108 protein-coding genes, 4 pseudogenes and 1 riboswitch (2 of these 113 running past the window's edge) are annotated in these 115,343 nt (G+C 37.3%); of the genes and pseudogenes, 64 read left to right on the top strand and 48 right to left on the bottom strand.

Going from position 1 to position 115,343, the window contains the following annotated elements:
* Positions 1 to 144: the start of a LacI family DNA-binding transcriptional regulator gene (locus tag ACFSO7_RS23810; protein WP_377879950.1), read on the bottom strand. 864 nt of this gene lie to the left of the window's left edge; 144 of the gene's 1,008 nt are visible here — the first part of the coding sequence; it begins with the start codon at positions 142 to 144; its stop codon lies beyond the left edge, outside the window.
* A 207-nt stretch (positions 145 to 351) separates the two neighbouring features.
* Between ACFSO7_RS23810 and ACFSO7_RS23805 the strand changes: the two genes are divergently transcribed.
* The 4 genes from ACFSO7_RS23805 (at position 352) to ACFSO7_RS23790 (ending at position 5,202) form a co-directional block, all read left to right on the top strand.
* Complete coding sequence (locus ACFSO7_RS23805; protein ID WP_377879949.1) at positions 352 to 1,680, top strand: ABC transporter substrate-binding protein; 1,329 nt, start codon at positions 352 to 354, stop codon at positions 1,678 to 1,680.
* Positions 1,681 to 1,771: 91 nt separating this feature from the next.
* Positions 1,772 to 2,656, top strand: a complete 885-nt coding sequence (locus ACFSO7_RS23800) for a carbohydrate ABC transporter permease (RefSeq protein ID WP_377879948.1) — start codon at positions 1,772 to 1,774, stop codon at positions 2,654 to 2,656.
* On the top strand, positions 2,656 to 3,492 hold the full coding sequence (locus tag ACFSO7_RS23795) for a carbohydrate ABC transporter permease (RefSeq protein WP_377879947.1): 837 nt from the start codon (positions 2,656 to 2,658) through the stop codon (positions 3,490 to 3,492). The genes ACFSO7_RS23800 and ACFSO7_RS23795 overlap by 1 nt, the downstream gene beginning before the upstream one ends.
* A gap of 30 nt (positions 3,493 to 3,522) precedes the next feature.
* On the top strand, positions 3,523 to 5,202 hold the full coding sequence (locus ACFSO7_RS23790; RefSeq protein WP_377879946.1) for a glycoside hydrolase family 13 protein: 1,680 nt from the start codon (positions 3,523 to 3,525) through the stop codon (positions 5,200 to 5,202).
* 57 nt (positions 5,203 to 5,259) lie between these two features.
* On the opposite strand, the gene ACFSO7_RS23785 is transcribed toward ACFSO7_RS23790, so the two are convergent.
* The 6 genes from ACFSO7_RS23785 to ACFSO7_RS23760 all read right to left on the bottom strand — a co-directional run bounded on the left by ACFSO7_RS23785 (position 5,260) and on the right by ACFSO7_RS23760 (position 12,331).
* Positions 5,260 to 6,126, bottom strand: coding sequence for an RNA polymerase sigma-70 factor (locus tag ACFSO7_RS23785; protein ID WP_377879945.1), 867 nt, complete (start codon positions 6,124 to 6,126; stop codon positions 5,260 to 5,262).
* The gene (locus tag ACFSO7_RS23780; RefSeq protein WP_377879944.1) at positions 6,092 to 7,402 is read right to left on the bottom strand and encodes a phytoene desaturase family protein; all 1,311 of its coding nucleotides are present in this window, start codon (positions 7,400 to 7,402) and stop codon (positions 6,092 to 6,094) included. The genes ACFSO7_RS23785 and ACFSO7_RS23780 overlap by 35 nt, the downstream gene beginning before the upstream one ends.
* Positions 7,403 to 7,532: 130 nt before the next feature.
* Complete coding sequence (locus tag ACFSO7_RS23775; protein WP_377879943.1) at positions 7,533 to 8,879, bottom strand: GntP family permease; 1,347 nt, start codon at positions 8,877 to 8,879, stop codon at positions 7,533 to 7,535.
* Between the two features lies 1 nt (position 8,880).
* Complete coding sequence (gntK, locus tag ACFSO7_RS23770; protein WP_377879942.1) at positions 8,881 to 10,443, bottom strand: gluconokinase; 1,563 nt, start codon at positions 10,441 to 10,443, stop codon at positions 8,881 to 8,883.
* On the bottom strand, positions 10,436 to 11,167 hold the full coding sequence (locus tag ACFSO7_RS23765) for a GntR family transcriptional regulator (RefSeq protein ID WP_377879941.1): 732 nt from the start codon (positions 11,165 to 11,167) through the stop codon (positions 10,436 to 10,438). The genes gntK and ACFSO7_RS23765 overlap by 8 nt, the downstream gene beginning before the upstream one ends.
* Positions 11,168 to 11,515: 348 nt before the next feature.
* Positions 11,516 to 12,331: a LysM peptidoglycan-binding and 3D domain-containing protein gene (locus ACFSO7_RS23760; protein ID WP_377879940.1), complete on the bottom strand. Its 816-nt coding sequence runs from the start codon at positions 12,329 to 12,331 to the stop codon at positions 11,516 to 11,518.
* Between the two features lie 433 nt (positions 12,332 to 12,764).
* Between ACFSO7_RS23760 and ACFSO7_RS23755 the strand changes: the two genes are divergently transcribed.
* The gene (locus tag ACFSO7_RS23755) at positions 12,765 to 14,021 is read left to right on the top strand and encodes a DUF445 domain-containing protein (RefSeq protein WP_377879939.1); all 1,257 of its coding nucleotides are present in this window, start codon (positions 12,765 to 12,767) and stop codon (positions 14,019 to 14,021) included.
* A 123-nt stretch (positions 14,022 to 14,144) separates the two neighbouring features.
* On the opposite strand, the gene ACFSO7_RS23750 is transcribed toward ACFSO7_RS23755, so the two are convergent.
* From ACFSO7_RS23750 to ACFSO7_RS23735, 4 genes are all read right to left on the bottom strand, one after another.
* Positions 14,145 to 16,091 carry an ABC transporter permease gene (locus ACFSO7_RS23750; protein ID WP_377879938.1) on the bottom strand — a complete coding sequence of 649 codons (1,947 nt, stop codon included), beginning with the start codon at positions 16,089 to 16,091 and terminating at the stop codon, positions 14,145 to 14,147.
* Positions 16,081 to 16,842: an ABC transporter ATP-binding protein gene (locus tag ACFSO7_RS23745; RefSeq protein WP_377879937.1), complete on the bottom strand. Its 762-nt coding sequence runs from the start codon at positions 16,840 to 16,842 to the stop codon at positions 16,081 to 16,083. Before ACFSO7_RS23745 ends, ACFSO7_RS23750 begins: the two co-directional genes overlap by 11 nt.
* A 99-nt stretch (positions 16,843 to 16,941) precedes the next feature.
* Positions 16,942 to 17,946, bottom strand: a complete 1,005-nt coding sequence (locus ACFSO7_RS23740; RefSeq protein ID WP_377879936.1) for a sensor histidine kinase — start codon at positions 17,944 to 17,946, stop codon at positions 16,942 to 16,944.
* Positions 17,939 to 18,634, bottom strand: a complete 696-nt coding sequence (locus ACFSO7_RS23735; protein WP_377879935.1) for a response regulator transcription factor — start codon at positions 18,632 to 18,634, stop codon at positions 17,939 to 17,941. Before ACFSO7_RS23735 ends, ACFSO7_RS23740 begins: the two co-directional genes overlap by 8 nt.
* A gap of 296 nt (positions 18,635 to 18,930) precedes the next feature.
* Here ACFSO7_RS23735 and ACFSO7_RS23730 point away from each other — a divergent pair, with 296 nt between their 5' ends.
* On the top strand, positions 18,931 to 19,212 hold the full coding sequence (locus ACFSO7_RS23730; protein ID WP_377879934.1) for a hypothetical protein: 282 nt from the start codon (positions 18,931 to 18,933) through the stop codon (positions 19,210 to 19,212).
* 53 nt (positions 19,213 to 19,265) lie between these two features.
* Positions 19,266 to 20,363: an SDR family oxidoreductase gene (locus ACFSO7_RS23725; protein WP_377879933.1), complete on the top strand. Its 1,098-nt coding sequence runs from the start codon at positions 19,266 to 19,268 to the stop codon at positions 20,361 to 20,363.
* Between the two features lie 352 nt (positions 20,364 to 20,715).
* Here the strand turns inward: ACFSO7_RS23725 and ACFSO7_RS23720 are convergent, their stop codons facing one another.
* Positions 20,716 to 23,799 carry an efflux RND transporter permease subunit gene (locus tag ACFSO7_RS23720; RefSeq protein WP_377879932.1) on the bottom strand — a complete coding sequence of 1,028 codons (3,084 nt, stop codon included), beginning with the start codon at positions 23,797 to 23,799 and terminating at the stop codon, positions 20,716 to 20,718.
* Between the two features lie 100 nt (positions 23,800 to 23,899).
* Between ACFSO7_RS23720 and ACFSO7_RS23715 the strand changes: the two genes are divergently transcribed.
* The gene (locus tag ACFSO7_RS23715) at positions 23,900 to 24,730 is read left to right on the top strand and encodes a TetR/AcrR family transcriptional regulator (RefSeq protein ID WP_377879931.1); all 831 of its coding nucleotides are present in this window, start codon (positions 23,900 to 23,902) and stop codon (positions 24,728 to 24,730) included.
* A 128-nt stretch (positions 24,731 to 24,858) separates the two neighbouring features.
* On the opposite strand, the gene ACFSO7_RS23710 is transcribed toward ACFSO7_RS23715, so the two are convergent.
* The gene (locus tag ACFSO7_RS23710) at positions 24,859 to 25,257 is read right to left on the bottom strand and encodes a hypothetical protein (protein WP_377879930.1); all 399 of its coding nucleotides are present in this window, start codon (positions 25,255 to 25,257) and stop codon (positions 24,859 to 24,861) included.
* Between the two features lie 373 nt (positions 25,258 to 25,630).
* Here ACFSO7_RS23710 and ACFSO7_RS23705 point away from each other — a divergent pair, with 373 nt between their 5' ends.
* The 4 genes from ACFSO7_RS23705 to ACFSO7_RS23690 are packed head-to-tail and all read left to right on the top strand — an operon-like array spanning position 25,631 to position 28,366.
* A complete protein-coding gene (locus ACFSO7_RS23705) occupies positions 25,631 to 26,401 on the top strand; it encodes an isocitrate lyase/PEP mutase family protein (RefSeq protein ID WP_377879929.1) in 771 nt (256 codons plus the stop codon).
* Positions 26,402 to 26,425: 24 nt separating this feature from the next.
* Entirely contained in the window at positions 26,426 to 26,989 is a 564-nt protein-coding gene (locus ACFSO7_RS23700; RefSeq protein WP_377879928.1) for a bifunctional transcriptional activator/DNA repair enzyme AdaA, read from the top strand.
* Positions 26,986 to 27,894 carry a DNA-3-methyladenine glycosylase family protein gene (locus ACFSO7_RS23695; protein ID WP_377879927.1) on the top strand — a complete coding sequence of 303 codons (909 nt, stop codon included), beginning with the start codon at positions 26,986 to 26,988 and terminating at the stop codon, positions 27,892 to 27,894. Before ACFSO7_RS23700 ends, ACFSO7_RS23695 begins: the two co-directional genes overlap by 4 nt.
* Positions 27,887 to 28,366, top strand: a complete 480-nt coding sequence (locus ACFSO7_RS23690) for a methylated-DNA--[protein]-cysteine S-methyltransferase (protein WP_377879926.1) — start codon at positions 27,887 to 27,889, stop codon at positions 28,364 to 28,366. Before ACFSO7_RS23695 ends, ACFSO7_RS23690 begins: the two co-directional genes overlap by 8 nt.
* Before the next feature lie 169 nt (positions 28,367 to 28,535).
* Here ACFSO7_RS23690 and ACFSO7_RS23685 read toward each other — a convergent pair whose 3' ends face one another.
* The 3 genes from ACFSO7_RS23685 to ACFSO7_RS23675 all read right to left on the bottom strand — a co-directional run bounded on the left by ACFSO7_RS23685 (position 28,536) and on the right by ACFSO7_RS23675 (position 31,580).
* Positions 28,536 to 29,243: a response regulator transcription factor gene (locus tag ACFSO7_RS23685; protein ID WP_377879925.1), complete on the bottom strand. Its 708-nt coding sequence runs from the start codon at positions 29,241 to 29,243 to the stop codon at positions 28,536 to 28,538.
* Positions 29,244 to 29,354: 111 nt separating this feature from the next.
* Positions 29,355 to 30,284, bottom strand: a complete 930-nt coding sequence (locus tag ACFSO7_RS23680; protein ID WP_377879924.1) for a c-type cytochrome — start codon at positions 30,282 to 30,284, stop codon at positions 29,355 to 29,357.
* Between the two features lie 225 nt (positions 30,285 to 30,509).
* Positions 30,510 to 31,580: a sulfite oxidase gene (locus ACFSO7_RS23675; protein WP_377879923.1), complete on the bottom strand. Its 1,071-nt coding sequence runs from the start codon at positions 31,578 to 31,580 to the stop codon at positions 30,510 to 30,512.
* A 207-nt stretch (positions 31,581 to 31,787) separates the two neighbouring features.
* On the opposite strand from ACFSO7_RS23675, the gene ACFSO7_RS23670 reads away from it, so the two are divergent.
* The gene (locus ACFSO7_RS23670) at positions 31,788 to 32,675 is read left to right on the top strand and encodes a D-alanyl-D-alanine carboxypeptidase family protein (RefSeq protein ID WP_377879922.1); all 888 of its coding nucleotides are present in this window, start codon (positions 31,788 to 31,790) and stop codon (positions 32,673 to 32,675) included.
* 126 nt (positions 32,676 to 32,801) lie between these two features.
* Here ACFSO7_RS23670 and ACFSO7_RS23665 read toward each other — a convergent pair whose 3' ends face one another.
* From ACFSO7_RS23665 to ACFSO7_RS23655, 3 genes and pseudogenes are all read right to left on the bottom strand, one after another.
* Positions 32,802 to 33,299, bottom strand: coding sequence for a hypothetical protein (locus ACFSO7_RS23665; protein WP_377879921.1), 498 nt, complete (start codon positions 33,297 to 33,299; stop codon positions 32,802 to 32,804).
* Positions 33,296 to 33,769, bottom strand: a complete 474-nt coding sequence (locus tag ACFSO7_RS23660; RefSeq protein WP_377879920.1) for a hypothetical protein — start codon at positions 33,767 to 33,769, stop codon at positions 33,296 to 33,298. The genes ACFSO7_RS23665 and ACFSO7_RS23660 overlap by 4 nt, the downstream gene beginning before the upstream one ends.
* A 178-nt stretch (positions 33,770 to 33,947) precedes the next feature.
* Positions 33,948 to 34,508, bottom strand: a pseudogene (locus tag ACFSO7_RS23655) (maltose acetyltransferase domain-containing protein).
* Positions 34,509 to 34,590: 82 nt separating this feature from the next.
* On the opposite strand from ACFSO7_RS23655, the gene ACFSO7_RS23650 reads away from it, so the two are divergent.
* From ACFSO7_RS23650 to ACFSO7_RS23640, 3 genes are all read left to right on the top strand, one after another.
* Positions 34,591 to 35,640 (top strand): LLM class flavin-dependent oxidoreductase, encoded by a 1,050-nt coding sequence (locus tag ACFSO7_RS23650; protein ID WP_377879919.1) that lies wholly within the window; start codon positions 34,591 to 34,593, stop codon positions 35,638 to 35,640.
* 452 nt (positions 35,641 to 36,092) lie between these two features.
* On the top strand, positions 36,093 to 37,583 hold the full coding sequence (glpK, locus tag ACFSO7_RS23645) for a glycerol kinase GlpK (RefSeq protein ID WP_377879918.1): 1,491 nt from the start codon (positions 36,093 to 36,095) through the stop codon (positions 37,581 to 37,583).
* Between the two features lie 55 nt (positions 37,584 to 37,638).
* Positions 37,639 to 39,303, top strand: coding sequence for a glycerol-3-phosphate dehydrogenase/oxidase (locus ACFSO7_RS23640; RefSeq protein WP_377879996.1), 1,665 nt, complete (start codon positions 37,639 to 37,641; stop codon positions 39,301 to 39,303).
* 135 nt (positions 39,304 to 39,438) lie between these two features.
* Here the strand turns inward: ACFSO7_RS23640 and ACFSO7_RS23635 are convergent, their stop codons facing one another.
* Positions 39,439 to 41,274 (bottom strand): PAS domain S-box protein, encoded by a 1,836-nt coding sequence (locus tag ACFSO7_RS23635; RefSeq protein WP_377879917.1) that lies wholly within the window; start codon positions 41,272 to 41,274, stop codon positions 39,439 to 39,441.
* A gap of 127 nt (positions 41,275 to 41,401) precedes the next feature.
* Entirely contained in the window at positions 41,402 to 42,223 is an 822-nt protein-coding gene (locus ACFSO7_RS23630) for a purine-nucleoside phosphorylase (protein WP_377879916.1), read from the bottom strand.
* Positions 42,224 to 42,422: 199 nt separating this feature from the next.
* On the opposite strand from ACFSO7_RS23630, the pseudogene msrA reads away from it, so the two are divergent.
* The 3 genes and pseudogenes from msrA to ACFSO7_RS23615 form a co-directional block, all read left to right on the top strand.
* Positions 42,423 to 42,935, top strand: a pseudogene (gene msrA / locus ACFSO7_RS23625) (peptide-methionine (S)-S-oxide reductase MsrA); the annotation flags it as partial.
* Positions 42,921 to 43,370 (top strand): peptide-methionine (R)-S-oxide reductase MsrB, encoded by a 450-nt coding sequence (gene msrB, locus ACFSO7_RS23620; RefSeq protein ID WP_377879995.1) that lies wholly within the window; start codon positions 42,921 to 42,923, stop codon positions 43,368 to 43,370. The pseudogene msrA and the gene msrB, both read left to right, overlap by 15 nt.
* Positions 43,371 to 43,478: 108 nt before the next feature.
* On the top strand, positions 43,479 to 44,213 hold the full coding sequence (locus ACFSO7_RS23615) for a sulfite exporter TauE/SafE family protein (protein ID WP_377879915.1): 735 nt from the start codon (positions 43,479 to 43,481) through the stop codon (positions 44,211 to 44,213).
* Positions 44,214 to 44,497: 284 nt separating this feature from the next.
* Here ACFSO7_RS23615 and ACFSO7_RS23610 read toward each other — a convergent pair whose 3' ends face one another.
* Positions 44,498 to 45,652 carry an MFS transporter gene (locus ACFSO7_RS23610; RefSeq protein ID WP_377879914.1) on the bottom strand — a complete coding sequence of 385 codons (1,155 nt, stop codon included), beginning with the start codon at positions 45,650 to 45,652 and terminating at the stop codon, positions 44,498 to 44,500.
* Between the two features lie 238 nt (positions 45,653 to 45,890).
* Between ACFSO7_RS23610 and ACFSO7_RS23605 the strand changes: the two are divergent.
* Together ACFSO7_RS23605 and ACFSO7_RS23600 are read left to right on the top strand one after the other, a co-directional pair.
* Positions 45,891 to 46,742 (top strand): annotated as a pseudogene (locus ACFSO7_RS23605) (PDC sensor domain-containing protein); the annotation flags it as partial.
* Positions 46,734 to 47,681: a methyl-accepting chemotaxis protein gene (locus ACFSO7_RS23600; RefSeq protein WP_377879994.1), complete on the top strand. Its 948-nt coding sequence runs from the start codon at positions 46,734 to 46,736 to the stop codon at positions 47,679 to 47,681. The pseudogene ACFSO7_RS23605 and the gene ACFSO7_RS23600, both read left to right, overlap by 9 nt.
* Positions 47,682 to 47,785: 104 nt before the next feature.
* On the opposite strand, the gene ACFSO7_RS23595 is transcribed toward ACFSO7_RS23600, so the two are convergent.
* Both ACFSO7_RS23595 and ACFSO7_RS23590 read right to left on the bottom strand, forming a co-directional pair.
* Complete coding sequence (locus tag ACFSO7_RS23595) at positions 47,786 to 48,733, bottom strand: methyl-accepting chemotaxis protein (RefSeq protein WP_377879993.1); 948 nt, start codon at positions 48,731 to 48,733, stop codon at positions 47,786 to 47,788.
* Positions 48,728 to 49,558 (bottom strand): annotated as a pseudogene (locus ACFSO7_RS23590) (cache domain-containing protein); the annotation flags it as partial. The gene ACFSO7_RS23595 and the pseudogene ACFSO7_RS23590, both read right to left, overlap by 6 nt.
* Before the next feature lie 118 nt (positions 49,559 to 49,676).
* On the opposite strand from ACFSO7_RS23590, the gene ACFSO7_RS23585 reads away from it, so the two are divergent.
* Entirely contained in the window at positions 49,677 to 50,072 is a 396-nt protein-coding gene (locus ACFSO7_RS23585) for a hypothetical protein (protein WP_377879913.1), read from the top strand.
* A 98-nt stretch (positions 50,073 to 50,170) separates the two neighbouring features.
* Here the strand turns inward: ACFSO7_RS23585 and ACFSO7_RS23580 are convergent, their stop codons facing one another.
* The 4 genes from ACFSO7_RS23580 to ACFSO7_RS23565 form a co-directional block, all read right to left on the bottom strand.
* Positions 50,171 to 51,178, bottom strand: coding sequence for a FecCD family ABC transporter permease (locus tag ACFSO7_RS23580; protein WP_377879912.1), 1,008 nt, complete (start codon positions 51,176 to 51,178; stop codon positions 50,171 to 50,173).
* Positions 51,175 to 52,188, bottom strand: coding sequence for a FecCD family ABC transporter permease (locus ACFSO7_RS23575; RefSeq protein ID WP_377879911.1), 1,014 nt, complete (start codon positions 52,186 to 52,188; stop codon positions 51,175 to 51,177). The genes ACFSO7_RS23580 and ACFSO7_RS23575 overlap by 4 nt, the downstream gene beginning before the upstream one ends.
* A gap of 72 nt (positions 52,189 to 52,260) precedes the next feature.
* Positions 52,261 to 53,187 (bottom strand): iron-hydroxamate ABC transporter substrate-binding protein, encoded by a 927-nt coding sequence (locus tag ACFSO7_RS23570; protein ID WP_377879910.1) that lies wholly within the window; start codon positions 53,185 to 53,187, stop codon positions 52,261 to 52,263.
* Entirely contained in the window at positions 53,138 to 53,983 is an 846-nt protein-coding gene (locus tag ACFSO7_RS23565; protein ID WP_377879909.1) for an ABC transporter ATP-binding protein, read from the bottom strand. Before ACFSO7_RS23565 ends, ACFSO7_RS23570 begins: the two co-directional genes overlap by 50 nt.
* 181 nt (positions 53,984 to 54,164) lie before the next feature.
* On the opposite strand from ACFSO7_RS23565, the gene ACFSO7_RS23560 reads away from it, so the two are divergent.
* The gene (locus ACFSO7_RS23560) at positions 54,165 to 55,229 is read left to right on the top strand and encodes an NAD(P)/FAD-dependent oxidoreductase (protein ID WP_377879908.1); all 1,065 of its coding nucleotides are present in this window, start codon (positions 54,165 to 54,167) and stop codon (positions 55,227 to 55,229) included.
* A gap of 137 nt (positions 55,230 to 55,366) precedes the next feature.
* Here the strand turns inward: ACFSO7_RS23560 and ACFSO7_RS23555 are convergent, their stop codons facing one another.
* Both ACFSO7_RS23555 and ACFSO7_RS23550 read right to left on the bottom strand, forming a co-directional pair.
* Complete coding sequence (locus ACFSO7_RS23555; RefSeq protein ID WP_377879907.1) at positions 55,367 to 56,209, bottom strand: aldo/keto reductase; 843 nt, start codon at positions 56,207 to 56,209, stop codon at positions 55,367 to 55,369.
* Between the two features lie 63 nt (positions 56,210 to 56,272).
* A complete protein-coding gene (locus ACFSO7_RS23550; protein ID WP_377879906.1) occupies positions 56,273 to 57,502 on the bottom strand; it encodes an MFS transporter in 1,230 nt (409 codons plus the stop codon).
* 204 nt (positions 57,503 to 57,706) lie between these two features.
* On the opposite strand from ACFSO7_RS23550, the gene ACFSO7_RS23545 reads away from it, so the two are divergent.
* Positions 57,707 to 58,075 carry a winged helix-turn-helix transcriptional regulator gene (locus ACFSO7_RS23545; protein WP_377879905.1) on the top strand — a complete coding sequence of 123 codons (369 nt, stop codon included), beginning with the start codon at positions 57,707 to 57,709 and terminating at the stop codon, positions 58,073 to 58,075.
* Positions 58,076 to 58,255: 180 nt separating this feature from the next.
* Complete coding sequence (locus ACFSO7_RS23540; RefSeq protein WP_377879904.1) at positions 58,256 to 58,927, top strand: TerC family protein; 672 nt, start codon at positions 58,256 to 58,258, stop codon at positions 58,925 to 58,927.
* Between the two features lie 225 nt (positions 58,928 to 59,152).
* Here ACFSO7_RS23540 and ACFSO7_RS23535 read toward each other — a convergent pair whose 3' ends face one another.
* A complete protein-coding gene (locus ACFSO7_RS23535) occupies positions 59,153 to 60,130 on the bottom strand; it encodes a quinone oxidoreductase family protein (protein ID WP_377879903.1) in 978 nt (325 codons plus the stop codon).
* Positions 60,131 to 60,367: 237 nt separating this feature from the next.
* Between ACFSO7_RS23535 and ACFSO7_RS23530 the strand changes: the two genes are divergently transcribed.
* Together ACFSO7_RS23530 and ACFSO7_RS23525 are read left to right on the top strand one after the other, a co-directional pair.
* Positions 60,368 to 60,628: a hypothetical protein gene (locus tag ACFSO7_RS23530; RefSeq protein WP_377879902.1), complete on the top strand. Its 261-nt coding sequence runs from the start codon at positions 60,368 to 60,370 to the stop codon at positions 60,626 to 60,628.
* A 70-nt stretch (positions 60,629 to 60,698) separates the two neighbouring features.
* Entirely contained in the window at positions 60,699 to 61,235 is a 537-nt protein-coding gene (locus ACFSO7_RS23525) for a hypothetical protein (RefSeq protein WP_377879901.1), read from the top strand.
* Positions 61,236 to 61,396: 161 nt separating this feature from the next.
* On the opposite strand, the gene ACFSO7_RS23520 is transcribed toward ACFSO7_RS23525, so the two are convergent.
* Together ACFSO7_RS23520 and ACFSO7_RS23515 are read right to left on the bottom strand one after the other, a co-directional pair.
* A complete protein-coding gene (locus ACFSO7_RS23520) occupies positions 61,397 to 62,122 on the bottom strand; it encodes a DUF4230 domain-containing protein (RefSeq protein ID WP_377879900.1) in 726 nt (241 codons plus the stop codon).
* Positions 62,123 to 62,235: 113 nt separating this feature from the next.
* Positions 62,236 to 63,900 (bottom strand): hypothetical protein, encoded by a 1,665-nt coding sequence (locus ACFSO7_RS23515; RefSeq protein WP_377879899.1) that lies wholly within the window; start codon positions 63,898 to 63,900, stop codon positions 62,236 to 62,238.
* 262 nt (positions 63,901 to 64,162) lie between these two features.
* Between ACFSO7_RS23515 and ACFSO7_RS23510 the strand changes: the two genes are divergently transcribed.
* The 3 genes from ACFSO7_RS23510 to ACFSO7_RS23500 all read left to right on the top strand — a co-directional run bounded on the left by ACFSO7_RS23510 (position 64,163) and on the right by ACFSO7_RS23500 (position 68,642).
* A complete protein-coding gene (locus ACFSO7_RS23510) occupies positions 64,163 to 65,689 on the top strand; it encodes an MDR family MFS transporter (protein WP_377879898.1) in 1,527 nt (508 codons plus the stop codon).
* Positions 65,690 to 66,021: 332 nt separating this feature from the next.
* Positions 66,022 to 67,239, top strand: a complete 1,218-nt coding sequence (locus ACFSO7_RS23505; protein WP_377879897.1) for a MerR family transcriptional regulator — start codon at positions 66,022 to 66,024, stop codon at positions 67,237 to 67,239.
* A 116-nt stretch (positions 67,240 to 67,355) separates the two neighbouring features.
* Entirely contained in the window at positions 67,356 to 68,642 is a 1,287-nt protein-coding gene (locus tag ACFSO7_RS23500; protein ID WP_377879896.1) for an MFS transporter, read from the top strand.
* Between the two features lie 363 nt (positions 68,643 to 69,005).
* Here the strand turns inward: ACFSO7_RS23500 and ACFSO7_RS23495 are convergent, their stop codons facing one another.
* The 8 genes from ACFSO7_RS23495 to ACFSO7_RS23460 form a co-directional block, all read right to left on the bottom strand.
* The gene (locus ACFSO7_RS23495; RefSeq protein WP_377879895.1) at positions 69,006 to 70,079 is read right to left on the bottom strand and encodes an ABC transporter substrate-binding protein; all 1,074 of its coding nucleotides are present in this window, start codon (positions 70,077 to 70,079) and stop codon (positions 69,006 to 69,008) included.
* Positions 70,080 to 70,082: 3 nt separating this feature from the next.
* Positions 70,083 to 70,880 (bottom strand): ABC transporter permease, encoded by a 798-nt coding sequence (locus tag ACFSO7_RS23490; protein ID WP_377879894.1) that lies wholly within the window; start codon positions 70,878 to 70,880, stop codon positions 70,083 to 70,085.
* Position 70,881: 1 nt separating this feature from the next.
* Entirely contained in the window at positions 70,882 to 71,685 is an 804-nt protein-coding gene (locus ACFSO7_RS23485; RefSeq protein ID WP_377879893.1) for an ABC transporter permease, read from the bottom strand.
* Positions 71,675 to 72,784, bottom strand: coding sequence for an ABC transporter ATP-binding protein (locus ACFSO7_RS23480; RefSeq protein WP_377879892.1), 1,110 nt, complete (start codon positions 72,782 to 72,784; stop codon positions 71,675 to 71,677). Before ACFSO7_RS23480 ends, ACFSO7_RS23485 begins: the two co-directional genes overlap by 11 nt.
* 91 nt (positions 72,785 to 72,875) lie before the next feature.
* Entirely contained in the window at positions 72,876 to 73,403 is a 528-nt protein-coding gene (locus ACFSO7_RS23475; RefSeq protein WP_377879891.1) for a hypothetical protein, read from the bottom strand.
* Entirely contained in the window at positions 73,400 to 73,873 is a 474-nt protein-coding gene (locus ACFSO7_RS23470; RefSeq protein ID WP_377879890.1) for a CBO0543 family protein, read from the bottom strand. The genes ACFSO7_RS23475 and ACFSO7_RS23470 overlap by 4 nt, the downstream gene beginning before the upstream one ends.
* A gap of 137 nt (positions 73,874 to 74,010) precedes the next feature.
* Complete coding sequence (locus ACFSO7_RS23465) at positions 74,011 to 75,627, bottom strand: DUF4179 domain-containing protein (protein WP_377879889.1); 1,617 nt, start codon at positions 75,625 to 75,627, stop codon at positions 74,011 to 74,013.
* Positions 75,605 to 76,171 carry an RNA polymerase sigma factor gene (locus ACFSO7_RS23460; RefSeq protein ID WP_377879888.1) on the bottom strand — a complete coding sequence of 189 codons (567 nt, stop codon included), beginning with the start codon at positions 76,169 to 76,171 and terminating at the stop codon, positions 75,605 to 75,607. The genes ACFSO7_RS23465 and ACFSO7_RS23460 overlap by 23 nt, the downstream gene beginning before the upstream one ends.
* Before the next feature lie 253 nt (positions 76,172 to 76,424).
* On the opposite strand from ACFSO7_RS23460, the gene ACFSO7_RS23455 reads away from it, so the two are divergent.
* The 3 genes from ACFSO7_RS23455 (at position 76,425) to ACFSO7_RS23445 (ending at position 81,072) form a co-directional block, all read left to right on the top strand.
* On the top strand, positions 76,425 to 79,244 hold the full coding sequence (locus ACFSO7_RS23455) for a 2-oxoglutarate dehydrogenase E1 component (RefSeq protein WP_377879887.1): 2,820 nt from the start codon (positions 76,425 to 76,427) through the stop codon (positions 79,242 to 79,244).
* A 1-nt stretch (position 79,245) separates the two neighbouring features.
* Positions 79,246 to 80,508: a 2-oxoglutarate dehydrogenase complex dihydrolipoyllysine-residue succinyltransferase gene (gene odhB, locus ACFSO7_RS23450; protein WP_377879886.1), complete on the top strand. Its 1,263-nt coding sequence runs from the start codon at positions 79,246 to 79,248 to the stop codon at positions 80,506 to 80,508.
* 81 nt (positions 80,509 to 80,589) lie between these two features.
* Positions 80,590 to 81,072: a PaaI family thioesterase gene (locus tag ACFSO7_RS23445; RefSeq protein ID WP_377879885.1), complete on the top strand. Its 483-nt coding sequence runs from the start codon at positions 80,590 to 80,592 to the stop codon at positions 81,070 to 81,072.
* 34 nt (positions 81,073 to 81,106) lie between these two features.
* On the opposite strand, the gene ACFSO7_RS23440 is transcribed toward ACFSO7_RS23445, so the two are convergent.
* On the bottom strand, positions 81,107 to 81,532 hold the full coding sequence (locus ACFSO7_RS23440) for a MarR family winged helix-turn-helix transcriptional regulator (RefSeq protein ID WP_377879884.1): 426 nt from the start codon (positions 81,530 to 81,532) through the stop codon (positions 81,107 to 81,109).
* A 182-nt stretch (positions 81,533 to 81,714) separates the two neighbouring features.
* Here ACFSO7_RS23440 and ACFSO7_RS23435 point away from each other — a divergent pair, with 182 nt between their 5' ends.
* From ACFSO7_RS23435 to ACFSO7_RS23380, 12 genes are all read left to right on the top strand, one after another.
* Entirely contained in the window at positions 81,715 to 82,170 is a 456-nt protein-coding gene (locus ACFSO7_RS23435) for a CBS domain-containing protein (protein ID WP_377879883.1), read from the top strand.
* A gap of 34 nt (positions 82,171 to 82,204) precedes the next feature.
* Entirely contained in the window at positions 82,205 to 83,434 is a 1,230-nt protein-coding gene (locus ACFSO7_RS23430; protein WP_377879882.1) for an MFS transporter, read from the top strand.
* A gap of 239 nt (positions 83,435 to 83,673) precedes the next feature.
* Positions 83,674 to 83,758, top strand: a riboswitch (cyclic di-GMP riboswitch).
* 88 nt (positions 83,759 to 83,846) lie between these two features.
* Positions 83,847 to 86,102, top strand: coding sequence for a putative bifunctional diguanylate cyclase/phosphodiesterase (locus ACFSO7_RS23425; RefSeq protein WP_377879881.1), 2,256 nt, complete (start codon positions 83,847 to 83,849; stop codon positions 86,100 to 86,102).
* Between the two features lie 239 nt (positions 86,103 to 86,341).
* Entirely contained in the window at positions 86,342 to 87,547 is a 1,206-nt protein-coding gene (locus ACFSO7_RS23420) for an MFS transporter (RefSeq protein WP_377879880.1), read from the top strand.
* A gap of 294 nt (positions 87,548 to 87,841) precedes the next feature.
* Positions 87,842 to 89,026 (top strand): ABC transporter substrate-binding protein, encoded by a 1,185-nt coding sequence (locus tag ACFSO7_RS23415; RefSeq protein ID WP_377879879.1) that lies wholly within the window; start codon positions 87,842 to 87,844, stop codon positions 89,024 to 89,026.
* Between the two features lie 323 nt (positions 89,027 to 89,349).
* Positions 89,350 to 90,228: a branched-chain amino acid ABC transporter permease gene (locus ACFSO7_RS23410; protein ID WP_377879878.1), complete on the top strand. Its 879-nt coding sequence runs from the start codon at positions 89,350 to 89,352 to the stop codon at positions 90,226 to 90,228.
* 13 nt (positions 90,229 to 90,241) lie between these two features.
* Positions 90,242 to 91,213, top strand: a complete 972-nt coding sequence (locus ACFSO7_RS23405) for a branched-chain amino acid ABC transporter permease (protein ID WP_377879877.1) — start codon at positions 90,242 to 90,244, stop codon at positions 91,211 to 91,213.
* Positions 91,191 to 91,967 (top strand): ABC transporter ATP-binding protein, encoded by a 777-nt coding sequence (locus tag ACFSO7_RS23400; protein WP_377879876.1) that lies wholly within the window; start codon positions 91,191 to 91,193, stop codon positions 91,965 to 91,967. Before ACFSO7_RS23405 ends, ACFSO7_RS23400 begins: the two co-directional genes overlap by 23 nt.
* Position 91,968: 1 nt before the next feature.
* The gene (locus ACFSO7_RS23395) at positions 91,969 to 92,676 is read left to right on the top strand and encodes an ABC transporter ATP-binding protein (protein ID WP_377879875.1); all 708 of its coding nucleotides are present in this window, start codon (positions 91,969 to 91,971) and stop codon (positions 92,674 to 92,676) included.
* A gap of 106 nt (positions 92,677 to 92,782) precedes the next feature.
* On the top strand, positions 92,783 to 93,151 hold the full coding sequence (locus tag ACFSO7_RS23390; protein ID WP_377879874.1) for a hypothetical protein: 369 nt from the start codon (positions 92,783 to 92,785) through the stop codon (positions 93,149 to 93,151).
* Between the two features lie 48 nt (positions 93,152 to 93,199).
* On the top strand, positions 93,200 to 93,724 hold the full coding sequence (locus ACFSO7_RS23385) for a P-loop nucleotide/nucleoside kinase family protein (RefSeq protein ID WP_377879873.1): 525 nt from the start codon (positions 93,200 to 93,202) through the stop codon (positions 93,722 to 93,724).
* Between the two features lie 15 nt (positions 93,725 to 93,739).
* Positions 93,740 to 94,171 carry an NUDIX hydrolase gene (locus ACFSO7_RS23380; RefSeq protein ID WP_377879872.1) on the top strand — a complete coding sequence of 144 codons (432 nt, stop codon included), beginning with the start codon at positions 93,740 to 93,742 and terminating at the stop codon, positions 94,169 to 94,171.
* Between the two features lie 83 nt (positions 94,172 to 94,254).
* On the opposite strand, the gene ACFSO7_RS23375 is transcribed toward ACFSO7_RS23380, so the two are convergent.
* Positions 94,255 to 95,904: a glutamine--tRNA ligase/YqeY domain fusion protein gene (locus tag ACFSO7_RS23375; RefSeq protein ID WP_377879871.1), complete on the bottom strand. Its 1,650-nt coding sequence runs from the start codon at positions 95,902 to 95,904 to the stop codon at positions 94,255 to 94,257.
* Between the two features lie 145 nt (positions 95,905 to 96,049).
* Positions 96,050 to 96,697 (bottom strand): glycoside hydrolase domain-containing protein, encoded by a 648-nt coding sequence (locus ACFSO7_RS23370; RefSeq protein ID WP_377879870.1) that lies wholly within the window; start codon positions 96,695 to 96,697, stop codon positions 96,050 to 96,052.
* Positions 96,698 to 96,901: 204 nt separating this feature from the next.
* Here ACFSO7_RS23370 and ACFSO7_RS23365 point away from each other — a divergent pair, with 204 nt between their 5' ends.
* The 7 genes from ACFSO7_RS23365 to ACFSO7_RS23335 all read left to right on the top strand — a co-directional run bounded on the left by ACFSO7_RS23365 (position 96,902) and on the right by ACFSO7_RS23335 (position 103,842).
* The gene (locus ACFSO7_RS23365) at positions 96,902 to 98,560 is read left to right on the top strand and encodes a glycoside hydrolase family 13 protein (RefSeq protein WP_377879869.1); all 1,659 of its coding nucleotides are present in this window, start codon (positions 96,902 to 96,904) and stop codon (positions 98,558 to 98,560) included.
* A gap of 217 nt (positions 98,561 to 98,777) precedes the next feature.
* Positions 98,778 to 99,878, top strand: coding sequence for a PRK06851 family protein (locus ACFSO7_RS23360; protein ID WP_377879868.1), 1,101 nt, complete (start codon positions 98,778 to 98,780; stop codon positions 99,876 to 99,878).
* Between the two features lie 265 nt (positions 99,879 to 100,143).
* Positions 100,144 to 100,566, top strand: a complete 423-nt coding sequence (locus ACFSO7_RS23355; protein WP_377879867.1) for a hypothetical protein — start codon at positions 100,144 to 100,146, stop codon at positions 100,564 to 100,566.
* 119 nt (positions 100,567 to 100,685) lie between these two features.
* The gene (locus ACFSO7_RS23350) at positions 100,686 to 101,489 is read left to right on the top strand and encodes an ABC transporter permease (protein ID WP_377879866.1); all 804 of its coding nucleotides are present in this window, start codon (positions 100,686 to 100,688) and stop codon (positions 101,487 to 101,489) included.
* A gap of 3 nt (positions 101,490 to 101,492) precedes the next feature.
* Positions 101,493 to 102,302 carry an ABC transporter permease gene (locus tag ACFSO7_RS23345; protein WP_377879865.1) on the top strand — a complete coding sequence of 270 codons (810 nt, stop codon included), beginning with the start codon at positions 101,493 to 101,495 and terminating at the stop codon, positions 102,300 to 102,302.
* Between the two features lie 143 nt (positions 102,303 to 102,445).
* On the top strand, positions 102,446 to 103,450 hold the full coding sequence (locus ACFSO7_RS23340) for an ABC transporter ATP-binding protein (RefSeq protein ID WP_377879864.1): 1,005 nt from the start codon (positions 102,446 to 102,448) through the stop codon (positions 103,448 to 103,450).
* Positions 103,451 to 103,707: 257 nt separating this feature from the next.
* Positions 103,708 to 103,842, top strand: coding sequence for a hypothetical protein (locus ACFSO7_RS23335; RefSeq protein WP_377879863.1), 135 nt, complete (start codon positions 103,708 to 103,710; stop codon positions 103,840 to 103,842).
* 47 nt (positions 103,843 to 103,889) lie between these two features.
* On the opposite strand, the gene ACFSO7_RS23330 is transcribed toward ACFSO7_RS23335, so the two are convergent.
* Entirely contained in the window at positions 103,890 to 104,024 is a 135-nt protein-coding gene (locus ACFSO7_RS23330; protein WP_377879862.1) for a hypothetical protein, read from the bottom strand.
* A 127-nt stretch (positions 104,025 to 104,151) separates the two neighbouring features.
* Between ACFSO7_RS23330 and ACFSO7_RS23325 the strand changes: the two genes are divergently transcribed.
* The 11 genes from ACFSO7_RS23325 (at position 104,152) to ACFSO7_RS23275 (ending at position 111,677) form a co-directional block, all read left to right on the top strand.
* Positions 104,152 to 104,652, top strand: coding sequence for a GNAT family N-acetyltransferase (locus tag ACFSO7_RS23325; protein ID WP_377879861.1), 501 nt, complete (start codon positions 104,152 to 104,154; stop codon positions 104,650 to 104,652).
* Between the two features lie 34 nt (positions 104,653 to 104,686).
* Positions 104,687 to 104,893 carry a hypothetical protein gene (locus ACFSO7_RS23320; protein ID WP_377879860.1) on the top strand — a complete coding sequence of 69 codons (207 nt, stop codon included), beginning with the start codon at positions 104,687 to 104,689 and terminating at the stop codon, positions 104,891 to 104,893.
* A gap of 52 nt (positions 104,894 to 104,945) precedes the next feature.
* Complete coding sequence (locus ACFSO7_RS23315) at positions 104,946 to 105,692, top strand: AAA family ATPase (protein ID WP_377879859.1); 747 nt, start codon at positions 104,946 to 104,948, stop codon at positions 105,690 to 105,692.
* A gap of 117 nt (positions 105,693 to 105,809) precedes the next feature.
* On the top strand, positions 105,810 to 106,694 hold the full coding sequence (locus ACFSO7_RS23310) for a TIGR01777 family oxidoreductase (protein ID WP_377879858.1): 885 nt from the start codon (positions 105,810 to 105,812) through the stop codon (positions 106,692 to 106,694).
* A 113-nt stretch (positions 106,695 to 106,807) separates the two neighbouring features.
* Entirely contained in the window at positions 106,808 to 107,038 is a 231-nt protein-coding gene (locus ACFSO7_RS23305; RefSeq protein ID WP_377879857.1) for a hypothetical protein, read from the top strand.
* A gap of 52 nt (positions 107,039 to 107,090) precedes the next feature.
* Positions 107,091 to 107,651 carry a nucleotidyltransferase domain-containing protein gene (locus tag ACFSO7_RS23300; protein WP_377879856.1) on the top strand — a complete coding sequence of 187 codons (561 nt, stop codon included), beginning with the start codon at positions 107,091 to 107,093 and terminating at the stop codon, positions 107,649 to 107,651.
* Positions 107,652 to 107,741: 90 nt separating this feature from the next.
* The gene (locus tag ACFSO7_RS23295; RefSeq protein ID WP_377879855.1) at positions 107,742 to 108,287 is read left to right on the top strand and encodes an HAD-IIIA family hydrolase; all 546 of its coding nucleotides are present in this window, start codon (positions 107,742 to 107,744) and stop codon (positions 108,285 to 108,287) included.
* A gap of 145 nt (positions 108,288 to 108,432) precedes the next feature.
* On the top strand, positions 108,433 to 108,996 hold the full coding sequence (locus ACFSO7_RS23290) for an ArsR/SmtB family transcription factor (RefSeq protein ID WP_377879854.1): 564 nt from the start codon (positions 108,433 to 108,435) through the stop codon (positions 108,994 to 108,996).
* A gap of 154 nt (positions 108,997 to 109,150) precedes the next feature.
* Positions 109,151 to 110,137 carry a S41 family peptidase gene (locus tag ACFSO7_RS23285; protein ID WP_377879853.1) on the top strand — a complete coding sequence of 329 codons (987 nt, stop codon included), beginning with the start codon at positions 109,151 to 109,153 and terminating at the stop codon, positions 110,135 to 110,137.
* 147 nt (positions 110,138 to 110,284) lie between these two features.
* Positions 110,285 to 110,962 carry an MBL fold metallo-hydrolase gene (locus ACFSO7_RS23280; RefSeq protein ID WP_377879852.1) on the top strand — a complete coding sequence of 226 codons (678 nt, stop codon included), beginning with the start codon at positions 110,285 to 110,287 and terminating at the stop codon, positions 110,960 to 110,962.
* Positions 110,963 to 111,161: 199 nt separating this feature from the next.
* A complete protein-coding gene (locus tag ACFSO7_RS23275; RefSeq protein ID WP_377879851.1) occupies positions 111,162 to 111,677 on the top strand; it encodes a cysteine hydrolase family protein in 516 nt (171 codons plus the stop codon).
* 83 nt (positions 111,678 to 111,760) lie between these two features.
* On the opposite strand, the gene ACFSO7_RS23270 is transcribed toward ACFSO7_RS23275, so the two are convergent.
* The gene (locus ACFSO7_RS23270) at positions 111,761 to 112,204 is read right to left on the bottom strand and encodes an NUDIX hydrolase (protein ID WP_377879850.1); all 444 of its coding nucleotides are present in this window, start codon (positions 112,202 to 112,204) and stop codon (positions 111,761 to 111,763) included.
* A gap of 248 nt (positions 112,205 to 112,452) precedes the next feature.
* On the opposite strand from ACFSO7_RS23270, the gene ACFSO7_RS23265 reads away from it, so the two are divergent.
* The gene (locus ACFSO7_RS23265) at positions 112,453 to 113,310 is read left to right on the top strand and encodes an HAD family hydrolase (RefSeq protein WP_377879849.1); all 858 of its coding nucleotides are present in this window, start codon (positions 112,453 to 112,455) and stop codon (positions 113,308 to 113,310) included.
* A gap of 33 nt (positions 113,311 to 113,343) precedes the next feature.
* Here ACFSO7_RS23265 and ACFSO7_RS23260 read toward each other — a convergent pair whose 3' ends face one another.
* A complete protein-coding gene (locus ACFSO7_RS23260) occupies positions 113,344 to 115,119 on the bottom strand; it encodes a hypothetical protein (RefSeq protein WP_377879848.1) in 1,776 nt (591 codons plus the stop codon).
* A 15-nt stretch (positions 115,120 to 115,134) separates the two neighbouring features.
* Positions 115,135 to 115,343 carry the final stretch of a hypothetical protein gene (locus tag ACFSO7_RS23255; RefSeq protein ID WP_377879847.1) on the bottom strand. The gene runs 721 nt beyond the window's last position, so the window shows 209 of its 930 coding nt (coding positions 722–930); the start codon falls outside the window, past its right edge — the gene reads right to left on this strand; its stop codon occupies positions 115,135 to 115,137.

The raw sequence follows: 115,343 nt of genomic DNA, 5'->3' as shown, positions 1-115,343 counted from the left end.
AGGAAGATAATTCGTTTCTTTTAAAACATTCAATACACGTTTACGAATATCATCATTAACAGGTTTACTGTTATTGATTACCCTGGAGACAGTTGAAGTTGAGACATCTGCGAGTTTAGCAATCTCCTTTAACGTGATTTTCAATCCGATCACAACCTTTTTTAAGATAATTTAAGTGTAAAGAAGTATTTATTAGTTGTAAATAAATGATCGTGTTTATGGTTTTTCTAATGTAGGCAAAAAATAGAAATATTTCGTTGACCTAGGAAATATAATGTCATATAATCGGCGTACAGGCAATAAAATTTCCTAAAAAGAAATAAAGTTCTTGGATTAAAGGGGGATGACTAAATGAGCAAGTTTATGAAAGCGCTTAAAAGGACAACAATGCTTGGTGTTACAGGTGCCTTAGCTTTATCATTGGCAGCATGTACAGGAGGCTCAAAGGAAAGTTCATCAGATTCAAAAAACAAGGATTCAAAGAATTCAGATTCGCCTGTAACAATTATTGTTACAAATGCTAAAGGTGAAATTGATGCTCAGTTCAAAGAAGCAGCACAGAAATTTATGGATACGAACACAGATATTAAAGTAGAGGTAAATTCTGCTGCAGTTGGGGATACATTAAATGTGTATGATAAACTGACTGCTTCAGGAAAAGTCGTTACATTGGCTATGTTTGACCCATATGCTGCTTTGAATAAATACAAAGATGTCGGAACAGATATATCCAATGAGAAATGGATAGCTGAAACAAGCTCTGCACTTAAAAACTCTGACGGTCAAGTCGTTGGCTTTCCGTTTGCTGTAGAGGGAATGGGGCTAGTATATAACCAAAAAGTTCTAGATAATGCTGTTGGTGGTACGTTTGATCCATTCTCTATCAATACACAAGACAAGTTAAAAGAACTATTAGATAAAGTGAAGGCATCTGGTGTTAAATCTCCTGTTGCCTATCAAACAGAAGCTTGGTCTGTTGGAAATCACTACAGCTCATTATTCTTAAATCAAGAGGAAGATCCTAGTACTCTAGTAGATCAATTAAAAGCTGGTTCTGTTAACCTTAAAGAAAATGCAACGTGGAATGGTTACTATAGCACATTAGAATTGTTAACATCTGAGAAATATAACGAATTTGGTAAACGTCCAATTGGTCAGTACTATGATGCTGCACATTTAGCAGTTGGTAAAGGCGAATCTGCTATTCTATTTAATGGAAACTGGGCTTATGATTCATTAAAAGCGGTTGCTGGTGATAACTTTGGATTTATGCCTATTGCCGTAGACAATGATTCAAATAACCCATTAAACAACAAAATTGCAGTTGGTCCTACACAAGTACTGGTTATTAATAAAAAAGCCTCAGAGGCTGAGCAAGAGGCTGCTAAGAAATTCCTTGATTGGTTAGTATACGACGAAGCAGGTCAAGATTTCGTTGTGAATAAAGCACAAGTTATTTCTGCTTTCAAAAATAATCCAAACACAGTAACGAACCCACTTGGTGTGTCCATTGCTGATGCGATTGCAAACGATCGAACAATGCCGTTTGCTACAAACTATATCAATGCTGCAGATTGGCCTACAACTATCGGTCCTGAAGTTCAAAAGTATATCGCAAAAGGACAAAGTAAAGAAGATTTGGCAAAGTATATCGAGAATTACTTTAAAAATCAAAAGTAGTACGTCAGTATTACTAGTAAAACCACAAAAAGTGGGCGAGTGGTTCATCTCTCGCCCACTTGTTTTCATTTTAGAATAGGATGTGAAGCAAATGACGCAACGGAAAAGATTTTTTGCTAATATGGGGAATTCATTGTTATTCCTTGGTCCTACTACCGTTTTTTTTACGATAACTGTTTTGATTCCATTTATTTATGGTGTTTATATAACGCTGAATAGAATGAATACTCCTGTTGATCCAATGGTGTTTTCAGGACTAGAAAACTATATGAATGCGGTAAAGGATACAAAGTTTTGGGAATCTCTTTGGTTAACGCTTAGGTTTGTAGTGGCAACTGTATTTTTTGTAAACTTAGTAGGATTTGGGTTGGCTTACCTAGTGACCTCAGGCATACGGATTCAAAATTCAATGAGAACAGCTTATTTTACCCCCAATTTAATAGGTGGATTAGTTCTTGGATATATATGGCAGTTTATTTTTGTACAATCATTACCTTCAATCGGTGAAAAGCTCGGAATTGAATGGTTGGAGTTAGGTTGGTTAGGGGATCCGAAGATGGCCTTTTGGTCGCTTGTTCTCGTGACAATTTGGCAAACTTCGGGCTATATGATGATTATCTTTATTGCTGGATTAGTGAGTATACCGAAAGATCTTATGGAAGCCGCTCGGATTGATGGGGCAGGTCCGTTTAGAAGACTCATTAATGTAACGATTCCATTAATGATTCCTTCTTTTGTAGTTACTATCTTCTTATCATTAAAAAATGCTTTTATGGTGTATGATTTAAATTTCTCGTTAACGAAAGGCGGACCTTTCGGCAGCACAGAAATGGTGTCCATGCATGTCGTTAATAAAGCCTTTGTTGAAGCGAATTACGGAACAGGTCAAGCAGAGGGGATCATTCTCTTTGTCATTGTTGCTATTGTTACTGGATTTCAAGTGTATTCAAGTAAGAAAATGGAGGTTGAAGCGTAATGAAGCTAAGAAGAATGGCGACATCTACAATTATTTATTTAATTTCCATCATTGCATTCGTTAGTTTTATCTTTCCCTTTATCTTACTTATTTTCAACTCTTTTAAAGATAATGGAGAGATTTTAACGAATCCATTTTCTCTACCTACTAGCTGGAGTTTTGATCAATTTATTGCTGCAATGGAGAAAATGAATTTTTTAGTCACGTTTAAAAATACCTTTCTTATTACAACGATAAGTACTTTATTTATCGTACTCTTCTCTGCAATGGCTGCTTATCAAATGGTTAGGAAACCCTCGAAGTATAACAAAATATTTTTCACGATATTAGTAGCTTCCATGGTTATTCCATTTCAAACATTGATGATTCCGCTTATTTATATTTATGGTGCTAAGCTACGTTGGATTGATGCGATGCCAATTCCATTATTAATCTTCTTTTATATAGGCTTCGGAAGTGCACTATCTATTTTTATTTTTCACGGTTTTATTAAATCCATTCCAGTTGAAATTGAAGAGGCAGCAAGAATTGATGGATGTAATACACTCCAAACATTTTTTATCATCGTTTTTCCTATGCTCAAACCCATTACAGTTACAGTAGCCATTCTAAATGTACTTTGGATCTGGAATGATTATTTACTTCCTTCTTTAGTATTGAATAACGAAAGTGTGTATACGATGCCGGTCATGATGAAAGTTTTCAACGGTACATATATGAACAACTGGGAGCTACTGATTCCTGCGATTCTATTAACCATCATTCCGATCTTAATCATGTATATGATTGGTCAGCGATCCATCATTAATGGTGTGATGCAGGGATCCATTAAATAATGTTGACGAAAGATGCAAAGGAGAGTTTTTATGAATAAAAACTGGTGGAAAGAAGCGGTTGTTTATCAAATATATCCACGTAGTTTTATGGATAGTAATGCAGATGGAGTCGGCGACCTGCCAGGAATCATCTCAAGATTAGATTATTTAAAGGACTTAGGAATCGATGTCATCTGGCTTTCTCCCATTTATCAATCACCAAATGATGATAATGGATATGACATCAGTGACTATTATGAGATTATGGCTGAATTCGGTACGATGGAGGATTTTGACCAGCTGTTGAAAGAGGTCCATGCAAGAGGGATGAAGCTGATCATGGATTTAGTTGTCAATCACACCTCCGATGAACACCCTTGGTTTATTGAATCTCGTTCATCCAAAACGAATGCGAAGCGTGACTATTATATTTGGCGTCCTTCTGTTAATGGAGAGGTTCCAAATAACTGGGAATCGTTTTTTAGTGGATCTACTTGGGAGTATGACGAGGCAACTGATGAATATTATTTACACTTGTTTTCGAAAAAGCAGCCAGACCTCAATTGGGAAAATCCCGAAGTCGTAAAAGACATCCACAAGATGGTAAAGTGGTGGCTAGATAAAGGAATTGATGGATTTCGGGTAGATGCGATTAATCATACTGGAAAAGCAGATGGATTTCCGGATGATCCGCACCCGGAAGATGAAAGATATAATACGGGTTATCCGTTGTTTTCGAACTTACCGAAGGTTCATGAACAACTGCAAAAGCTGAACCGTGAAGTACTTAGTAATTATGATATTATGACAGTTGGTGAAACATCAGGAGTTGGCCCAGAGGAAGCTCTACTTTATGTGGATGAAAAACGAAACGAATTCAATATGGTTTTCCAATTCGAACACACGTCTATCGATTGCGGCACCCAAGGGAAGTGGGGTGTCCAGCCTTGGAGTTTACTCGATTTGAAAAAGATAATGAGTAAATGGCAAACTGAATTGTATGGAAAAGGTTGGAATGCTTTGTTTTTTAATAACCACGATCAACCAAGGGCTGTATCCCGTTTTGGAGACGATCAAACCTATTGGGCTGAGTCAGCAAAATTATTAGCGACTTACATTCATACGTTAAACGGTACACCTTATGTATATCAAGGTGAGGAAATTGGAATGACCAATGTGGCGTTTGATTCGATTGAGTCTTATCGTGATGTAGAAATCCTTAATTATTACAGAGAGAAAGTGGAAAAACAAGGTCATGATCCAAAGCAAGTGATGAACAGTATTCATCATAAAGGGAGAGACAATTCTCGAACCCCAATGCAATGGGATTCTAGTGAACAAGCAGGTTTTACTAGAGGTATACCTTGGATAGAGGTCAACAAGAATTATACGAAGATTAACGTGGAGCAGCAATTACAAAATCCGAACTCCATATTTAACTATTATAAGAAACTAATCCAGTTACGTAAGCAATACGAGGTCATCGTATACGGAGATTACCAAATGATTCTTGATGATCACAAAGAAATTTATGCCTATGTTCGTACACTAGGTAATGAAAAACTTCTAGTTATTTTAAACTTTTTTGCTGGTACACCTACTTTCCAACTGCCGGAACATTTAGAAATTGAAACACCAGAGCTTCTTATTAGTAACTATCCGGTTCAAAATAATAGTGAAATGAAAGAAATAAAGCTTCAGCCATATGAAGCAAGAGTTTATCGATATTAGAAAACATAGGGAAGGTTCTTTTGCTTCTTGGAAGCAGAAGAACCGTCCCTTATGCACTTAATGGATGGGCAATTTATCAGGATTCAAGGTTAGATACATTTCATTAATTTTGTCATCATTATTTATATAAAAACTAAGGATACTATGAACTTTTCCGTTAATGGAAAATATGATTGCGGGCTGGCCATTGACATTTTTCACTTCAAAATAAAAGTCTCCAGTGGCTTTTTTGGCTACACCATTTAAAAAAGGTAAAACGTTGGAAAGTGATACGATTGGTCGGACAGCAGCTGTAATTTTCCCGCCTCCATCAGAATACAGTGTGACATTTTCAGATATAAGCTCTAATAAGTCAGCCGTATTTTGCATTTGAAACGCTTGTATAAAGCGATTAATCGTTGACTTATTCTTTTCATAGTCTAAGCTTTCGCCTTCAACTCGTGAGATCTTTTGCTTTGCCCTGCTAAAAATTTTCCTACAGTTTTCTTCTTTCTTTTCAATAATGTCAGCAATCTCTGAATAGGTGAAACCTAATGCTTCTTTCAAGAGAAGAATGGCTCGCTCATCTGGTGCCAAATACTCCATTATCCGTAAATAGGCAATACTCAATCCTTCCTTTTGTAGAACATTCTCAGATGGATCATATTCAAGAGACTTCTCTATCAATAACGGCTCAGGATTCCATGGTCCCATATACTGTTCTCGCCTGCGCCGTGCAGACTTTAAGACATCGAGGCAACGGTTGGTCATCATTTTGCAGAAATAGGCTTTCTTATTATCTATGTTCTCTACATTTATCTGATATGCTTTTAAAAAAGTCTCCTGCACAAGATCCTCCGCTTCAACAATCGAACCTAACATCCGATAACCTATAGAAAACAACAATGGTTTAAATTGTTGATAATCTTCGTTCGTAATTTGCACCTTTTTTCCTCTTTTCGTTTAAATTAATTTCTTCAGCGGCTTGTTTTCCACTACTGGCCGCTCCATCTGCCAAAATGAAATTGGGGGAAGCCCAGTCTCCTGCTATATATAATCCTGGAATCTCTTTTTTAGAACGTCGCAGCTTGTGCTCATCTCCAATTTGGGGTAAACGCTGGTTCACTGTTATATTTGGGATAAACCGACTAGTAATCTCATATTTTTGCCAACCTGGCTGTAGCGTATCTAAGAATTGTTCAAGCTCGTTTTTAACGCTTTTTGCATCGTGTGAGTCATCTGGATGTTGATATTTAAATACATGAAGAATTACATTTTTTGTATGATCAGAGAGGTGTGCATAATTTGAGTGTACAGAATAATAGAGAGGAGCCATAATGCCCATAGCGAACAATAGCTTAGGGTTAGGGAGCTGTGTTAAAGCCACATCTAATGTTGCCCCCCTTACAGCAGTAATTTTTGAGAAAAAATGGTCTTGATCGTGACCATCTAGCATTTCATTAAGTTCGGAAGGACCAGTTGTACAAATCACATACTTCCCGATAACTTCTTCATCATTTGATAGAACTAATCTAAATTGCTCCTGTTGGACAGGAACAATTTTTTTAACAGAGGAGTGTGATCGAACCTGAACACCTGAAAGGATAGCTTTATTATGAAGCTGGTCAATGATCGTTTGCCAGCCACCGTCTAGATAAAGTACTCCACCCATAGCATTTTTCATATTTGATACCATTACTTTTGCGCTCATTTTCTCAGGAGCATGACAATAGGTGGCAAGTCTGCCGAGTGTATAAAGCAGTGACTCAACGATTTTAGTTTGTGCTGCTTGCTTAACCCATTGTTGAAAAGTTTGCTCAGCTAACTTCTCAGGATTTATGCTCATTATTTTTGACAAAACGGTGAGCCAATCCACACGTTCTTTCCAATTTAAAAGACCTGTTGTAAAAAGGTCTAAAGGAGAAAATGGAGCAGCATATTCGATATTGTTTTCAATTAATATGCCGCTTAATTTGGGTGATTTTCCATTAAGGTGAATACCTAATTCTTCAAGAATAGACTTGGCTTTTCCTTTTTTATAAAGAGCATGGGGGCCTAAATTAAAATACTGGTTATTTATCTTATTTGTTCTAGCCCTTCCCCCTACATTCCTTCCTTTTTCTAATAGTAATATAGACAAATCTGTTTTAGCCAAATAATTTGCTGCAACATAACCTGCTAACCCACCACCGACAATGACAATATCCCATTTTTGAGTCATAAGATAACCTCCTAAAATGATTTCATAACTTAAGACGACAAAGGGTGAAGGGATGTGACAGTGTAAAGCACAAAAAAACACAGGGACGGTTCTTTTGCTTCTGGGAAGCAGAAGAACCGTCCCTGCGCTTTTATACAAATAAACTTAGTAAAAGGATAAACGCTAATCCAGCTACTGAAATAATTGTTTCAAGTAATGTCCATGTGGCAAATGTTTCTTTCATGCTTAAACCAAAATACTCTTTAAACATCCAGAAACCAGCATCATTAACATGTGAAGCGATTAAACTTCCTGCTCCCGTCGCTAGTACAACTAAAGCTAGGTTCACGTCAGATTGACCTAACAATGGAATCACTAAACCAGCTGTGGTTAAAGCAGCAACGGTTGCAGATCCTAAGGAAATACGAAGGATGGCTGCGATGATCCATGCTAGTAAGATGGGTGATAATGAAGTGCCTTTGAATAACTCGGCTACGTAGTCACCTACACCGCCATTAATTAATACTTGTTTGAAGGCACCGCCTCCACCAATGATTAAGAGCATCATCCCAATATGAGTGATCGCTGTTGTACATGATTCCATTACATTTTTGATTGGAATTTTTCTTGCTAATCCCATTGTATAGACTGCAACTAATAAGGATATCAACATGGAAGTACCAGCATCACCGATAAAACGGATTGCAGCCAAGAAACTATTGTCTTCAAATCCCATAGTTTTTTGCAGCAAATTAATAATAGTCGCAATCGACATTAAAATAACAGGAAGTAGAGCGGTAAATACACTGATTCCAAATCCAGGTGTTTCTTCAAGCTTAAATGTTTTTTGTTCACCTAGAGAGGCAATATTACCCGTTTTTGTGAATGAATTAGGAACAAGTTTTTTTGCAAGCTTCGTAAATACAGGTCCAGCTAAAATAACGGTAGGAATGGCAATGATGAAACCGTATAGTAAAACCTCTCCAATATTTGCACCATATTCACCCGCAATAACGGTTGGTCCTGGGTGTGGCGGTAAGAATCCGTGTGTAACAGATAAAGCAGCTGTCATCGGAATCCCAAGGTACAGAATAGATACTTTTAATTCTCTTGAAATCGCAAATACGATTGGGATTAATAAGACTAGTCCTACTTCAAAGAATAGCGCTACACCGATAATGAACGAAGCAGCAACGACTGCCCATTGAATATTTTTTTCGCCAAATTTGTTAACGAGGGTCATTGCAATACGTTGCGCACCACCTGAATCAGCGATCAACTTACCTAACATCGCTCCAAGTCCAAAGATTAACGCTAAATGACCGAGTGTTCCTCCTAAACCTGCTTCTATGGTTTTAACAATTTCCTCTAATGGAATCCCAAGAGCTAAGGCAACACCAAATGATACAATAATTAATGAAATAAAAGTGTTTAATTTTAGACCCATTATTAATATTAGTAATGCTAATATTCCAATTGCTACAATCACTAATGGCATCTTATTTCCCCCCAATATTTTCTATGTTTGTTTTTACTAATCCACGTTGATAATTGGAAATTTGCTTATATTCGTTGTCTAACGATCTTGATAAGTTAATAAAGATCGGAAGTAATTGTCTGTACTCTTTAACTGCATCTTCATTTGGTGTGTGCTTGTAAGTACTTCCAATCATTTCAGAAGCTACCTCAAATGATTCAATTTTGCCTATTGCATAAAGGCCTAATAGGCAAGCGCCAAGACAAGAGCTTTCGTAGCTTTCTGGGACGACAACTTCTGTTTCGAAAATATCGGACATCATTTGACGCCATACATCTGATCTTGCGAATCCCCCGGTTGCTTGGATTCGAGAAACGGATCCTTCCATGCATTCCAATAAAGCTAAAAATACGGTATATAAATTATAAATTACCCCTTCGAGAGCTGCTCGAATCATATGTTCTTTCTTATGAGAAAGGGTTAGACCGAAAAACGAGCCGCGCACATTCGGATTCCAAAGAGGTGCACGTTCACCTGATAAATAAGGATGGAATAACAACCCATTAGCACCAGGTGTAACTCGTTCAGCAATCTTAGTTAAAACCTCGTAAGGATCAATTCCTAATCTTTTTGCGGTTTCTATTTCAGAAGAAGCAAACTCATCTCTAATCCAGCGAAGAATCATTCCGCCATTATTTACGGGACCACCAATGACCCAGTGCTTTTCCGTGAGGCAATAGCAAAATATTCGCCCTTTTTCATCTGTTTGTGGCTTGTCGATAATGGTACGAATAGCACCACTTGTACCAATCGTTACAGCTATTTCACCTTTTCTTATGGCATTTACTCCTAAATTAGAAAGCACACCATCACTTGCACCAATGACAAATGGTGTTTGTGAATCGATTCCCATCTGTTTCGCTAAGTCTGGATGACAGTTCGTAAATATTTTCGTTGTTGGAACGAGTTCAGATAATTGGGATCGTGTAATTCCTGCAACTTGTAAGGCTTCTTCATCCCAATCCAAGCTTTTTAGATTCATCATGCCCATTGCAGAAGCTAATGAATAATCGACAACATATTGATCAAATAACTTCTTAAAGACATACTCTTTAATCCCGACATATTTTTTAACTTTGGTAGCGATTCCATTTTGCTCATTTACAATCCAAGTGATTTTGCTTAATGGTGACATCGGATGAATGGGTGTTCCCGTGCGTTTGTAAATGGCATGTCCATTTAATTCTTCCTTTATTTTATGAGCCCATGCCTCACTGCGATTATCAGCCCAAGTAATACATGGAGTTAAGGGTTGGTCATTTTCGTCCATTGCAATTACACTATGCATCGCACTACTAAATGAAATAAATGCCAATTTCTTTTGAGAATGGCTTTTCATTATTTTGGATATCGCCTGTAAGACAGCTTGAAAAATCTCTTCTGGGTTTTGTTCGGCTGTAGACATATCTGGTGTGTAAAGCGGGTAACCGATGTTTTCTTGCCCGATCACTGCGCCTGTTTCGCTAAATAATACCGCTTTCGTACTTGTTGTACCGATATCTACTCCTAACATATAGCTAGTCATTTTCTTGCTCGACTCCTTTAGAAAGCATTTGCTGAGATAACCAAAGGTCTTCTACTTTATTTTGAACATCATCAAAGTTTTGATGTAAGGATTTAACCATAAGGGCTCTATCTTTTGAATTTATCGCTTCAATATAAAGTTCATGATTTTCCACTATTCGGGTAAAGTCATCGTATTTTTCCTTGAAACGTTTGCGCATTGATAGAAGAATGAAGCTTTCCATCACAGGTTTTAAATTATTCCAGATCATTTGGATGTATGAATGATTAATAGAACGAATTATCGTTTCATGAAATAAGAGATCTTGATAGGAAAACTCATCAGCATCTCGATATTTTATGGCAACTTTCATCATTTCAAGTATTTTACTAAGCTCCGTTACTAAATTTGTAACGTTCATCCTTACAAGTCGTTCGAATACAAACGTTTCGATGAGCAAACGGACATCATAAATTTCCTCTATCTCTTTTTCTCTTAAACCAATGACAACAGCACCCATTCTTTCTAATCGAATGATATTTTCAGATGCAAGTATTTTTAAAGCTTCTCGAATAGGTGACCGACTCACTCCGAAATCGGCTGCTAATTTATTCTCAGATAAAATGGTACCGCTTTCAATGATGCCAGAAATAATACGCATTCTAAGCTCACATGTTACACGATCACCAGCTGAAGCTTTGGATAGCCATTTTGTAGGATATAAAAATTCCGTTGATTCGATCATAAATTCACCCTCTCGATACATTCAAGTGTACTTGTATACAAGTATTTTAATCTAGATTTTTAATAATGCAAGCGCTTTTATAAAATTCGTGCCCATTCAGACATAGAAGTTTTTTACATTTTTTATGGTATTTGGAATGATTGGGAATGAAACATAGTGTCTATCCAAAAAAATGGGGAACCGATGTTGAAAAATAGTATGGAAGGGGCATTGAAGAGGTTTTTAAGATATGGGGGGTTTTTTAGTTAGTAAAGTGATATAAAAACACACTACAATTCCTTTATAGAGAAAGGACTTGCAGTGTTTCGTACTCAAATAAAGACTCTAGAATTGCTGGTCTTAAGAATATTAGTTTAAGATTTTGACCTTTAATTTTTTTACTCCAAAATTGATTGCATCTTGTTCAGAAGGAATAAAGACATCAATTCGATTCCCTTTAATAGCTCCACCAGTATCAGCGGCGGTTGCTTCACCAAAGCCTTCTACATAAACTTTACTGCCAAGTGGTATAACTGATGGGTCAACGGCGATGACCTTCGCATGTGGGTTTGCTTTAATGTTAATTCCGGTAGCCGTAGTACCAGAGCATCCTTCACATGAAGCTGTATACGCTGTAGCTTTAACTGTAACTGTCTTCTTTGTTGCTACAGCTTTTACCACAGGAGCACTTTTCTTTGTTACCTTTGCTGCAGGTTTCGATACTTGAGTTACAGGCTTTGATGATTTAGTTTTTGAAGCTTCTTGGTCAGATACAGTTGGTGGTGTCGACTTCATTGTTTTATCTGTTATATCATTATGAGAAGTATTTAAGTCATCAAAGATTAACAGATTTAATTCAGGATAGATGTTTTTAGGAATTAATTTATCCCATTCCTTAGGTAGTGATCGATTTATATGATGTTTTATTGGTATGTCCCGTAATGTGCCACCTTGTTTAACGGAATATTGTTTTTCCAGTGGATTGTTTAAAACATCTCTAGGGCGAATAAGGTCTGTTTGAAGTTGATTCAAATTATGGGTATTCTCTTCTGAAGAAGTAAATACGAGTGGTAGATCCTTAAGGTTATCCCCTTTTTGTGCTGTAACCGTTGCAGCTTGTACATTAGCACTTACAGTTCCTGAGAGTACAGCAACTGCTATAAATGTTTTAATTTTATTAAGCATTCTTTTACCCTCCTTGTTCTTTGGTTGCTAATTTCCATAATCGTAACATGGATATCTTTGAAGCAAAGAACAAGTAGATGTTAAATTGGTTACATCCGTGGCAATTATATTGAAATAACATTTCAATGTTAACGGAATAATCAGAAATATAGGCCCTCTAAAAGCTCTTTTAAAGCAAAAAGTTCAGTAGTAGGCACACATTGAGCGCTATTTTTATTTATTACATTATTGTTACGAAATAAGAATAAGGAGTTCTTGTATTACCAGCAGTTACCGTAATTACCATTAATTTTTTAGCCTTTATTAAGAAGTAACTTCAAGATTTATCAATTTAATAAAAGGACTAGTAGATAAGCTTTTTTATTAGTAAGAAACTGTAAAAGTGGTAAGATAGTGATAAAGAAACTATATTATTATTCGAGGGAAAAATACTATGTCGAGACAACGAAAAAAATCAAAATATTTCGCAAAAATTTCATTGGGAGTTATGGGGGCAGGTTTTCTCTTAACGATTCCTTTACAAGAATCTTTAATTGGTCGATTATTGCAAGGAGGATTTGAGGCTGGTCTAGTAGGTGGACTAGCAGATTGGTTTGCTGTCACAGCTCTTTTTCGCCATCCCCTTGGTATTCCAATTCCGCATACGGCATTACTTCCAAAAAACCGCGATAGAATGATCAGGGCAGTTATATCTATGCTTGAAAAGGATTGGCTAACAAAAGAAAGTATCCAAGAGAAGATCGGACAAATTAAATTTGTAGAAAAGATATCACAAATTGCAGAGAAGGAATTGTATTCTGCTCCCGTTAAAAAGTGGATTAGTTCTGTACTTCATCAAACAATTAGCCATATTAATTTAGAAAAAATAGCGCCTATTATTGAAAAAGAGTTAAAGGAATATATTTTGCATTTAGATGTGACTAAATTTCTTCAATCACTAGTTGATCAAGTTTTAAACAGAAATTTGGATGAAAAAGCCTTGGACTATATTCTAGTTGAGACTGAAAAGTGGATAGCAAAAGAAGAAACAAAAGTAAAAATTGGTATCATGGCAAAACAATTACTTGATAATACTGAGGCGGACGGTTTTTTAAAGTTGGCCATTAATTCTTTTAGCAATTTAATTAATGAGGAAAAGCTCGGAAATATGCTTCAACCATTCATTCTAAAAAGAATTATTCTCTTACAGAAAGATGATAATCCATATAGGCATTTGATTCTTTCACGTATTCGCAAAGAGTTAGACAGTGTTCAAGATAGAAAAGAACTAATAGCTGAAATAAATGGTTGGAAGAATACGCTGGTTAACAGTTGGAGTCTTGCTGATCAAATTACAGAGATTTTGAAGAAAATACAAAATAAATTAATTCTACTAACCCAAGGTGAAGAATTTGTCGATCAATACGTGCTTTCGTTTATTAAGAACCAAATAAAGCATCTAAGAGATGTTCCTGAAAAGACAAATAGTATAGAAAATTGGATTCAAAAACAAATTTTCTATTTTATTGACAAAAACCATTCAAAAATAGGCATTCTTGTAAAAGAAAACCTAGAGAAGCTAGATAACGAAACTTTAATCGATTTAATGGAAAATAATATAGGTAAAGATTTACAATGGATCCGAGTAAATGGAGCTATTTGCGGTTTTTTTATAGGAATTATCTTAACTATAATAAAAACAATTGTATAAAAGTTACCTCTTATTCTAAACAAAATGCCTTTGGAAGTCTTCCAAAGGCATTTTGTTATTTATCCAATGGTATAACTGGAACATTTGTGTGAGATGAAAAAATAGCGTGTAATTAATACTGCCCTACAGTGCTTCTTTAATCACTTTTTTGTAATAGAGAACTGAGAGTATTCCGAAAATCGAATATAAAGAAGTGTATAGTAACATGACCGCAATCATTGGTGTCCAAAGCTCGGTGCCAAACAAGAACCAGCCTGATTGGACAGCAAAATAACTATGAAGTAGTCCAATCATCAAAGGTATTCCAAAATTATAAAGTTGTTTTGCTTGAATTCCTTTTAGTAAGTCTCCTTGGGTGAAACCAAGCTTTCTCAAGATGGTATAGTGGGACTTTTCATCTTCACTTTCATCCATTTGTTTAAAATAAAGAATACAGCCTGATGTGATTAGAAAGGTTAATCCAAGAAATCCAACGATAAACATCATAAGGCCCATGATTTGTTTCTGATTGTTGCTCATTTCAAGACGTGAAAAGTTGCCTGGTTTCTCACTGATAGCTAATTTTTGAAAAATTTCATTGGCCTTTTTTATATTTGCTTCGTCTTTTATATCGATTCCGATATAAAGGGAGGATGCTTGCTGAATTTTTGGATCAAGGTCCTTTTTCAAGCGCTGAAATATCGTTTCATCAACAATGGCAACAGGCAGGCCGCCACTCGTAAAATTGTAAGGAACGATGAATTCTTTTTCTAAACCTTTATATTTCTGCGGAATGGTTTCCTTAATTCCTATAAATTCAATTTGTCCAGAGGCTTTAAGTGACATCATTTTCTCCATCAGATCATTGTACCCTGTAAAAAGGGTTTCTTCTTTCGATAGATTGAGGTCTTTTACGGATGTTTCACTTACCACTGGAAGGATCATGATATTTGAATCAAAGTTTAATTCTTTTATATGTGTATCCATAATTTTCTCAAGATTAGCAGTTACTTGAATGACATCGATTCTTTTTTCACGGTAGACAATGCTTTCAGCTTTTAGTGCTTCTTTAAATTGTTCTGCATCCTCGTTACTGGTTAGTGAGAAATTCGTAGGAACACTATTTTCAGCACTTTTTTCTGCAGAATAGTAGGAGATATAGCTTAAGGACAATAACCCTATCGCTAGTGCAGAAACTGTAGTGATAATGGTTAATAATAAGGCATTCGATTTCATTCGAAACATAATCGAAGATAGCGACAATACTTCATTAATATTCAAATATCCGCCCTTCTTTTTTCGAATCATATTCGTGATAAATGTGACAGAACCTTTATAAAAAAGGTAAGTCCCTATGATGACAGATCCAAGAATGAAAATCATTGCCAAGAAAAGTTCATTGATTGATGTAAAGTCCCCATCAAATAACTTTGATGAAATATAGTAGCCTGAAAGAATCAATATAATTCCCATCACTCCGAAGATCATTTCGAAAATGCTTATCTTTTTCACTCTACCTTCTGCCGAAGAGACCACCCTAAATAACGATAAAATCGTTTGTCTTTTAATAAATATATAGTTCATCAACATGATAAAGAGGTAGATGACTCCAAAAACAATGAGTGATTGGACAAATGCTTTTACAGAAAATTGAAGGGCTGTGCTCGTTTCCAGGCCCATCAATTTAAATAAAATCATCATGATTAATTTTGAGCCTGAAAATCCGATAAAGATTCCAATGAGTAAGGAGCAGAAATAAAGAATAAAGTTCTCTAAACTCAAAAGGCGGAAGATTTCACTCTTTGTCATACCGATTAATTGGAATAAACCAATTTCTTTACTGCGCCTTTTCACAAAGAGATGGTTGGCATATAAAAGGAAAATCATAACAATCGCAATAAGAAGGACGGATGCAGCCTTAATGGCAGCCGCCCCTTTAATTGTCTCTTTTGCTTCATTCAAGGATGGATCATACTGCAATGTGACAAAGGCAAAATAAAGTGCGACACTAAAGATTAACGCAAATACATATAGATAATAATTCTTTAAATTTTTCTTCAGATTGCGAAGGATGAGTTGATTAATGCTCATTTTGCACCCCGCCCAAGACAGCTTGTGTTTTCATAATGTCATTGAAAAAGGCTTTTCTTGATTCGTCCCCTTTATTTAATTGCGTATAGATTTGCCCATCTTTTATAAAAATGACTCTACTGCAATAACTAGCTGCGACCGGATCATGGGTGACCATAATAATCGTTGCTTTACGTTTCAGGTTTAATTCGCTTAACTTATTTAACAAGTCGGATGCAGATTTCGAATCGAGTGCACCAGTTGGTTCGTCAGCAAAAATAATGCTTGGTTGATGGATAAAGGAACGAGCAGCAGAGGTACGCTGTTTTTGGCCGCCAGAAATTTCATTGGGATACTTATCTTTCAAATCATAAATGCCTAGTTCTGTTGCGACCTCTTTAAATTTTTGATCAGCTTCTTTTTTGGATACTTTTGTTATTGATAGAGGTAAAAGAATATTTTCTTTCACTGTCAAGGTATCCAATAAGTTATATTCTTGAAAGATAAAACCTAAATGGTTTTTACGGAATTCAGCGAGCTGCTTTTCTTTCATCCCAGTCATTTCTTTTCCATCGATATGGATGGTTCCGGTGCTAACCTTATCAATTGAAGAAAGTACATTAAGCAAGGTTGTTTTTCCGGAACCAGATGCTCCCATGATGCTGACAAATTCTCCTTTTTCCACACTAATATCGATGCCCTTTAATACTTCTTGTTTATTAAATTTATTGCCATAGTTTTTATAAATTTTTGTTGCTTCCAATATCGCCATATTGACACACTCCTTTTACCGATAGTTTTATTATAAAGAGTCTGGATGCTGTTATCCTTCGATTCAACGAACAAACAAGAAAGGCATGTGACATTTTTGTCACATGCCTGCAATATGATGAAATTCATTTCTTTTTGGAAACAGTAAGGTGAAAGTTGTTCCTGCTCCGAGTTTTGAGTGTACTTCGATATGAATAAGTAAGGGTAGAGCTGCTTTTTTGGCTAAGTATAGTCCCATGCCTGTTGCTGCATTGTCTTGATGTTTGGATGTAGAGGTAAAGCCTTTATCAAATATTCGGGGCAAGTCTTTTGCGTCAATACCACGTCCGAAATCTTGAACCTCTAAGTAAGTTTGCTCATTTTGCTGATAGGTTTTAATGATAATATCTGATGCTTCACTATACTTTACGGCATTGGTTAATAGCTGTCTGAGAATAAAGGCTAACCATTTGCCATCACTAAAGACTGTTGTCATCTCTAAATCCACATCAAATCCAATTCCTTTTTGAATACACCATGATTGTAACTCTTTAATCTCCTTAAATAGTAACGGTTTTACATCTAGCTTTTCAATATACAAATCATTTTCAATAAAGAGAAGGCGCTTCTGATGAAGCTTCTGGTCAAGCAGCAAATGAATTCGCAGCCATTCGTGGGTCAGTTGTGCTTTTGTGGCTTCATCGTCCAAGCGTTCAATCATTAAATGCATCGCTGTTAACGGTGTTTTTACCTCGTGAATCCAAGATAGTAGTTCATCCTTTTCCTGTTCTAAAGTAACCCGATTGATGGAGGCATCCTTTTTTAACCGTTCTGTTTGATTTGTTATACTTTCTTCAATTATTCTTTCGAAAGGACTATCTGCAGCGGCTAAACTCGTTAAATCGAGATTGGTATCCCAGTCTTCAAGGCTTTTGTAGAATCTCGTCTCTTTGTGGTAGCGGATGATGATAAAGATGGTAAAGATTATGGTGGATAAAAAAACGATATATAGGATCGGTGTTAATGGGATGGTCGAATCAACAAAAGTGACAAAGATGATAAACAGATGCAGGAAAAGGAATAGAAAAATCCAACTGCATCTTTCGATAAAAAATTTTCTAATCATAGTCCTGTGCCTCTTCGACAGCCATGTAGCCTTGTCCCACTTTTGTTTCAATATATCTTCCTAAACCAAGATCATCTAGTCTTTTACGCAAACGATTGACATTAACCGTTAATGTATTATCACTAACAAAACGCTCATCATCCCATAAGCTTTTCATTATTTCTTCACGGCTAACAATTTTATTTTTTTGCTCAATTAGTTGTTTTAAAATAAAAATTTCATTCTTCGTTAACTCAATGGATCCAGTTTCATTGGTGACGGTATTACTTTCATAATCGACTGTTGCACCGTTCCATGTTTTAAGTTTGATTTTTTCTGTATTGTAATTATAGACACGGCGAAGGATAGCTTGTATTTTCGCAATGAGCACATCGAAATGAAAAGGTTTTTGAATAAAGTCATCTGCACCAAGCTGCATTGACATCACCATATCAGTCGGATGATCGCGTGATGATAGAAAGATAATCGGAACATTTGAACGCGCGCGAATCATCCGGCACCAATGAAAGCCATCAAACTTGGGCAATTGAATATCAATAATTACTAAATCAGGTTTTACAGCGATAACATCTTGCATAACTTGACTAAAATCAGTAATACCATAGACATCATAAGACCAACCAGATAATCGGTCTTTCATTTCATGATAGAGAGTAGCATCATCTTCAATTAACAGGAGTTTGAACAAGTATTCACCTCACTTTTACTTTTACAATAAATTGTAATGTAAAAAATTCCTGTATTCTATATATTAATTAGTTAATTTATTCATGTTGAAAGTTCAAATGATGGAAAAATGCGGGATTTATCTAAGCCTTGAAATAGATTTCTTTCATTGAAAAAATCCCCTTTTGGAAATTATTTTATCTCGTGAAAGAAGGCATTTTAAATAGTATTATACATCTGATAATGGTATAATTTCCAAAAAATAAAAAATTCCAATTATTATATTCATGAACTGGAGCTATTGGTGAGGAGGAGTTTATGAAAAAGTTTCTGGTCATTAGTCAAATTCTTTATTTAATATGTACATTACCATGGTTGATCATTTGGGGATTGTCGTTTATGAGTTTTGATAATGGTATAGGATTGGGTAATGTTACTTTTGTTTTATCCATTGGTTTATATCCAATAGCGGTAATCATTTGTAGCATCATCGCATGGATCCTTCATGTACGCAAAAGACGTGTTGCTATTATTGTTAATTTGATACCAATGTTATGGATTATTCTTTTAGGAGTACCATTGATCATTATTAATCTATAGGATTATTAATCTCTTAATAAGATAGTTATTAGATTAAAGGAGGAGCTGTCTATATGGCCAATACCTATTTCTTTACTGGTTTCCCTGGATTTTTAGCAACTTCCTTAATTAAAAAAATTATTCATGATCAATATGAGATAGACCATATTTATCTACTAGTTTTACCAAATCAAGCACAAAAGGCTTTAGAGGAGATTGGAAAAATAGTAAAAGAAGAAGGAATTAGCGTGGAGATGTTTACCGTAATTAAAGGTGACATCACGAAGCCACATCTGGATATACAGCCTGGGCTAAATGAAAGTTTACATAATAAGGCTACGCATATCTTTCATCTCGCAGCGATATATGATTTAGCTGTTCCAAAGGATATTGCCTATAAGGTAAACGTAATGGGAACGAAAAATGTAAATGAGTGGGTTTTGAATTGTCAAAAGATCAAGCGTTATATCTACTTTAGTACCTCCTATGTGGCGGGAACACGCGAAGGTAGAATCCTTGAATCACAATTAGAAATGAATCAAAGCTTCAAAAATCATTATGAAAGGACAAAATGCGAAGCTGAAGTACTCGTACAAAGTCTTAAAGATAAGGTGCCAACGACCATAATTCGACCTGGAATTGTAGTTGGAAATTCAAGAACAGGAGAAACAATTAAATTTGATGGTCCTTATTTTATATTAAATTTTTTCGATAGACTTAAATTTTTGCCTATCCTACCTTATTTGGGTCAAGGGAGAGCGAAGGGCAATTTTGTTCCTGTTGATTACATATTTAATGCTACCGTCTATCTTGGACATGCTGAAGTAGGAATAGGAAAGACCTATCAATTAACAGATCCGAAACCTTACAGTGCAAAAGAAGTTTATCGAATGCTTATGAAAGAATACCTTGGTAAGGAACCGATAGGGATGATTCCACTTTCATTTGCAAAATGGTTTCTATCTTTTTCTGTTTTTCGAAAATGGGTTAAGGTAGAAAAAGAAGCCTTGGATTACTTCACTTGCCTGGCAGAGTATGATTGTACACAAACGGAGCATGATTTGAGGGGCTCCGGCATAACTTGTCCTGATTTTAAGGAAATTATTCCTCCTATGGTTGACTATTATAGGAAGCATAAAAATGATAAAGAAAAACATCTTACAATCCAGTAAAAACAAAAACGAGGCCCTACAAGAATAATTTTATCTTGTAGGGCCTCATTTTTTTAGAAGATAAGAAAGTATAACATTTTTGGATTTCAAAAATTGTCCAGCGCAAGCGTCCTAGCCCCGACGTACAGGATGTACTAGTGTCGACAATGCGACAGGACGTCGCGTTTTTGTCGACCTCGAGGTCAAATGTTCGCTAGCCAAAAAGTCAAAGAACGACTTTCCGACTGGCGAAGCATTTGCTTGGCAAACCAAAGAACGGTTTGCATAAGTGCGACTAGGTCTCTGGCTTCGCTACTCTCGCCAATCGACCAGTCTTCTTTATCGGGGCTGATCAAGGCGCCCCGCGCTTTTCTTAATTTTCTTCTATTTCTTTTCGGTTTTTCTTGAATAGCTTAGATAAGACTTCATAAACGATTGGTACAACAATTAAGGTTAATAATGTTGAACTTGTTAAACCACCGATTACGGTAATACCAAGACCTTTCGAGATTAAACCGCCACCGCCTGAACCCAGTGCTAATGGGATTAAAGCACCAATTGTAGCGATTGCTGTCATAAGGATTGGGCGCAGACGTGTAGCCCCTGCCTCAAGAACAGCTTCACGCATTGTCATTCCATCACGTTCCATATGAATGATACGGTCTACTAGAACGATGGCATTCGTTACAACGATACCAATTAACATTAATAGACCCATCATGACAGATACAGAGATCGTTTCACCAGCAATCAATAAACCAACAAATGAACCTATTACCGCAAATGGTAACGAGAATAGGATGGCGAATGGTGCGACACCTTCTCGGAATGTAACAACAAGGATAAAGTAAACGATCGCAACTGCCGCTGCCATAGCGACACCAAGCTGTGTAAAGGTTTCAGTCATATCCGCCTGTACACCCGCAACGCCAACTGTAACTCCTTTAGGTAAATCTAACTTATCAATGTCTTTTGCTACTTTTGATGATGCTTTGGAAATATCATCTCCAATGACTTTTCCTGATACGGTTGCGAAGTATTCGCCTTTACTACGTGCAAGTGTATTTAGTGTTGTCCCTTGCTTAACTGTTACAAGCTCAGAAAGTGGCACGGCTGTACCAAGTGCTGTCGGTACTTGTGTAGCTAAAAGATCTTCAATTGATTTTGGTTGCGTCGTTTGTTCTTGCTGAACAATGACATCTAGGGAATTCCCATTTTTCTCAACCGTTGTTAAAACATCTTTTGTTTTCATTGGGTTTAACATCATGACAAGCTGTCCTGCAGTTAAACCATACTGTAACAGCTCATCCTGTGCTACTTGGAAAGTATATTCAACATAAGCGTCCTCTGCACTTGAGGTAACTTTTTCTAAGCCTTTATTTTTTTTCATGACTTCTTCTACCATTTTTACAGATTGATTTAGTTTATTTAAATCTTCACTGTAGAATGTGTAGCTAACTTCATTTGCAGGCCCTGACATCGATGAGAAGTTTTGGCTCTTCCATTCACCTGTTTGTCCTATGTTAAACACATAGTCTTCAATTTCCGAGCGTGCCTCTGGGAAGTCTTCCATTTCTGGGTCAAAGATGAGGTACATTAATCCACCACCTGCACCCCCGCCCATCATCGCTGACATTTGATCTCCTGCTTCTGTAATAGAAACTTGAACGATATTAATATCATCACGTTTTAGCATCTTGTCTTCGACGACTTTAATATTTTCCAGTGTTTCTTCCGGTAGTTCGCCTGCTTTTGGTGTGTACGTTAAGTACATCACTTTATCTTCCTCACTACCCATGAAGCTGAAACCGATTAATGGTGTTAAAGCTAAGCTACCAACTAATAAAACAATCGCAATGATTGAGGTAATGATTTTATGGTTTAGTGTTTTTTCAAGGAAACCTTTGTACCAATTCGATAACTTACCAGACTCTTTATGGCTCTTTTCTGTCTTTTCGCTATATAACTTCTTCTTGAACAAGAAATGCGAAAGGGCTGGAACGATGGTAATGGCAACAATTAATGATGCCCCAAGTGCAAATGCCATCGTTAATGCGAATGGCGCAAACAGCTCTCCTACCATACCACCGACGAAGATAAGTGGTGCGAATACGGCAACCGTTACTAATGTGGATGACATGATTGGTTTAAACATTTCAATGGTCGCTTCACGCACTAGGGCACGACCTGTTAATTTCTCATCCTTTAAATGCAGTCGACGATAAATATTTTCAACTACGACGATTGAGTCATCGATGACTCGACCAATAGCGACCGTAATCGCACCAAGAGTCATAATATTAAGCGTAATATCCATCCAGTTCAGTAGAAGCAAGGCCATGAAAATCGAAACGGGAATGGATACAATGGAAATAATCGTTGATTTAAAATCACGTAGGAAAAGAAGAATGATTAAGACAGCAATTAATCCACCAAATACTGCTTTTTCAATCATGGTTGAAACCGATTCTTTAATTGGTGCACCCTGGTCAAGAGTTACATCAATGACAAGTCCATCGATCTTTGCCTTTTCCTCTTTCACTAACTTCTTCACTTTGTCTACGACATCAACTGTGTTTGCTTGTTGACCTTTAACAATTTGAATGGCAATAGCCTCTTTACCGTTTGTACGTGAAACCGATTGTACTTTACCAACGAGGTTAATGGTAGCGATATCGCTAAGTTTCACAAATGGTGTTGGATTGGTAGCTGACGGTGTGACAGGAATAAGCATATTCTTTAATTCATCAGCTGTCATGAACTTGCCGTCAATCGCAACAGCCTGTTCACCTTCTGTAAACTCGTAAAGTCCTAATGAAACAGAAAGATTACTAGCTTGAATCATTTGTTTGACCTTATCTTCAGTTAAACCAAGCTCATCCATTTTTGCTTTGTTATACGTTAAGTCCACTTCTTCGATGTGTTGTCCTGTGATTGTCGCGGAAGCAACACCATCGATTTTTTCAATTTTTGGAATTAAACTTTCTTCAACTGTTGACGTTAATTCAACAATATCCTCTTTTTTACTACTTACACTTAAAGCAACAACTGGCATCATGTTCATGCTAATGGCTGTTGTTGTCGGCTTTTGTGCTACTTCTGGTAATTTCACTGTTTCCAACGCAGATTGTAAGGCGCGTTTTGCTTCATCCATATCAATACCGTATTCATACTCCACTTGAATACTTGCCATGTTAGAATAGGAATTTGAATATACGGCTTTCACGTGTTCAAGACCTTCAACTGCTTTTTCTATCGGCATGGACACATCTTCCATGACTTTTTCGGGAGTGGCCCCAGGATATACATCCATTATCATTAAATAAGGAATTGATATATTTGGAATCGTCTCCATATTCATACGTGTACCTGAATAAATACCAGATACCGTTATGATAATCGTAAGCAACCATACGGCTAATTTATTCTTTAAGACAAAATTGACTAAACCTTTCACTGTTACACCTACCCTTAATTGACTTGTCGAACCCATTTATTTATACTAATGACTAATGAGTCATTTGTCAAACAAAAGACTATAGGAGCGATTGAATAAAATGGTAAAAAAACAATTAATTATGGAAAAGGCTTTAGAGCTTTTTGCAAAGCAAGGTTTTGAAGCTACATCCGTTCAACAAATAACAGAGCATTGCGGTATTTCAAAAGGTGCATTTTACTTATCTTTTAAGTCAAAGGACGAATTAATTATCGCTTTGATTGACTATTTTATGATGCAATTCATTTCTGATATTGACTATATAGTCAGAAATGCGAACGATGAAAAACTTTTATATGAATTTTATTATGAAATATTTCATTCTTTTCATAAGCACTCTGATTTCGGTAAAATTCTCATGAAAGAGCAATCACAAACATTTAATCAAGATTTCATTGTAAAAATGCAATATTACGAAAAATTACTTGAGAATATTATTTTATCCATGATTGAACGATTATACGGGGAACAAGTCAAACAAACAGAATATGATTTAATTTATTGTATTAAGGGTTTCATGAATACTTATTCCCATTTGTTCTTATTCTATAATGTTCCCTTAGATTTAAACTTACTATCTGAGTCCCTCGTGGAAAAAACAAATTTACTGGCGAGACATACGACTATCCCATTTATTTCTCAAGAGCTAATAGATATGTTTAATCAGCCAATAAATGAGGAAGTAAAAAAGGAACAGATGGTTGAAATGATGGAGCAAAAAGTAGATGAAATGGAAGAGTCAATTGAAAAAGAATCTTTATCCCTGTTAAAAGAGCAGCTAATTGAACCGACTTTTGGTCCGGCCATTATAAAAGGATTACTAGAAAATATTCGAAATCATCCACATTGTAAATGGATAGCTTATTTTCTTCGTCGTTATTATGGGTTTTAAAGAGGACAAAGGGGACAGGCTGTCCCCTTTGTTGTGTGTAATTCAACTGTCCAATATTTGCTTAAGCACCAGATTGTTTAAAATGAATGGATATTTTATATAGTAATTTTATGAACAGTATATTTATTTTAATGCTGTTTTAAACTTCGTCTTAATATCTCATCTATAGTCCAAAAGAATAAAGCAGTAATTGATCCAAAAATTATAGCTGAATCGACTCCTCCCCTAAATAATGGAGATGACGCATTACTAGGGAAAATAAAACTAAACATTACACCGAAGAACAAGTGAACAATCAAAGCAAAAAAAGCACGTATATTTCCCGTTAAATTCTTACTTACATAATCAGAAAGAAATGTGACTGGAATTCCATAAAATAAAATATAAGGTGATAAAATCAGACTAAACATTCCGGTCATCACAATTAACTCAAGAGGTTGCTTCCATTCTCCAAAAAATACGGCAAAAATGAACGCCAATGATAAAGGGGGTGCTAATAATGTTGTTATCAATTTTCTTTTAACCATTATCAATTTCCTCCCTCTGAAAAAGATAACCTACTTTTTAACTATCCCATATTTAAGATTGCTTTAGTTTAATAGAAATCTTCACAATCTTATATTTGCTTTAACATAAATATCCATTTCTGACTTTTTTTGAATTTCCATTCTCTAAATCAACCTTTAACTTTAAATTAGCTAAAATTCCCCAAACAGACTTTGTTAAAAATCCGTTCTTCGGAACAATTTGAATAGCGTATCAAAAGGACCTTCACTTTAGGCTATCTAAAAATATCTCATTTTTATTTCCTAAGACCATAAGAGCAAGAATGAGGACGAAATAAAGATATATTCCTTGATAAAATGGGTCCTACAAACTTTTGTCTAGGAGGAAATAAAAATGAACAAAATTCAGGAATTCAATAAATTACATTCGTCAAAGGAAGTATTATTTCTAGGGAATGCCTGGGACCTATTATCAGCTTTAACTCTTGAAAAAGTGGGCTTCAAAGCAATTGGTACAACGAGTTGGGGGATTGCCAACTCACTTGGATTTGCAGATGGTGAATTAATTGATTTTGACAGACATTTAGGAATCATTAAAACGATTACAGAAAATGTGAAAATACCTGTTTCGGCAGACATTGAGGCAGGCTATGGGGATAATCTAGAAAAGATTATTGATAATGTTTTGAGGACGGCAGATGTTGGGGTTGCAGGCATCAATATCGAGGATTCATTAAAAAAACAAATAGGTTTAAAAGAGATATCTCATCATTGTGATCTTTTATCAAAAATGAGAATGGCATTAGATCAAAATGGTTATAAAGATTTTTATATTAACGCAAGAATTGATACATATTTTCATCATGAAAATCCTCTTATGGAAACAATTGACCGTGCAAAAGTGTATGTGGAGAGTGGGGCTAGTGGAATTTTTGTTCCTGGAGTAACCAATGAGGAAGAGATTAAAGAAATTGCGAGCAACGTAAACGCTCCACTTAACGTATTATCATTACCTGGATTAACAAATTGTACTAAAATAAAAGAATTAGGAGTTAAACGCTTCAGCTTTGGAAATGCGCTTTCAGACAAAATAATCGCTTTCTTAGAAAAGAATGTGGAACAATTATTAACGTTTAAGGACACCTTACATTTGTATGAGGACTAGATTTAAAAGGAAAGGAGGCCGATAATGGATAATATTAATCTTTCATTTGAAGAAATGTGGGAGAAAATTATTTCTTGTGATCGTAAATATGATGGTTTATTTTATACCGCCGTGAAAACAACAAAAATCTACTGCCGACCTTCATGTAGGTCTAGAAAGCCCAAAAAAATAAATGTTCAATTCTACTATGACATCAATGAAGTTGAAAGTGCGGGCTTTCGAGCTTGCAAAAGATGTCAGCCAGAGGCTGAACATTCTCCTCATATTGGACTTGTCAGAAGCGCTATTAGCTTTTTAGTCAATCATTATAAACAAAAATTAGAATTACAGGATATTGCCGAACATATCGGTGTAAGTTCCTTTTATCTTGAACGGTTATTTAAACAGGAAACTACAGAAACTCCACGCACTTATTTAGAAAAAATAAGAATTGATAAAGCTGCACATCTCCTTCATAGCACCGATCGAACCAATCTTGAAATTTGCTATGAGGTGGGATTTCAAAGTCCTTCCAACTTTTACAAGGTGTTTCGTCGTTTGAAAAATTGTTCCCCAAGTGAATATCGATTAAGGGAGCTACAAAAATGAAATGGATCGATTTAGGAGCTTCTATTGAAATTTACCCACCAAAGGAATTTAATTTTCAAGAATGCCTAGTTTTTTTAGGAAGATCACAGTTAGAAATACTGCATCAAATAAGAGATGGTTACTTATATAAATTAGTAAAATTGGATGAAGAAATGATTTTATTAAAAATAGGAAACAATCACCACTCTATTCAAGTAGAATTCCCTATGCATAAACCATCAACAAGCGTCCGTGAAAAAGTGGCAGCGTATATATGGGAATGGTTTGATTTGAATCAACGTTTGAGCGGATTTTATGAAGTGGCTAATAATGATGCAATATTAAAGCAAATGGCTAATAAATATTACGGCTTAAGGATTATTTGTATCCCAGATTTATTTGAGGCTTTGACTTGGGCTATAATGGGTCAACAAATTAATTTATCCTTCGCCTACACATTAAAGAAGCGATTCGTTGAACAATTTGGTGAATGTCTTACTTTTGAAGGGGAGAACTATTGGATCTATCCAACCGCTGAAAAAATAGCCATCTTAGAGGTAGAGGATTTAAGAAAGTTGCAAATTACTTTCAGGAAAGCCGAATACATTATTGGAGTTGCCAAAACCATGGCAAATGGTAATATCTCAAAAGAGTTGTTACAGCAGGAACCAAACATTCAATCCGTACAAAATTCATTAACCGCTATTCGGGGTGTAGGAGCATGGACGGCAGATTATGTGAGAATGAAATGTTTGCATGATCCGACTGCATTTCCAATTGCGGATGTCGGACTTCATCAAGCATTAAAGCTTCAATTAGGGCTTGAACAAAAACCGACAATTGAGGAAATAAGAGATATAGCAGTAAATTGGGAAGGCTGGCAAGCATATGCTACCTTTTATTTATGGAGGTCTTTATATGAGTAAACTACATAAATTGGATTACGAATCTCCGATTGGAATGATCGAAATAATAGGTACCAGTGAAGCGATCTGTTCCATTCTGTTTTCTGAAAGGGATACGGTAGTCAATGATTTGCAAGAAGAGACACCTGAGGTTCTAGAGCAGTGTAGGGATCAACTTGATCAGTATTTTAAAGGTGAACTTCATGAATTTACCTTTCCTTATACATTCGAAGGCACAAATTTTCAAAAAACAGTGTGGAACGCATTAATCAATATTCCTTATGCCGAAACGGGTTCCTATAAAGATATTGCAGTTTCGATTGGAAATGAAAAAGCCATCAGAGCTGTCGGAAGTGCAAATGGAAAAAACAAATTAAGCATCGTGATTCCGTGCCACCGAATTATCGGTTCAAATGGGACATTAACGGGATACGCAGGTGGTTTGTGGAGAAAAGAATGGCTGCTTAATCATGAGCGGTCTTTTAAAAAGTGATGTCTTAAGTATGGAATATACAATTCTGTCTTTTTTAAAGGAATTACGTTCCTGTTGTGATAAAGAGTTCGTGTTTATTACGCATCCTTCATTCAATAAGGGGAAAATTTAATCAAATGGATATTAATGGGGGACTCATATAGAGTCCCGATTCTATTCTAATTTACTTTTATTCATAAGGTTCTGTACTAAATTTATAACCAATTCCTCTTAAAGTCACAATGAAGGGGTAGTCAGTATATTTAGCGATTTTTTCTCTTAAATGTCTAATGTGTACGTCCACTGTTCTTTCATTTATAATCTTTTCACTAGTTTTATAGATGGTATTGATCATTTGTTCTCTCGTGAAAATTTGGTCAGGGTGTGTCATAAATAGGTAAAGAAGTCTATATTCGAAATGGGTTAACTCCAATACCTTGTCATGGAATTTTACCATTCCTTTGATCGGCTTTATCGTTAAACCCTTATAGCTTAGCTTACTGCAGCGATTGGCGGTTCTCCTTAATACGGTTTCAATTCTAACCGATAGCTCCTCTATATTATAGGGTTTCCCAACATAATCATCGGCTCCCTTTTTTAAGCCTTCAATTCTATCTTGATCTGTATTTTTGGATGATAAAATAATAATAGGTACATTGTTGTCCAATTCAAAGCGCAGCCACCAGCAAATGTCTAGGCCGTCCATATCAGGAAGCTCTGTTTCTAGTAATACAAAACAAGGATCATATTTTAGGTATTTTTCTCGTGCTTCCATACCATTGGCTGCTTCAAGTATTTCAAAGCCTTGCCTCGTTAAGTGAAACCTGACAAAAGCTCGGTTTTCATTATGATTGTCTATAAATAGGATTGTTTTGCCTGTTAATTTTCTATCTTCCACTTGATCAACCCCTTAACCACATTATAACGATAAAAAACAGAGTTTCTGAAAAGTATTATTACAATTTAACGAAAAAACGACCCGTTATAAAACGGGCCACCTTATTTAAGTTTACTTGTTAGCGGTTTCCTTTTTACCAGCAAGTGTTTCATAGGCTGCATCATCAGGGGCATCCCCATTTGGCCAGTCATAAATTTTATCAGGAAAATCTGCTCTTGGCATTGAGTTAATATAAGCGGCGATGCTCATCGCTTCTTGATCCGTAAAGGAGCCTGGTTCATATCCGCCTGTCGATACTTTTGGCATATATGCCTTGATAAATCCTCCTGCTGTTCTTACACGTGACATACCGGCTCCGATGTTGTAAGATTTGTCTCCCCAAAGGGCAAGTCCTGTGCCGCCCCCCGATCCATCTTCTCCGTGACAGGTAATGCAGGCTTTGTTATAAAGTTCTCTACCTTCATCAATGTTTATTGTTGCTAAATCACCCTCTGCCTTTGGCAGTTTTGCCCATGGCCTTTCGGTTGTACCGTCTGGAACATTTTGTGAAATAAAAGTATAATAAGTAACCATGGCTTTCAATTCATCGCTTTCCTTTGGAAGAGGTTTTCCATTCATACTTCTTTTAAAACAACCATTAATCCGGTCTTCTATGGTTACCTCTTTTCCTGCCCTAGGATTGTATTGTGGATACGTTTTGGAAATCCCTACAAGATCGAGAGATCCATCCACTCCCCCATTTGCATGACAACTAGCACAACTAAGGGTATTCCCTACATAACCATCAAGCACATCGCTTGTTTGATTATGAAGTTTTTCACCAAGCTTGATTAATTCGCCTTCTTCCCCTGTAGGAACTTCATCCATACTTGGAGGTAAATATGGATGATCTGATTTTTCCACTTGAGCCACCGTATTTTCTGGCGGAGTAGTTACTAAAGTTGGTTCACTTGGTTTAAGAACGAATAAATAAAGTACACTAAATCCAAGTATGATGGTCCCAACAATTGCTAGAACAGAAGGCAAGAACAACTTATTCATTTTTAAGCACCTCTCCTTTTCGGTGAATCTTCTAAATTGGAGAAAATTTTACCGAATCATTTTATAAACTAATTATGGAAAATGATTGTTAAGATTAGGTTAATTAAAAATGAGCGTTTCGTGAACTATTCATTGGGGAGAGGTGGGGACACGGGGAGGGGACACGTACCTCGTCCCAATTCAATAGAAAGTGGGACAAGGTGCCAGTCCCAATTGAAATTTCAATTATTCTACCTTAACTTTGATTTTATCAACAGCATTATATCCGTAACCTTTTTTATTCCAAAAAGGTATGGTTGGCTGCATTCGACCAGATGAATCTGTTGCTTTAGATAGAATCGTATATTCACCTTTTTCGAATATTGTCCATTCATAAGTCCAAGATTTCCAGCCATAACTTGTATTTTTAGTAGACCCTACATTTGCATCTACCCAAGTACCACCACCATCCATACTAATTTCTACCTTTGTTATATTGCCTTTACCTGTCCAAGCAATTCCTTTAATCAAATGTTTACCAGTATTTAAAATTTCCATATTTAAAGGCTGTTGAATAGTCGAATTTACATTTATAGTAGTGACAGGGAATGCATCCTGGTTATTTTCTTTATTCGGATAATAAACATAATCGACTGTTTGAAAAGGTCCAGTGAAATTAGAATCAATCACACTTATCTGCTTCATCCATTTAACTGATGCCATTGCATACCACTGTGGAACGATTAATCGAAGCGGATAACCATGCTTAAACGGAATCGGCTGGTTGTTATACTCATATGCAATAATTGTATCAGGGTGGAGTGCCTTCTCAATCGGTAAACTCCTAGCATAAGTAAAAACATTGTCTTGGTCGGTCCTTATTCCAAAATCATATCCTTCCACGACAATTTCTTTTCCCCCTTCTCTTACCCCAGCTAATTCGAGGATAGTCCGCAACGGTACACCCTTCCAATAACCTTGGCTAATAGCTCCCTTTCCCCATTGTTCTCCAAAAACTTTAGGTTCAAAAAATTCACGTTTATCTCCTGAACATTCGAGGATAACTTGCACCGTTTTCGAGGGGTATTGAAGAATGTCTTGCATAGAAAGTAATAATGAGTTTGATACGAGCCCATTTATAGGGAGCCAATAATTGGAGTAAGAAAGAGTCGGATAAGGAAAGTGATTTCGTCTATAGAATAATTGGTTCTTCGTAATATCCGAATGAATGAACTGAATAGGTGTTTCCTGATTCTCTGGAAGCAAACTACGTGTCAACAAGTAGGGCTTAACTTTATAATGTTTTGAGCTATCCATAACATCCTCCTAATTAAAAGGTTTATGTAGAATGTATATGTGCAGCGTATTCTAATTAAGCTATTCTAAATTGGAAGTCTCGATATTTCACCCGTAGATTAATATAATAACTAATAACTTCCACTCAATTTCCCCGTTGAATAATATATAGTAAAAATGTTAGGAATCATTTTCACCCTATGATAAGAGGATAGGAGGGGGATAGAAATGACCACAAAGAAATTAATAAAACAGATAGCAATCATTCTCATTTTATTTGTCTCAATTGGTTTTTCAAATATGGCAAGTGCTTCTACTTTAATGTATACGACCACTCTAGATTTAAATATTCGCACAGGATCTACTCCGTCATATCAGATTATAGGTACTGTAAAAAAGGGAACTAGACTTAATGTAACTGGAAAGGCCTCTAACGGCTGGTACATTGTTGATTTTAAAGGTAAAAAGGGCTTTGTCAGCAACAAATATGTAAAGGTTGCCACTGGAGAGAAAGGTAATTCCATCCAAGTCGTAACTAACCCAGAAAGTGTACCTGTACTAGTCAATAAACAGAATAAGTTACCTGAAAAATATACACCTAAGGATTTAGTGTATACGACCATTCCATTTACTTTTAAAGAGAAAAGTGAAAAAAAGAAAATGAGAAAGGAAGCCGCTGTAGCCATAGCGAGATTATTCGAGGGGGCAAATAAGCAAGGGATTCGTCTCTTAGGTGTGTCTGGTTATCGGTCCCATTCTACGCAAACTGTACTATTTAACTACTATGTAAAAAAGGACGGTTATGAAAAGGCTAGAACATATAGCGCATTGCCTGGAACAAGTGAGCATGAAACAGGTCTTGCAATTGATGTAACGGGTGGTAATGGTAAGTGCCCAGCTCAGGATTGCTTTGGAAAAACAAAAGAAGCAAAATGGCTTCAATTCCACGCGTATGAATACGGCTTTATCATTCGCTATCCGAAAGGAAAGGATTCAATCACGGGTTATAAATATGAGCCTTGGCATCTAAGATATGTTGGTAAGACAATCGCAAAGGATTTAAGGAATAGAGGAATTACACTAGAAGAGTATTATTCGATTCCAGTTAATAAGTAATGGGACACGGGTTCCTCGTCCCAATTCGATAGAAAGAGGGATAAGTTCCCTGTCCGAGACCACTGAAAAAATGGGTGCTTTTTCAGTGGTCTCTTCCTGTGCCTATGTCCCCACCTAAATATACGATCATTTCTGTAGTGCTAGCTGATGAAGCTTCTTTTTTGTAAAGCGAAATAGAAAGATTAACATTAAAGCGGCAGTTGGATAGGTAGGGATGGAATAATAGAGTTTCCAGCCCGTATAGGTCAAGAGACGATTTTTTATACAAAGCCATTCAAAGAATATCGAAAAGCCTGTCCACGAAAGAATATACCAAACAGTTTTTCTTCCATAGAGCTCCCACTTATCATAGCCGTATAAGAAAAGTAATGAGGAAGATGGGTAAATGATTAAGTGGAATATTCCACCAGAAAGTTCATAGGTAGGATTATCACCAAATATATATAGCTTAAATGGAGTAGCAATGAGGAAATAATCGATTGTTGCCACTAATGCAATATTGTAAACCCAAATAATCGAAACAAGCACTAAAGGAAAGTACTTTCGAATAATCAGAAACATAAAGAGAAATGTAGAAGATGATATAATGCTGAACCATTCATTCCAATCGAAGGTTACATTCATATATTCCATCCTCCTCTATAAAGGATCTTTTGAAAAAATTTCATAAAACCAATTAGGATCAATTGCGTAGCCAACCAGAAGGAAAATGACCACCAAAGCTTCCAATGGACATGTTTTATGACACCAAATAAATCGGATAACCATTCCAAACCAACTAAAAAGAAAACGGATAGGATGATAATGAAAAACCTTTTAAAAAGGTTCCTTCCTATTTGAAAATAATGAAGAAATGTGACTAAAACAATAGGAAATAGAACGATACGGTTTAGAAAATGGGCGAACTCAAGACTTAATTGTTGAGGCACTATAATTCTTTTAAAATTCATATAGCAAAGAGCCGAAAAATTTTGATAAAGATAGGAAGCAATCATCCAATAAACGAGGATTTCAAGTATATGTAGACTTTTCTTTTTTTTAATGAATAAATACATAGCCAACACATTCAGTATGGCGTAAAAGAATAAAGTCATTCATGAAACCACCTTTACTGAAACACATAATTTTACATTATTTGGATGAATCGAATAGTCTCCATGTTATTTTGCACTAAGAAAGAGAGATTTATGATATTTCATATAATGTCTGGTATGGGGGCAGGTTCCTCATCCCAATTCAATAGAAAGAGGGACAAGTTTCCTTATGTCCCATTTATACTTCAATCTGTTTGATGATTTTCGCTGGATTTCCCCCTACGACAACATTATCGGGTACATTTTTCGTTACGATTGCACCGGAAGCAATTACGACATTATTTCCTATATTTACTCCAGGGTTTATTACCGCTCTACCACCGATCCAAACATTATGGCCGATATGGACTGGTTTACTGTATTCTAACCCTGAAATTCTTTCAGTTGGATCTAATGGATGTGTGGCTGTATAGATGTGTACGCCTGGGGCAATAAAGCAGTTATCCCCTATTCTAATATCGCAGACGTCCAAAAATACACAATCAAAATTTGCATAGAAATTTTCACCCACATGGATGTTATAACCATAATCACAACGGAAATTAGGTTCAATGTATAGATTCTTTCCAGTTGAACCGAATAATTCTTTTAAAAGTTCCGTTCTTCTGTTATCCTCCGTTTCAAGTGACTGATTGTATAATCATGTTAGTTTCCGTGCATTTAATCTTTCATTCAATAATTCTGGGTCAGCAGGATTATAAAGTTCACCATTCACCATTTTTTCTTTTTCAGTTTTCACGAATGTTCCTCCTTTTTCTTTTGTTATTTCATTATTATACAGTATAGTAGTAGAAAATAAGGATATGTAGGGGGTATGGTGGATGGAGATAGGTGTAAGTACGTTTGTTGAAACAACGCCAGATGTTCAGACTGGCGAAGTGATGAGTCATGCACAACGTTTGCGTGAAGTAGTGGAGGAAATTGTCTTAGCTGACCAAGTTGGATTAGATGTTTTTGGTGTCGGTGAGCATCATCGGAAAGATTATGCGGCTTCTTCTCCTGCGATTGTTCTAGCTGCGGCTGCCTCGAAGACGAAAAGGATACGTTTAACAAGTGCGGTTACGGTCCTTTCTTCTGCTGACCCAGTACGGGTATTCCAAGATTTTGCGACTCTTGACGCCATTTCAAACGGTCGAGCAGAAATTATGGCTGGCAGAGGTTCCTTTATCGAATCGTTTCCACTGTTTGGCTATGATTTAAAAGACTATGATGAGCTTTTTGAAGAGAAGCTGGAGTTGTTATTGAAAATACGTGAGTCTGAGAAGGTAACATGGACAGGCGGGCACCGACCAGCTATTAACAATCTAGGCGTGTATCCACGTCCTGTTCAGGATCCTTTACCTGTTTGGATTGGCAGCGGTGGTAACTCGCAATCTGTTATTCGTGCAGGTCTGCTTGGGTTACCACTTGTTATAGCCATTATTGGAGGAAGCCCGCTTCAGTTTGCCCCGCTTGTAAAGCTTTATAAAAGAGCAGCAGCTCAGGCAGGTCATGATCTAACAAAACTCCCTGTAGCGTCCCATTCCCATGGATTTATTGCTGAGAACACTGAAATGGCAGCCGATAAATTTTTCCCATCTACTCAGCAAGTCATGAACGTATTAGGCAAAGAGCGTGGTTGGGGTCATTATGACCGAAGAAGCTTTGATGCGGCACGTAGCTTTGAAGGAGCACTTTACGTTGGTGATCCAGAAACAGTTGCTGAGAAAATTATTCATCTTCGAAAAAATGTAGGGATCACACGCTTTATGCTCCACGTACCTGTTGGAACGATGCCGCATGATGAGGTGATGAAAGCGATTGAACTGTTAGGAACGGAAGTAGCACCCCGAGTCCGAGAGGAAATCTCTCGGTGGGAAGAAACGGAATGAATGAATTTTGAATCGTTCATTTTAATGGATATCAACTAGATAAAAAGGAACTGGGTGATTCTTTGCCCAGTTCCTTTCATTAATAAGGTAAGAAAGTATAACTTATTCGGACTTCGAAAATTGTCCAGCACAAGCGTCCTAGCCCCGACGTGCAGGATGTACTAGTGTCGACAATGCGACAGGACGTCGCGCCTTTGTCGACCTCGAGGTCAAATGGCGCCCCAAAGATGAGGTTAAAGAGCAAACCTCCTCTTTGGGACGGCATTTGCTTGTCAGGGCTGATCAAGGCGCTTGCGCTTTTCTTGATAAATTCGAATTTCGATTGCTGGTATGAAAAGCAGAGAGAGAATATATATTGATGGAAATGACTAAACGTGAAATGGATGAATTTACTTTTGTATTAAGTCAGTAGGCAAATTTCTGATAAATTTGAAAAAGGGGGAGGAGAGGTTATGGAAAAATATATTCTATCACTTGACCAAGGAACAACCAGTTCACGTGCAATTATTTTTAACCAAAAGGGGGAAATTGTTCATACTGCTCAGAAAGAATTCAACCAACTATTTCCAAAACCTGGTTGGGTAGAGCACAATGCGAATGAGATTTGGGGATCCATTCTCTCAGTGATTGCAGGGGTATTATCAGAATCAGCTATTAAACCTAAACAAATTGCAGGAATTGGGATTACGAATCAGAGAGAGACAACGGTTGTATGGAATAAAGAAACTGGACTTCCGATATATAACGCTATTGTCTGGCAATCAAGACAAACGACTGATATTTGTGAAGGCTTAAAGGAAAAAGGTTATAGTGATATCTTTCGTGAAAAAACCGGCTTGTTAATTGATGCATACTTTTCAGGAACGAAAGTAAAATGGATTTTAGATAACGTAGACGGAGCAAGGAAACAAGCTGAGGAAGGAAAATTATTATTCGGCACAATAGACACGTGGTTAATATGGAAGCTTTCAGGGGGAAAAGCACATGTGACCGACTATTCAAATGCATCACGAACACTTATGTATAACATCAATGAATTAAAATGGGACGAAGAATTATTAAAGATTTTAGATATTCCTAAAGAAATGCTTCCTGATGTACGCTCATCTTCTGAGATTTATGCGCATACAATTGACTATCATTTCTTTGGTGAGAAAATCCCTATTGCAGGAGCTGCTGGTGACCAACAGGCTGCATTGTTCGGGCAAGCTTGTTTTACGAAAGGAATGGCCAAAAATACTTACGGAACAGGTTGTTTTATGTTAATGAATACGGGTGAAACAGCCGTGAAATCCAAACATGGACTATTAACTACCATTGCATGGGGATTAAATGGGAAAGTGGAATATGCACTCGAAGGAAGTGTATTTGTGGCAGGATCGGCTATTCAATGGCTTCGTGATGGGCTACGTATGATCAAGAACGCTAAAGACAGTGAGTCCTATGCAACTCAAATCAAGTCTACAGAAGGAGTTTATGTTGTTCCGGCGTTTGTAGGGTTAGGCACACCTTACTGGGATAGCGAGGTACGAGGTGCTGTATTCGGTTTAACCAGAGGTACCTCAAAAAATCATTTTATCCGTGCGACATTAGAGTCTTTAGCCTATCAGGCAAAAGATGTATTAAGTGCAATGGAAGCCGATTCCCAGATGAAATTAAAGACGCTTCGCGTGGATGGAGGAGCCGTGAAAAATAATTTTCTTATGTCCTTCCAGGCAGACCTATTAAATGTAACGGTTGAGAGATCAAAAATAAATGAAACAACTGCCTTAGGTGCCGCCTATTTAGCTGGTTTAGCCATCGGCTTTTGGAAAAATCAAGAGGAAATTTCCAAACAGTGGGCTATTGACCATACATTTGAACCTTCCATGGATGAGGATAAACGTGAGCAACTGTATCAAGGCTGGAAAAAAGCAGTTCAAGCAGCGATTGCCTTTAAGTAGTATAAGAGAAAATCAAGATTATCAAGTCCCATTTAAAGTAAAGGGGCGCATTAATATGAATTTTTCACAACTAAATCGTAATGCAATCAAGCAAGCTTTGGGGTCTGTAAAATTTGAAGTTTTAGTTATCGGTGGAGGAATAACAGGTGTGGGTGTTGCTCTTGATGCGGTTACAAGAGGAATGAACACGGCCCTTATTGAAATGCAGGATTTTGCAGCCGGTACTTCTAGCAGATCTACCAAACTTGTTCATGGTGGTTTGCGCTACTTAAAACAGTTTGAAGTAAAAATGGTTGCAGAAGTTGGAAAGGAAAGAGAAGTAGTATACGAAAATGGGCCTCATGTTACGACTCCTGAATGGATGCTACTTCCTTTACATAAAGGAGGTACCTTTGGGAAATTTAGTACTTCAATCGGTTTACGAGTTTATGATTATTTAGCTGGAGTTAAGAAAAGTGAACGTAGAAAGATGTTAAACATCCAAGAAACCTTGAACAAGGAGCCTTTAATAAAAAAAGAAGGTCTTAAAGGCGGAGGATATTATGTGGAGTATCGTACAGATGATGCGCGTTTAACCATTGAAGTAGCAAAGGCTGCAGTTGAACAAAATGCGGTTTTATTAAATTATACAAAGGTGGAAAAGTTAGTCTATAAAGATGGATTGATTATTGGCGTCACAGTTCAGGATCAGCTGAGTGGAGACACGTATGATATATTTGCTGAAAAAATTGTGAATGCTACAGGTCCTTGGGTTGATACGATTCGAGAAATGGATAACTCGAAAAAAGGGAAAACACTTCAATTAACAAAGGGTGTACATCTTGTCATAGACCAGTCCAAATTTCCGCTACAGCAGGCTGTTTACTTTGATACACCTGATGGAAGAATGATATTTGCTATTCCAAGGGGAGAAAAAGCATACGTAGGTACAACAGATACCTTCTTCAATGAAGATTTGGTTTCACCAAAAGTAACAGAAGCAGACAGGGCTTATATCATAAATGCCATTAACTATATGTTTCCTCAGGCCAATATTACCAATAATGACATTGAGTCTAGCTGGGCAGGGGTTCGTCCTTTAATCCTTGAAGAAGGAAAGGACCCATCCGAAATCTCTAGAAAAGATGAAATATGGGAAGCGGAATCAGGATTAATGACAATAGCTGGTGGGAAACTAACAGGCTATAGGAAAATGTCAGAAATGATCGTTGATTTACTAGCAGAAAAGTTTAAAATGGAAAAAAATAAAACATTTCTTCCTTGCCAAACTAAAAACTTCCCAATATCAGGCGGAGTAGTGGGGGGATCAAAAGGTTTTTCATCCTTTATGACAAGTCAAATAGAGAAGGGGATGAATCTTGGGTTGTCTTTTGAGGAAATAAGACATTTAAGTTCCTTTTATGGTTCAAATATAGAGACTGTACTAAAAATAGTGGAACAAAAGAAACCAGATGCTGAAACATTTGGTTTGCCTTTGATGCTGTTTTCAAAACTACAATATGCTTTAACCTATGAAATGGTAGCAACTCCGATAGATTTCTGGATTAGAAGGACAGGATATTTATTATTTGATATTGCCTTCGTTCGTGCCTATAAAAATGAGGTATTAGAATATATGGCTCATTTTTTCCTCTGGGCTGAAAAAGAAAAAATAAAGCATGAGGAAGAACTAGAGCTTGAATTAATGCATGCAAGTATACCAATAGATGCGAAAAAATAAGAGGGGCTACCAAAGGTCAGTTACCTGACTATTTGGATTGCCCCCTTTTCTTTGCTATCGTTATTTCCTTGAAATGATCAGAGGGTTATGAGGAAGTGAAAAGAGCCCCATTACAAGAGGCTCTAGGTTGTTTATCTATTGTACAGGCAATATTACTTCAATCATGGTCCCCATTTTATCACTCCAAAAATGCACCGTTCCGTTATGATTTTCAATGATTTGCTTGGAAATCATTATACCTAGTCCTGTGCCTTCTTCTTTTGTCGTAAAGAATGGTTCGCCAATACGCTTAAGGATATTCTGTGGAATCCCAATACCCGTATCTTTAAAAAATATTTTTATTTTTTCAGTACATAGTTTTTTAATTTCAATCGTAATTGTACCACCATCTGGCATTGCTTCAATGGCATTCTTTAAGAAATTGATAAATACTTGTTTTAATTGGTTCATATCACAACTAATCGTCAATTTATTGCAGTCGCTAATGATGTCTATTTGAACGTTATTCATAATTGCCTGTGTGTCAATTAAGGTTTTGACCTCTTCTAAGATTGTTTTCATATTCACTTTTTCAAATTTTAGTTCTTGTGGTTTTGCAAGAACCAATAACTCACTAAGAATGAGTTCAATACGGTCAATCTCAGATTGAATAATCTTAAAGTACGACTTCGTTTCTATTTGTGCTTCCATTAATTGTAGAAAACCTTTAATGGCTGTAAGTGGATTTCGTACTTCGTGAGCAATACCGGCAGCTAGTTGTCCGGCAACGGTTAGTTTTTCTGAATTAAGTAAAAGCTCTAATGTTTTTTTCCTTTCAGTCATATCCCTAATAATGATATGTTGGGCGGGCTCATTTTGAAAAAAAGTCGGAATGGTTTTAATTTCTGCAGGAAAAGTTGAACCATCAAACCGGATCATGTTATATTGTGCAAATTCCGTTGAATCCCCATTAACAGCTTTCCTTATTCTGTCCTTGGCCATTTGATAATCATCGGTATGAATAAAATCTAAAATAGATTTATGGATGATATCCTCTGTACTCGAGGTACCTAATAACTTAACTCCCGTTTCATTAATAAATAGTATTTTTCCACCTTTTGCAATTAATACGGCATCAGGGGAGTGTTCTACCATATCTCGAAATGCTTTCTTTCGGTTATAAAGTTCTTTTTCCGCTTGGATTCGTTCCGTAATGTCCCTGATCACACAAACCACTTCTATTATTGTTTGAGTATCAGGGTCAACAATTGGTTTACAAATGGATTCGACCCAAATGAAACTGCCATCTTTTTTACAAACTTGATAAGTGGATCTGCTATATTCTGGTTTGTTGAGCGCTGGTTTATGTTCTTCCTGATAGCTTCTTTGTACATCATCTTCGTTAAGTAGAATGCTATAATGCTGTCCAACTATTTCATCAGGTGTATAACCAAGAAGATGTTCACAAGAAGGAGAGACGTAAAGAATATTGCCTATTAAATTGGTGGTTAATATGATATCTAAAACATTCTCTGTCAATACACGGTGGTATTCCTCTATTTTTCTTACTTCTGACCTTTTTCTCTTTAAATGGGAAACATCCTTTGCAACAGTACGGACCCCTACAATTTGGTCATTAACGCATATTGGAATATTCATTAAGTTTAGGGCAATAATCTCATTCATTTTATTCTTAATTCTACAATCAAAGTTTAGAAATTGACCTAATGCTGATTTATGAAAATTGTTCAATACCATATCCAAATCTTCAAATAGAATAAGGGATTGAAATGTCATTTTTTTTAACTCTGTTACAGAGTAGCCTGTTAATTGAGTAAAGGCTGGATTTATCTGAACCAAATAACCTTCTAGATTTAATGTGATAATAGCATCCTGGTTGGAGGTGAATAATTCATTATCTTTATTTTTATCCAAATGCTCTTTTAACAAAGTATTCCTTTTAACTTTAACTTCTTCAATAGAACTGTTCATCTTTCTCTCTTTAGTTCCTTTCCCCCAATTTTATTATTGTTGCTACAAGATTAACCTTAAACCGAGGTAAGGTAAAGTAAAATACATAAAAAAGAAAGGGAAAAAAGTCCCTTTCCATTGTTTGTTTCTATTCCATTTTTTCAAGAATACCTTTAATTAATTCAACAAATTGCACTCTAACTTTACTCGCTACTTCTATGACTTCATCATGATTCAACGGTTGATCTAAAATCCCGCATGCCATATTAGTTAAGCAGGAAATACCGAGTACTTTCATATTTCCATGGGTGGCTACAAGAGCTTCTGGAACTGTAGACATACCTACAGCATCAGCTCCTAATGTACGAATCATACGGATTTCAGCTGGTGTTTCATAAGTTGGACCACTCCACCAAGCATAAACACCTTGCTGTAGGGTAATGTTTAGCTCGTTAGCTACTTTAGAAGCTAGATTACGTAACTCAGGATTATATACTTGAGAGACATCAGGGAAGCGAGTTCCTAATTCATCATTATTCGGTCCGATTAATGGATTGTTACCGACCAAATTGATATGATCGGTAATTAACATTAAATCTCCTGGGCTGAAGCTTGTATTAACCGCACCACAGGCATTCGTGATAAGTAAATTCTCAATACCCAGTGCTTTCATTACACGTACCGGAAAAGTAACTTCATCTAATGTAAAGCCTTCATAATAATGAAAACGCCCCTTCATAGCGGCTACTGTCTTGCCTTTTAATTCTCCAATGACTAATTCATTTGCATGTCCAATGGCTCCGGACTTGGCAAAGTGGGGAATTTCGCTATATGGAATATTCACTGGGTTTTCAATTTCATCGGCTAAAGTACCCAAACCTGATCCTAGAATCATACCGATTGTTGGACGATAATCAGTCTTACTCATAATAAAATTTTTTGCTTCTAAAATATCTTCGGTTCTGTGCATATGTATGTTCCTCCTTAAGATGTTACTTCAACTTTACTAAAGTCAGTAGGTGATTCTTTAGAACATTTCATCTATAAAGATTAAATGATTGAATGAGTAAAGTAAATAGAGGTAAAATTCATTTTAACAAAACGTATCATTGATTCCTTTCTTAATGTGAATATTATTTAATAAGAGTATAAAAAGGAGTGTGTTTCTTATGCAAGAAAAGGCAACATTTGCGGGAGGTTGTTTTTGGTGTATGGTTTCGCCATTTGACGAACAACCAGGAATTATTGAAGTGGTTTCAGGATATACGGGTGGGCATACAGAAAACCCGACCTATGAGGAAGTATGTTCAGATACAACGGGACATTATGAAGCAATTCAGATTACGTTTGATCCACAAGTATTCCCATATAAAAAACTGCTTGAGCTGTTTTGGCAGCAAATTGACCCGACGGATGCGGGTGGACAATTCAATGATCGGGGTTTGTCGTATCGAACGGCTATTTTTTATCATAATGAGGAACAAAGAGAAATGGCTGAAGCTTCAAAGACTGATCTTGAGGCAAGTGGTCGATTTCAAAAGCCGATAGTAACGGAAATTCTACAAGCTGGTCCTTTTTATAAAGCAGAGGAAAAGCATCAGCATTATTATAAAAAGAACCCTTTCCACTATAACCTTTATAAAGAGGGATCTGGAAGGGCGCCATTCATCCGTGAAACATGGAAAAAACGTAAAAGCGATGAGCAATTACGGAAGGAACTGACATCTATTCAATATGAAGTAACAAGGAATAATGCAACGGAGCCGCCATTCCGTAATGAATTTTGGAATCATACAGAGGATGGAATCTACGTCGACATTATTTCCGGAGAGCCGCTGTTTAGTTCCTTGGATAAATACGATGCAGGCTGTGGCTGGCCAAGCTTTACGAAGCCATTACGACGCTTTGAAATTGAGGAAAAGTTTGATACCTCACATGGAATGCGAAGAATTGAGGTTCGAAGCAAAACATCGGATTCCCATCTTGGTCATGTGTTCGACGATGGTCCTGGTCCAGATCGTGCCAGATATTGCATTAATTCTGCGTCCCTCCGATTTGTACCAAAAAGTAAGCTTGTGGAAGAAGGGTATGGAGAGTTTTTAAGTTTATTTGAATGAAGATATTCCCACTCATAAGTTTTTCTTATCACATTTCATTATAACTATCAAATTTATTTATTGAATTGGAAAGTTTATACTTATGATAAGGAACTTGGGGGTGGGGATATGGAGTATGTTTTGCTCTATTTTATCGGTATTTGTGCAACTACAATTGGAACGCTTGCAGGTGGAGGCGGGTTAATCAGTCTTCCAGCTATGCTGATCATGGGGATACCGGTCCATTCCGCGATTGGTGCCAACAAGGTATCGAATACAGTTAGTTCTTTTTCGAGCTTCTTTCATCTTTACAAGAAGAAGGAACTTACCTTAAAAGAATCATTTTGGATCGTCCCAGTGAGCCTTGGTGGAGGAATAAGCGGAGGCTTCATTGCTTCTAAAATTTCAGGAGAAAATATGTACATCATCGCTGCGATTCTTCTGATTTTTGCCTTTATTGCTTCTTTTTTAGGAAAAGGTAGCTTCACGGGTAAGGAACCATTAAAAATGAATAAGATAAGTGTACCTGGTCTCTACAGTATTGGGATTTATGATGGACTATTTGGTCCTGGCCAAGGAACATTAATGCTCTATTTATTTGGTTATTTGAATATCGCCTATATACGAGCGGTAGGATTTGTACGTCTCGCCACATTTTCAAGTTGCTTCGGAGCGGCTATCACATACATAGCAACGGGAAAAATTATATGGCCAATGACCCTTGCCCTTTTGCTAGGTTCATTGACAGGCGCGCAGATTGGAGTTCGTATCGCTGAAAAGTTAAAACCGAAATTCGTCAAACCCATTCTACGGGTTGTGACCATTGCTCTCATCATTCAAATTTTTGTAGAGAATATTTTTTAAAAAAGATCCCCTCTAAAGACTAGCTTCTAAGAGGGGATTTTTTCGTAATCCAGCTCCAGCGCTTAGCCCCGACGTACAGGATGTACTAGTGTCGATAATGCGACAGGACGTCGCGCTTTTGTCGACCTCGAGGTCAAATGGCGCCCCAAAGATGAGGTTAAAGAGCAAACCTCCTCTTTGGGTCGGCATTTGCTTGGCAAACCAAAGAACGGTTTGCATAAGTGCGACTAGGTCTCTGGCTTCGCTACTCTCGCCAATCGACCAGTCTTCTTTATCGGGGCTGATCAAGGCGCTTGCGCTTTTGTTCTTTGTGCCTTATATATTTGGAATAAAAGAAAGGCAATAACCGATAAGGCGATTCCTGAAATATAAGGTAAACCAATAGTGATGGAAAAAAGCCATCCACCTAATGGGGGGCCAATAATTCTGCCAAGTGAATCAAAGGAAGACAATAGTCCTGTTGTCTGGCCATGTCCTGTCTTTGAAGTCTTCGTTAGTAAGGACGAAACACTCGGACGAATAAAACCATTACCAATTCCGAATACCGTTAAATAAATCGCTGCAGTTGTGAAACTATCTACAAGCAGAATTAATCCAAACCCGATGATGGAAATGACAAGTCCAATTTGAATGACAAATCCTTCACCCATTTGTTTTGTTAGTCTTCCAACTAATCCACCTTGTACCACCGCGCCAGCTAATCCCATAATCATAAAAATATAGCCAAGCTTTACAGTTCCTAAATTTGCTTTTTCAGCAGCAAAGTAAGCAAATGTTGCTTCAAGACCCGATAATGATAAAGAAACAAATAGTTGCAAAATAAATAATATCGAAGCGGAGCCTTTAAAAGCTTTATGTAATGAATCATTCTCCTTCGATTGTTTTTGTCTTAAGGACTCCTTTAAAACCATCAGAACTAGAAAAAACGTAAGTAAGGAGGAAGCCCCTGCAATATAAAAAGGAATGTTCAAACTTTCCTTTGAAAAGATACCGCCTATGGCTGGTCCAAAAATAAATCCTAAACCGATAGCAGCACCGATCATCCCCATTCCTTTTCCACGGTCCTCTTCCGAGGTAATATCGGCAACATAAGCCATCACAGTTGGCATATTGGCTGAGGATAATAATCCACCGATGATTCTAGCAGCGAAAAGCATCCAAAGCGTCGATGACATGGCCATTAAGAAAAAAGATAAGGAAAGTCCTAAAATTCCAATCATCATCACTGGCTTCCGTCCAATTCGATCAGAAATCCGTCCCCACATTGGGGCAAACAAAAGCTGCATAAATGAATAGACAGCCATTAGTAAACCCAATTCAGTGGGGGAAGCACCTAAATCTTCGGCATAAAAGGGTATTACAGGAATAATGATTCCAAATCCGACCATGACAAGAAACATCACAGCGAATAGAATAGGCAAAGCTTTTTTATTCTCCAATTGAAATTCACTCCAGTTACTAAATATTATATTCTTTCCTTTAAAAGACAATAGTTATCACTTTCTTATCTTATCAAATAATTTTTTATAATTACACCTCGAGAGGGCACGTAGGTACAAGTTTTATAAGTGTGAAATATTTCCGACATGTTTTTACAATTTTCTTAATATTTAAACAAAAAACTTCATAAAAATGGTACAATAGCTCCATAAATTTACTTAATAAAGGAGGAAGTGTATGTCTTTTTTTCAAAGTTTACGGTTTAGATTAGGAATAATTATGATTCTCTTATTAATTGCCCCGTTATTGTTTAACGGAGTGATGGCTTACAAAAGTTCCAAGGTGCTTGAATATGCCGTGATTCAGAAGAAAGATATGGAAAAAATAAATAAGCGCTTTAAGAATATTTTCAATGAATATGAGGGTGTTCTAAAAGACATCAGTAAAACAAAGGAAATACAATTTGAAGATTACTCTGTACCAGAATCTGAAGGTAATCAATTTTCAAATATGCCTGTGTCAAACGATCCAGCTAAAACAAGCTTTTATCAGGAGTTTTTATCGAAAATAGAGAAAGAAAATAAGTATGCCTTAAATATTTATTTTGCTACGGAGGAAAAGGGTGAATTTTATTTATCAAATATTCCTCCAGAAGAAGTGAATTTAAATGAGTTTGATCCACGAGAAAGAGATTGGTATCAAAATGCGAAAGCTTCAGATGGGGAAATTATTTGGACTGCTCCGTACATTGATACAGGAACAGGGAAATCCACAATTACCTTGGCAAAAGCCTTTCAAAATAGTAATGGTGAAGTCATCGGGGTGATCGGACTTGATTTTGATATGTACCATCTAGCGGTGTTGATGAGGCATGATTTGCTAAATTCAACCCTTATCATCGGCTTCATTTCCATTTCTCTAGGACTTGTTATCGTTTTCCTATTTATGAAGAAATTTAACCGAAACTTACAGATTGTTCAAGATGGAATATCTAAAGTTGCGAGTGGAAATCTATCTTTTGATAGAAAGACGATTAAAAGTAAAGATGAGATTGGGCAGCTACTGTTCAACTTTAATCATATGGTAGACAATTTAAAAGAACTCATATCTAGGGTTATCGATACATCCCAACAAGTGGCCGCTTCTTCCGAACAATTAAATGCCAATGCTGATGAAGTATCAAGGGCAACAGACCAGATTACTAGGGCTATCCATGAGGTTTCTAATGGCGCAGAAGAACAGGTTGACAAAATCCATCAATCTAATTCTCAAGTTAGCGAGATAGCGAAAGACGTCGTCGCCATAGCAGAGCGTACGAGCCAAGTAAGTGAAACCTCAAAAGATACAGCGAAGCAATCACAAGAAGGGTTAATTATTGTCGAAAGTGCTGTAGAACAAATGAATTTAATCAACCAAGGGACCGAGGAAACAAGTAAGGCGATTCAGTTGTTAAATGAAAAATCTGAAGAGATTGAAAAGATCCTTTTATTAATAAGTGGAATCGCTGATCAAACCAATCTATTGGCGTTGAATGCGGCAATAGAAGCTGCACGCGCTGGGGAGCACGGGAAAGGGTTTGCTGTCGTAGCGGGAGAAGTAAAAAAATTAGCGGAGCAGTCTAGCCAATCGACAAAGCAAATTTCCGATCTAATTAGAGAGATTCAAATTAATACTAAGCACGCTGTAGAAACGATGTTTAATGCTTCTGAGGCTGTTCAACAGGGTACTAGCCTTGTGAGTGAAGCAGGTATTTATTTTAATCGAATTGTGACAGCCGTAAGTGAGACAGCAGACCGAATGGAAGAAGTAATGACCTCCATTGAAGAAATTCATAAAAGTACAGATATATTAAAAGACTCGATGGACAGTGTCGCAACATTAACAACACAAAGCTCTGCCTACACACAAGAAGTAGCAAGTTCTACAGAAGAACAGAGCGCTTCGATTCAAGAGGTATCTTATGCAACAAAAGAATTAGCCAATATGGCTCAAGAGTTACATGATATTGGTAGGAGATTTAATATATAGAAGCAGTTTCAAACGATTAATCTGTTTTAAAAGTAATTTTAAAAAAAGACCAATGTCCGATAAATCGGTACTTTGGTCTTTTTTTTCTAGATCACCTTTGAAGTTTAAATTTTAAAGGTGCTAATATTTTCTTGAAGTTTAAGGGCCATATCTGTTAACTTACTTGAGGCAACTGAAACTTCTTTAATAGCTTCTGTTTGATCCTTGGTAGAGGCGGCCACATTTTGAATGTTGTTAGAGATGGCAATCGCCCCCTCTACAATTTCACGAATGGATGGGACCATATTTCCTGAATCATCCTTAATCTGTTTGGCTGTGTTTGAAACATTGGATGTTTGGCTTTGCACTTCTTTAACTGAAATAAGAATATCCTGGAATGATTGACCAGCAGTATTAACAAGTTCAATTCCTTTATTTACATTGGCTATTCCTTCTACTGTCGACTGGACTGCAGTCGTTGTTTCATCCTGGATTTCTTGAATGATATGACTAATTTTCCCAGCAGCTTCTCCTGATTGTTCAGCTAATTTACGTACTTCACTTGCAACGACAGCAAACCCTTTACCATGTTCACCAGCTCTTGCTGCTTCAATAGCTGCGTTGAGGGCAAGTAAATTTGTTTGGCCAGCGATATCTGTAATTAAGGAAACAATTTGACCAATTTCGTTTGAACGACTACCAAGGGAATGAACAATCCTCTCCAATTGATTCGATTGCTCATGAATGAATCTCATTTGTTCCATTGCATTATTTACAATTTCATTTCCATTTTCAGCCTTTTGAGTCGCAGAATGAATAGAATTTGCTACGGACTCAATATTTTCAGTAATCTCTATTATACTATTTGATATCTGCGAAACAATTATAGAAGAGTCCTCTGAAAAAGACACTTGTGATTGTGTATTTGTGGTGATTTGAGAAATACTTTGGGAAATTTGTTCCGTTGCATAAGTCGTTGTTTCACTACTAGCGGTAAGTTGTTGGGAAGTAGCTGCAACATCCTCTGAAGCTTCGGCAACTTGTTTAATGACAGAACGTAAATGATTCTTCATCGAATTAAAATCCTTTGCTAACTCTCCAACCTCATCCTTATTATGAATGATCAAGTCATCGACAGAAAAATCCCCATTTGAGATTTGTTTAATACCATCGGCCACTTTAACAATTGGCTTGACAATGACCCTCATAACTAATAAAAGAACACACCCTCCTATGACTACAAATACTCCAAGAGTAAATAATAGGATTGTAAGAACATGATTAGACTCACTATTATAATCCATTAAATAGGAGCCAGCAGATACATACCATCCCCACTCTGGATATACCTTTGTATAGGCTATCTTTTCTTTAATCGTATCTGGATCATTAGGTAATGCCCATTGATAATTTGTAAATCCACCATGATTATTAGCTTGCTTGATAAAGTCCTGGACAAATAAATAACCTTCTACATCTTTTGTTTCCCAAAGATTTGAACCTTCAATTGTGGGATGTGCAAGTAAGCTTCCTGTTTCATCTAAAATGAAGAAATAACCATGTTTCCCTAAATTTACACTTTTATTTATCGGCCTTTTTCCCTCGTCATCTTTCATACCTAAAATTTGAACCTTTGCGATTTCTTGCGCTTCTTCTAAGGACATAGAACCTTTCTCAACAGATTGGTTAAGAGAGTCTATCATTTGTATGACTTGCTCAACATTGTTTTTAAGCCCAACTTGACTTAAATTATTTAAGCTTTGCTTGGATGAGCTGTAGGCTAATAAACCAATAATTAAAGATGGAATAATTAATAATAAGAAACAAAGAATGCCGATCTTTTTACCAATAGAAATTTTTAATTGCTTTTTCTTTCCTTTAGCTATTTTCAAAAACATGAACTCCTTCCTCATAAAATAGAAGCTATTCTAGTAGTATTTACCTACAAAAAGTATAGTGCTAATTTACTATTCAAACAAGTATCCCTTCTAAATATTTTGAAATATCGGAATCTAGTTGACGTATTTTGGAAGCTTCCCTGTTGCTTTACCAATGATTGTAGGTTCATGGGGAGTAGTGGCAGGGAAAATCGTAGAACAGGGAAAAAAGGCAACCTTAACTAAAGGAATGAATGTCATGGCCCAAGTCCCTGATGGGGCGTACTCGGAATATGTAAGGGTTCCTTCTAGCTTCGTTATCTCATATCCTGAAAAAATTAATGCAGCAGAGGCAACAGCACTCTTAACGCAAGGTCAAACAGCTTATCATACGTTAAAAACAGCAGGGCGTCTTCAAGTTGGTGAGAGTGTTTTAATACATGCAGGGGCCGGTGGAGTTGGAAGTTTAGCCATCCAGATGGCTAAAGCATTGGGAGCTGGGACCATCATTGCAACAGCAAGCACTCAAAGATGAGTCAATCTACTTTCATAAAGGGAAAGCTGTTTATAGCTGGGAATAAAACTACAAAGCCGCCCAAATGCCAAGGGCGGCTGTTTATTGTTTATTGTTTATTATTTTTTCAATAATAAATACATAAAATATGGCGCACCAATCAAAGAGACCATAATACCTGCCGGTATACCGTTTGGCTCAATGATATTACGTCCAATGGTGTCGGCAAATAATAATAGCCAGCCACCAATCAGTATGGCAATTGGGATAAATAGTTGATTTCTAGGTCCTACTAAAGCTTTCGCTATATGTGGTGCCATTAGTCCAATAAAGGCAATTCCCCCTGCAACTGAAACAGCAGAAGCAGCTAGGGCAACCGCGGTTAAAAGGAAAACGATACGCTCCCTTTCTATGGAAACACCGACACCAATTGCGACGGGCTCGATAAGACCTAAAAGATTCAATCGATTGGCTTTGTATAAAGTAAAAGGAATAAGAATCGCCAACCATGGAAGGAATGCCCAAATAAAAGGCCAATCAGACCCCCATATATTTCCTGCTAGCCATTTAGCGATAAAATCTACTTTTTCACGTTCAGCTGATGAGATCAGTACAATCATTACTCCAGAAAGAGCAAAGGAAAATCCGATTCCGATGAGTACCAATCTAACCGGTTGTAGACCTCCATTTTTAGAATATGAAAGCACATAAATGAAGAAGGCAGTTAGTAATGCGCCTACAAAAGCAACAATCGGAAGCATATAAACAAATGAACCTGCTTCAATGGGGAAAAACAAAAAGAAAATCGCGATAGCTACACCTGCTCCAGAGTTAATACCAATAATACCCGGATCAGCTAAATCATTTCGGGTGATTCCCTGTAGAATCGCACCAGATAAGGCGAGTGCCATACCTGCTAACAGCGTGATAATTAATCTAGGTAAGCGAATAGAAAAAAGAACAAATTCTTCTTTAAATGTACCTTGGCCAAGTAGGGTTGGGATCAGCCGGTCGTAAGAGAGTGTTGAATAGCCCATTCCCATGCCAATAACGGTAGTAAGTACAATGAGAGATAATAAGATTGCTAGAATCATTCGTTGTTTTTTAATTAATGATGGGTGAATCATGAGAATACTTTGCCTCCTTTATGAACAATAATTAGGAAGAAAGGTAAGCCCATTATAGCAACGATAGCAGCGACAGGTGTTTCATAGGGAGCATTAAGTGTCCTCCCAAGTGTATCGGCAAGTAGCATAAAAGTGGCTCCTGTAATGGCAGACATTGGGATAATAAATCGATAATCCGTTCCAACTAGGGCACGCGCTACATGAGGGACCATTAAACCGATGAAGACCATATTTCCAACAAGAGCAACAGAGGCACCGGCTAATAATATAATAATAATAAAAAGAATCGTCTTTATTTGTGTTGTCTTTTGACCTAATCCAACTGCCACCTCTTCATTTAAACTAAGAATGGTCAGCTGTCTTGAAAGAAAAAGTGACACTAGAATACCTATAATAATAAAAGGAACGATGACTTGAAGTTGGCTCCATGACGTTCCAATCATTCCACCAGCAGTCCACATCGAAACATTTTTTGAGATTTTAAAGTAAATACCAATGCCTTCTGCGATAGCGTATAAAAAAGCGGAAACAGCTGACCCAGCTAATACAATTCTTAGTGGAGAGAAGCCACCTTTTTTCATCGTACCAATACCAAAAACCATCAAAGCTCCGACAGCTGCTCCAATAAAACAAGCTATCGTCGTACCGAAGTAATTGACAGAAGGAATGAAGGCTATGGTTAGAGCCAGTGCAGCATTGGCACCTGCGGATAATCCTAATAAGCCAGGGTCAGCAAGCGGGTTTCTTGTCATTCCTTGCATAATGGCCCCAGAAACAGCAAGAGCTGCTCCAACAAAAATCGCTGCTACTTCTCGCGGCAAGCGAATCTCACGGATAATCGAAATTTTTCCACTTGAAGTATTGTTGGAAGTGAGTGCTAGCCAAACATCTTTAACGGCAATATCTGCTGCTCCAAAAACGCAAGCAATAATGAACATACTAACAAACGCGAGGATACCTGCAATAAGTTTATAAATAAATGGGATCGAACGTCGGTTATCTATCGTCATCAGTCTCTCATCTTTTCTTTCGTAGAATGGGGGAAGAGGAATTCTTTAACCTCCAGAATTCCTCTTTTTATATTAACTACCTAAAAATGATTTTTTGAAAAATTTAAGCTGCTTTTCTAATGTGACTGGGTCACTAAAGGAAGCTCCATTTCCAGTCATTTCATATACATGATTGTTTTTAACAGCAGGAATATTCTTATATGTTTCCGTTTCTTGGAAGGAAGTATCCGCATCTGAGTATTTACTTAAGATTACATAATCCCCAGCATACTCAGGAAGTACTTCAGCAGATAACGTATAATAGCCTGATTTCAATGCCATTTCTTTTACTTTCTCCGGCATTTTTAAATTCATTGCTTGATATAAGATTTCCGTTCCACGTGCCCAGTTATCGCCGAATACATAGAGGTCCTTACCATAACTTTCAATGACAGAAACGGTTGCGTCTTCACCAATTTTTGCACGAATTTCTTCACCAGCGGCTTCTGCACGATGTTTAAAGTCATCAATCCATTCTTGTGCCTCTTTTTCTTTGTTTAAGAGCTTTCCAATTTCTAAGTGTTGCGTCAAATAATCAACTTTTCCCCATGTGTAAGTTACTGTAGGAGCAATTTCACTTAATTTATCTAGGTTTTTAATATTAGATAAACCAATGATTAAATCTGGATTTAATTCGATAATTTTTTCTAAGTTTTCATCGGAAACTTCTTCTACATCTTTTAATTCTTTTTCAAAAGTGGGGTTATTTTTAGACCATACATCTACACCAACGATATTTACCCCTAAGTCGATGACATTACCAGTAAATCCAGAGAGCAAAATGACACGTTTTGGATCAGCAGGAACTTCAATTGGTCCTGTTTCCGATTGATACGTAATGGTTCCTGATTTGTTTTCATCTTTCGGTGATGAATCCTCTTTTTCATTTGTCTTAGCATTACTGCAAGCGCTAATAACTAGAACTAACAGCAGCATAAATGGGATGAGTAGTTTCTTCATTCTTTTGTTCTCCTTTTAATAAGTTGTAAGTTACACACATTGGTTTATTTGTTCTTGGATCGCGACCGATTTGGGCATCAATATGAAACACTTTTTTAAGCACGTCATGACTGATTACCTCTTCACAATTGCCAGCCTTTACAATTTCACCATCTTTTAATGCGATAAGATGATCTGCAAAACGTGCAGCTTGATTTAAATCATGAAGGACCATCACTATCGTACGTCCCTGTTCTACATTGAGTTTTTGTAAAAGCTCTAAAACCTCTAGCTGATGGGCCATATCTAAATAAGTGGTTGGCTCATCAAGGAAAATTATTTCTGTTTCTTGCGCAAGAGCCATGGCAATCCATACTCGTTGCCGCTGTCCACCTGATAGTGAATCGACAGGACGAAACTTAAAGTCTGCAGTACCTGTAACATCAAGTGACCAATCGATGATTTCATAGTCTCTTTTCGTTAATCGTCCGAATCCTGATTGGTAAGGAAAGCGACCATAAGATACAAGTTCGCCAACTGTTAATCCACTTGCACTTTCTGGTGTTTGTGGAAGAATCGCCATTTTTTTAGCAAGGATCTTTGTGTTTTCTTTTGAGATGTTTGCTCCGTCTAATATAACTGCTCCAGATTGGTGGGTGATAATACGAGTAATCGCTTTTAATAAGGTCGATTTTCCACAGCCGTTGGAACCGATAATGGTTGTTATTTTTTTATCGGGAATAGCGACACTGAGATTTTTTACAATTAAGCGTTCATCATAGCCAATGTTCAATTCATCTGTGTAGAGGCGAACCATGATTTTACCTCCAATTTTGGAAAAATGAGTGATAATGATTATCAATATCGATTGACTAAACTATAAATTTATTTTTTTCTGATGTCAACCATAAATTTTTTATTGTAAAAATGAAGAAAAAGATATATATTCTAATGAGAATGATAATCAATCACATTTGATTACCAAGGAGTGGACGGAAATGGAACTGCAAGAATTATTCGATGTAACGGTGATTGGAGGAGGGCCAGCCGGTCTTTACTCAACCTTTTATAGTGGACTTAGAGAAATGAAGACAAAGCTTATTGAATATCAACCACAATTAGGTGGGAAAATTCATGTCTATCCAGAGAAGGTGATTTGGGATATTGGAGGACAAACACCAATCACAGGAGCAAACTTAATTAAACAACTTGTAGAGCAAGGTTTAACTTTTGATCCAACCGTCGTCTTGAATGAAAAAGTGGTGTCGATTACTCGAAATGATGAAGGTATTTTTGAATTAGTCGCTGCCTCTGGTCAAAAGCATTTTTCGAAAACAGTCATTGTTGCTGTTGGAAGTGGAATATTGAAACCTCAGAAGTTAAAAATTGAGGGAGCAGAGAGATTTGAAGTATCAAATCTAAATTACACAGTGAAATCTTTAAAATCGTTTATAGATAAAACAGTGATCATATCCGGTGGAGGAAATTCTGCCATTGATTGGGCAAATGAATTAGAGCCAATTGCCAAAAAAGTTTATTTAACTTATCGAAAAGATGCTCTATCAGGACATGAGTCACAAGTAACCCAGTTAATAAATAGCTCGGCTACTTGTTATTTTAATACTTCTATTACAAAACTAATTGCCAATGAAAACCATGAATTAATTGAAAGTGTTGAATTGACAAATCAGATCACAGGAGAGGTTTCGCATTTGTCGATTGATGAAGTGATTATTAATCATGGCTATGAGCAGGATACAACCTTACTTGAAAATAGTGAACTGAAGATTGAGATAGCCGATAATTTTTATATTGCAGGTAATGCGTCTAGTGAATCATCAATCCCAGGACTTTACGCAGCTGGGGATATTCTCAAGCATGATGGGAAATTAAATTTAATAGCTGGTGCATTTCAAGATGCCGCTAATGCTGTAAACAAGGCTAAACAATTTATCCAGCCTGACGCTTATAAAATGGCCATGGTTTCCTCACATAATGAGGTCTTTAAAAAACGTAATCGTGAATTAGTGAAACAAATGATGGAGCAAACAAAAGCTTTATAGATGATGAATTTGAAGTGTGAAATGATTCCAAGTTACTTAAAGTGACAAATAGGCATTCCCTCGTTTAGGGGAATGCCTATTTGTAGAACAGTAATGAAAATCTTAGTTTAAAGAACAAAGTTTACACAAATCTCTAGTTAAAAATCAAAGTTGTCAGGGTCTGGACCGACACGATGATCTTGATTCAATCCATTAATTTTCTCCATATCTTCTTTCGTTAGTTCGAAATCAAATATAGTAGAGTTTTCAACAATCCGTTGTTCTTTGGTTGATTTCGGAATGGTGACAATCCCGTTTTGTAAATCCCATCGTAAAATAACTTGAGCAATTGATTTGTTATATTGATTGGCTATCTCCTCTAAGACAGGGTGATCTAATAATTGACCTTGCATTAATGGTGACCATGCTTCTAATTGAATCCCATGTTTCAAACAAAAGGCATGCACTTCTTTCTGTGTTAACCGTGGGTGGTATTCTACTTGATTGACCATCGGTTTTATTTCTGCATCATTTATTAAGTCTTCCAGATGGTGAACTTGGAAGTTACTTACTCCAATCGCTTTCACTTTGCCTTCTTTATATAGAGTTTCTAATGCTCGCCAAGCCTCTTTGTATTTGCCTGCCACAGGCCAGTGAATAAGGTATAAATCTAAATAGTCTAGGCCAAGCTTGGTTAAGCTAGTTTCATAAGCAGCTATAGTTGATTCGTAGCCTAAGTCAGAATTCCAAACTTTCGAAGTGATGAAAAGGTCCTCTCTAGCGACACCTGTTTCTTTTATTCCTTCTCTGATTGCTTGTCCTACCCCTTCTTCATTTTGATAAATAGCAGCCGTATCAATGCTTCGATACCCATGTTTAATCGCCGATTTTACAGAATGGATCAATTCAGGACCATCTTCTACTTTAAATACTCCAATACCTAACCAAGGCATTTTTACCCCATTATGCAAAGTAGTTGTGTTTTGTAAGTTTTTTTTCATGAAAAATATACCTCCAATGTTGTTAGTTAATAAAAAATTATTTTAAATTTGGTGCGCATGTGCTTAAATCTCTCCCATTGTTGGGATGTTTTTTTCATATACTATAAGTTGCTTTTGGTCTCTTTTTTCAAGAATTCGACACCAACCTGTAAGGATTACGGCACCGAAAACCATAAGTGCTCCAATCCAAGAAGTATGAATTAATCCAATCGAATTGGTAATCTCACCACCTAAGTAGGAGCCAATGGCAATTCCTGCATTAAACGCAGCGATATTGAGAGCGGAAGCGACATCTACCGCGGTAGGTACAAAACGTTCTGCCAGCATTACGACATATACTTGTAATCCAGGAACATTCATAAAAGCAAGAAGTCCCATAAAGAAAATAGTTAGCAATCCTACTATTTTATATGGTGCTGTAAACATCAAGATAAGGAGAACAATAGCTTGTACGATAAACATGTAAAATAATGCCTTTAGCGGATTTATATTAGATAATCTCCCGCCCATCATATTCCCAATTGCAATGGCTATTCCGTAAATGAACAGTATAATAGCTACTGTTTCTTCTTTAAATCCAGTTATGTTCTGTAGAATGGGGGATAGAAAAGTAAAGACAACAAACGTTCCACCATATCCTAAAGCTGTAATGATAAATAAAAGTAATAAACGGCCATTTGTTATTAATTTGAACTGATCGTGAAAAGATGTACGAGCACTCTTTCGTAAATTAGCAGGAATAAGGATGCTATTTGAAATAAAGGCAATAATTCCAACCAATGTAATGATGATAAAGGCTATTCTCCAACCAAATTGTTGCCCAATAAATGTTCCAAATGGCACACCGGTAACTGTAGCGACAGTGAGTCCTGTAAACATAATGGATATGGCACTAGCTCTTTTATTTTCTGGAACTAGATTAGCAGCAATGGTCGAGCCTATTGACATAAATACACCATGGGAAAATGCAGAAATTACACGAGCGACCAGTAAAACACCAATGCTAGTCGCACAAGCTGCAATACTGTTCCCGATGATAAAAATAATCATGATCCACAGCAACAAAGTTTTGCGAGACATACTTGAAGTAATGGAAGTTAATATAGGTGCTCCGAATGCTACTCCTAATGCATATAGGGATACGGTTAAACCCGCTGTTGTTATCGATACTTGTAAATCATTAGAAATAAGGGGTAGCAGCCCTACACTAATAAATTCTGTTGTTCCTATTGCAAATGCACTTATTGCTAATGCCAACAAGGCTAATGTACTCTGTTTTTTATCTAAAGCCACGGCATTCCCTCCTAAATGATGTGATTTTGTATTATTGATTGTGCCTTACGTAAAGAATATATTTTAAAAAATACGTTATAGCTCAACCGATAAATGTTATTATGGATGATATAAAACAAATAGAGAAGTACGTACTTTAAAGTAATATAGGCACAAATAAGTAATATAGGTACTTTTTTGTGCCTATAAATAAGGAGGGAAAATATGAAGAAGAAGTACAATATTTCAGTAGAAGCGACATTAGAGGTGATAGGTGGGAAATGGAAATGCGTGATTCTTTGTCATTTAACACATGGAAAGAAACGAACGAATGAACTAAAACGACTCATGCCTGATATTACCCAGAAGATGCTAACTCAACAGTTACGAGAATTAGAGGAAGATGGCGTCATAAATAGGATTGTTTATAATCAAATTCCTCCCAAAGTAGAATATGAATTAAGTGAATACGGATGGAGTTTACAAGGTATATTGGATTCTCTTTGTGCTTGGGGTGAAAAACATATTACAAAAGTATATGGGGATAAGTTCGCTGTATTAGAAGAGAATGTTTTAAATGATCGTCTAAAGTAGTCAATAGACCCCTATCGATGATTAAAAAATGGAATGTACAAAATTGCTGAGGTTGAAATAATCGGTGTACACTAGAAATAAAACTACTTCCTGAATATTTACTAAAAAGTATAAAATGGGTATATTAAATAATGTCTTTTACATATTTTTTTCACATCATTTAAGAGGGGGATTCTTTCATTGGGTAGTGAGTTTCTAGTAGGGTTGATAGAAATTATTTTAATTAATATTGTATTAAGCGGGGATAATGCGGTTGTAATCGCCCTTGCCTGTCGGAATTTAGATGTGAAATATCGCAAGAAGGCTGTATTTTTAGGTAGCTTTGGAGCAATCGCACTTCGTGTCATTTTAACCTTTGTAGCAGTTTATTTATTACAAATTCCTTTTTTAAATTTTATTGGCGGGATTCTTCTTTTGTGGATTGCTATTAAATTATTAAAGGGTGAAGACGACGAAAACATTGAAGCAAGCTCGAATTTAATGGGGGCTATCAAAACGATTATCTTTGCTGACTTGATCATGAGTCTAGATAATGTCGTTGCGGTTGCAGGGGCAGCTGAAGGAAATATGGTGCTCATTCTTATCGGACTAGCTATTAGTATTCCGTTAATTATTTGGGGAAGTCAAATTTTAATGGCGATTATGGAAAAATTCCCAATCATTGTTATACTTGGAGCGGGATTATTAGGGTATACAGCCGGAGAAATGATGTTAAGCGATAAAGCGATCGGGCATTATTTTGAACAGCTCGACCATAGCTTTCATTTTATCTTGCCTATTATTTTGGCTGCTTTTGTTATCATTGTTGGTAAGTTTAGTGGAAATTCGAAAGATCGAGTTCAGCATAATTAATAGGAAAGCCATTGATGTGAAGGATGCATCAATGGCTTTATTTTTGTTTAGGATACTATAAAATACTCGGATGTGGATAACTTCTTAACTTGTATAGTCTACGTCCAGCTCCAACGCCTTAGCCCCTCGAGGTCAAATGGCGCCCCAAAGATGAGGTTAAAGAGCGAACCTCCTCTTTGGGACGGCATTTGCTTGTCGGGGCTGATCAAGGCGCTTGCGCTTTTGTTAATGTTTTACATCTAATAAAACTTTGCCAACACTTTGTCTGCTTTCAATTAATTTATGGGCAGATACCGCATCTTGCAATGGAAAGTGATGTCCAATTTTAATATGTAAATGACCATCTGCTAACAGTTGAAGCACTTGCTTTGCTGTCTCCTGCAATAAATGAGGACGCTCTTTTCTAGTCGTACCTAAGCTGAATCCGAGGACGGAGCGGCAGCTTGAATGTAAATCGTTTGTTTTAAAGTTGCCTGCTTTCCCACTAGAGTTTCCGAAGTGCACCAATCGACCGTATGGGGCAAGACAGTCAAGACTTTTTTCTGATACCCATCCAGCGATCGAATCTAGAATGATATTAACTCCTTTACCATCCGTATATTCATTGACCTTTTGAGCAAAATCCTCTGTTTCATAACAAATCACTTGATCCGCCCCAGCCTCTAAAGCTACAGAAGATTTACTTTCACTTCCCACGGTCCCAATCACTTTACTCGCACCTAGAATTTTTGCTAATTGGATGGCTGTTGTTCCTACTCCTCCAGCTGCTGAGTGGACTAAAACGGTTTCTCCCTTTTCAATTCGTGCAATATCTACCAGAAGTTTATAGGAAAGAAACGAAACCGTCGGACAAGCTGCTGCTGTTTGAAAATCTAAACGGTCTGGAATGGAAAAAGTAAGGTTTTCCTCCGCTACAACATATTCTGCATAGGAACCGGCAGAAGGGAATGCAATGACACGTTGCCCCACTTTAAATGATTGAACCTCAGAACCAACACTTTCTATCACACCTGCAGCATCTAATCCAGGAATAAACGGTAATTTACCTCCTTTTTTTCCGTAACGCGATTTAATATCTGCAAAATTTACACTTGCTTTTTCGACCTTAATTAAAACTTGCTTTGAATTTATTACTGGAATTTCTATATCTGTATATTTAAGTACTTCAGGTTGACCAAACTCTGTTACGATAATGGCTTTCAATTTTTTTCCTCCTATTCATTCAATATCTATTATTTTATTTGAATAGGTCCATAAGTGGAATAATGAAAAAATTATGAAAGTATATAAGAAATTATTATCGTTAGGTAATTGTGGAAATGACTAAGGAGGAATAAGCCTGTTAGAAATGTAAAGATGTGAAAAGTACCAGAATATATATATGTAAATGGTCAAGGTATAATGTTTTTAGGCTATGTTTGTTCCTGGAGGGAGAGCAAAATGAAAAAAATAAAATATTGGAGTATAGCGGCGCTAATTGGATTGCTGATTGGTGTATCATTTTGGTGGGTATCAACTGAGATGAAAGACCGAAAAGACCCGTTGAATAAATCAGACGCATTTGTTTACAGTAATAACGCTATGCTTTATTGGTTTGAACTAAAGAGTCAGAAAGGGAAAGTGAAGGGGATACTTCACGAACAGAAACTCATGGATGGAATGGGGGAAAACCCTATATTAAAGAAAAAGAATTCCCGCTGACTGGAGTAACGACTGAAAAGGGGTATGAGTTTAAGGTAAATTACGGTGGAAACATCATGAAGTTTGACGCGTGGTTTTCTGGTCCACATTTATTAGTACAAAAACAAGGGAAAAAGACTTCAATTATTACAATCCTGTTGATCAGGAAGAACTTGATGGATATGTAGAATCGTTACTAAACTATCACACAGAAGAAATAGAAAATAACCGATTAAGGAAATTTTTCAATGATCTACGTAAAGTTTATGGATATCTTCATACCTCAGATGACGGTTCGTACCAGTTTTTTATCAAGATTGATGAAGTCTTACTAGATGGCGGAGGATTGACAGGATCCCTTCTCATGATGGCTGACACAGAGAATAAAAACAACCCGTACGAAGAAACCAGATATGTTTTGAATGGAGGAACAGACGGACACATGGTGGAGTTCTTCACCACGGTAAACGGAAAAAAAACAAAATTAAAAGGCAATTTTCACGAAAGTGCCACTGGTTTCGATCTTTCCTTTTGGGCGACCAATCGAAAACTGTTATTTCATGCTGTAACTGAAGAAGAATATAAACAAAAATACGAGGAATTTAAAACGAAGGCACAATCGTTTTAAAGTGAGAAGGGCTTCCACTTATTTAACTAAGGGGGCTTTACTTCAAGAAGGAGTAAAGCCTTTTTAATTTCAAAAATAGATATTGCGCAGTGTGGATTTGGTTAAATTCCCCAATAAGGAACGTAAACTCTTAAGTCATTCTATCACTCTAATCTAGCATTCTATTGAAAAGTAATTTTTACTGAGTATCCTAGGGTGCCAAAAAACTCTTTGAGCACTTTTTCAGCATTGTTTTCGGCTGTTTGTAATAGCCCTATTTCAACGGCTTCTTTTTCGATTTCCTTTTGCGCTTCTGCGGCAATATCAAACCCTTCAGCCCATTCTACTTTTCCGCGAAAAAGTCCTTCGTCCGAAAACGTCCGCACCTTGTCCATTTGAATGGCCGGTTTTTGTATGAAAGTCGCATGAGGCAGAATCATTTCTAATTCCTTTGCTTCATCATCTATTTTAATATTGTCTGAGGTAATCTCTTTAAGATTCACGCCTGCAATGACCGTGGCTGGGACAACCAATAATAACTCCCGTTTCGTACCAGGGATATTCAATTGAATGTCTTTTCCAAATAGCTTATTGTCCTGTTGTTCGATAATCGTCTTCACATGGGCTTCAGCGGTTGCAAGGGTCGCTAATTCCTGAACTTGTTCTACAAATGTCGTGCTTTCCTTTTTGAAAGTACTTCCTGAAAAGAACCAAAGAATACTAGAAATAACTACTGCCAATACTAGGGCAACTAAAATCAGTTTCAAATTCCAATATTTTAAAAAAAGCTTAAATCGTGTACCAGATCGATGGGGCATGGAAGCTGCTTGTCCACCAAGTGCAATCGTAGCAGCACTTTCTCTTTTTGCTTTTTCAATTTCCATCCGAGCCTGATCCTTTTTATTCAAAGTGAATCATCCCCCTTTAATCAACTTCATTATAAATCATTGACACCATTCGACAAATCCTTTTGAAAAAAAGACCACTACCGTAATGGTGGTAGTGATCAGAACACGACCAGTTATTCTAACCCCTCAATGACAATGTCTTTTGCAGGTAGAAAATCTTCATTAGTATCGAAGTAGACAATGTTTACTTTATCTCCCTCTCTTAAATAGATCGCCATTGGATCATTTTCTGAAGAGATGACGTAGCTTTGGCGATTGTCTAGAAGAAAGGACACAGTAGTGTAATCTCCAGACTTTTCTTTATAGACTCTAATCACAGTTCCACTTATTTGTTTTTCCTCCGCTTTGGAGCTGCCGTCTACTTTCCCTCCGCCTTTTTGCAGGGCAATTTTATATTGCTTTAAAGCGTCATTTGGAGTTGCTCCGTAAACGGATATTTCTGGATTGGCAGCTGAAACGATAAAGTAGTTTTGTAAAAAGCCGTTTGAATCAAGCACTGGCGTTAACCAACTAGCCTCACCATAGAAATTATAAAGAACGGGCATTTCGCCATACCATTTCTTTTCAATGAATTTCTTTTCGATAATTTGTAATGCGCCTTGTGAATCCATATAGGATTCTTCTAGGTTACCAGTATAGTAGGTTGCTTCTCCCGTTCTTGAGTTTGTCAGAGAGTAACCAAGCATGGAATCCACGCCTTCTTTAGGGCTTGTGAAATCGGTGAAATAATACATATCTCCGTTTTCATCAAAGATGGGGCTTACATTCGCTTCCGTTCCTTCATCAGAAGGGAGCTTTACATCCGATTTACTGAACTTGCTATTCCAAAAACCGTGAACGTAGTTTCCATAATAGCTGTTTTGCAAACTGACCACTTCAGGTGAGACGGCACCATCAATAAATTCTGGTGTTTCTGATAAAGGGTACGCTTCCGTTCCACCATTCTTTGAGTCTACTACCACTACACCTTTAACAGAAAATCCGTTACGAGCCGAAATAAATTCACCAAAGGAACGGATGTAATAAGGTTTTCCATCATCATCAATCTCTAATTGTACGTCTCCATAGAATATTGTTTTCGGATATTGCATACGAATATGCCGTTCAATATTTTTATTGAAAAATGAAGATGGTGTGTAGACCATATCTGCCTTTATAAATTTCGGATTGGCGGACGAATCCGTCGCACTTAACGTAAAGTAGCCAGGGGTCTTTTCGCCGCGCCACCATTTGAAAACACTGGAAAATTCGACAGGTGCGATATAGACGTATTCCCCGTTCACCTTTTGAATTTGTAGATTTCCTAGTTCGTAAAAGCTTGTATTAGGAACTTGCCCAAATGCCTTTTTCATTTTATTTCGAGCAAACTTAGGTGGAACACTTGCAGGTGTTTCTCTTTCATCAAAGGATTTGATTTCAACTTTTTCTTCCATTTTGGCTATTTCATATTTTTCATCTGCATTAAAAACAAAAGCGGTAAGGAAATATCCCCCTACAATCAAACTTCCAAGGAAGAGAAAGGATTTAATGAATCTTTCCTTCCCAGAAGAAAGAACAGCTCCCGCAGCGGTAATGATTATAGCTAATATCCATAAGGAAGATAAGTTTCTATCTAGATTAGTAAAGTAATAATAGGTTAATACTGTTGCTACTAACAGCACTACCGAAGCAATTAAGGCTCCAAGTTTCGGTTGTTTGCCACTTTTTTTATAAATAGGTAAAAGGATCAGTGCGGCGCCTAGTCCAAAAATAAGTGAAAAAAGAAAAATATTCCCCATAACAGTCCCCTTTCAAACTAGTTCTATCTAATCATACGGATTGCCTAACGGAAAAGATTCAAGAAATTTTTGGGACGTGGGTGGTGGTGGGACAGGGGGACAGGAACCTTGTCCTATCTTCAAAAAAGCATTAGTCTGGGACAATAAACCTATCCCCCAGTCCCACAAATTTTTTTATAAAAGTACTTTTCAAACGTAACAGTGTTATGTTACATTAAAAAACAGAAAATCAAATAAGGAAATGGGAAAGGAATACATGGAGATGAAAACAAAACAGAGTAATTTAAAGCTAGTATTAGCTGGACTCCTACTTAGTATATTAATGGCGTCAATGGATAATACCATTGTTGCCACAGCTATGGGGACCATCGTTGGGCAGTTAGGTGGTTTAGATAAGTTTGTTTGGGTCACATCTGCTTATATGGTAGCCGAAATGGCTGGTATGCCTATTTTCGGGAAATTATCCGATATGTTCGGGCGTAAAAGGTTTTTTATATTTGGCTTGATCGTGTTCTTATTAGGATCCATTTTATGTGGAACGGCGGATAGTATTATTGAGCTAAGTATTTACCGAGCTATTCAAGGGATTGGCGGTGGTGCATTGATTCCGATTGCATTCACGATTATGTTTGATACTGTTCCAGTTGAACAAAGAGGTAAACTAGGCGGATTATTCGGGGCTGTCTTTGGTTTATCCAGCATTTTCGGTCCATTATTAGGTGCCTATATTACGGATTACATTAGTTGGCATTGGATATTTTATGTAAATATTCCACTAGGATTACTAGCTTTAATCTTTATCGTTGGTTTTTACAAAGAATCACCTGTCCATACGAAACAAAAAATTGACTGGTGGGGTGCCATTACACTCGTTGGTGCTGTAGTAAGTGTGATGTTTGCACTTGAGCTTGGTGGTAATAAATACGATTGGAATTCAGGAGAGATCCAAGGGCTGTTTACTATATTTGTTATCCTGTCTATTGCCTTTATTTTGATTGAGAGAAGAGTAGAAGATCCAATCATATCGTTTCCGATGTTTAAGAATCGGTTATTTACTTCTGTCAATGCATTAGGGCTGTTGAGTGGAATGGCGTTTATTACCGCTTCTGTCTACATTCCTATTTATATTCAAGGTGTTCTTGGTGGAACAGCAACCAATTCCGGACTAGTCCTTCTTCCGATGATGCTAGGCTCCGTTGTTTCAGCAACCGGAGGCGGTTTCTTAATGAACAAATGGAGCTACCGCAAAATAATGATCATCTTCACCATCATTTTTGTGATCGGAATGATTCTTTTAACAACATTAACACCAGAAACAAGTCGTTTCCTAGTTACCCTTTATATGATTGTTACAGGACTTGGAATAGGTGCATCGTTTTCCGTTATTAGTAACGCGGCGATTCACCATTTTCATCCTTCACAGCGAGGCTCTGTGAATTCAACCGTTTCATTTGTCCGTTCACTTGGTATGACACTTGGAATTACCGTTTTTGGAATAATTCAACGGAATGAATTTTCAGCCAAACTGAAAGACCTTTTCGCAGGGATGGGTGAAGGGTTTGGTGGAATGCAAAGCAGTGATCCAAGAGCTCTTCTTGCTCCGGAAGCTCGTGCGCAAATTCCTGGACCTATTTTGGATAAAATTACGGCCTTTCTTTCTTCATCCATCACGTATACATTTATGTGGGCGCTCATTCCGGCCGTTTTAGCGATGATTGCTGCGATGATGATGAGTAAGGAAAAATTAAGTGCATCCTTTGAACACCAGCAGGCAGTGAAAGACAAATAGAATTCATTTTAAGGCTAATTCCAGACCGTTTATTTAGCGGTGGGGGATTGGCCTATTTTTACAAGGTAAGTAAGTATAACTTTTTCGTACTTCGAAAATTGTCCAGCGCAAGCGTCCTAGCCCCGACGTACAGGATGTACTAGTGTCGACAATGCGACAGGACGTCGCGCCCTTGTCGACCTCGAGGTCAAATGTTCGCCACCCAAAAAGTCAAAGAACGACTTTCCGGGTGGCGAAGCATTTGCTTGTCGGGGCTAATCAAGGCGCTTCCGCTTTTCTTATTAAAGGATTTTCAAGTCTTTTGTATAAATAATAAGAAAGGGTGATGAGAGATGAGAATCGGAAAGTTTGGGGAAGTAAATGAATTAAGTATTGATACGATTCGGCACTATATGGATTTGGGATTGGTTGTACCTGAGAAAAAGGGTGGGCATTACTTTTTTGATGAGCGTTGTCAGAAGGATTTAGAATTTGTCTTGGAGTTTAAAAGAATGGGCTTTAGCTTAAATGAGATAAAGGTCATCTCTCATTACAAAAACTTTGGAGTTTTAACGCAATATGAGGAGAATGCCTACTATCAATCGCTATTTAAGGAGAAATATAAAAAGATTGATGAAGAAATGAACCATTTAGTTGGGATAAAAGACAAGCTGAAGCGAAAATTGGATGATTTATCGACGAAATCGAAAGGATTGAATGGTAGCATAGGGGTCGATTTGAGAATCATAGATTTGCTGAAATGTTTAAAATGCGGGAAATCGCTCACTTTACAGGATGGGATTATTAGTAGAAATCAAATTATGGAAGGAAAGCTAGCTTGTGAATGTGGGGAAGCATATATCATTGAATCTGGGATATTAATTGTAGACAAGCCTGACCAGGTAAATGTGGATGATCCTCTTGAAAATCGAATTCTCGAATATATTCATGAAACAGATTCTGCTTATTTGGAGAATCTGAATAGCGGGCTTCATTGGTCGAAAAGGAAACTGTCAGAGTATCCATTGGAAAATAAAATCATACTTGAATTAGGGTCAGGTCTTGGATTTTTCCTGCGTAATATTTATCAGGATTTACCGGATAATTGCCTGTATATTGCGGTGGATCGCAGCATAGAGCGACATCTTTTTTTGAAAAGTTTGCTTGAAAAGTCGGGTTTAAATCGAAAAATCCTTTTTATATGTGCAGACTTTCTTGATATACCAATTCAGAACCAATGTATCGATATGGTGCTCGACCTTTCTGGGACGAGTAATTACAGCTTTGAGCATGAGGAATTTTTGCTTCGTGAAGTCGACCCTCTAATAAAACAAGACAGCTTCTTACTGGCATCCTTTATTGCCTTTAAAAATTTCAGTCATCATAGCAAAGTAGAGGCAAAATATAGGGGCAATTTTACCGTCAATAAGATTAAGACAAACATTGAAGATTTAAAGTATAGGCCAATTGAGGATAGAACTTCTGAAATGATTGATAAAGGTGGAAGGTATGAAAATTTCTTTGTCCAAGGAGAAGAAATTTATACCTATTCATATTTCGGGAAAAGGTAGGGTTAACCCTATCTTTTCCCCTATTTTTTCGAAAAATTAATGGATTGACCCTATTGATGTCGGGTTCACCCGATTGCTTACGCTTATATTAGAAAGTTAATGTGAGGTGGAAAGTAATGGGTACATTACAAATGGAGAGTAAAAATCGCGGTGAAATGAAAAACCTTTTTCTCTATTCAGCGGGAAAGACGGTATCGATATTTGGTACGGCAATTTATAGTTTTTCCTTAGGGTTATACGTATTAAAGTTGACGGGTTCAGCGTTAAGCTTTGCGATTACTCTTATCTTGGGAATTATTCCAATGATCATTATCAATCCGTTTGCAGGAGTGATCGCGGATAAACTGAATAAAAAAACCTTGGTTGTCTCGATGGATTTACTTAATGGAATCCTGCTTATTTCTGTCTATGTGATAAGTAGTGTTTATGAATTGAACTTGATCATTATTTATACCACAACTTTTTTGATGACGGTTTTTACAACCTTCTTTGGAGTAGGGTTGGAAGCGGCGAAGCCCAATATTGTGTCTGAGAAAATGTTGATGAATATCAATTCCGTTAGTAAGATTATTGATTCTGTTTCTTCAATCATGGGCCCGATGTTAGGGGGGATTGCGTTTGTTATCTTCGATATAAAAACGTTTATTATAATAAACGGTATATCCTTCATTGTTTCCGGGTTATCAATGATGTTAATAGATTTCAAGCTTTACAATCATCAATCAAATGAAGTGGCCATAGGTGGTAAGATTCATTTTATTAAAGATATAAAAGAGGGGTTTCAGTATTTATTAGAAAGAAAAAGTATTATTAATTTATTTATCGTGTTAATTTCCTTAAACTTCTTTCTCGGATTTGCTGTAACGATTCCATTACCATATATTATCAATACCGTTTTGGAACTAGGGTCAAAAGAGTTTGGAATTATCCAAGGAGCTTTCCCAGTTGGGATGATTTTGGGTGCTCTTGTAGTAAAGAAGGTGACAGAGAAGCTGTCCTATACTACTCTCTTAAAATATATAAGTTTATCATTATCCATTTTGATGATTTTCCTAGGGGTTCCAGTTATGTTAGAAGGCTTCCTGCTTGGTGCCCTCTATTATGTCATCTTTTACAGTACCGTCATGTTCCTTTTTGGAGTTGCTGTAGCGTTTATTGATATACCAATTGCCTATTTTATGCAAATAGAGATTCCAGATGAATATAGAGGAAGAGTCTTAAGCATCGGGATCAGCATCGGAAAAATCATGCTTCCCTTAGCAATGGTCGTGTCAGGTGTGCTATTAACCTTCATTCCTTCCTACGTCATGCCTGTTGCCGGAGGAATATTATTTCTTCTCTTTAATATGCGCTCTTCTAAAAAAATGAAAGTCGAGCTGACGGCAGAAAAATCATTTAGTTAATGTGAGCTGGCGAAAAAGAGAAGTTTACCTGCGGATGAGAGTGGAATACTTGCGCGAAAGAGAAGTTTACCTGCGGATGAGAGTGGAATACTTGCGCGAAAGAGAGGTTTACTTGCGGTTGGGAGTGGAATACTTGCGCGAAAGAGAGGTTTACTTGCGGATGAGAGTGGAATACTTGCGCGAAAGAGAAGTTTACCTGCGGATGGGAGTGGAATACTTGCGCGAAAGAGAAGTTTACTTGCGGATAAGCGCAAAATACTTGCCTATAAGCACCGAGTACTCTCGAATTAGCACTCGTGCCGTCATATTATCCTACATTAAAAGGGGACTTTCCACATTACAGGAAAGACCCCTTTTAATCTATTATTTCCGATGCATTTTAAATTCTAAAAACAACTCATTATAGTAGGCTAAGTTCTTTTTACCTAGATTTTCGTATACCTCTAGTTTTTCCGTTAATGCTGGGGATGGATAGAAGCGTTCATCATTTACCATATCCTCTGGCATGTATTTTAAAGCTTCCTTGTTAGGTGTTGAGTAGCTTACGTATTCTGTATTTTGTGCGGCAATCTTAGGATCGAGCATGAAATTAATGAATTGATGGGCAGCTTCGATATTTTTTGCTGTTTTTGGAATAACCATATTATCAAACCAAAGGTTGGAGCCCTCTTCTGGGACTACATACTCCAAATCCTCATTCTCGTACATAATTTCCGATGCGACGCCCGACCATACAAGACCAATCGAGGCTTCTTGATTTTCTAGAAGCATCCGACTTTCATCCCCGACAATGGCTTTTATATTGGGTGTGAGGGAATCCAATTTATTCTTCGCTTCTCTTAAATGTTTTTTATTAATATCATTTAAAGAGTAGCCTAGGCTATTTAACCCCATTCCGATGACTTCCCTAGCACCGTCTATTAACAGAATTTCATTTTTAAAATCTGGATCCCAAAGATCATTCCAACCCTTAATTTCTTTACCATTCAGCATTTTTTTATTATAGACAATCCCAACTGTTCCCCAAAAATAAGGCACAGAATATTTATTTTCTGGGTCAAAAGGAAGATCCATAAATCGCTCATCGATATTTTTTAAGTTTGGAAGTTTAGAATGGTCCAAAGGAACGAGCAATTTTTCCTGACGCATTTTATCAATCATATATTCAGATGGAACGGCAATATCATAGGTTGTTCCACCTTGCTCAATTTTCGTCATCATTGCCTCATTGGAATCAAAGGTTTCATAAATGACTTTAATTCCTGTTTCTTCTTCAAAGCGATCAACTAAATCGGCATCGATGTAGTCGCCCCAATTGTAAATCGTTAAAGTATTGCCGCTGGAATAGCCTTGTGAAGCGTTTAATCTAGAAATAGCAAACAGCAGTACGGCAGAAATCAAGATTATAGCTAAAAATACTCGGATCAATTTGGCCATTTTCTATATCCCGCCCTTCTTCAGCTTGTTCCGTTGCGTGATAAAGTAATAAACGACAACAAGGATCAAAGTAAATAGGAATAACAGGGTGGATAAAGCGTTAATATTTAAGGCAATTCCACGACGGGCTAGAGAGTAAATTTCGACAGAAAGCGTCGAGAACCCGTTACCAGTTACAAAAAATGTCACAGCAAAATCATCTAATGAGTAAGTTAACGCCATAAAGAAACCCGCAAAAATACCAGGTGTAATATAGGGAAAAACAACTTTGGTCAGTACGTCAAGGCGGCTCGCTCCAAGATCACGGGCAGCATCAATTAAAGTAGGGCTCATCTCCATTAATTTAGGCAGTACCATTAACACGACAATCGGTACGCAAAAGGCAATATGGGATAATAACACCGAGTAAAATCCTAATTTAATTCCAGCCATCGTGAACAAAATTAAAAACGATGCACCAATGATAACATCAGGACTGACAATGAGAACATTATTTAAAGATAATAATGTGTTCTTTGTTTGTCTTTTTTTAACCGCTTGAATCCCTAAAGCGCCAAGCACACCAATGGTTGTGGAAATGAGCGCTGATAATAAAGCTACGACTAGCGTATTCAATACAATAATCAGGAGCCTTGTATCATGAAAGAGTTCTTTGTACCAGTCTAAGGTGAACCCTTTGAAATCATTCATTGTCCCACCGCTGTTAAAAGAGTAGAACACTAAGAAGAAAATAGGTGTATACAGGATTAAAAAAATGATCAATAAAAAAAGCTTTGATAATGGCGTTATTTTTTTATCCACATTACACACCTCGCTTTCGATTACTCGTTACGATCATAATAAGGAACATAATGATGATTAAAAACACAGCAATGGTCGAACCCATGCCCCAGTCTTGTGTAACAAGAAAATGCTGTTCAATTGCTGTCCCAAGGGTAATGACTCGATTCCCAGCAATTAATCGGGTTAGCATGAACAGGGAAAGTGCCGGGATAAAGACCACTTGGCAGCCTGACTTCACCCCGTCGATCGTCAATGGGAAGATGATTCGACGAAAGGTTGTCCATTTAGATGCCCCTAAATCATTCGCAGCATCCAACAAAGTTGGATTCAATTCGTTTAATGAATTGAAAATGGGCAAAATCATGAACGGAATAAAAATATAGACGGAAACAAAAATAAAACTGAAATCAGTGAATAATATTTGCTTGGACCCGATGCCGATCACTTCTAAAAAACTGTTCGCTACACCGTAAGTGCCGAAGATGCCAAGAAAAGCGTAGGCTTTTAACAGTAAATTAATCCACGATGGGACAATAATTAATAAAAGCCAAAGATGCTTATGCTTTGTTTTTGTTAATAAATAGGCTGTTGGATAAGCAACAATCAACGAAATAGCCGTAATTAAAAAGGCATACCAAAATGAATTAAAGGTCATTTTTAAGTACACAGGCGTGAAAAACTTTTGATAATTGGCAAGCGATAAATGTCCTTCAATATCAAAGAAAGAATAATAGAGTACGAGAATAATCGGTGCAATGACAAAAAGAACAATCCAGAGCGCATAAGGAACCATATACAAATTGCGCGTAAGCTTATTTTCCATGGCCTTCTCCAATCGAATACGCTTCTAATCGTCGATCGAATTCTTCCTCTGTCTCATCAAAACGCATAACATGAATCGCTTCGGGATCAAAATAAAGTCCAATCTCATCACCGACCGTCGCTTTTTTAGTAGAATGAACAAGCCACTCATTTCCGTCTTGATCATAGCTGCTGATTTCATAATGGACTCCTCGGAATAACTGCGAATCTACACGGACTTGAAGTTTTCCGCGTTCCAAAGAGGTGATTTCCAAATCCTCTGGACGAATGACAATTTCTACTGGTTCATTCGGGTTTAACCCTTTATCCACACAATCAAAAGGTTTACCGACAAATTCCACTAAATAGTCTTCGATCATTCTTCCTTTTACAATATTCGATTCACCGATAAAATCAGCTACAAATCGGTTGATAGGCTCGTCATATATATCAATTGGTGTCCCACTTTGCTGGATTTTTCCTTTGTTTAATACAAAAATTTCATCAGACATTGCCAAGGCTTCTTCTTGATCATGGGTGACAAAGATGAACGTAATTCCAAGTCGGCGCTGCAACTCACGAAGCTCATATTGCATTTCGGTGCGCAGCTTCAAATCCAAAGCGGACAAGGGCTCATCCAGAAGAATGACCTCAGGCTCGTTGACAATTGCTCGAGCAATGGCAACACGCTGACGTTGACCGCCAGACATTTCTCTAATTTCACGAGTTTCATAGCCTTCGAGATTTACAAAGCTCAGAGCTTCCTTTACCTTCTTTTCTATTTCAGTCTTCTTCATTTTTTTAATACGCAGTCCGAAAGCGACATTTTCAAACACATTTAAATGTGGAAAAAGCGCGTAATCTTGAAAAACAGTATTTACCTGGCGTTTATTGGCAGGCACATCATTGATCTTTTTCCCGTTAAAATAAATTTCTCCTTCAGATGCTTCTGTAAAACCAGCAATTAAACGTAATATCGTTGTTTTACCACATCCAGAGGGGCCGAGCAGTGTGTAAAATTTCCCACGCTCAATCTCAAAGCTAACATGATCCAGAACAGCTGGGTCATTATCATATTGTTTGGTTACATTCTTAAATTGAATAATTGTCGAATTTGTCAAAGAATCTCAACCTCCTCATATGTAAAGAGTAATATATTTCCTAAAGATATTCTAGCTTAAGAGAAATATTTGGTAATAAAAAAGTGTATATCTACTCAATATAGCGATCAGACATTTTTCCATTGTGCGCAGAAAGGTAGTTTTTCTTAATAAAATAATAAATCAGCAGAGTAATGAGTTGTGAAGCCAAGTAAAATAAAAAGGAATATCCAAAATTCCATCCATGATACTTATAAACATGAAAGTAAACAGCAAGGGCTTCGTAAAGTGTACCTATAATTGACCAAACAAGTATATATAAACTAATATATAACCCCTTAACTTCCCATTTTTCAAAAAAATATATAAAGAGATAGGCAAACGGACTATACAAAATAAAAGTGATTAGTTCAAAGATCTCGTAATTTGAGGAATCATTAATATCGTAAAAATTCACTGGTGGGATGCCTAAAAGGAAATCTGAAAACATGGCAATTCCAATTCCGATGAAGAAAAAAGTAATGGATAAAGTTGTTGGAAATCGACGTGGAAGAAAAAGAACGAAAAGAAAAACGATACACAATGAAATGATTAAGAACCATTCATTTTCATCAAAATGTTGAGGTAATAATTTATTCAAATCAAACCATCCTTTCTTGCAAAATGTCTGATCAGTTTATGAATTAAGAATGAAAAGAGGACAACGGATGACCAGTTGGCAAAGGAATACCCAAATTTCCACTTTTCACTAAAGTGAATAATCTTAAACAAGTCAGTTAAATATTCAATACCGACAAGGATAGAGATTGTTCCTAACCAGTACAATATTTTTTTCCAAGTCTCTTCAAAAGTAGGCGTTTGTTCAAGAAAAAGCATAATCACTATCGGAACAATAACACTTCGTACACTAATATAAGCCCAATGATTCTGTAAATTAGTCGGAAGTGTGAGTAATTTTAGATTAATGCCTGTTAGCCAAATATAGTTATTTTGAAGGGAAAGAATGAAACCCCAAAGTATAATGCATTCGAATAAATGGATCTTTCTTTTAGTAACTGAGAAGGAAATAAGAAAAAGAATAGATATACTGCCGAAAATAATAAGTGCCATAGTTCCTCCTTAGACCTGAGCAATTAACTTATGTTTTCAATATCCTAATTAGTTTGTTTAAAAAAATAAATATGCATTCGCTATATTGATATAAAAAATAAAGGCGTGATTTCCATAATGGAATTCACGCCAAACTATTAATGCAATAATACTTTCCATTTATCCTTCACTTCATAATATCTAGTTACCGAAAGAAGATGTAACGTCAATTCCTCAGGAACTTCATCGATGTCGTTGGAAGCAATAGTTTGGGTCGTTATATAGCGACCATTTTTATCTTTTTCATCGAGAACCGAACCACTATGGTAGGTAGAATAGCTTTTTCCTTTTTTATCTACTAAGATCCAAATTCCAAATTCGCTGGAAGGAACTTCTTTACCGCCTTCCATTTCAATAACGAAGGACGTTTCCTTTTCGATTGGGAACAGAGCTTTTCGAAGTCCCCATTTCGTTTGTTTTTCTGCCTCTTTAATGGTCATGTAATTCCCTTCGTATTCAAATGATACGGGATGATCCTTTAATTCCTTAGGCTTAAAAGTCACCTCGAAATCGGAAGGTACTGTTTTGACCACTCCGTCTAGGACGAATGTAAGTTCCTCTTGGCTTTTTTGTGGAATAAAGGAGTCGTTCCAAGCCATATGACCTAAAGGACCAAGATTTCTACCACTACCTTGGATTGCACCTGAATCGGTTGTATGGCCTCTGTCTTCCGTAAAGGTATTATGTTGATAGAGGGCCTTACCGTCTTTATTTTCGATATGGTACTGAATGTTTGTGCCGAAATTTGTATAGGTTAGAAAATGCTTTTTGCCAAATTTCTTCTCAAGCATTTGGATTTTTTCACTCAAACGTGCCTCCTCTTCTTTCGTGAAGGATGTTTCATAAATAATTTCACTAGCAGAAGGAGCGAAACGAACTTCTTTTAAGTTGATGTTCATTCCATGCTCTGAAGCAACCGCATTGATTGGTTTTTTCGTTGTGGCCTTCAAACTTTCTCTTAAATCGACGGGGACCTCTAGCTGCCAGTTCCCCTTCTTCTTATCTAATTCCGTAAAATGGAATTTCACAATCATTTCTTCTATGTTTGGATGCTCATTTAATGGAAACTCAAATAAACCAATTTTACCGCCTGAGCTTGACCAGCCCATACTACCTAATTCAAGCTTCTTTCCTAGCTTATCTGTAACGACAATTTCAGAGGTCCCATCTCTCATTTCGAACATAGGATTTTGACTTTTGCCGTTTTCATCGAGAATTTGAAAAGAAAAAGCAACTCGAGAAGGGTCTGCGACCATATCTTCAATTTTAAAAGTAATTCCGTTGTCTGTTACTTCACGATTCACACTTTGCGTAAAGCCCGCCTCATTGGCAATTTGTAATCCTTCATCGACGCGGTCTGTTCCGAACAATCCGCCGATCCACTGGGCAAAGGCTGGACTTAAGGAAGCACTTAATCCAACGGCCAACACAAATCCTGCTGCCGGTAAAAGTACGCGTTTCCAGCGAAACTTTTTCGAACGACTGACTTTTTGCTCATATGGTTCTAGCTGCTCGATCACAAGTGAAGCAAAATGATCAGGCAAGGTTGGTGTTTGTAATGTTTCAATTAAGAAACGTTGTTCCTCCTTGAAAGCTGCTACTATGGCCTTACATTCCTCGCAGTTTATTAAATGTCCATTGATTTCAAGCTGTTCTTGTTCTGATACTAATTCATCCACATATTGTGAAAGTTTATCGGTTTCCCAACACTTCATTGAAATAGCCTCCTTCACGTTTGACAGTCTCCCGCATTTTTTTCTTTGCTCGGTGAAGTTTATTCCGAACGGTCGAAATCGGGAGGTCCACTAATTCACTTATCTCGTCATAGCTTAATTCATTTACATATCGTAAAAGAATAATTATTCGCTCATCCTCAGGTAATGTAGCAATTAATCGTTCGAGCTGTCTGTTTTTTTCTTTTTTCAAAAAAATAACTTCAGGATAATTGGAATTTACGAGCGTTTCATCGGTCATTTCCTCTTTTTTGATTTGGTTCGACTTCTTTCGAAACTCATCCATACAATGATTGATCGTGACACGAAATAACCAGCTAGCAAATGATCCTGTAGCATCATATTTTCCAAGCTGATGGTATACCTTAATAAAAGATTCCTGCACTAAATCTTGTGCATCCTGTGGATTTTTGGTCATCCGTAACACGGATGCATATACTTGATTTTTATATTTATTAATGATGTGTGCGTATGCTTGTTTATTTCCAGCTAACACTTCTTGGATCCATTGGATTTCCTCTTGCATAATGCCCTCCAGTCTTAAAACGATCATGCGCATGTCTCGTTTGGGTGATTCGTATAATATAACGGGTTTATGTTTCAAATCATTTCACTTTATTAAAATTTTTTTGTAAGGATGTTTTGCATCTCTATCATCATTGTAACTCTAATGAAAATGGAAAGAATGAAATTTCCCATCTCTATTGAATGTTATGTAGGCATACAGGGAAAACCAACTATGTAGTGATGTGTCAACGTCTGAAAGGGGGCATGTGAAAATGGATAATCAAAAGTACATCTGGGAAAATTTTTATGGCCCAAACATGGGCTATATTTATGATGCATACGAGAAATATAAGGAGGACCCTAATTTAGTAGATCCATCCATCCAAGCTTTATTTGAAAAATTAGGTCCGCCTCCAGAGAACGAAATAGAAACTCCATCCACCATTCCGGTACAGCTGACAAATAATCGAAACCTGATTTCAGGGATGAAACTGTTAGAAAATATCCGCACATATGGACATTTGGCAGCTAATATTTATCCGTTCGAGCAAGATTCCACAGGGGATACGAGTTTTTTAGACCTAGGAGCATATAAGCTTACGAAAGAGGATTTGCTACAAATTCCAGTTCAGTGGATATGGCAAGATGCACCAGCTTCGATCCAAAATGGCTGGGAAGCCTATCAACATTTAAGGGACGTCTATACAAAAACGATTGCCTATGAATTTGGCCATATTCATGACGTGGAAGAGAGGAAATGGCTGAATAAATACGTGGAAAATGACTTGATTGATCTAACTCTATCGAAGGAAGAGAGAATTGAATTATTCGTTCGCTTGCTACAAGTAGACACGTTTGAGAAATTTTTACACAAAACCTTCGTCGGTCAAAAAAGATTTTCCATTGAAGGAATCGATATGTTAGTTCCAATGCTAGATAAAGTGATTCAAGCTGGCTGTGAAGATGGGATAGACAATTTGATGATAGGGATGGCTCATCGTGGACGTTTAAATGTGTTGGCACATGTACTGGGGAAGCCATATAAACTTATTTTCTCTGAATTTCATCACGCGCCAAATAAAGATTTAGTTCCCTCCGAAGGTTCAAGGGGAATTAATTATGGCTGGTCTGGTGATGTGAAATATCATTTAGGAGCAGAACGTGAAGTAAAAGGAGAAAGGGAACATACCATTCATATAAGTCTTGCGAATAACCCGAGTCATTTAGAGTTTGTTAATCCCGTTGTACAAGGGATCACTCGTGCTTCACAAGAGGATAGTACGAAAGCGGGTTTTCCAAATCAAGATAAGCAAAAATCATTTAGTATTTTGATTCATGGGGATGCTGCGTTTCCAGGTGAAGGGGTAGTAGCAGAAACGTTAAATTTAAGTAATTTAAAAGGCTATGAAACAGGTGGAACCATTCATATCATTGCCAATAATCTGTTAGGATTTACCACAAACAATACGGATTCTCGTTCGACAAAATATGCTAGTGATGTGGCTAAAGGTTATGAAATTCCGATTATTCATGTGAATGCTGATGATCCAGAAAGCTGCTTGGCTGTCATGATATTCGCTTTTCGATATCGTCAAAAATTTAAGAAAGATATTCTTGTTGATTTGATCGGATATCGACGCTTTGGACACAATGAGATGGATGATCCTCAAGTCACACAGCCTCATTTATATCGAAAGATTAATGAGCACCCGACCATCGCGAAAAAGTATGCAAATGAATTGATTTCTGGAAATGTTTTAACGGAAGAGGAAGTGAACAAAAAAAGTGAGGAACGCATGAGTGAACTCCAAACGATTTTTGACCAATTAACGGCAGGGGAAGAAGAACCTGTTCCTGTTCCAAAGCCCATTTCTCCTGAGATTCCGGAAATTGACACGAATGTTTCTCTTGATTTATTACAATCCATCAATCGTAATTTGTTAAATTGGCCAGGGAATTTTAAAGTGAATCCGAAATTAGAGCGAATTTTAAAAAGAAGAGAGACGGCATTTGCGGAAGGGAATAAGGTGGATTGGGCTTTAGCCGAAGCGCTTGCTTTTTCCTCTTTATTAGCTGATGGAAAGCCAGTCCGTCTAACCGGGCAGGATAGTGAACGTGGAACATTTGCCCACCGCCATCTAGTTCTACATGATTATGAAACGAATGAAAGGTATGTTCCATTACACCACTTTCCTGAGGCGAAAGCTTCATTTTCTATCTATAATAGCCCTTTATCTGAGACGGCTGTTCTTGGCTATGAATATGGTTATAGTATTCAAAAGCCAGATGCCCTTGTCCTTTGGGAAGCCCAATTTGGTGATTTTGTGAATGTGGCCCAGGTGATCATTGATCAATTTATTTCAGCAGGTCGAGTAAAATGGGGACAAAAATCAAGTCTTGTTATGCTTCTTCCACATGGTTATGAAGGGCAAGGTCCAGAGCATTCGAGTGGTCGAATGGAACGTTTCCTCCAATCGGCAGCAGAAGGCAATTGGATCGTTGCCAATGTAACGAGTGCTGCGCAATATTTTCATCTTTTAAGAAGGCAAGCATTCCTTTCTGACACGGATGAAGGACGTCCACTCATTATTCTGACACCGAAAAGCTTGCTCCGTCATCCATATACAGGTTCCCCTAGCTCAGAATTAAGTAATGGTACGTTTAAACCTTTATTAGAACAAACAGGAACGGGAGCCGAAACAGATAAAGTAAAGCGACTTATTTTATGCAGTGGAAAAGTGGCAATTGATTTAGCTTCTAAAATTGATGAGATGACTAGTGAAGAAGTAGAGTCATTACATATCGCTCGAGTGGAACAGCTTTATCCATTTCCGAAAAGGGAAGTGCAGGAGTTAATTGAACGCTTTCCAAATCTGAGTGAGATGATATGGGTTCAAGAGGAACCGAAAAATATGGGAGCATGGCCAGTCATCCACACCTATCTCGCGGAAGTGAGATTGGAGCGATTATCGGTTCAATATATTGGTCGACCAAAACGAGCAAGTACCGCAACAGGTGATCCGCAATTCCATAAACAAGAACAAACGTGGATTATCCAAGAAGCGTTAAATGTGAATAAAGGTGGGATATAAAGTGATTGAGATTAAAGTGCCTGAACTTGCTGAATCAATTACAGAAGGAACAATTGCGGGATGGATGAAAAAAGTTGGGGAGTATGTTCAAAAGGGTGAACCACTTGTTGAGCTTGAAACCGATAAAGTAAATGTAGAAATAAATAGTGATTATAGTGGGACTATTAAAGAATTTCTCTTTCAGCCAGGAGATAATGTGGAAGTCGGTCAAGTGATTGCAAGGATTGATGAAAAAGGGGTTGAAGGAGGTGGAGGTACAGCAAGTCTGGAAGTGGAGTCTGCCCAGCAGCAAAAGCAAGAAGGGGGAAAACAAGAACCAGAGACTAAGCCTTCTATTGCCGTTCCGGAAAAGCCAAAACAAAATCAACCAGTAGCTTCACCCGCCGCCAGAAAAAAAGCAAGAGAATTAGGAATCGGATTAAATGAAATTCCATACCAGGATCCACTTGGTAGAATTCGGGTGGATGGTGTAGAAGCTTACAAGCAATCTCTGGTAACGACTCCACAAAAACCAGCTAATGTAGAAAAACCATTGTCTCCACTAGCGAATGAGAAGGAAGAATTGATTGAAAGAATCAAAATGTCAAGACGTCGCCAAACGATTGCTAAAAGGCTGGTAGAGGCACAGCATACAGCTGCCATGCTGACCACCTTTAATGAAATTGATATGTCCGCAGTCATGGATGTACGTAACCGCCGTAAAGATTCTTTTTTGCAAAAGCATGGGGTAAAACTCGGATTCATGTCCTTTTTTACAAAAGCAGTTATTGGAGCGTTAAAAGCCTTTCCATTAGTAAATGCGGAAATCCAAGGGATTGAAATTGTTTTAAAGAAGTTTTATGACATCGGAATTGCTGTTTCCACAGACGATGGATTAGTTGTCCCGGTCGTCCGTAATGCCGATCGCCTAAGCTTTGCTGGAATTGAAAGAGAGATTGGGGTTTTGTCACAAAAAGCTAGAACGAACTCGCTAGGATTAAATGATTTACAGGGTGGAACCTTTACGATAACAAATGGTGGAACCTTTGGATCCTTGTACTCTACTCCTATTTTGAACGCACCCCAGGTCGGTATTTTAGGTATGCATAAAATTCAAAAACGACCAGTTGTCGTTGATGATAAGGATACGGTTGAAGTTAGACCGATGATGTATGTAGCCCTTTCCTATGACCATCGAATCATCGATGGAAAGGATGCCGTTCAATTTTTAGTTAAGGTTAAAGAATTGTTAGAAAACCCAGAGGACTTATTATTAGAGGGATAGAACGATATAGCCATTTAAAGAACAGACTTTAGGGTCTGTTTTTTGTATGTTATAATATTCTGAAAAAAGGGGGCGTAAATAATGGAAGAAAAGGTTTTGAAGGCAATCCAGGATGATTATTCAGATGATTTTGCCTGGTGCTACGGGTGTGGTCGATTAAACGAAGAAGGCCATCACTTCCGAACGGGCTGGCAAGGTGAACAAACCGTTTCTATTTATCAGCCTTTACAAAAGCATACCGCGATTCCTGGTTTTGTATATGGTGGGGTGATTGCCTCGTTTATTGATTGTCATGGGACAGGATCGGCATCATTGGCTTTACATCGAAAAAATGGCCATGAACCTGGGGATGGAACAGAGCCTCCACGGTTTGTGACGGCTTCTTTAAACGTTGACTTTGTTAAGCCTACTCCTCAAGGTATTGCTCTAAAAGCGGTTGGGACTGTTCATGAAATTCATCCGAAGAAGTGGAAAGTAGAAACAGAGGTTTATTCGGGTGAAACACTTTGTGCACGTGGAGTAGTTGTTGCGGTAGTCATGCCTAGTACCTTTATAGCTAAATAAGTTGACGTAAAAAAGCAGGGCAATCCCCCGCTTTTTACGTTCTCTCGCTTAATGATTCGTTAAATTTTTTTAATAATTGTCCAAAATTGTGGCGTTCTTCGTCAGACCATTGATGAAGTAATTTTGTAATACTTTCTAATCTAGCTTGCTTATATTCAAATAACTCCTCTATTCCTAATTCTGTGATTTGATAGAAATAGGCTCTTCGATCTTGTGGGTCAGGAACTTTGTATACATAGCCCTTTTGTTCAAGCGCTGCTGCTTGTCTACTTACAGTTGAAATATCTAATTGGAATTCATCGGCTAACATTTTAACTCCTGCTGAACCTTTTACCGATAATTGATGTAACAAAAGATAGGCGGATCTGTCTAAATTTTTATTATCTGATGTAATGGATGTGAGACGACGAACGAGGATGGCCATTTCCAACTCAATTGTTTCAAGAGAATGTTCATTCATTACTTTCCCCACCTTTCTACTAACTTCATCTAAGAACTATGATAACCCATCTAAAGCTTTGTTTGTCAATGAACACATCTGGTTTTATTGGAATATAATTGTATTATGCAATTAAATGCTTGTATGATACAATCATATTAATCGATTGTATGATAAATGATAAATATATGGGGGGAATGAGTATGAAAGCACATGAATTCATGAATACCCAAGTGTATAAGGTGAAGGAACAAGATACTGTTCGTTCTGTAATTGAAAAGTTTATTGAATACCGCATCAGTGGACTTCCGGTCGTTAATGATCGAAATGAAATCATTGCTTACATTAGTGACGGTGATATTTTACGTTATATCGGCAAGCATAAGGACCTTGTCATTGACTCTTTTTATTATATGAGTGTGATTAGTGGAGACTTTGAAGAGTTTGATGATCGAGCAAAAAGAATTCTTGATTTGAATGTGCTAACGATTGCAACGAAGAAAGTAATTACGGTTCCTAGTAATGAAGAAGTGGAAAACATTGCTGCTATTTTAGGGAATAAACGGATTAAGAAATTGCCAGTTGCCCGAAATGGTGTATTAGTCGGGATTATAAGCCGAGGTGATGTCATACGCCATACGTTTAAATCAATCCTTTAATGGATTCCTCAATTGAATAGGAGTGTAGAATGTTATGTCATCTTTTTCGGAAAAAAGTACAAGTGTAAAGACAATATCCATTCAAGAAGAGAGCAGTCTGTTGAAACAACCAAAGGCAGTTTGGGCGGTTTTCTTCGCTAGTATTATCGCTTTCATGGGCATTGGTCTTGTTGACCCGATTTTACCAGCCATTGCTGAAAAATTGCAGGCCTCTCATAGTGAGGTAACATTGCTATTTACTAGTTATAATGCAGTCATGGCGGTAGCTATGCTAATCACTGGTTTAGTTTCATCTAGACTTGGGATTAAATGGACCTTGCTGGTGGGGATCGTCATCATAGCGATTTTCTCAGGATTGGGAGGGTTATCCAATGATATATGGACCCTTGTTGGATTGCGAGGAGGATGGGGATTAGGAAATGCTCTATTTGTGGCGACAGCTTTAGCAGCCATAGTGTCTTTATCCGATAGCGGAACAGCAAAAGCGATTATTTTATATGAAGCAGCGGTAGGACTTGGGATTTCCGTTGGGCCATTGCTTGGGGGGTGGCTAGGCGCCATGTCATGGCGAGGGCCATTTTTAGGAGTGGCAACCTTAATGATTATTGCTTTTATAGGCCTATTTATTTTAATGCCAAAAACCAATCAACAAAGTGCTTCAAAATCGAAAACATCCTTATTAGATCCATTTCGGGCTTTAAAGCATCGATCCCTTCTAGTGTTGGGGATTGCAGCGGCACTTTATAACTTTGGGTTCTTTACCTTGTTGGCATACGCTCCCTTTGTTATGGGGTTAGATGAACATGGTTTAGGCTTTGTGTTCCTAGGTTGGGGTATATTATTGGCAATTACTTCAGTATTCATGGCACCCAAACTTCAACAATGGTTTGGAACGATTAAATCCATGTGTATGATGTTGAGCTTATTTGCCTTACTACTAGTCGCAATGGGACTTTGGACATCTACACAATGGGTGATTATCGTTGCGGTTATTGCTGCTGGAGCCTTATTAGGGAATAATAATACATTAATTACTACCGCTGTCATGAATGCGACAACGGTCGAACGATCTACCGCATCGGCAGCATACAGCTTCCTACGCTTCTTAGGGGGTGCCGTAGCACCATTTTTGGCAGGGAAGTTAGCTGAAATTTTCAACCCGCATATTCCATTTTTTGTGGGTGCAGGGTTTGTCCTTGTTTCAGTGCTTTTCATCTGGTTCAATCAGAAACATTTAAAGCATGTCGATCATGCTGCACATTAGAAACAAGGGGTAGCCCTTGTTTTTTTGTCTAGTAGATTTATATAGAAAGTTCTAATTTGCTAATTTTTAAAGAATAATTTACCAGATTTTGAAGGATATACGGAAAAACGGCCTGCTGATATAATAGTTCCAAAGTCTTAAGTTGAAAGTTTGTTAATCGGTAACTATTGAAACATTCATTATAAATGATATACCAATATACTACTTAGTAGATTATTTATTAAAAAATTCATATTTTTCTTTTGAAAAGGCAAACCTGTTGAAAGATGGGGACGCAAAGCTACAGACCTAAGGGAGCGAACCTATGGTGGCTGAGTTACCTGAGGAATAACTTTATAAAGGTTATGTCCACTTGGAGATGACCTTTTGTTGTAGCTATTTTTAATCGAATGATTCATTGTGAGGGTTTATGATGCTAACCATAAAACGTCCAGCAACTCTGTTTGTTATAATCTATACGATGGTTTTTTACGTCTGGCTTTTTATCTTTAAGGAAAATGACATGCTACGTATTTTAGGAACGAGTGTCCTGTCATTTTTAGCTGGAAGTATAAGTTTTATATGGATGTTACAAACGAAACGGAAAATCGATAACAAACCAAGGAAGTTTTGGCTACTTTTAAATATCGGTATTATTTTCTATCTTATAGGTCATATTATTTTGTTTTATTCTCAAATAATAAATAAGGTATCTCTATACAGTACCTGGGGATATTTCATGTGGCTAGTTGCCTATTTCTTTTTTTTACTCGCCTTAATCTATCAAACAAAGGTGATTAGTAGTGCTGTTCCAAAGGGGCCATTTCAATTCAATATTTTTATTTTCATGATTATTGCAGCGACAATCAGTATTCACTTTTTAATTAAGCCTATATGGGAAGCTACCAATCAATCATTTGGAATCACTTTCATGAAATTAACATATCCAATCCTTGATTTGAGCATCTTATTTGTTCTAATTAGTCTTTATTACCTATCTCGGTATACAAAGAAAAGGGGAATGACTTTATTCATTTCTTTAGGATTCGGCTTACAAATATTGACCGATACGATGTATGCCTATCTATCCTATATTGAAGAATATCAAATTGGAAGCTTTATTGACCCATTATGGCCGATCGCTCTTTTAATCATAGGATTTGGCAGCTTTTGTGAGAAAGAGAATATTAATGAGCAGTCAGAAGGTAAGAATTCTGAATATTCAGGCCGTGCGGATATTTTCCCTTATATAGGTGTTGTTTTTTTACTATTATTAGCGATCCATTCTTATTACCGTGTGTTGAATACATTAAGTTTTGGTGTAATTATTACGATGCTCATTGTTATATTCCACCAGCTTGCCATTTTGAAAAAAAATAAAAACTTAATGAGTGAATACAAGTATTTGGCCTATCATGACCCGTTAACGGGATTAGAAAATCGGACCAAATTTGTTGAGGATCTGAACCGGACCTTAGCCCGAGCAAAAAGTAGTCATCTTACGATGGCACTTATATTAATTGATTTAGACCGTTTTAAAAATGTGAATGATACACTAGGTCATCATATAGGAGACAAGTTATTAATTGAAGCTGCGGAACGATTAAAATATAGTTTTGATCATTCAGAGAGGGTTTATCGAATCGGTGGAGATGAATTTATAATCATTTTATCAGGGATGACCAAACAGAATTGTATAGCTGTTTCAGAATCATTGGTAAAAGCATTTACGAAACCTTTTCTTGGTAATGATTATGTGGTCACTCCAAGTATAGGGGTCAGTTTGTTCCCTGAAAACGGGAGGGATGCAGAAACACTCCTGAAGAATGCGGATACAGCAATGTATTTAGCTAAAGAGCGTGGGAAAAATAATTATCAATTTTTTGATTCCAAATTGGACGAACTTAAAGTACGAAGAATGCAAATCGAGAGCGGGTTACGTAGAGCAATCGAACATCATGAATTTACCCTATTCTATCAGCCTAAAGTAGAACTACAAACAGGAAAAATGACAGGAATGGAAGCACTTTTGCGATGGGAGCATCCGCAATTAGGTCCCATTTCTCCAGGAGAATTTATTCCGATTGCCGAGGAAACAGGGCAAATTGTTGCCATTGGCGAATGGGTACTTCGATCGGCCTGTTTACAAAATAAGAAATGGCAAGATAAGGGATTTTCCGCCATTTGTGTGTCGGTCAATGTATCTGTGCTTCAATTCCAACATAGTCATTTTATCAAAATCGTTCGTAATGTTTTAGAAGAATCGAGGCTTCACCCTAAGTATTTGGAACTAGAGATTACTGAAAGTATTATGCAGGATATCCAAGAATCTACATCGATATTGAATGATTTGAGGACATTAGGGGTAAGAACATCTCTAGATGATTTTGGTACGGGCTATTCCTCTTTACATATATTAAAGAAATTGCCTATAGATACAATCAAAATTGATAAATCATTTATAGACGATATTTTGGACCCTGCGAATCAATCCATGGTAAAAGCGATTATTAATATTGGCTTAAATTTAAAATTAAATGTGGTTGCTGAGGGGATTGAACATGAACATCAGATGAACGTTCTGAAGGAGAATAAGTGTAGCATGGGGCAAGGGTATTTTTTTGCCAAACCCGTAAATACAAACGAATTTGAGAAGTTTTTTTCAGATGGAATGATCATAAGGGTATAAGTAAAAAGTCTTCTTTAGCAGTTTTGCTAGAGGAGACTTTTTTATTTGAGTATTGTTCTAAGCCTTTTTCCCATGTGTTTTTACTTCAAAATAAAGAGCAATGTAAAAAATAATGATGACTACTGTAAAGACACCTGTTAGAATAAGGGTGGTTGGTGATGATTAATAGGAAAAAAAAGATATTTATTGGGCAGAATAACATATTAATTAAGTGCCTTTTTGCCAGTAGGAGGGGAAAAATGAGAGGGAAAACAGAGATTTCACAACGTAGACTATTAGGAATTGCTGGTCTAGGCTGGATGTTCGATGCGATGGATGTTGGAATATTATCCTTCATCATTGCTGCATTAAAAACGGAATGGAACTTATCTGTCGAACAAATGGGTTGGATTGGAAGTATAAACTCCATTGGAATGGCGGTCGGTGCCTTTTTATTCGGAATCCTTGCTGATCGTATGGGAAGAAAGAGTGTCTTTATTTTAACATTATTATTATTTTCTTTAGGTAGTGGGGTATCAGCTTTTGCCACTAGCTTATCGTTCTTTTTAATTTTACGTTTTATCATTGGTATGGGATTAGGGGGAGAGCTGCCTGTTGCATCCACACTTGTATCAGAGACTGTACCAGCGGAGCAACGAGGGAAAGTGGTCGTACTGCTTGAAAGCTTTTGGGCAGGGGGTTGGCTAGTTGCCGCGCTTATTTCGTATTTTGTTATACCTAAATTCGGCTGGCAAGCTGCTCTAATTATTACGGCAATTCCTGCTTTCTATGCGTTGTATTTACGAGTGAATTTACCCGATTCACCGCGCTATACCGCCTTACAGGAAAAGGAGAAATTATCGGTTTTCCAAAGTTTAGGAAAGCTTTGGTCTAAAGAGTTTGCAAAAGATACGGCGATGCTTTGGATACTATGGTTTTGCGTTGTTTTTTCCTATTACGGAATGTTTTTATGGTTACCAAGTGTCATGGTCATGAAAGGATTTAGTTTGATTAAAAGCTTTCAGTATGTGTTGATCATGACTTTAGCCCAATTGCCGGGTTACTTTACTGCGGCATGGCTTATTGAAAGAATGGGAAGAAAATTTGTTCTGATTACTTATTTAGTTGGAACTGCATTAAGTGCGTACTTCTTTGGCTTTGCAGAAAATCTTCCTTTACTTATTACATCTGGAATGTTCTTATCCTTCTTTAATCTTGGTGCATGGGGCGCCCTGTATGCTTATACTCCTGAGCAGTACCCGACGAATATTCGTGGAACCGGAGCAGGGATGGCTGCCTCCTTTGGGCGTATTGGAGGAATTTTAGGTCCACTACTAGTTGGGTATTTAGTTGCAAGTGGACAGGAAATAACGACGATTTTCACAATTTTTTGCGGATCCATCTTAATTGGAGTTGCAGCTGTTTTCTTCATGGGTAAGGAAACAAAGAGTAAAGAGTTGGTCTAAAAATTATTAATAGATAAGAAAGGGGGATGCCTAAGTGCATCTCCCTTTTTGTCGAAAATTTATATCTAAAAATAAAAATCAGGAATTAACCTTACTAAGATAGTGAAATCACTTGGTAAGGGGAGATTTTTCAGGAGGGATAAAATTATATTAATATCATTTTGAAATAGTGTAGACGGAAGTAGGTAAATTTTGTACAATGTTTTCAGAATATTATTTTTATTAGGAACAATCGAATTATTTGAAAATAATAATTCGGAAGATTTATTTATAAAAATAAAAGGGGGAAACAAAATGAGGAAAAAGAAATGGATGGGCATGTTCATGACTCTAGTGCTTTCAGCAGGGGTAATGGCAGGCTGTAACACTAGCACGGAAAAAACAGGTGGAAAAGGCGATGATAAGAGCGAAACGATTAAAATTGGTGCAAACCTAGAGTTATCAGGTGGTGTAGCTTCTTATGGACAATCGATTGCCGAAGGAATTGATCTTGCGATTGCAGAAATCAATAAAGAAGGCATTGATGGAAAAAAATTGGAACTAGTAAAGGTAGATAATAAATCCGATGCAGCAGAAGCAGCGAGTGGTGCAGTAAAGCTTATGAGTAAGGATAAGGTTACGGCAATTATTGGGGCAGCTACAAGCGGAAATACACTAGCTCAAGTACAACTTGCTGAGAAAAATAAAGTCATCCTTTTAACTCCAACAGGTACAAATCCAGCAGTAACTTTCGATAAAGGGAAGTTAAATGACTATGTTTTCCGTACATGCTTTATTGATCCTTTCCAAGGAACAGTGGCTGCTAACTTCGCTTCAAAAGAGTTAAATGTTAAAAATGCGGCAATCCTGATTGATAATGCAAGTGATTATGCAAAGGGTCTTGCAGCTTCCTTTAAAGAGGCTTTTGAAGCAAATGGTGGGAAAATCGTTAAAGAAGAGGCTTATGTTGCAAAGGAAACAGATTTCCGTGCAGTTTTAACAAATCTTCAATCTGCTAATCCTGAATTTGTATTCATTCCTGGCTACTACGAAGAAGTAGGCCTTATTGTGAAACAAGCACGTGAACTTGGCCTAAATGTACCGATGATGGGTGGCGATGGCTGGGATTCTCCAACTCTAGTAGAGCTTGCAGGTGCTGATGCGTTAAATAATACATTCATCACAAACCACTATTCATCAGGTGACTCAGATTCAAAAGTTCAAGATTTTGTCACAGCGTTCAAAGCAAAATATAGCGATAAATCCCCTGATGCGTTCAATGCTCTTGGCTATGATTCGGTTTATTTCTTAGCAGATGCGATCAAACGTGCAGGAAGTACAGATCCAGAAAAAATTAAAGATGCTTTAGCTGAAACAAAAGACCTTTCTCTAGTTTCTGGTACATTAACATTGGATGAAAACCATAACCCTATTAAATCTGCCGTTATTTTAGAATACAAAGACGGACAACAACAATTTAGTGCAAAAGTAAATCCTTAAAAAGTATATAGAAGAAAAAAGAATAGGGAGCCTATACGACTCCCTATTCTAATTTATCCCAACATAACGGGCAGTAAGATCCTCACCTCAGATCCTGAGTGAACCATGAAGATAGGTTGGAGATCAACTGCCCGTAAAGTTCCGACGACGGACAGGATGTCCTGGTCAGGCGAAGGCACAGGACGTGCCGTGACTTGAGCGTGATTGGTTCAACTAACTATCAGTGGGGGATGAAGAAAACCCCCACTGATGGTAGTTTCACTTTATAAGAGGTTACTAAATATTAATTCGCATTTTGTTCTATCCAAGGAGTGAAAACAATTATGGAGATTATACAACAGATAGTAAACGGAATTTCTCTTGGCAGCATCTACGCACTCATTGCCCTTGGTTATACGATGGTATATGGAATTGTAAAATTAATCAATTTTGCCCATGGAGATGTTTTTATGGTCGGGGCATTTGTGGGCTTTTATTCGATTACAATTTTAGAATTAGGATTTTTCCCATCTTTATTAATTTCTATGGTTGTATGTTCGATATTTGGGGTGTTAATCGAGCGAATTGCCTATAAGCCGTTAAGAAATGCCACACGAATTGCAGCCCTTATTACCGCTATTGGGGTATCACTATTTATCGAATATGGAACTATCTATGTTCGTGGCGCCCAGCCAGAAGCTTACCCTTCTGACGTACTACCTTCAAAGACATTAGACATTTTTGGTGTCAAGCTTAGCAGTCAATCGTTATTTATTCTTGGAATATCGGTTTTATTAATGATTCTCCTTCAATTCATTGTTCATAAAACGAAAATTGGTAAAGCAATGCGTGCCGTTTCTCATGATATGGAAGCCGCTAGACTAATGGGGATTAATGTAAATAACACAATTTCAGCGACCTTTGCCATTGGATCAGCTCTTGCAGGAGCAGCTGGTGTTATTTTTGGAGTGTATTATACGAAAATTGAGCCATTGATGGGGATTATTCCTGGTTTAAAGGCATTCGTAGCCGCTGTATTTGGTGGGATAGGAATTATTCCAGGTGCCATGGTCGGTGGTTTAGCACTTGGAGTCATTGAATCACTTGTAAGTGCTTCAGGTTACTCATTATGGCGAGATGCAGTAGCGTTTATTGTGCTAATACTCATATTAATTTTCCGACCTTCGGGTATTTTAGGGAAAAATGTTAGAGAAAAGGTATAGGGAGGAGCTAACGATGAATACATTCAAACGAGCAAAAGGATTTTGGCTTTCAATCGTTTTGGTCCTTGCCGTTTTTGCTATCATACAATTTTTGATTACTGGGGAGATTTTGAATCCGTTTCATGTTAATACGTTAATGCTGATTGGGATTAATATTATATTGGCAGCAAGTCTTCATTTGATTATTGGGATCACAGGTCAGTTTTCTATAGGACATGCAGGATTTCTCGCAGTTGGAGCTTATGCATCAGCCATTATTACTATGAATCTAGAACTTCCTTTCTTTCTTGCTCTTATTGTAGGTGGTGTCGTAGCGGCCCTTGCGGGAATCGTCATCGGCGTTCCAAGTCTTCGTTTAAAGGGGGATTATTTAGCGATTGCCACGCTTGGGTTCGGGGAAATTGTACGGATTATTTTTCTTAATATTGAATATGTCGGCGGTGCAAGTGGAATGCAAGTTATCAATTTAACGACTTGGCCATGGGTATTTGCTTGCGTGTTCATTACCATTCTAGTTATTAGAAACTTTACGAATTCTACGCATGGACGTGCTTGTATTTCCGTACGTGAAGATGAAATTGCGGCAGATGCGATGGGGGTTAATACAACCTATTACAAGGTAATGGCTTTTGTCATTGGTGCCTTTTTTGCCGGAATTGCAGGAGGTCTTTATGCGCATAACTTCTATATCATTCAACCGACAAACTTTGGCTTTTTGAAGTCATTTGATATTTTAATTCTAGTTGTACTAGGTGGACTTGGAAGTATGTCTGGAGCTGTTCTTGCAGCTATTCTCTTAACTATTATTTCTACCTTCCTACAAGATTATCCAGAAACAAGGATGATTATTTACAGTCTTGTTCTCGTATTAATGATGATATTCCGCCCACAAGGATTATTAGGAACGAAGGAAATTACTTCATTCTTTAAGAAGAATAAATCCATGAAGGGAGGAATGCCAAATGACAAACACACCGTTGCTTAATGTACATCAAGCAGGAATCCAATTTGGTGGATTGAAGGCTGTTTCTGATGTGAATGTTCAATTACGTAAAGGGGAGCTTGTCGGACTAATTGGTCCAAACGGTGCTGGAAAAACTACTTTTTTCAATCTTTTAACAGGCGTTTATGTCCCAACAGAAGGAAGCATTTCATTAGAAGGTGAAAAATTAAATGGGTTAGCCCCTTATCGAATTACGAGAAAAGGGATTAGCCGGACGTTCCAGAATATCCGTTTATTTGGAGACCTTTCTGTGCTTGATAATGTAAAGGTAGCCTATCATTCTCTTGCAAAGCATTCGATTCTAAGTTCTCTTTTCCGTCTTCCTCCACATTTTTCAGGGGAAAAAGACATGGAGGAAAAGGCGATTGAGTTTTTAAAGATTTTCAAATTAGAAGACTATATGCATGAAAAGGCAAAGAATTTACCATACGGACAGCAGCGTCGTTTAGAGATTGCCCGGGCTTTGGCAGCCTATCCGAAATTACTATTGCTCGATGAGCCTGCAGCAGGTATGAATCCTCAGGAAACAGAGGAGTTAATGAATTTAATTTCGTTTATCCGTGAGCGATTCTCACTTACTGTTTTACTTATTGAGCATGATATGAATCTAGTAATGGGCGTTTGTGAACGCATTTACGTACTAGACCATGGGCAATTAATTGCTCAAGGTACACCAAATGAAATTAGGAACAACCCTAAGGTAATCGAAGCATACCTCGGTGAGGAGGTCTCATAATATGTTAAACATCAACGATATCAATGTATATTACGGAAATATCCAAGCTCTAAAGGGTGTTTCCCTTGAAATTAATCAGGGTGAGATCGTGACATTAATTGGAGCGAATGGTGCGGGGAAAAGTACGATCTTAAAAACGATCTCTGGACTTCTTAAACCAAAGCAAGGAGAAATTGTCTTTGAAGGAGAGTCCATTGCCGGAAAAGCTGCCCAAACCATTGTTAAAAAGGGAATCTCTCATATTCCTGAAGGTCGTCGTGTATTTGCCAATATGTCAGTTGAAGAAAACCTTGAACTAGGTGCTTATTTACGAAAGGATAAAGCTGGTATTCGTGAAGATTTTGAAAAGGTGTATCACTTATTCCCGCGTCTCCTAGAAAGACGAAAACAGCTTTCAGGAACCTTATCTGGTGGAGAACAGCAAATGCTAGCAATGGGAAGAGCGCTCATGGCTCGCCCACGATTACTATTGTTGGACGAACCTTCTATGGGATTAGCGCCATTACTAGTAAAGACTATTTTCCAAATCATTGAAGAAATCAATCAAACTGGGACAACAATTCTACTAGTAGAACAAAACGCCCATATGGCCCTTTCGATTGCGGATCGAGCATATGTCATTGAAACCGGAAAAATTGTACTGTCAGGAACAGCATTGGAGCTTAATGCTAGTGATCAAGTGAAGATGGCTTATCTTGGCGGGCATTGATTGATAGGTTAATATCTGATTGGAACCCGAATATCTTACACTGCTTAATGTGGTGTCAGGTATTTGGGTTTTTCTATGTTTTAAATAGTATGCTTGGGTGGTTAAGTTGTTTACTTGCTGGAAATGGCGGAATATTTGCGAAGCAAGCAGTTTACTTGCTGGAAATGGCGAAATACTTGCGGAAGTGAGCAGTTTACTTGCGGGAAATGGCGGAATACTTGCGGAAGTGAGCAGTTTACTTGCGGCAAACGGTGGAATACTTGCAGAAGTGAGCAGTTTACTTGCGGCAAATGGCGGAATACTTGCGGAAGTGAGCAGTTTACTTGTTGCAAACGGCGAAATACCTGCGTTGGGAGGCATTTACTTGCGCATAGCACCAACAGCGAAGCTTTATATAAATCCTCCTTGTCTATTGATTGGTAAAATCCTACAATATAATTATATATATTATTCTGCCTTCTTTAATTCTATTTAAATATAAATTAAATGATTAGAGCAGCAAATTTAGAGGGAGGGTTTCAACATGTTTTTTGTTCAAATGTCAGGTCACCCTGGTTCGGGGAAATCCACTCTTGCACGACAAATCGCAACTAGAGTAGAAGCAGTTATCATTGATCATGATATTGTAAAATCTGCCTTATTACATTCCGTCGAGGAAGCACCTATTGATGCAAAGCTTGCTGCTAAGATATCCTACAATATTGATTGGTCTTTAATTGAATTTCATTTATCGCAAGGGCACGCTGTGATATTTGATAGTCCTTGTTTATATGAAGTAATGGTTGAAAAAGGAACTGAATTATCTAAAAAGTATAATGTAAAATACAAATATGTTGAATGTTACCTTAATGATATACATGAAATCAATTTTAGACTAAAAAATCGTGAAAGAAAGATAAGCCAAATAAAAGAGGTCGATTTGAAAGAAGCCTTTACATTCACGATTGAGAATAGTAAAAAGCCTGATGAATATAATTGTTTGGTAGTAGATACTGCACAACCTTTGGAAAGTTATATCCAAGAAGTTTTGAATTATATAAACGAATAAGGAGGTCACATAAAAATGTTTATCGTGAATGTTGAGGGTGCAATTAGAAAAAATGATAAATGGTTGATTATTGAAAGAAGTAAAAAAGAGGAACATGCTGGTGGTATGCTTTCACTTGTTGGGGGTAAAGTCGATATCGAAGGAAATACCTCTGATATTCTGGAAAGAACAGTTAAGCGTGAAATTTTTGAAGAAGTCGGTGTGAAAGTAAAAGACAAATTACACTATGTACATAGTACAACCTTCGTGACGGATGCCGGTGAAAATGTGGTTGATATTGTGTTTCTTTGTGAACATGATTCTGGTGAAGCCTTTCCTAAAAGTCCAGATGAGGTAGAAGAGGTATTATGGCTGACTACAGAGGAGATATTAAGTCACCCCACTGCACCGATTTTTTTAAAAGAGAGTATTAAATTGGCTGAAATGTTGAATCGTGTTTGTTTGTGAGGGTTAAAACTGCTTTCTATTTCATTAAAAATACTTTATTTAAAAAAGCCCCAAAACCAACTAAGGTTTTAGGGCATTTTACATTATAATTTAAACGAACTTTTCAATGAAACGACTCGGTTGAAGACAATTTTGTCGGCATTCGTTAATTTTGGATCGACATTAAAGTAACCATGTCTGAAAAATTGGAACTTGTCGTGTGGTTGAACGTCTTTCATGTTCGTCTCAACAAAGCCTTGGATAATCTCTAAAGAATTTGGATTTACCTTGTCTAAGAAGGTTTTGTCCTCTTCTTCACTTGTTTCGTCTAAAATTAATGGCTCAAATAAACGGAATTCTGCTGGAACGGCTTGAGTTGCTTCCACCCAGTGGATCGTTCCTTTTACTTTTCGACCTGTAAAACCTGTTCCACTCTTTGTTTCTGGATCGTAGGTGCAGCGAAGTTCCACTACATTTCCATCTGTATCCTTAATGACTTCTTCACATTTAATAAAGTAAGCATGCTTTAAGCGAACTTCATTTCCAGGGAAGAGACGGTGGTATTTACTCGGTGGATCCTCCATAAAGTCATCTTGCTCAATATAAATTTCACGAGAAAAAGGAATTTGACGAATCCCCATATCTGGATTTTCTGGGTTGATTTCCGCATCAAGCATTTCTACTTGTCCTTCAGGATAATTCGTGATGACTACTTTAAGTGGCGCAATGACACCCATTGTGCGAGGTGCTTTCAATTTTAAATCCTCACGCATGAAATGCTCGAGCATTTGGGTATCAACAGTACCAGCTGTTTTGGCCACTCCAAGTTCACGAACAAATGTCTTAATTGCATCTGCCGTATATCCTTTTCTTCTTAAACCAGAAATCGTTGGCATCCGTGGATCATCCCAACCATCGACAAAGCCTTCTTCGACTAATTGTTTTAGTTTGCGTTTGCTCATGACCGTATTGGTTAAGTTTAAGCGACCAAACTCAATTTGCTGTGGTTGGCTATTCATATCACAATGCTCAACCACCCAATTGTAGAACGGACGTTGGTCTTCAAATTCAATTGTACAAATGGAATGAGTTACATCTTCCATGGCATCCTCTAATGGGTGTGCAAAAGCATACATCGGATAAATGCACCATTTGTCTCCTGTATTATGGTGTTCCGTATGGGAGATACGGTAAATCACAGGGTCACGCAAATTAATATTTGGAGAAGACATATCGATTTTCGCACGTAATACTTTTTCTCCATTTTGAAAAGCACCGCTGCGCATTTGTTCAAACAACTCAAGATTTTCCTCAATGGAACGACCACGATATGGACTATCTTTACCTGGTTCCGTCAATGTTCCACGGTATTCACGAATTTCGTCAATGCTCAAATCGTCGACATAAGCTAGTCCCTTGTTAATTAATAAAACAGCGCGGCTATACATTTCTTCAAAATAATCAGAGGCAAAGAATAATCCGTCCCAATCATAACCAAGCCATTTCACATCTTCTTTAATGGCTTCCACAAATTCCGTATCTTCCTTTAAAGGATTCGTATCGTCAAAACGCAAATTTGTTTTTCCGCCAAATTCGTCAGCTAAATCAAAGTTGATGACAATCGATTTTGCATGTCCAATATGTAAATATCCGTTCGGTTCAGGAGGGAATCGAGTAATCACCTTGTCTCGTTTTCCAGTATTCAAATCATCAATGACAATATTACGTATAAAATTTGATGGATTGTGTTCCAATTTTCTCAACCTCTTTCTACGAAAGCATTCGATAACTGTATATATATCATAATTTACGACAATTTTCCATGGGGCATCCTTCTAAGCAGAAAAATTAGCGAATGAAAAAAAGACTAATCACGCTGATTAGCCTTAAGGAATTATATTACCACAATTGATTAAAGAGTCTGGAGTCTATTAAATTCGTATCAATTGGGCAGCTTTCCGAATCACGTCCGTATTGCCAACCCCACACATTCGCTTTACAAGGAGGTTTCTTAGGCTGATAAGCAGGTGCTTGCCTTCGCTTCGTCACACCACTTTCGGGTTCTGCACTCCAAAGAATGGCTTGGTTTGCTACTTCTTTATTATCCTGAACAGCTTGGCAATAGGCAGTAGAAAATCCGCCCTGCAAAGGATCGTGGTAGAGGCCAGGTTTATAACCACTCGGAAACATGGCATCAACATAGCCTTTAATCCAATCTTTATCCACATTAAAAAATCGTTCAACATTGGCAAAAAGGACAATTCCCTTTGGAATACTAAGACGTTTTGCCTGGAATACCGCATTTTGAGCAACAACTCTCCCTTTATCATAACCAAGGGCTTCACGAAAATTATTATAAATGGGCATTATCTTCGTTCCACTTGCATGTAATAATTCAATTTCATCCTTTGTTAATTCCTCTGAGGCATTAGGCACCCTTGTTAAGTATCTACCCCAAAAGCTTGGCTTTCCAAAATTACTTAATACACAATCATATAGATCTTTTGTTACTTTAGCAGCCGAATCCACTCCCCATATAATACCCAAAAAGCATGCTCCTTTCCTGGTAACTGCTCACCATTATATATATGAAAATAATAGCTACTTATTTCTTGTGTAAATTGGCAAAAGATGAGTAGCGCAAATTCACTAGTCTGGATAATAATTGAAAAATAAGTTTTAAAACGGTAAACTACAAGCATATAGCGAAGTGCAATCGGTTGCACAAATTAAACTAATGAGGTATTTACTATGAAAAAAAATTGGTGGAAGGAAGCTGTCGGGTATCAAATTTATCCACGTAGCTTTCAAGATTCAAATGGAGACGGAATTGGAGATTTACAAGGGATCATCAGCCGCTTAGATTACATTAAAGACTTAGGGATTGATGTCATTTGGGTTTGCCCGATGTACAAATCACCCAATGACGATAATGGCTATGATATCTCAGACTATCAAGATATAATGGAGGATTTCGGAACGATGGCAGACTTCGAACAGCTTTTAGCTGAAGTCCACAGTCGAGGAATGAAGCTCATCATCGACCTAGTTCCAAATCACACAAGTGATGAGCATCAATGGTTTATCGAGTCCCGTTCCTCGAAAGACCATCCAAAGAGAGATTGGTATATTTGGCGAGATGGAAAAAATGGAGCCGAGCCAAATAATTGGGAAAGTATTTTTGGTGGTTCTGTATGGGAATATGACGTGAAGACGGAACAATATTATATGCATCTTTTTTCAAAGAAACAGCCAGATTTAAATTGGGAAAACAAAGAAGTACGTGAAGCTATTTACGGTATGATGAGATGGTGGCTCGATAAAGGAATTGATGGTTTCCGCATCGATGCGATTAGCCATATTAAAAAGCGTCCAGGTTTACCAGACATGCCAAATCCGAAAAATGAGAAATATGTTTCCTCCTTTGAGATGCATATGAATCAAGAGGGAATTCATCCATTTTTACAAGAAATGAAAGATGAAACATACGGAAAATATGATGTCATGACCGTTGGCGAGGCGAATGGTGTAAAAGCCGAGGATGCTCATCTATGGGTTGGTGAGGAAAAAGGCAAGATGGATATGGTGTTTCAATTTGAGCATCTTGAACTTTGGGATGCAGAGGAGAAAAAAGACTTGGACATTGTCGGCTTGAAAAAGACGTTGACCCGCTGGCAAAAGGGTCTTGAACGTGACGGCTGGAATGCGCTATTCATTGAAAATCATGATAAAGCACGTGTCGTCTCCACTTGGGGGAATGATGACGAGTACTGGTATGAAAGTGCAACCTCCATGGCTGCCATGTATTTCCTCATGCAAGGAACACCATTCATCTACCAAGGTCAAGAGATTGGGATGACAAATGTTCAGTTCTCATCCATTGAAGATTATGACGACGTAGCGCTAAAAAATATGTATCGACTAAAAAGAGAAGCAGGGGTTCCACACGAAGAAATCATGGAAATCATTTGGGCATCTGCCCGTGATAACAGCAGAACGCCAATGCAATGGTCTGCTGAGCCCAATGCAGGCTTCACAACGGGAACCCCATGGATGAAGGTAAATCCAAATTATGAAGTAATCAACGTTCAAAAACAAGAACAAGAGGAGACGTCCATCCTTTCTTTTTATAAAAAAGTGATTCGCTTGAGAAAAGAAAATGAAGTCTTTACTTACGGAGTGTATGAGCTGCTCCAAGAAGAGGATGCAAGAATTTATGCCTACACACGTACAGGAGAGGACGAAAAGATTGTCGTGATCTCAAACTTATCCAATCAGGAAGCCACATTTGATTTGGAAGAGCTAAAGCTAAAACAACTTTTATTAAATAATTACCCAGTAGCAGTGAATGAACAGTCTGGATCAATTCCTTTAAAGCCTTACGAAACAAGGGTATACTCTTGTGAATAAAAAACAAGTGCACGCAGTCTTTTTCTGCCTGCACTTGTTTTTTTTTCTGAAATCTCCCCATTGTCTGATCGAACCTCTACAGCTAAATAAAGGACCTAAAATAAAGTGAAAACTAAGGCAAGCCTACTTTTTTAAAAGAATAATAGGCTTTCACCTATAACAGCCCCTTGCATAAGATAGTTGGTGAAGAAATGTCACCGAAAGGGGAGAGTTTAAAGTGGCAGGTAAAATAAAAAATTATTTCGCAGGTGGAAACACCGCTCGTGGTTTTCATAGTTTGTATGATTCCAATTTAAAAGGGTTGGATCGACTATTTATTTTAAAAGGCGGTCCTGGAACAGGGAAATCCTCCTTAATGAAAAAAATTGGTGATGAGTGGACAAAAAAAGGTTATGACATTGAAATGCTACATTGTTCATCAGACAATGACTCGGTGGATGGTGTGATTATTCCTGCATTAAAGGTAGGGGTTGTTGATGGTACAGCTCCACATATCATTGAGCCGACTGCAGCTGGAGCGATTGAAGAGTATATAAATTTAGGTGAGGCATGGGATTCTGACAAACTAGCAAAAGAAAAAGGCAATATTTTAAAATTGAATGGAAAAATTTCAGAGTCCTTTAAAACCGCATATGCAACATTTGCCGAAGCATTAAAAATTCATGATGAATGGGAAAAAATCTATATTAATAGTATGGACTTCGAGAAGGCGGACAGTCTGACTAATAGTTTAATTGAGAAGTTTTTTGGAAAAATGAAATTAAACAAAACGGGGGATGTGCGCCATCGTTTTTTAGGAGCAGCTACGCCAAAGGGAGCGGTTGATTTTGTTCCTAATTTAACAGAGAATCTTGCTAAGCGTTATTTTATAAAAGGTAGAGCGGGTTCCGGAAAATCTACCCTGCTCAAAAAAGTAGCAGCCAGCGCTGAAGAGAGAGGGTTTGATGTCGAGGTATATCACTGTGGATTTGATCCAAACAGTCTCGATATGGTCATTGTTAGAGAAATTGGCTTAGCCATTTTTGACAGCACCGCGCCACATGAATATTTTCCAAGTAATGATTCAGACGAAATTATCGATATGTATGAATCGCTCATTGCACCTGGAACGGATGAGATTTTCGCTGAGGACATAGGGGACATTTCCAACCGCTATAAAGAGAAAATGAAAGAAGCTACCTCTCATTTAGCAAACGCAAAAACATTGCATGATGATCTTGAGAAAATTTATATTGGCGCCATGGATTTTAGTGTAGTCGATGAAATTCAGGATAAAATCCAAGCGGAAATTGGGAAGCTTGCGGAAAGAGAGTCATAGTTTGTGACGGATTTGTGAAAAGGGCGGATATATTTCCAATTTGCGCGGATATAAGGAGAAAAAAGACGGATATACGGACATTTTGAGTGGATATAAGAGGTAAATAGACGGATAAAACTCTCTTCCATTATAACCTTGTCGAACAACCCTAGTTTAGAACATTAGGATTGGATTCAAGTTTACTATTCTAATGTTATATAAGCACTTTTATAGGTATTTTGCATATCCTACAAGGAATATATAGATTTAAAGGAGGACAAATGCCTTGAATTATCGACAATTTCCTAACTTTCCAAGTGGATCAAGCTTTCCACCTTCTGCACCACCTGGTCAATTTCCACCACAGCAAGGATTTCCGTTCCCAGGTGGACAGCAAGGATTTCCATTCCCAGGAGGTCAACAAGGATTCCCAGGTGGAGGTGGAGGTCAAAGCGGAGCTCCTACAAGTCCACCACCATCGTTTATACCGCAGCAAACTAGTGCACAAGCATTTGCTGTAGATCCAGGTGGCATCCGTGGCTGCTTATTCCGAAATACGTATGTTTGGTTAAACACAGGTGAGAGCTTCTGGTATTTTCCAACCTTCGTCGGAAGAACTTCCGTCGCTGGCTGGAGATGGAGTAGAAGATTCGGCTGGGTATACTTTGGTATCAATTTAAGAAGTATTCAATCCTTTCAATGTTTTTAAAGACGAAGATCTGTTATCGAATCATGATGACAGATCTTTTTACTGTAAAAAATAAAACCAATATATGCTAAAATATTATAAATAGTCTAAAAAATCACTAAATTAGTAGAAGGTGGCTTATGTTTAGAACAAAATTGTATTGGACGTTTACGAAAAAGGCATTCTTGCGCTCTTCCGTTTATCGATTCGATGTTTTTTCACGGATGGGCTACAATCTTATTTTTCTATTAATGTGGGGCTCGATATGGACAGCTCTTTATGCAGGAAAAGAGGAAGCGGGTGGGGTAACCTTCACTTCGATGCTGACCTATATCGTGGTCAGTCAATTTTTATCAGGGATGAACGGGGCAGGAACGCCGCTATGGGAAATGCAGGAGAAGGTAAGAACAGGGGATATCGCGCTTGAATTAATGCGACCATTTGATGTTCCACTTCGTTACTTATTTGCTGATTTTGGCAGTGTTGCCTTTTACTTTCTGTTTGCCTTATTACCGGTGTATGTCTTAGTATTCTTATTCATTGATTTAACATTACCAACATCATGGGAAACGTGGGTGTTCTTTTTCATCGCGGCATTTATCGGCTTTTTAATCCGCTATTGTATAGAAATGTCATTTAGCCTTTTATCGTTCTTCTTAGTTGAAACCGGGGGAATTGTCGATGTCTTTTATTTTGCGATGTCCTTATTATCAGGATCGGTTATTCCACTTTGGTTTTTTCCAGAATGGATTGAAAAAGTGGCCATCTATATGCCATTTCAGGGAATATATTTTATACCAAACTCGATTTTTATCGGGAAAATTTCTGGAACGGAAATCGCCCTTTCCATTGCTGTTCAATTATTTTGGCTTGTAGTTTGTTATGGAATTTTACGATTAGTTTGGCATAAGGCATCACAGAAAGTAATTGTACAGGGGGGATAAACTTTGAGGTCAGCACTGAATTACATACCATTATATGTGAAACTTGTTTCGGCAGGTGTACGAGCCCAGCTTCAATACCGTTTTGCCTTCGTGATGAGGATTATTGGACTGATTACAGCTTACACGGGCATGGCGGTTACGATGTGGGTAATGCTCTATCGTTTTGATGCCCTTGGAGGATGGAGCTTCTATGAGATGTTGTTTTTGTTAGCGTTGGCCGTTGTTTCCTGGGGATTTTGTGTCGTTTTATTTTTCCATTTTAAGAGTTTAGATACGTATATCGTGAACGGGACCTTTGATCGGTTTCTCGTACGACCGATACATCCATTTTTCCACTTTATGTCGATGAAGTTTGATATTGCTGCGATGGGACAGTTTCTTTTTTCGATTATCGTGTTCCTTTGGGTGAGTTTTGCCCTTGATATTAACTGGAGCTTATGGAAGGTTTTATTTTTAATATCGACAGTGATTGGTGGGGTATTGATTCAAGGGGGGATGCTTGTGATCATTTCTGCCCTTGCCTTTTGGACGACGAAGTCCGAGCAGTTCTATTGGGTAGCGATGTACCCAGCACGTAATTTAACGAACTATCCATTAGTGATATATCCGAAGCTCGTTCAAATGATTACAGCGTTTATCATTCCATTTGGATTCGTGAATTACTTCCCATCAACCGTTATTTTAGAAAAAGAAACACCGTTTTTTCCTGACTATATCGGCTACTTATCGCCACTAGTAGGGCTTGTTTTCTTTTTACTATCCTATTGGTTTTGGATGGCGGGGTTGAATCGATATAAGAGTACTGGTTCATAAGAAAAGCGGAAGCGGCTCGCTCAGCCCCGACAAGCAAATGCTTCGCCACCCGGAAAGTCGTTCTTTGACTTTTTGGGTGGCGAACATTTGACCTCGAGGGGCTAGCCGCTGGAGCTAGACAAGTTATAAGGGGGGAGACAATCATGGCAATTATCGAAGTAAATAATATAAATAAAGATTTCATGGTGGCAAAGCGTGAAACAGGCGTCATGGGAAGCGTTCGCAGCCTGTTTAAACGTCAATTTATAAAAAAAGAAGCAGTTAGAGATATTAGTTTTTCCATTGAACGAGGGGAAATGGTTGGCTATATCGGGCCAAATGGTGCAGGGAAATCGACGACAATTAAAATGCTGACGGGGATTCTTGTTCCATCTAGTGGTGACATCAAAGTAAATGGAATTATCCCCTATCAAGAACGCCAAAAAAATGCAAAAAATATTGGTGTCGTATTCGGACAACGCACACAGCTATGGTGGGACTTGCCTACGATTGAATCGTTTGAGCTTTTAAAGGAGATTTATCAGGTGAGTAATGAACGATACAAACAGAACATGGACATTTATCAAGAGATCTTAGGTCTAGATGAATTTCTGAATACTCCTGTCCGCCAACTTTCATTAGGTCAGCGGATGAGGGCTGATATCGCTGCCTCACTGTTGCATGATCCACCGATCCTATTTTTAGACGAGCCGACCATTGGATTAGATGTCGTAGCTAAAGAAAAAATGCGTACATTCATTCAAGAAATCAATCGCGAGCGCCAAGTGACGGTTATTTTAACCACCCATGATATGGAGGATATTGAAAAGCTTTGTAACCGCATGGTACTTATCGATCATGGACAAAAGGTGTATGATGGGGAAATTGCAGCGGTCAAGGAACGGTTTGGTAAAATAAGAACACTGGTTGTCGATGTTGAAAACGGAAATTCAGGATTTGAAATTGCTGGAGCAGAGGTTTATAAACAGGAAGGCAAGCGAATTTGGCTACGTTTTAACCGTGATGAAATTTCAGCCTCTGAATTGATTGGCCGAATTACCCAGCACCACAATATTACAGATTTAACCGTCGAAGAACCAGCGATCGAATCAATTATAAGTCGGATTTATCAGGAAGGGTTTGGGCAGGAGTCACTTGTTACAGTTTAGCTTTAAAGAGCGGGAAATCCCCGCTCTTATTCAATTTATCCTTTGTATTTCTTATAAAATTCAATGATGCCCGTCACGAGTTCAAAATGGAAAAATTGGTTCTCATAAAGGGTTCATGGTGCCCGGCAAGTTTCAAAAACAGAAAAAGCAGTCCCCATAAAGAGCTTATGGTCCCTAGAAAGGTTTTTCGGGGGGAAATATTCATACATTTTCTTTTTTAATTTACAAATACTATCGATAAATTAGGAGGTATTTGTATGGATAAAAAACTTAACTCTGAAGAGGCAAGTCAGGAATTAAAAAGAGCAATTGAGGATAAAGATGTGGAGCATATTAATCGAAATTCGAAAATGAGCACGGCCGAGAAAAAGATGAAATATAATGGAAAATAATAATTGTTATAAAAGAAAAGTCGGCTTTCGATAGCCGACTTTTCTACTTAATCCATATCCGTCTTATCGCTTTGATCCTTGTTCCTCTTATTCCCCTTGCTGTTGTCCCCACTTATGAACCCGGACCCACCAGTCGTAGGGGCATTTTGATTTTTACTACCTTTATTATTCTTCTTAGTCATTGCCTTCGCTCCCTTCTTCATTATCAAACACTATTTTGCCTAATTTTTAACTTATTATGTGGAAAAAGGATATTCTCAAGAGTATGTAGAATACAATAATTACATTGGAAAAGAGAGGGAAATACAGATGGAATTCGTAAAAGCAACAATAGAGGATAAAGCACTATTGAAAAACTTGTATTCTTTTTACCTACATGATCTTTCCGCGTTTAGTTACTCGTTAAAACCAAATGCAGACGGTTCATTTGAGTTTGATTCTTTTGATCTTATTTGGGAAAAAGAAGGTCTTACACCATATTTGTTCAAATTAGAAAATGAGATCGTGGGTTTTTGCTTATTATTAGAAGCACCATTTACAAAGAAAGTAGATTTTTGTATAAATGACTTCTTTATTTATAATCATTTTAGAGGCAATGGGCTAGCGGTGGAGGCAGTAAAAATGATTTTCAAAGAGAAACAAGGCAGTTATTATGTGTCTCAGCTAGTAAGCAACAAGCGAGCGGTAGCTTTTTGGAAAAAGATTTATGAGCAATTTCAAATTGCTTATGAGGAAACATTGGAAATAGAAGATGGTGAAGAAGTCGTTTATCAAACATTTCATATGAAATCGTCGATTAAAGCGGTATAGAGTTTAATCAATTTAGCGAGGGAGGGGGAAATAGGTGAAAAAAGCAGGTAAACAGCAACTAATTTCCGGTTTTATTTTACTCGGGATTTTAATTATAACCGGAAGTTTGCAAGTCGTTTTTTCTCCTTTCCCTTTCGTAAGAGGTATAATGTTAATAGCAGTGATCGGCTGTTCAATGGCTATAGGTGCATTTGTCAGAGAGCTTTTTATTTTAAAGAACAGTGAAGTTGATAATCAGTAAAACCATGGACCTAGTTTAGGTCTTTTTTCATATAAAAGGGGTGAAAAATGACTTGTTTCTGCGAAGTGTTAAACTCTTAAATGAAACGATTTCAGATAGTAAAAGATACCCTTTCTGTATTCCTAGTTTAAGGGGTATGGATTCACTTTCTTTCAATCATGCGGTTACCTTTTTTGTAGGAGAGAATGGGTCGGGAAAGTCTACCTTACTTGAAGGAATTGCTTATCAATGTGGACTTAATACCGCTGGTGGTGGGAGGAATAATCAGTATTCTGTAGAAGCCTCCCAATCTGCATTAGGTGAGCATATTCGACTTTCTTGGCTTCCGAAAATTAATCAGGGCTTTTTCTTAAGAGCTGAAAGCTTTTATCACTTTGCTTCTTATTTAGATGAGTTGGCAAATGAAGATCCAACTTTTAATTTTCAGGGATATGGTGGAAAATCACTCCATCAACAGTCTCATGGGGAGGCTTTTTTATCTTTGTTCCTTAATCGTTTTGGCAAAAGGAATATCTATCTTTTAGATGAGCCTGAGGCAGCATTATCCCCCGCCCGCCAATTAGCCTTTTTAAGAATCATTCACGATCTTACTCTTGAGGGTGATGCACAATTTATCATTGCTACTCATTCCCCAATTCTGTTGGGTTATCCGAAAGCACAGATTTATAACTTCGATTCTTCGCCAATTCAAGATATTCATTATGAAGATACAGAACATTATCAAATAACCATGGGTTTTATGAATAGAAGAGAGAAATTTCTTGAAGAGCTGTTTCGTGATGGCGGTGATGAGAGATAGCTTAAATAAATGGAATGTTGGGTGTACCGATTTTTGAATCTATTTAAAAATGATTCGTATTTTTAATTGAGTATTCTTTTTCTAATGACTGTTATTACACGAAAGGTGCTGAGGAAATTGAAAAAGAAAGTGATTTTAGCTGGGGGAACAGGCTTTATTGGCCAATATTTAGAGCATAAGTTTAAAGAGCTTGGCTATAAGGTGAAAATCATTTCAAGGCAGCCACAACATATTTCTTGGAATAATCAATCAGCCATTATTGAGGCATTAGAAGGTGCAGAGCTTCTGATCAATCTTGCTGGAAAGTCAGTGAATTGTCGATATAACGAAGCGAATAAAAAGGAAATCATGAATTCTAGGCTCATAACAACTAGAATCCTTGGAGAAGCAACACTCGCTTGTAGAAATCCTCCTCATTTATGGGTGAATTCTAGTACGGCAACGATTTATAGACATGCAGAGGATCGCCCGATGACAGAAGAAAATGGAGAAATTGGGTCAGGGTTTTCTGTGGATGTAGCCACAAATTGGGAGCAAGCCTTTTACTCTTTCAATTTGCCGAGTACAAGACAAATAGCTTTAAGGATAGCAATTGTATTAGGTAAAGACGGTGGAGTAATCACACCCTATAAAAACTTAGTAAAGTTTGGTCTTGGCGGAGTGCAAGGATCAGGAAATCAAAAATTCAGCTGGATTCATATCGAAGATTTATTTGAAATTATCCTTTTCTTAAGAGATAGAGAAGATCTAAATGGAACATTTAACTGCTCAGCACCAGAACCAGTTAGTAATCGGGAACTTATGCAGAAAATGCGAGAAGTAATGAAGGTACCATTTGGATTGCCTGCTCCCAAATGGATGCTGGAACTTGGTTCAATGGTCATAAGAACAGAAACGGAATTGGTATTGAAAAGTAGATGGGTTTTGCCAGAACGATTGAAAAGAGAAGGATATCAATTTACTTTTGATACGCTTGATAAGACCTTACGGAATATTTTATGAAGATTAATTGGAATTAATATAAAGCAGATTAATATCAATTAGTAAAAAAAGACTTTTTTAGTCAATTTAATAAACTGATTGTTTTTTAAGGTTATATATTTGGAGGAAAATAAATGAACAATATTGATAAGCGAAACCGATTAGATGAGGAGCCCTTTAGTTATCGAGTGACCAAGGATAATACGGTTTTTCTCGATTATTTTGGGAAACAAGTAAAGATTTTAAAAGGCAAGGAAGCTGAGAAATTTCTTAAAAAAATAAATGCCGCTACAGATGAAAGGGAAGTGCAATTAATATTAGCAAAAGTGACTGGAAATTTTAAAAGAGGTAATGAGCGGAAGTGAACAAAGGTCATTAAAAAATGAGCCTGTGCCTTAACGAGGAGGGAATAAGTATATGGATCAAATCAATAATCAAGCCCAATGCCATTTAAACTTACTTAGCGAATTACATACAATATTTACATCAGTTCAAGCAAATTTTTGGTTAAGAGGGGGATGGGCGATTGATTTTCTTTTAGGAAGAGTGACTCGGACTCATTCGGATATTGATTTAGTTACCTGGGTTAATCATCGTATTCCATTAGAAAGTGCACTTGTGGAAGCGGGTTATAAAAAACAACCTGTGAGCGAACTGCAAACTGATTTTTTTAAAAATGATGTGGATGTTAGTATTGTATATTTGACCCGAGCAAGTGATGGGCGGATATTGGCAAACGGAATAACAGATTGGGAATGGAGATCGGACGCACTCCCTACTAAACTCTATACTCTGAATGGAATAGGATCCTATGTGTTGAGTCCGCAACAATTACTAGAAGAAAAGCAAGTTTACGAGAATGGTACAGGTCGGAAACCACGGCAAAAGGATATAGAAAGTATGAGAATTATTCAGAGCATTATCGAAAACTTAAAAACAAGTCAAGCTGAAACGAAAGAACCGGATCAGAAAGTATGATAGCAACAAAACTTCATGTACGCAGGGCTTTCAAATGAAGAACAGGCATAGTCTTTTGTATTGAGTGATGTGATTGGAGGTAATATTTAAATGATAGGGACCATACAAGCAGTCTTCATTGACAGAGATGGAACAATTGGGGGCAGTGATAAAGTTGTTTATCTAGGAGATTTCCAATTATTCCCATATGTTTTAGATTCTATCAAACACTTAAAAGCTGCAGGGGCACTAGTTTTCTCTTTTACAAACCAACCTGGTATTTCAAAAGGTGAGGCAAAAAGAGAGGGATTTGAAAAAGAATTGGCCAGTTTTGGATTTGATCAAGTGTATCTTTGTCCCCATCAACATCATGAAGGGTGCTTCTGCAGAAAACCTTCAATAGGAATGCTAAGCCAAGCTGCGAAAGAATATAATTTAGATTTAAAAAATTGCGTGGTCATCGGTGATCGATGGACAGATTTACTTGCAGCTGAAGAAGCTGGTTGCATCAAGATTTTAGTGAAAACGGGTGCTGGTGGCGAAGCCTTTTATAAGTATGCGAATAAAGAATACTTTGGTCGTTGGAGGGAAGTCAGACCAGATTTTATCGCTAATGACTTGGAGGAAGCAGTTAAATGGTTAAGAGAAACCTTTTAATTAATTAGTCTTAATTTTAATAAGGAATACGCTTACTATGTTATTATTTAAAATGAATATGTCATTTCAAATATATCTTAACAAAATCATTTTTAATATGATTATTCTAAAACATTAGGCAATATCAGAGGTGAAAGATACGCTCATGACTAACGATTTCTATGAAATTAACTCATATGAACAGATGAAATCATTGACCCATCCCTTGAGAAGGAAAATCTTCAATTGTCTAGAGGAGGGTATTCCCAGAACGTCGCAACAGTTATCACTACTGCTGAATGAGCCAAGGAATAAGGTTCATTATCATATGAAGGATCTAGAGAAGACAGGTCTAATCATTTTAGTAGATAAAAAGGTGAAGGGTGGATTTGAGGAAAAGTACTATCTCCCTGTAGCCAATAAAATTGTGTACAACCTTAAAGAAGATATAAGTGAAAATATAGAAGGAACAAGATACGAATTGGATAAACTGATACTTGAGGAGAAGAAGCAGGCGTACTTAGCTGCATTAAAACAACATCAACTTTCTCCACAGCAACATCAAAACCCATTTATTATGGGATTGAAAAAAGACTTATCCGAAACACAACAAAAAGAATTACAAGCGGATTTAGAAACTTTCTTATCTAAGTGGTTCGAAGTAACAAATATAGAAGAGGAACAAACGAATCTTTGGGAAATTACAATCACAGTAAACCCAGTGAAATAAAAAATCTTTCAGACTCCTTTTAAGGAACGATCTGAAGGATTTTTTTATTTTTCAGAATACTATTTACTTTCCTTGCTAATTGCTATAGATTAATAATTAACATTGTCAATTTTTACTGACAAGTAAAAAATTACGAAAAAGGGAGAATACAAGGATGGTACTTTCACAAGAAAACTTGTTATCAAATGACATAAAAAATGAGGTTATGAACACTTTAATACAAAAACTGGAGGAACATTATGTTTTTCCAGAGTTAGCCAAGAGTATGAGATGCAAATTGGAGGATTTCGGGCAAACCCATAATTTTTACGATCTTTGTGATGAACAACTATTTTGCGAGGCTATTACAAAAATAATGTATAACGAAACGAAGGATAAACATTTAAGGTTGGTTTTAAAGAACGATGCAATGGGTGAGGACCCAGAGGAACAAGAAGAGGAAGAGGATGAATATGAAGAGGGCACTTGGAGAAATAATTTCGGATTTTCTAAATTAGAGGTGCTCCCTGGAAACATTGGATACTTAAAATTAAATCTCTTTGATTTAACAAAAACAGGCGGAGGGGCAGCTGTAGCAGCGATGAACTTTCTATCCAATACAAGTGGATTGATTCTAGATTTACGTGAAAATGGGGGAGGGGATCCCGACATGGTGAGTTTTCTGATGAGTTATTTTGTAGAGGAATCGATTCACCATACCACGTTTTATAACAGATCAAATAATAGTACGATTCAGTTTTGGACGACTGATTATGTTCAAGGGAAGAAGTATCTAGATAAACCACTACATATTTTAACGAGTCCACGAACATTCTCGGCGGCGGAATCTTTTGCCTATAATTTTAAAGTATTAAAAAGGGCAACTATTGTTGGGGAAACTACAGGAGGAGGAGCCCAACCTGGACGTTTTCATAAAATTCACTCTCGTTTTGAAGCGTTCATTTCTCACGGTAGGGCAATCAATACCGAAACAGAGGATAACTGGGAAGGTAAAGGAGTTCAACCAGACGTTGAAGTGAACCATAAAGAAGCATTCGATGTCTCATATAAAGAAATGATGAGCCAATTATTAGAAACAGACGGATACCAAGGTGATAAATTCTTACGGAAAGAAGCTCAAAATATATTGTTGAAATTGTAATGGCTACTTATCATAAATGGAAAATGGAGCAGTAGAATTAATTCCCCGCCAAACTCGGTCAATTCCTTTTTAAAAGATAATAAAGGTTTCCATTACCTTTTGTCTAATTAATATAGTTTAGAGTTGAAAATGTTGGGGGTTGTTATATTGACAGGACTGAATGGAATTAAAGCACTAAAATTAGAAATGAACATTGAAGGAAATCTATTTGTAGTCCATGCAACATTGCTATGGGATGAGAATGAGGTAGTCCTTGTTGATACGGGTGTCCCAGGGCAATTGGATCTAATTCGAACACTACTTGAACGGGATTCAATCCCTTTTGATCGATTGACGAAAATCATCATTACCCATCAAGATCGGGATCACATTGGTAGTTTACCTGAATTAGTTGCTGCCTCCGAGGGGGAAATTCTTGTACTATCTCATGAAATCGGAGTACCATACCTTGCTGGGGAAGTCCCTTTAATTAAAAGTGGAGCAATTGCTCCCCATGTCAAGGTTGATATCGCGCTTCAGGATGGGGATGTTCTTCCTTATTGTGGGGGAATTCAAGTTATTTTTACACCGGGTCATACCCCAGACCATATTTCTTTGTATCATGTACCAAGCAAGACATTAATTTCTGGAGATGCACTAACTTCTCAAGAAGGTATACTTATGCCATTTGATCCCAAATTCACGTCTGACACAGTTACCGCATTAAACTCTTTAAGGAAGCTGTTAGATTTCGAAATAGATACAGTAATTACCTACCATGGGGGAGTTTGTACAGGACAGATTAAAGAGCGTCTTATCGAAATCATAGAAAATACTAATTTGTGAGTTAATGCTATTGGAGTAAGAAAGAATAATAGAAAAACCAGTCGAGCTTGACTGGTTTTTCTATTTGGAATCTACTGATCCAAACTCATTTTTAACTCCCGCAAATCCTTTTTTAGTATTCTCTTAATATTTGATAAAAACAAACAAATGTTCTATTATTTAATTAATAATGCTCGCCTATAAAAATTGGAGGTACGATATGAAAAATACTGCTCTATTAATCATTGATGTTCAAAACGGTATGTTTTTTGAAGAAGATCCTGTATTCAATTCGGAGAAATTGATCCTCAATTTAAAACAACTTATAGAAACCGCAAGAAGTAGTAATACCCCTATATTTTACATACAACATAATGAACCTAGTGGATTAGAACATGGAACAAAAGCGTGGGAAATACATCATGAAGTAAATCCCACTTCAACCGATATTATTATTCAGAAGACAACGCCAGATTCATTTTTTAATACCAATTTAGATGAGGAGCTAAAGAAACAGAACATAAACCATCTTGTACTGACTGGCATACAAAGCGAAATATGTGTAGATACGACATGTAGAAAAGCATTTAGTTTAGGCTATGATGTTACTTTAGTAACAGACGCTCATAGCACGTGGAAATCCTCGGAGTTATCTGCACAACAGATCATAAACCATCACAATCAGGTTTTAAAATGGTTTGCGGATACGAAGGAAACAAAGGATATTATGTTTTAAAAGGGAGACAGTATTTGATGACTGTCTTTCTTTTATATTTAATTTTATAATCAAGCAAACAGGACGAGTCGCAGTAAAAATATTTAAATCCACCTTAGCTCCATTGCCCGTTGCTCTGCAATATTTAATAATTGTAAACGTTCTTCTCTCCCCTCGACTTTAGTCACTATTTGCCTAGCGGTTTCAAAATTAAAAATAATATACCCCGTTTTCTCAAAATCGAAAGAATAAGAGATGAACTCTTTAACCATTACTAAAACCCATATAGTATAGGTATCTGTTGATGGCCAATACCATGAAGCAAAGGGTATCCTGTTTGTATCTAGGATCATTCCAACTTCCTCCATAGCCTCACGGTCAAGAGCTTCCTCGATCGTTTCATTTCCTTCGATTCTTCCACCAATCGTTGTTATCACCTGTTCTTCTTTGTCCCACGCCATAACGACCATTCCATTTTCAGTTATAGGGATGCAATGTACCCCAGCGATACTTTTATCGGTGGGGAGATGATTAATTTTTTTAAACAAGAGTAATTCCCCCATTTGTTACAAGGTCTTTAACATCTAAAAATTCCATAAAATGAAGAGTAATTCGATTAATAAAATTAATTCGACTAAATACCTAAAATACCTGTTTCTCGCTACACTAACCAGCACCCAATGCAAAGAATTTTATTAAGAAGGGGTTTGGTGAAACTGCAATAAGTAAAAAAGTGAGTTCCGTGATAAACTAATTCAAGTACACTTGTAAATACCATTATATGGAGTGTGACAGCATGATTAAATGTATTGCAACAGATATGGACGGAACACTGGTATCAGGTGCTCATATTATCAGCCAGGAAAATAAAGAAGCGATTTTAGCAGCGCAGTCGAAGGGAATTGAAGTAGTTGTTGCGACGGGACGGTCTTACGAGGAAGCAAGCTTTATTTTGAAGGATGCTGAACTAGAATGTCCAATGATCCTTGTGAACGGAGCGGAAATTCGAACAAAAGAAGGGAAATTAATTGGCGAAAATCCGATTGAAAAACGAGAAGCAATCGAAATAGCAAAAGGTCTACATGAATTAGATCTTTATTTTGAGGTATATACAAGCAAAGGGACGTATACGAATAATCGCGAAAAAGGACTTTCTCTCATTGTTGATATCTTTTTAAGTATTAATCCTAGTGCCGATAGGGACTTTATTATGAAAGCCTCGATGGAGAGATTTGAAGAGGGTCATGTCCATGTCGTGGAAGATTACGATGTTCTTTTTCAAAATGAGGAGCATAAAATTCTTAAGTTACTCGTTTTTTCATTTGAAGAGGAAAAATTAGCTGCTGGTGGCAAGGTACTTGAAGCATTCCAAAATATCGCCATCAGCTCATCTGCAAGGGGAAATTTAGAAGTGACAAGTATCCAAGCTCAAAAGGGTGTAGCGCTCTCTCAGTTTGTAAAGGAGAGAGGGATTTCGTTAGAGGAAACGATGGCGATTGGTGATAATTATAATGATGTGTCCATGTTCCAAAGAGTGGGTCGTGCGGTCGCGATGGGAAATGCAGTCGATGAAATTAAAGCTCTTTGTCATTTTGTTACCGCAAGCAATGAGGAAAGTGGCGTAGGTAAAGCAATAATGGAAGCAATGGAATGAAAGAAGATCCTTGGCATCTGCCAAGGATCTTCTTTACTCGTATTCAATGACATCTACTACTGGGACATTTGAACTACTTTCGTCGCTGAAGGTGATTGTCTCCTCGCCGTTGTATGTACCAATAATCGTGTAAGAACGACCGTTTTCAAACTCGAATTGGCCCCGTAATAATAGGTATTCCGTATCGTATTCATTTGTTAAGCTATTATATTCCTGCGAAAGGACGACCCATGCCCAACCAGGCTCGGCAGATTCGATATAAGCATTAAAACGAACCTTTTCTCCTGTATAGCTTTGAATGTCAGCAACATTAATATCCACGTAATCGACTTGTACACTACTAAAAGCGTATACTCCATCATAGGTAGGCTCGAAATATGCAAGCTCTCCTTCACCTTCCCCAACTGGATTATCGATAAGCAATAAGTGATCAGATTCCATAGTTAGTCCATCGGCCTCTATATCGAGAATTTTTATCAGTGATGAATCGGAAACCTCATATGCCTGATAATAATGCTTTCTAGACTGGGAGTCACTTTCAAAATATATGACGGGATTGCCGTTATTGCTTAACTCGTTATAGAACTGAATATGTTTTACGGATGTTGTATCTCCAATTGTCGTAGAAGTAACAAGCATTTCCTCGCCTCGATTTTGCTTACCAAAGTACATTATTCCGTCTGCTGAAATGGCAGCAATAAAACTATCTGCACCCCAATTATTCCGTCCACTTACATGATTCTGAAAATTAGTTCCAGGGCTCTGGCGTTGTAAAACACGGAGCGGTTCATGTAAATCCCATTCTTGTTCCACACTTGCGACAAGCTCTGATGTATCTTCTAAAGGATCGATAGCCTCGTACAAATGTATGGCCTCTTCGAATTGGCTTTCGGAGACCATTCTTGAAGCTTTGTTGTATAATTTATCCACACTTCTGTCGATATAGGAAAATACTTCTGCTTCCTTCAAATAAGATTCAAGAGTTTTAACCGCAACTGCCTGCTTAATAAATAATTCATATTGCTCTGAAGTAAACGTTTTCTGAATTTCACTAAATAAGTATGGCTTGAGTATTTTTTGTAGCCAATCTGTATTTATGGAAAACTTCTTTAAAAATTGAAATTGCCTTTTACCTTCTTTCGTTGTTGCGACGAACGATTTTCCGTTCATCATCTCGTCCAAATTCTTTTGAAAATAGGTAATAAAAGCATGATGAATCTCCGCTGTTTTTTGTTTTTCTCCACCATAATATTCTGCAGGAATTAAAGAGAGATCGCCAAAAATGGTTTCCTGTTGATTGGTTTGATTCTTTGATTCCTGTAAGGAAGCATGTAAATGGCTGTTAAAGCTTTTAAAATACTTCTGTAAGTCTTTTTCTATCTTTGTTTTAGTCGCCATCTCATGAAACATATCCTGATGGATATTTGTAGCTCTTTGCCATTCCTGTTTTCGGCTCTGATATTCATTATATATTTCTACTAAGCTAGGAAGATTGCTTTCTTTGTTAGCCTCCTTCGCTTCCATATCTAAATGAAGCATCGACTCTCTTATAGGAGAAAGAACACTTAGTCTTTGATCGATTTCTTTATTGTGGTCAATAACAAAAGGGTTCATTCTTGCCTTGCGATAGCGTTCTTCAGCAGAAATCAATTCACCTGAGTTAAAAAGCCGAACAGCTTCTTTATAGATGGAAATCTTTTGATGGGCAAAGGTTATTTTTAATCCAACGCCAATGAGGCAGATTGTTAGAATCAAGATTAAGATGTTTCTGGATAGGCTTATTTTTTTATAAGCAGTGAGTTTCAGCATAAATATGAATCCTTTCTAGAAAAAACGATGGAAGTCTGGGTCAAAATCATATTTCCTTTTTACTAAATCTCGTGTTTTTTGGTAAAGGCTCTCCCAACCCTCCGTCGGATTTGAAGTAAGAATACGACAAAGCTTGATTAGGCGATCTTTAGGGAAATATTCAATGTATTCTTCGATGAAACTCGAAAATTCGAGAATGTACAACTTCATCCGTGTAGCATTCC

The sequence above is a fragment of the Bacillus sp. CGMCC 1.16607 genome, assembly GCF_042683745.1.
Lineage (GTDB): Bacteria > Bacillota > Bacilli > Bacillales > Cytobacillaceae > Pseudoneobacillus.
Note: the sequence above shows the minus strand (reverse complement) of the source record. Positions and strands in the feature narration are given on the sequence as shown.

What these genes read in the sequence shown, in the direction of transcription:
- ACFSO7_RS23295 (WP_377879855.1), top strand. Translation starts at nt 107,742, where the DNA reads ATGATAGGGACCATACAAGCAGTCTTCATTGACAGAGATGGAACAATT.
- ACFSO7_RS23405 (WP_377879877.1), top strand. Translation starts at nt 90,242, where the DNA reads ATGAATACATTCAAACGAGCAAAAGGATTTTGGCTTTCAATCGTTTTG.
- ACFSO7_RS23795 (WP_377879947.1), top strand. Translation starts at nt 2,656, where the DNA reads ATGAAGCTAAGAAGAATGGCGACATCTACAATTATTTATTTAATTTCC.
- ACFSO7_RS23410 (WP_377879878.1), top strand. Translation starts at nt 89,350, where the DNA reads ATGGAGATTATACAACAGATAGTAAACGGAATTTCTCTTGGCAGCATC.
- ACFSO7_RS23675 (WP_377879923.1), bottom strand. Translation starts at nt 31,580, where the DNA reads ATGGATAGCTCAAAACATTATAAAGTTAAGCCCTACTTGTTGACACGT.
- ACFSO7_RS23290 (WP_377879854.1), top strand. Translation starts at nt 108,433, where the DNA reads ATGACTAACGATTTCTATGAAATTAACTCATATGAACAGATGAAATCA.
- ACFSO7_RS23335 (WP_377879863.1), top strand. Translation starts at nt 103,708, where the DNA reads ATGGATAAAAAACTTAACTCTGAAGAGGCAAGTCAGGAATTAAAAAGA.
- ACFSO7_RS23510 (WP_377879898.1), top strand. Translation starts at nt 64,163, where the DNA reads ATGAAAACAAAACAGAGTAATTTAAAGCTAGTATTAGCTGGACTCCTA.
- ACFSO7_RS23595 (WP_377879993.1), bottom strand. Translation starts at nt 48,733, where the DNA reads ATGAAGAATCATTTACGTTCTGTCATTAAACAAGTTGCCGAAGCTTCA.
- ACFSO7_RS23555 (WP_377879907.1), bottom strand. Translation starts at nt 56,209, where the DNA reads ATGAAAAAAAACTTACAAAACACAACTACTTTGCATAATGGGGTAAAA.
- ACFSO7_RS23380 (WP_377879872.1), top strand. Translation starts at nt 93,740, where the DNA reads ATGTTTATCGTGAATGTTGAGGGTGCAATTAGAAAAAATGATAAATGG.
- ACFSO7_RS23575 (WP_377879911.1), bottom strand. Translation starts at nt 52,188, where the DNA reads ATGACGATAGATAACCGACGTTCGATCCCATTTATTTATAAACTTATT.
- ACFSO7_RS23755 (WP_377879939.1), top strand. Translation starts at nt 12,765, where the DNA reads ATGTCGAGACAACGAAAAAAATCAAAATATTTCGCAAAAATTTCATTG.
- ACFSO7_RS23460 (WP_377879888.1), bottom strand. Translation starts at nt 76,171, where the DNA reads ATGCAAGAGGAAATCCAATGGATCCAAGAAGTGTTAGCTGGAAATAAA.
- ACFSO7_RS23530 (WP_377879902.1), top strand. Translation starts at nt 60,368, where the DNA reads ATGAAAAAAATAAAATATTGGAGTATAGCGGCGCTAATTGGATTGCTG.
- ACFSO7_RS23365 (WP_377879869.1), top strand. Translation starts at nt 96,902, where the DNA reads ATGAAAAAAAATTGGTGGAAGGAAGCTGTCGGGTATCAAATTTATCCA.
- ACFSO7_RS23265 (WP_377879849.1), top strand. Translation starts at nt 112,453, where the DNA reads ATGATTAAATGTATTGCAACAGATATGGACGGAACACTGGTATCAGGT.
- ACFSO7_RS23800 (WP_377879948.1), top strand. Translation starts at nt 1,772, where the DNA reads ATGACGCAACGGAAAAGATTTTTTGCTAATATGGGGAATTCATTGTTA.
- ACFSO7_RS23665 (WP_377879921.1), bottom strand. Translation starts at nt 33,299, where the DNA reads ATGAATGTAACCTTCGATTGGAATGAATGGTTCAGCATTATATCATCT.
- ACFSO7_RS23680 (WP_377879924.1), bottom strand. Translation starts at nt 30,284, where the DNA reads ATGAATAAGTTGTTCTTGCCTTCTGTTCTAGCAATTGTTGGGACCATC.
- ACFSO7_RS23660 (WP_377879920.1), bottom strand. Translation starts at nt 33,769, where the DNA reads ATGACTTTATTCTTTTACGCCATACTGAATGTGTTGGCTATGTATTTA.
- ACFSO7_RS23455 (WP_377879887.1), top strand. Translation starts at nt 76,425, where the DNA reads ATGGATAATCAAAAGTACATCTGGGAAAATTTTTATGGCCCAAACATG.
- ACFSO7_RS23630 (WP_377879916.1), bottom strand. Translation starts at nt 42,223, where the DNA reads ATGCACAGAACCGAAGATATTTTAGAAGCAAAAAATTTTATTATGAGT.
- ACFSO7_RS23515 (WP_377879899.1), bottom strand. Translation starts at nt 63,900, where the DNA reads ATGGGGAATATTTTTCTTTTTTCACTTATTTTTGGACTAGGCGCCGCA.
- ACFSO7_RS23705 (WP_377879929.1), top strand. Translation starts at nt 25,631, where the DNA reads ATGAACAAAATTCAGGAATTCAATAAATTACATTCGTCAAAGGAAGTA.
- ACFSO7_RS23560 (WP_377879908.1), top strand. Translation starts at nt 54,165, where the DNA reads ATGGAACTGCAAGAATTATTCGATGTAACGGTGATTGGAGGAGGGCCA.
- ACFSO7_RS23570 (WP_377879910.1), bottom strand. Translation starts at nt 53,187, where the DNA reads ATGAAGAAACTACTCATCCCATTTATGCTGCTGTTAGTTCTAGTTATT.
- ACFSO7_RS23670 (WP_377879922.1), top strand. Translation starts at nt 31,788, where the DNA reads ATGACCACAAAGAAATTAATAAAACAGATAGCAATCATTCTCATTTTA.
- ACFSO7_RS23435 (WP_377879883.1), top strand. Translation starts at nt 81,715, where the DNA reads ATGAAAGCACATGAATTCATGAATACCCAAGTGTATAAGGTGAAGGAA.
- ACFSO7_RS23760 (WP_377879940.1), bottom strand. Translation starts at nt 12,331, where the DNA reads ATGCTTAATAAAATTAAAACATTTATAGCAGTTGCTGTACTCTCAGGA.
- ACFSO7_RS23710 (WP_377879930.1), bottom strand. Translation starts at nt 25,257, where the DNA reads ATGGTTAAAAGAAAATTGATAACAACATTATTAGCACCCCCTTTATCA.
- ACFSO7_RS23300 (WP_377879856.1), top strand. Translation starts at nt 107,091, where the DNA reads ATGGATCAAATCAATAATCAAGCCCAATGCCATTTAAACTTACTTAGC.
- ACFSO7_RS23580 (WP_377879912.1), bottom strand. Translation starts at nt 51,178, where the DNA reads ATGATTCACCCATCATTAATTAAAAAACAACGAATGATTCTAGCAATC.
- ACFSO7_RS23470 (WP_377879890.1), bottom strand. Translation starts at nt 73,873, where the DNA reads ATGGCACTTATTATTTTCGGCAGTATATCTATTCTTTTTCTTATTTCC.
- ACFSO7_RS23650 (WP_377879919.1), top strand. Translation starts at nt 34,591, where the DNA reads ATGGAGATAGGTGTAAGTACGTTTGTTGAAACAACGCCAGATGTTCAG.
- ACFSO7_RS23640 (WP_377879996.1), top strand. Translation starts at nt 37,639, where the DNA reads ATGAATTTTTCACAACTAAATCGTAATGCAATCAAGCAAGCTTTGGGG.
- ACFSO7_RS23415 (WP_377879879.1), top strand. Translation starts at nt 87,842, where the DNA reads ATGAGGAAAAAGAAATGGATGGGCATGTTCATGACTCTAGTGCTTTCA.
- ACFSO7_RS23765 (WP_377879941.1), bottom strand. Translation starts at nt 11,167, where the DNA reads ATGATCGAATCAACGGAATTTTTATATCCTACAAAATGGCTATCCAAA.
- ACFSO7_RS23495 (WP_377879895.1), bottom strand. Translation starts at nt 70,079, where the DNA reads ATGGCCAAATTGATCCGAGTATTTTTAGCTATAATCTTGATTTCTGCC.
- ACFSO7_RS23700 (WP_377879928.1), top strand. Translation starts at nt 26,426, where the DNA reads ATGGATAATATTAATCTTTCATTTGAAGAAATGTGGGAGAAAATTATT.
- gntK (WP_377879942.1), bottom strand. Translation starts at nt 10,443, where the DNA reads ATGACTAGCTATATGTTAGGAGTAGATATCGGTACAACAAGTACGAAA.
- ACFSO7_RS23505 (WP_377879897.1), top strand. Translation starts at nt 66,022, where the DNA reads ATGAGAATCGGAAAGTTTGGGGAAGTAAATGAATTAAGTATTGATACG.
- ACFSO7_RS23725 (WP_377879933.1), top strand. Translation starts at nt 19,266, where the DNA reads ATGGCCAATACCTATTTCTTTACTGGTTTCCCTGGATTTTTAGCAACT.
- ACFSO7_RS23340 (WP_377879864.1), top strand. Translation starts at nt 102,446, where the DNA reads ATGGCAATTATCGAAGTAAATAATATAAATAAAGATTTCATGGTGGCA.
- ACFSO7_RS23635 (WP_377879917.1), bottom strand. Translation starts at nt 41,274, where the DNA reads ATGAACAGTTCTATTGAAGAAGTTAAAGTTAAAAGGAATACTTTGTTA.
- ACFSO7_RS23500 (WP_377879896.1), top strand. Translation starts at nt 67,356, where the DNA reads ATGGGTACATTACAAATGGAGAGTAAAAATCGCGGTGAAATGAAAAAC.
- ACFSO7_RS23285 (WP_377879853.1), top strand. Translation starts at nt 109,151, where the DNA reads ATGGTACTTTCACAAGAAAACTTGTTATCAAATGACATAAAAAATGAG.
- ACFSO7_RS23695 (WP_377879927.1), top strand. Translation starts at nt 26,986, where the DNA reads ATGAAATGGATCGATTTAGGAGCTTCTATTGAAATTTACCCACCAAAG.
- ACFSO7_RS23740 (WP_377879936.1), bottom strand. Translation starts at nt 17,946, where the DNA reads ATGATTAGAAAATTTTTTATCGAAAGATGCAGTTGGATTTTTCTATTC.
- ACFSO7_RS23750 (WP_377879938.1), bottom strand. Translation starts at nt 16,091, where the DNA reads ATGAGCATTAATCAACTCATCCTTCGCAATCTGAAGAAAAATTTAAAG.
- ACFSO7_RS23745 (WP_377879937.1), bottom strand. Translation starts at nt 16,842, where the DNA reads ATGGCGATATTGGAAGCAACAAAAATTTATAAAAACTATGGCAATAAA.
- ACFSO7_RS23440 (WP_377879884.1), bottom strand. Translation starts at nt 81,532, where the DNA reads ATGAATGAACATTCTCTTGAAACAATTGAGTTGGAAATGGCCATCCTC.
- ACFSO7_RS23780 (WP_377879944.1), bottom strand. Translation starts at nt 7,402, where the DNA reads ATGACTCAAAAATGGGATATTGTCATTGTCGGTGGTGGGTTAGCAGGT.
- ACFSO7_RS23350 (WP_377879866.1), top strand. Translation starts at nt 100,686, where the DNA reads ATGTTTAGAACAAAATTGTATTGGACGTTTACGAAAAAGGCATTCTTG.
- ACFSO7_RS23395 (WP_377879875.1), top strand. Translation starts at nt 91,969, where the DNA reads ATGTTAAACATCAACGATATCAATGTATATTACGGAAATATCCAAGCT.
- ACFSO7_RS23430 (WP_377879882.1), top strand. Translation starts at nt 82,205, where the DNA reads ATGTCATCTTTTTCGGAAAAAAGTACAAGTGTAAAGACAATATCCATT.
- ACFSO7_RS23600 (WP_377879994.1), top strand. Translation starts at nt 46,734, where the DNA reads ATGGTAGACAATTTAAAAGAACTCATATCTAGGGTTATCGATACATCC.
- ACFSO7_RS23545 (WP_377879905.1), top strand. Translation starts at nt 57,707, where the DNA reads ATGAAGAAGAAGTACAATATTTCAGTAGAAGCGACATTAGAGGTGATA.
- ACFSO7_RS23690 (WP_377879926.1), top strand. Translation starts at nt 27,887, where the DNA reads ATGAGTAAACTACATAAATTGGATTACGAATCTCCGATTGGAATGATC.
- ACFSO7_RS23730 (WP_377879934.1), top strand. Translation starts at nt 18,931, where the DNA reads ATGAAAAAGTTTCTGGTCATTAGTCAAATTCTTTATTTAATATGTACA.
- ACFSO7_RS23485 (WP_377879893.1), bottom strand. Translation starts at nt 71,685, where the DNA reads ATGGAAAATAAGCTTACGCGCAATTTGTATATGGTTCCTTATGCGCTC.
- ACFSO7_RS23325 (WP_377879861.1), top strand. Translation starts at nt 104,152, where the DNA reads ATGGAATTCGTAAAAGCAACAATAGAGGATAAAGCACTATTGAAAAAC.
- ACFSO7_RS23615 (WP_377879915.1), top strand. Translation starts at nt 43,479, where the DNA reads ATGGAGTATGTTTTGCTCTATTTTATCGGTATTTGTGCAACTACAATT.
- ACFSO7_RS23385 (WP_377879873.1), top strand. Translation starts at nt 93,200, where the DNA reads ATGTTTTTTGTTCAAATGTCAGGTCACCCTGGTTCGGGGAAATCCACT.
- ACFSO7_RS23420 (WP_377879880.1), top strand. Translation starts at nt 86,342, where the DNA reads ATGAGAGGGAAAACAGAGATTTCACAACGTAGACTATTAGGAATTGCT.
- ACFSO7_RS23330 (WP_377879862.1), bottom strand. Translation starts at nt 104,024, where the DNA reads ATGACTAAGAAGAATAATAAAGGTAGTAAAAATCAAAATGCCCCTACG.
- glpK (WP_377879918.1), top strand. Translation starts at nt 36,093, where the DNA reads ATGGAAAAATATATTCTATCACTTGACCAAGGAACAACCAGTTCACGT.
- ACFSO7_RS23260 (WP_377879848.1), bottom strand. Translation starts at nt 115,119, where the DNA reads ATGCTGAAACTCACTGCTTATAAAAAAATAAGCCTATCCAGAAACATC.
- ACFSO7_RS23790 (WP_377879946.1), top strand. Translation starts at nt 3,523, where the DNA reads ATGAATAAAAACTGGTGGAAAGAAGCGGTTGTTTATCAAATATATCCA.
- ACFSO7_RS23465 (WP_377879889.1), bottom strand. Translation starts at nt 75,627, where the DNA reads ATGAAGTGTTGGGAAACCGATAAACTTTCACAATATGTGGATGAATTA.
- ACFSO7_RS23425 (WP_377879881.1), top strand. Translation starts at nt 83,847, where the DNA reads ATGCTAACCATAAAACGTCCAGCAACTCTGTTTGTTATAATCTATACG.
- ACFSO7_RS23275 (WP_377879851.1), top strand. Translation starts at nt 111,162, where the DNA reads ATGAAAAATACTGCTCTATTAATCATTGATGTTCAAAACGGTATGTTT.
- ACFSO7_RS23775 (WP_377879943.1), bottom strand. Translation starts at nt 8,879, where the DNA reads ATGCCATTAGTGATTGTAGCAATTGGAATATTAGCATTACTAATATTA.
- ACFSO7_RS23445 (WP_377879885.1), top strand. Translation starts at nt 80,590, where the DNA reads ATGGAAGAAAAGGTTTTGAAGGCAATCCAGGATGATTATTCAGATGAT.
- ACFSO7_RS23565 (WP_377879909.1), bottom strand. Translation starts at nt 53,983, where the DNA reads ATGGTTCGCCTCTACACAGATGAATTGAACATTGGCTATGATGAACGC.
- ACFSO7_RS23715 (WP_377879931.1), top strand. Translation starts at nt 23,900, where the DNA reads ATGGTAAAAAAACAATTAATTATGGAAAAGGCTTTAGAGCTTTTTGCA.
- ACFSO7_RS23305 (WP_377879857.1), top strand. Translation starts at nt 106,808, where the DNA reads ATGAACAATATTGATAAGCGAAACCGATTAGATGAGGAGCCCTTTAGT.
- ACFSO7_RS23400 (WP_377879876.1), top strand. Translation starts at nt 91,191, where the DNA reads ATGACAAACACACCGTTGCTTAATGTACATCAAGCAGGAATCCAATTT.
- ACFSO7_RS23805 (WP_377879949.1), top strand. Translation starts at nt 352, where the DNA reads ATGAGCAAGTTTATGAAAGCGCTTAAAAGGACAACAATGCTTGGTGTT.